This is a genomic window from Cupriavidus gilardii (assembly GCF_008801915.1).
Lineage (GTDB): Bacteria > Pseudomonadota > Gammaproteobacteria > Burkholderiales > Burkholderiaceae > Cupriavidus > Cupriavidus gilardii.
In genome coordinates this window covers 1-112,460 of the sequence record NZ_VZOV01000017.1, presented here as the reverse complement: position 1 = coordinate 112,460, position 112,460 = coordinate 1, and the positions used below count along the sequence as shown (strand labels likewise).

Annotated in this window: 102 protein-coding genes and 1 tRNA gene (1 of these 103 running past the window's edge); 53 read left to right on the top strand and 50 right to left on the bottom strand. The window is 68.4% G+C overall.

All coding sequences use genetic code 11. The features are described 5' to 3' along the window. Both F7Q96_RS19115 and gpmA read right to left on the bottom strand, forming a co-directional pair. Positions 1-224, bottom strand: partial view of a S41 family peptidase gene (locus F7Q96_RS19115; RefSeq protein WP_053821003.1) — the start only. 1,390 nt of this gene lie to the left of the window's left edge; 224 of the gene's 1,614 nt are visible here — the first part of the coding sequence; it begins with the start codon at positions 222-224; its stop codon lies off the left edge, out of view. A gap of 175 nt (positions 225-399) precedes the next feature. After that, positions 400-1,146 (bottom strand): 2,3-diphosphoglycerate-dependent phosphoglycerate mutase, encoded by a 747-nt coding sequence (gene gpmA / locus F7Q96_RS19110; protein ID WP_006579208.1) that lies wholly within the window; start codon positions 1,144-1,146, stop codon positions 400-402. Between the two features lie 142 nt (positions 1,147-1,288). Between gpmA and F7Q96_RS19105 the strand changes: the two genes are divergently transcribed. From F7Q96_RS19105 to F7Q96_RS19085, 5 genes are all read left to right on the top strand, one after another. Then, positions 1,289-1,702, top strand: a complete 414-nt coding sequence (locus F7Q96_RS19105) for a rhodanese-like domain-containing protein (RefSeq protein ID WP_053821004.1) — start codon at positions 1,289-1,291, stop codon at positions 1,700-1,702. Between the two features lie 146 nt (positions 1,703-1,848). After that, entirely contained in the window at positions 1,849-2,106 is a 258-nt protein-coding gene (gene grxC / locus F7Q96_RS19100; protein ID WP_006579210.1) for a glutaredoxin 3, read from the top strand. A 152-nt stretch (positions 2,107-2,258) separates the two neighbouring features. Further along, positions 2,259-2,777, top strand: a complete 519-nt coding sequence (gene secB, locus F7Q96_RS19095; protein WP_006579211.1) for a protein-export chaperone SecB — start codon at positions 2,259-2,261, stop codon at positions 2,775-2,777. A gap of 178 nt (positions 2,778-2,955) precedes the next feature. Further along, positions 2,956-3,981: an NAD(P)H-dependent glycerol-3-phosphate dehydrogenase gene (locus tag F7Q96_RS19090; RefSeq protein ID WP_053821005.1), complete on the top strand. Its 1,026-nt coding sequence runs from the start codon at positions 2,956-2,958 to the stop codon at positions 3,979-3,981. A gap of 14 nt (positions 3,982-3,995) precedes the next feature. Then, positions 3,996-4,982: a Bug family tripartite tricarboxylate transporter substrate binding protein gene (locus tag F7Q96_RS19085; protein ID WP_053822962.1), complete on the top strand. Its 987-nt coding sequence runs from the start codon at positions 3,996-3,998 to the stop codon at positions 4,980-4,982. A gap of 21 nt (positions 4,983-5,003) precedes the next feature. Here F7Q96_RS19085 and trmL read toward each other — a convergent pair whose 3' ends face one another. Both trmL and F7Q96_RS19075 read right to left on the bottom strand, forming a co-directional pair. Further along, positions 5,004-5,474, bottom strand: a complete 471-nt coding sequence (trmL, locus tag F7Q96_RS19080; protein ID WP_053821006.1) for a tRNA (uridine(34)/cytosine(34)/5-carboxymethylaminomethyluridine(34)-2'-O)-methyltransferase TrmL — start codon at positions 5,472-5,474, stop codon at positions 5,004-5,006. A 56-nt stretch (positions 5,475-5,530) separates the two neighbouring features. Continuing rightward, a complete protein-coding gene (locus F7Q96_RS19075) occupies positions 5,531-6,253 on the bottom strand; it encodes a ComF family protein (protein ID WP_151023104.1) in 723 nt (240 codons plus the stop codon). Between the two features lie 126 nt (positions 6,254-6,379). Here F7Q96_RS19075 and F7Q96_RS19070 point away from each other — a divergent pair, with 126 nt between their 5' ends. From F7Q96_RS19070 to F7Q96_RS19040, 8 genes are all read left to right on the top strand, one after another. Continuing rightward, positions 6,380-7,336, top strand: coding sequence for a methyltransferase domain-containing protein (locus tag F7Q96_RS19070; protein ID WP_053822963.1), 957 nt, complete (start codon positions 6,380-6,382; stop codon positions 7,334-7,336). A 238-nt stretch (positions 7,337-7,574) separates the two neighbouring features. Next, positions 7,575-8,087: a DUF2244 domain-containing protein gene (locus F7Q96_RS19065; protein WP_053821007.1), complete on the top strand. Its 513-nt coding sequence runs from the start codon at positions 7,575-7,577 to the stop codon at positions 8,085-8,087. Between the two features lie 64 nt (positions 8,088-8,151). After that, positions 8,152-9,405: a cytochrome c oxidase subunit II gene (gene coxB, locus F7Q96_RS19060; RefSeq protein ID WP_023263845.1), complete on the top strand. Its 1,254-nt coding sequence runs from the start codon at positions 8,152-8,154 to the stop codon at positions 9,403-9,405. Between the two features lie 39 nt (positions 9,406-9,444). After that, on the top strand, positions 9,445-11,049 hold the full coding sequence (ctaD, locus tag F7Q96_RS19055) for a cytochrome c oxidase subunit I (protein ID WP_151023102.1): 1,605 nt from the start codon (positions 9,445-9,447) through the stop codon (positions 11,047-11,049). Between the two features lie 93 nt (positions 11,050-11,142). Next, positions 11,143-11,274: a cytochrome oxidase small assembly protein gene (locus F7Q96_RS27045; RefSeq protein ID WP_006579792.1), complete on the top strand. Its 132-nt coding sequence runs from the start codon at positions 11,143-11,145 to the stop codon at positions 11,272-11,274. 38 nt (positions 11,275-11,312) lie between these two features. Continuing rightward, positions 11,313-11,939 carry a cytochrome c oxidase assembly protein gene (locus tag F7Q96_RS19050; RefSeq protein ID WP_053821008.1) on the top strand — a complete coding sequence of 209 codons (627 nt, stop codon included), beginning with the start codon at positions 11,313-11,315 and terminating at the stop codon, positions 11,937-11,939. Positions 11,940-11,962: 23 nt separating this feature from the next. Further along, positions 11,963-12,178 carry a DUF2970 domain-containing protein gene (locus F7Q96_RS19045; protein ID WP_053821009.1) on the top strand — a complete coding sequence of 72 codons (216 nt, stop codon included), beginning with the start codon at positions 11,963-11,965 and terminating at the stop codon, positions 12,176-12,178. A 110-nt stretch (positions 12,179-12,288) separates the two neighbouring features. Continuing rightward, complete coding sequence (locus F7Q96_RS19040) at positions 12,289-13,149, top strand: cytochrome c oxidase subunit 3 (RefSeq protein WP_053821010.1); 861 nt, start codon at positions 12,289-12,291, stop codon at positions 13,147-13,149. 178 nt (positions 13,150-13,327) lie between these two features. Here the strand turns inward: F7Q96_RS19040 and F7Q96_RS19035 are convergent, their stop codons facing one another. Continuing rightward, positions 13,328-13,540, bottom strand: a complete 213-nt coding sequence (locus F7Q96_RS19035) for a twin transmembrane helix small protein (RefSeq protein ID WP_006577163.1) — start codon at positions 13,538-13,540, stop codon at positions 13,328-13,330. Between the two features lie 78 nt (positions 13,541-13,618). Between F7Q96_RS19035 and F7Q96_RS19030 the strand changes: the two genes are divergently transcribed. From F7Q96_RS19030 to F7Q96_RS19010, 5 genes are all read left to right on the top strand, one after another. Next, positions 13,619-14,449 carry an SURF1 family protein gene (locus F7Q96_RS19030; protein ID WP_151023100.1) on the top strand — a complete coding sequence of 277 codons (831 nt, stop codon included), beginning with the start codon at positions 13,619-13,621 and terminating at the stop codon, positions 14,447-14,449. 18 nt (positions 14,450-14,467) lie between these two features. Then, entirely contained in the window at positions 14,468-15,127 is a 660-nt protein-coding gene (locus F7Q96_RS19025) for an SCO family protein (RefSeq protein WP_053821011.1), read from the top strand. A gap of 10 nt (positions 15,128-15,137) precedes the next feature. Continuing rightward, positions 15,138-16,310, top strand: a complete 1,173-nt coding sequence (locus F7Q96_RS19020) for a COX15/CtaA family protein (protein ID WP_053821012.1) — start codon at positions 15,138-15,140, stop codon at positions 16,308-16,310. Continuing rightward, positions 16,307-17,248: a heme o synthase gene (locus tag F7Q96_RS19015; protein WP_006579467.1), complete on the top strand. Its 942-nt coding sequence runs from the start codon at positions 16,307-16,309 to the stop codon at positions 17,246-17,248. The genes F7Q96_RS19020 and F7Q96_RS19015 overlap by 4 nt, the downstream gene beginning before the upstream one ends. Positions 17,249-17,387: 139 nt before the next feature. Next, positions 17,388-18,017, top strand: coding sequence for an SCO family protein (locus F7Q96_RS19010; RefSeq protein WP_053821013.1), 630 nt, complete (start codon positions 17,388-17,390; stop codon positions 18,015-18,017). 127 nt (positions 18,018-18,144) lie between these two features. On the opposite strand, the gene F7Q96_RS19005 is transcribed toward F7Q96_RS19010, so the two are convergent. The 5 genes from F7Q96_RS19005 to rpoH form a co-directional block, all read right to left on the bottom strand. Continuing rightward, the gene (locus F7Q96_RS19005) at positions 18,145-19,023 is read right to left on the bottom strand and encodes a GntR family transcriptional regulator (protein WP_053821014.1); all 879 of its coding nucleotides are present in this window, start codon (positions 19,021-19,023) and stop codon (positions 18,145-18,147) included. Positions 19,024-19,248: 225 nt separating this feature from the next. Further along, positions 19,249-20,283, bottom strand: a complete 1,035-nt coding sequence (gene puuE, locus F7Q96_RS19000) for an allantoinase PuuE (RefSeq protein WP_053821015.1) — start codon at positions 20,281-20,283, stop codon at positions 19,249-19,251. Positions 20,284-20,348: 65 nt separating this feature from the next. Next, complete coding sequence (locus tag F7Q96_RS18995; RefSeq protein WP_053821016.1) at positions 20,349-21,083, bottom strand: aspartate/glutamate racemase family protein; 735 nt, start codon at positions 21,081-21,083, stop codon at positions 20,349-20,351. Between the two features lie 54 nt (positions 21,084-21,137). Continuing rightward, the gene (locus F7Q96_RS18990; protein ID WP_144425727.1) at positions 21,138-22,643 is read right to left on the bottom strand and encodes an NCS1 family nucleobase:cation symporter-1; all 1,506 of its coding nucleotides are present in this window, start codon (positions 22,641-22,643) and stop codon (positions 21,138-21,140) included. A 399-nt stretch (positions 22,644-23,042) separates the two neighbouring features. Then, positions 23,043-23,939 (bottom strand): RNA polymerase sigma factor RpoH, encoded by an 897-nt coding sequence (gene rpoH, locus F7Q96_RS18985; protein WP_023263656.1) that lies wholly within the window; start codon positions 23,937-23,939, stop codon positions 23,043-23,045. 378 nt (positions 23,940-24,317) lie between these two features. On the opposite strand from rpoH, the gene F7Q96_RS18980 reads away from it, so the two are divergent. Next, the gene (locus F7Q96_RS18980; RefSeq protein WP_053821017.1) at positions 24,318-25,193 is read left to right on the top strand and encodes a pirin family protein; all 876 of its coding nucleotides are present in this window, start codon (positions 24,318-24,320) and stop codon (positions 25,191-25,193) included. A gap of 92 nt (positions 25,194-25,285) precedes the next feature. On the opposite strand, the gene ybiB is transcribed toward F7Q96_RS18980, so the two are convergent. The 3 genes from ybiB to F7Q96_RS18965 form a co-directional block, all read right to left on the bottom strand. Beyond that, positions 25,286-26,302 (bottom strand): DNA-binding protein YbiB, encoded by a 1,017-nt coding sequence (gene ybiB / locus F7Q96_RS18975; protein WP_053821018.1) that lies wholly within the window; start codon positions 26,300-26,302, stop codon positions 25,286-25,288. 109 nt (positions 26,303-26,411) lie between these two features. After that, the gene (locus tag F7Q96_RS18970) at positions 26,412-27,731 is read right to left on the bottom strand and encodes a CmpA/NrtA family ABC transporter substrate-binding protein (protein ID WP_053821019.1); all 1,320 of its coding nucleotides are present in this window, start codon (positions 27,729-27,731) and stop codon (positions 26,412-26,414) included. Positions 27,732-27,762: 31 nt separating this feature from the next. After that, positions 27,763-28,425 (bottom strand): ANTAR domain-containing response regulator, encoded by a 663-nt coding sequence (locus F7Q96_RS18965; protein ID WP_151023098.1) that lies wholly within the window; start codon positions 28,423-28,425, stop codon positions 27,763-27,765. Between the two features lie 292 nt (positions 28,426-28,717). Between F7Q96_RS18965 and F7Q96_RS18960 the strand changes: the two genes are divergently transcribed. Together F7Q96_RS18960 and maiA are read left to right on the top strand one after the other, a co-directional pair. Further along, positions 28,718-29,422, top strand: a complete 705-nt coding sequence (locus F7Q96_RS18960; RefSeq protein ID WP_053821021.1) for a fumarylacetoacetate hydrolase family protein — start codon at positions 28,718-28,720, stop codon at positions 29,420-29,422. A 4-nt stretch (positions 29,423-29,426) separates the two neighbouring features. Then, on the top strand, positions 29,427-30,074 hold the full coding sequence (maiA, locus tag F7Q96_RS18955; RefSeq protein WP_053821022.1) for a maleylacetoacetate isomerase: 648 nt from the start codon (positions 29,427-29,429) through the stop codon (positions 30,072-30,074). Between the two features lie 89 nt (positions 30,075-30,163). On the opposite strand, the gene ftsY is transcribed toward maiA, so the two are convergent. Beyond that, positions 30,164-31,549, bottom strand: a complete 1,386-nt coding sequence (gene ftsY, locus F7Q96_RS18950) for a signal recognition particle-docking protein FtsY (protein WP_249041690.1) — start codon at positions 31,547-31,549, stop codon at positions 30,164-30,166. A 183-nt stretch (positions 31,550-31,732) separates the two neighbouring features. On the opposite strand from ftsY, the gene F7Q96_RS18945 reads away from it, so the two are divergent. The 7 genes from F7Q96_RS18945 to F7Q96_RS18915 all read left to right on the top strand — a co-directional run bounded on the left by F7Q96_RS18945 (position 31,733) and on the right by F7Q96_RS18915 (position 39,659). Then, positions 31,733-33,166: a M16 family metallopeptidase gene (locus F7Q96_RS18945; RefSeq protein WP_151023096.1), complete on the top strand. Its 1,434-nt coding sequence runs from the start codon at positions 31,733-31,735 to the stop codon at positions 33,164-33,166. Positions 33,167-33,175: 9 nt separating this feature from the next. After that, a complete protein-coding gene (locus F7Q96_RS18940; protein ID WP_082371377.1) occupies positions 33,176-34,579 on the top strand; it encodes a M16 family metallopeptidase in 1,404 nt (467 codons plus the stop codon). Positions 34,580-34,715: 136 nt separating this feature from the next. Next, complete coding sequence (rsmD, locus tag F7Q96_RS18935; protein WP_170265927.1) at positions 34,716-35,375, top strand: 16S rRNA (guanine(966)-N(2))-methyltransferase RsmD; 660 nt, start codon at positions 34,716-34,718, stop codon at positions 35,373-35,375. A 210-nt stretch (positions 35,376-35,585) separates the two neighbouring features. Further along, the gene (coaD, locus tag F7Q96_RS18930) at positions 35,586-36,071 is read left to right on the top strand and encodes a pantetheine-phosphate adenylyltransferase (protein ID WP_006576803.1); all 486 of its coding nucleotides are present in this window, start codon (positions 35,586-35,588) and stop codon (positions 36,069-36,071) included. A gap of 173 nt (positions 36,072-36,244) precedes the next feature. Then, complete coding sequence (locus tag F7Q96_RS18925) at positions 36,245-36,505, top strand: YfhL family 4Fe-4S dicluster ferredoxin (protein WP_053821024.1); 261 nt, start codon at positions 36,245-36,247, stop codon at positions 36,503-36,505. A 233-nt stretch (positions 36,506-36,738) separates the two neighbouring features. Then, a complete protein-coding gene (locus F7Q96_RS18920) occupies positions 36,739-37,962 on the top strand; it encodes a hypothetical protein (RefSeq protein WP_144425728.1) in 1,224 nt (407 codons plus the stop codon). A 107-nt stretch (positions 37,963-38,069) separates the two neighbouring features. After that, a complete protein-coding gene (locus F7Q96_RS18915) occupies positions 38,070-39,659 on the top strand; it encodes a hypothetical protein (protein WP_144425729.1) in 1,590 nt (529 codons plus the stop codon). Positions 39,660-39,719: 60 nt separating this feature from the next. On the opposite strand, the gene pth is transcribed toward F7Q96_RS18915, so the two are convergent. The 7 genes from pth to F7Q96_RS18880 all read right to left on the bottom strand — a co-directional run bounded on the left by pth (position 39,720) and on the right by F7Q96_RS18880 (position 46,062). Beyond that, a complete protein-coding gene (gene pth, locus F7Q96_RS18910) occupies positions 39,720-40,310 on the bottom strand; it encodes an aminoacyl-tRNA hydrolase (RefSeq protein WP_151023113.1) in 591 nt (196 codons plus the stop codon). A gap of 154 nt (positions 40,311-40,464) precedes the next feature. Continuing rightward, positions 40,465-41,076, bottom strand: coding sequence for a 50S ribosomal protein L25/general stress protein Ctc (locus F7Q96_RS18905; protein WP_053821027.1), 612 nt, complete (start codon positions 41,074-41,076; stop codon positions 40,465-40,467). 147 nt (positions 41,077-41,223) lie between these two features. Then, positions 41,224-42,177, bottom strand: a complete 954-nt coding sequence (locus tag F7Q96_RS18900) for a ribose-phosphate pyrophosphokinase (protein ID WP_006576809.1) — start codon at positions 42,175-42,177, stop codon at positions 41,224-41,226. 79 nt (positions 42,178-42,256) lie between these two features. After that, a tRNA-Gln gene (locus F7Q96_RS18895) sits at positions 42,257-42,333 on the bottom strand. A gap of 57 nt (positions 42,334-42,390) precedes the next feature. Continuing rightward, the gene (gene ispE, locus F7Q96_RS18890; protein WP_053821028.1) at positions 42,391-43,263 is read right to left on the bottom strand and encodes a 4-(cytidine 5'-diphospho)-2-C-methyl-D-erythritol kinase; all 873 of its coding nucleotides are present in this window, start codon (positions 43,261-43,263) and stop codon (positions 42,391-42,393) included. Positions 43,264-43,362: 99 nt separating this feature from the next. After that, on the bottom strand, positions 43,363-43,971 hold the full coding sequence (lolB, locus tag F7Q96_RS18885) for a lipoprotein insertase outer membrane protein LolB (protein ID WP_053821029.1): 609 nt from the start codon (positions 43,969-43,971) through the stop codon (positions 43,363-43,365). A 129-nt stretch (positions 43,972-44,100) separates the two neighbouring features. Further along, complete coding sequence (locus tag F7Q96_RS18880; protein ID WP_082371378.1) at positions 44,101-46,062, bottom strand: tetratricopeptide repeat protein; 1,962 nt, start codon at positions 46,060-46,062, stop codon at positions 44,101-44,103. Between the two features lie 135 nt (positions 46,063-46,197). On the opposite strand from F7Q96_RS18880, the gene mutM reads away from it, so the two are divergent. Together mutM and mutY are read left to right on the top strand one after the other, a co-directional pair. Then, positions 46,198-47,091 (top strand): bifunctional DNA-formamidopyrimidine glycosylase/DNA-(apurinic or apyrimidinic site) lyase, encoded by an 894-nt coding sequence (gene mutM / locus F7Q96_RS18875; protein ID WP_053821030.1) that lies wholly within the window; start codon positions 46,198-46,200, stop codon positions 47,089-47,091. Positions 47,092-47,145: 54 nt separating this feature from the next. Then, a complete protein-coding gene (gene mutY, locus F7Q96_RS18870; RefSeq protein ID WP_053821031.1) occupies positions 47,146-48,345 on the top strand; it encodes an A/G-specific adenine glycosylase in 1,200 nt (399 codons plus the stop codon). A gap of 60 nt (positions 48,346-48,405) precedes the next feature. On the opposite strand, the gene F7Q96_RS18865 is transcribed toward mutY, so the two are convergent. The 11 genes from F7Q96_RS18865 to F7Q96_RS18815 form a co-directional block, all read right to left on the bottom strand. Continuing rightward, the gene (locus F7Q96_RS18865) at positions 48,406-49,059 is read right to left on the bottom strand and encodes an LON peptidase substrate-binding domain-containing protein (RefSeq protein ID WP_053821032.1); all 654 of its coding nucleotides are present in this window, start codon (positions 49,057-49,059) and stop codon (positions 48,406-48,408) included. An 84-nt stretch (positions 49,060-49,143) separates the two neighbouring features. Next, the gene (gene rapZ, locus F7Q96_RS18860; RefSeq protein WP_053821033.1) at positions 49,144-50,025 is read right to left on the bottom strand and encodes an RNase adapter RapZ; all 882 of its coding nucleotides are present in this window, start codon (positions 50,023-50,025) and stop codon (positions 49,144-49,146) included. A 236-nt stretch (positions 50,026-50,261) separates the two neighbouring features. Continuing rightward, positions 50,262-50,552, bottom strand: coding sequence for a PsiF family protein (locus tag F7Q96_RS18855; protein ID WP_053821034.1), 291 nt, complete (start codon positions 50,550-50,552; stop codon positions 50,262-50,264). Positions 50,553-50,728: 176 nt separating this feature from the next. After that, entirely contained in the window at positions 50,729-51,700 is a 972-nt protein-coding gene (gene hprK, locus F7Q96_RS18850; protein ID WP_006576781.1) for an HPr(Ser) kinase/phosphatase, read from the bottom strand. Positions 51,701-51,772: 72 nt separating this feature from the next. Then, on the bottom strand, positions 51,773-52,228 hold the full coding sequence (ptsN, locus tag F7Q96_RS18845; RefSeq protein ID WP_053821035.1) for a PTS IIA-like nitrogen regulatory protein PtsN: 456 nt from the start codon (positions 52,226-52,228) through the stop codon (positions 51,773-51,775). A gap of 379 nt (positions 52,229-52,607) precedes the next feature. Further along, the gene (hpf, locus tag F7Q96_RS18840; protein ID WP_053821036.1) at positions 52,608-52,961 is read right to left on the bottom strand and encodes a ribosome hibernation-promoting factor, HPF/YfiA family; all 354 of its coding nucleotides are present in this window, start codon (positions 52,959-52,961) and stop codon (positions 52,608-52,610) included. A 49-nt stretch (positions 52,962-53,010) separates the two neighbouring features. Continuing rightward, positions 53,011-54,489, bottom strand: coding sequence for an RNA polymerase factor sigma-54 (locus F7Q96_RS18835; protein ID WP_053821037.1), 1,479 nt, complete (start codon positions 54,487-54,489; stop codon positions 53,011-53,013). A 191-nt stretch (positions 54,490-54,680) separates the two neighbouring features. Further along, a complete protein-coding gene (lptB, locus tag F7Q96_RS18830; protein WP_006579161.1) occupies positions 54,681-55,505 on the bottom strand; it encodes an LPS export ABC transporter ATP-binding protein in 825 nt (274 codons plus the stop codon). Between the two features lie 82 nt (positions 55,506-55,587). Next, positions 55,588-56,217: a lipopolysaccharide transport periplasmic protein LptA gene (gene lptA, locus F7Q96_RS18825; protein ID WP_053822969.1), complete on the bottom strand. Its 630-nt coding sequence runs from the start codon at positions 56,215-56,217 to the stop codon at positions 55,588-55,590. Positions 56,218-56,297: 80 nt separating this feature from the next. Next, on the bottom strand, positions 56,298-56,924 hold the full coding sequence (gene lptC, locus F7Q96_RS18820; protein ID WP_053821038.1) for an LPS export ABC transporter periplasmic protein LptC: 627 nt from the start codon (positions 56,922-56,924) through the stop codon (positions 56,298-56,300). Between the two features lie 8 nt (positions 56,925-56,932). After that, a complete protein-coding gene (locus F7Q96_RS18815) occupies positions 56,933-57,916 on the bottom strand; it encodes a KpsF/GutQ family sugar-phosphate isomerase (RefSeq protein WP_053822970.1) in 984 nt (327 codons plus the stop codon). 244 nt (positions 57,917-58,160) lie between these two features. Here F7Q96_RS18815 and F7Q96_RS18810 point away from each other — a divergent pair, with 244 nt between their 5' ends. From F7Q96_RS18810 to F7Q96_RS18800, 3 genes are all read left to right on the top strand, one after another. Further along, entirely contained in the window at positions 58,161-60,140 is a 1,980-nt protein-coding gene (locus tag F7Q96_RS18810) for a monovalent cation:proton antiporter family protein (protein WP_006579157.1), read from the top strand. 61 nt (positions 60,141-60,201) lie between these two features. Then, positions 60,202-60,774 (top strand): adenine phosphoribosyltransferase, encoded by a 573-nt coding sequence (locus F7Q96_RS18805; RefSeq protein ID WP_053821039.1) that lies wholly within the window; start codon positions 60,202-60,204, stop codon positions 60,772-60,774. Between the two features lie 171 nt (positions 60,775-60,945). After that, positions 60,946-62,682 carry a Na/Pi cotransporter family protein gene (locus F7Q96_RS18800; RefSeq protein ID WP_082371379.1) on the top strand — a complete coding sequence of 579 codons (1,737 nt, stop codon included), beginning with the start codon at positions 60,946-60,948 and terminating at the stop codon, positions 62,680-62,682. Positions 62,683-62,788: 106 nt separating this feature from the next. On the opposite strand, the gene uvrA (F7Q96_RS18795) is transcribed toward F7Q96_RS18800, so the two are convergent. Next, complete coding sequence (uvrA, locus tag F7Q96_RS18795) at positions 62,789-65,686, bottom strand: excinuclease ABC subunit UvrA (protein ID WP_053821040.1); 2,898 nt, start codon at positions 65,684-65,686, stop codon at positions 62,789-62,791. Positions 65,687-66,159: 473 nt separating this feature from the next. On the opposite strand from uvrA (F7Q96_RS18795), the gene F7Q96_RS18790 reads away from it, so the two are divergent. The 5 genes from F7Q96_RS18790 to F7Q96_RS18770 all read left to right on the top strand — a co-directional run bounded on the left by F7Q96_RS18790 (position 66,160) and on the right by F7Q96_RS18770 (position 72,674). After that, a complete protein-coding gene (locus F7Q96_RS18790) occupies positions 66,160-67,437 on the top strand; it encodes an MFS transporter (protein ID WP_053821041.1) in 1,278 nt (425 codons plus the stop codon). 187 nt (positions 67,438-67,624) lie between these two features. After that, complete coding sequence (locus F7Q96_RS18785) at positions 67,625-68,143, top strand: single-stranded DNA-binding protein (RefSeq protein WP_053821042.1); 519 nt, start codon at positions 67,625-67,627, stop codon at positions 68,141-68,143. A gap of 217 nt (positions 68,144-68,360) precedes the next feature. Beyond that, positions 68,361-69,578, top strand: a complete 1,218-nt coding sequence (locus F7Q96_RS18780) for an acyl-CoA dehydrogenase family protein (protein ID WP_151023094.1) — start codon at positions 68,361-68,363, stop codon at positions 69,576-69,578. Positions 69,579-69,607: 29 nt separating this feature from the next. Beyond that, positions 69,608-70,948, top strand: a complete 1,341-nt coding sequence (locus F7Q96_RS18775) for an LLM class flavin-dependent oxidoreductase (protein WP_053821044.1) — start codon at positions 69,608-69,610, stop codon at positions 70,946-70,948. Between the two features lie 142 nt (positions 70,949-71,090). Next, positions 71,091-72,674 (top strand): TerC family protein, encoded by a 1,584-nt coding sequence (locus F7Q96_RS18770; protein WP_151023092.1) that lies wholly within the window; start codon positions 71,091-71,093, stop codon positions 72,672-72,674. Between the two features lie 66 nt (positions 72,675-72,740). Here the strand turns inward: F7Q96_RS18770 and F7Q96_RS18765 are convergent, their stop codons facing one another. The 3 genes from F7Q96_RS18765 to F7Q96_RS18755 form a co-directional block, all read right to left on the bottom strand. Next, entirely contained in the window at positions 72,741-73,115 is a 375-nt protein-coding gene (locus F7Q96_RS18765; RefSeq protein ID WP_053821046.1) for a hypothetical protein, read from the bottom strand. 20 nt (positions 73,116-73,135) lie between these two features. After that, positions 73,136-73,420 (bottom strand): hypothetical protein, encoded by a 285-nt coding sequence (locus F7Q96_RS18760; protein ID WP_053821047.1) that lies wholly within the window; start codon positions 73,418-73,420, stop codon positions 73,136-73,138. Positions 73,421-73,522: 102 nt separating this feature from the next. After that, on the bottom strand, positions 73,523-73,726 hold the full coding sequence (locus F7Q96_RS18755) for a cold-shock protein (protein WP_006578114.1): 204 nt from the start codon (positions 73,724-73,726) through the stop codon (positions 73,523-73,525). A gap of 303 nt (positions 73,727-74,029) precedes the next feature. Between F7Q96_RS18755 and F7Q96_RS26875 the strand changes: the two genes are divergently transcribed. From F7Q96_RS26875 to F7Q96_RS18720, 8 genes are all read left to right on the top strand, one after another. Next, a complete protein-coding gene (locus F7Q96_RS26875) occupies positions 74,030-74,194 on the top strand; it encodes a hypothetical protein (RefSeq protein WP_170265975.1) in 165 nt (54 codons plus the stop codon). Next, the gene (gene kdpF / locus F7Q96_RS18750) at positions 74,191-74,283 is read left to right on the top strand and encodes a K(+)-transporting ATPase subunit F (RefSeq protein ID WP_226994820.1); all 93 of its coding nucleotides are present in this window, start codon (positions 74,191-74,193) and stop codon (positions 74,281-74,283) included. Before F7Q96_RS26875 ends, kdpF begins: the two co-directional genes overlap by 4 nt. Then, positions 74,283-76,091, top strand: a complete 1,809-nt coding sequence (gene kdpA / locus F7Q96_RS18745) for a potassium-transporting ATPase subunit KdpA (protein ID WP_053821049.1) — start codon at positions 74,283-74,285, stop codon at positions 76,089-76,091. The genes kdpF and kdpA overlap by 1 nt, the downstream gene beginning before the upstream one ends. Before the next feature lie 96 nt (positions 76,092-76,187). Continuing rightward, positions 76,188-78,386 carry a potassium-transporting ATPase subunit KdpB gene (gene kdpB, locus F7Q96_RS18740; RefSeq protein ID WP_053821050.1) on the top strand — a complete coding sequence of 733 codons (2,199 nt, stop codon included), beginning with the start codon at positions 76,188-76,190 and terminating at the stop codon, positions 78,384-78,386. Positions 78,387-78,457: 71 nt separating this feature from the next. Continuing rightward, entirely contained in the window at positions 78,458-79,090 is a 633-nt protein-coding gene (gene kdpC / locus F7Q96_RS18735; RefSeq protein WP_151023112.1) for a potassium-transporting ATPase subunit KdpC, read from the top strand. 68 nt (positions 79,091-79,158) lie between these two features. Beyond that, a complete protein-coding gene (locus F7Q96_RS18730) occupies positions 79,159-82,011 on the top strand; it encodes a sensor histidine kinase (RefSeq protein WP_151023090.1) in 2,853 nt (950 codons plus the stop codon). A gap of 42 nt (positions 82,012-82,053) precedes the next feature. Beyond that, on the top strand, positions 82,054-82,749 hold the full coding sequence (kdpE, locus tag F7Q96_RS18725) for a two-component system response regulator KdpE (protein WP_151023088.1): 696 nt from the start codon (positions 82,054-82,056) through the stop codon (positions 82,747-82,749). A gap of 152 nt (positions 82,750-82,901) precedes the next feature. Further along, entirely contained in the window at positions 82,902-83,675 is a 774-nt protein-coding gene (locus F7Q96_RS18720) for a TorF family putative porin (RefSeq protein ID WP_144425730.1), read from the top strand. Between the two features lie 25 nt (positions 83,676-83,700). Here the strand turns inward: F7Q96_RS18720 and F7Q96_RS18715 are convergent, their stop codons facing one another. Beyond that, entirely contained in the window at positions 83,701-84,531 is an 831-nt protein-coding gene (locus F7Q96_RS18715) for an anti-sigma factor family protein (RefSeq protein ID WP_053821051.1), read from the bottom strand. Then, on the bottom strand, positions 84,528-85,058 hold the full coding sequence (locus F7Q96_RS18710; protein ID WP_053821052.1) for an RNA polymerase sigma factor: 531 nt from the start codon (positions 85,056-85,058) through the stop codon (positions 84,528-84,530). Before F7Q96_RS18710 ends, F7Q96_RS18715 begins: the two co-directional genes overlap by 4 nt. A 273-nt stretch (positions 85,059-85,331) precedes the next feature. On the opposite strand from F7Q96_RS18710, the gene F7Q96_RS18705 reads away from it, so the two are divergent. Next, positions 85,332-85,757 carry a DUF305 domain-containing protein gene (locus tag F7Q96_RS18705; RefSeq protein WP_082371594.1) on the top strand — a complete coding sequence of 142 codons (426 nt, stop codon included), beginning with the start codon at positions 85,332-85,334 and terminating at the stop codon, positions 85,755-85,757. Then, a complete protein-coding gene (locus tag F7Q96_RS18700; RefSeq protein WP_144425731.1) occupies positions 85,754-87,256 on the top strand; it encodes a YncE family protein in 1,503 nt (500 codons plus the stop codon). The genes F7Q96_RS18705 and F7Q96_RS18700 overlap by 4 nt, the downstream gene beginning before the upstream one ends. Before the next feature lie 29 nt (positions 87,257-87,285). Here F7Q96_RS18700 and F7Q96_RS18695 read toward each other — a convergent pair whose 3' ends face one another. Continuing rightward, positions 87,286-88,185, bottom strand: coding sequence for a LysR family transcriptional regulator (locus F7Q96_RS18695; RefSeq protein ID WP_053821054.1), 900 nt, complete (start codon positions 88,183-88,185; stop codon positions 87,286-87,288). 95 nt (positions 88,186-88,280) lie between these two features. Here F7Q96_RS18695 and F7Q96_RS18690 point away from each other — a divergent pair, with 95 nt between their 5' ends. Continuing rightward, positions 88,281-88,886 (top strand): cysteine hydrolase family protein, encoded by a 606-nt coding sequence (locus F7Q96_RS18690; protein ID WP_053821055.1) that lies wholly within the window; start codon positions 88,281-88,283, stop codon positions 88,884-88,886. Positions 88,887-89,025: 139 nt separating this feature from the next. On the opposite strand, the gene uvrA (F7Q96_RS18685) is transcribed toward F7Q96_RS18690, so the two are convergent. Further along, positions 89,026-94,938 carry an excinuclease ABC subunit UvrA gene (uvrA, locus tag F7Q96_RS18685; RefSeq protein WP_151023086.1) on the bottom strand — a complete coding sequence of 1,971 codons (5,913 nt, stop codon included), beginning with the start codon at positions 94,936-94,938 and terminating at the stop codon, positions 89,026-89,028. Positions 94,939-95,405: 467 nt separating this feature from the next. Between uvrA (F7Q96_RS18685) and F7Q96_RS18680 the strand changes: the two genes are divergently transcribed. Continuing rightward, a complete protein-coding gene (locus F7Q96_RS18680; protein WP_053821056.1) occupies positions 95,406-96,764 on the top strand; it encodes an ankyrin repeat domain-containing protein in 1,359 nt (452 codons plus the stop codon). Between the two features lie 33 nt (positions 96,765-96,797). On the opposite strand, the gene F7Q96_RS18675 is transcribed toward F7Q96_RS18680, so the two are convergent. From F7Q96_RS18675 to ilvA, 6 genes are all read right to left on the bottom strand, one after another. Then, positions 96,798-98,399, bottom strand: a complete 1,602-nt coding sequence (locus tag F7Q96_RS18675) for an efflux transporter outer membrane subunit (RefSeq protein WP_053822974.1) — start codon at positions 98,397-98,399, stop codon at positions 96,798-96,800. An 84-nt stretch (positions 98,400-98,483) separates the two neighbouring features. Further along, positions 98,484-99,647: an ABC transporter permease gene (locus F7Q96_RS18670; protein WP_053821057.1), complete on the bottom strand. Its 1,164-nt coding sequence runs from the start codon at positions 99,645-99,647 to the stop codon at positions 98,484-98,486. 44 nt (positions 99,648-99,691) lie between these two features. Further along, on the bottom strand, positions 99,692-100,720 hold the full coding sequence (locus F7Q96_RS18665; RefSeq protein WP_053821058.1) for an ABC transporter ATP-binding protein: 1,029 nt from the start codon (positions 100,718-100,720) through the stop codon (positions 99,692-99,694). Positions 100,721-101,191: 471 nt separating this feature from the next. Further along, complete coding sequence (locus tag F7Q96_RS18660; RefSeq protein ID WP_151023082.1) at positions 101,192-102,097, bottom strand: TetR/AcrR family transcriptional regulator; 906 nt, start codon at positions 102,095-102,097, stop codon at positions 101,192-101,194. 119 nt (positions 102,098-102,216) lie between these two features. Beyond that, positions 102,217-103,050, bottom strand: a complete 834-nt coding sequence (gene queF / locus F7Q96_RS18655) for an NADPH-dependent 7-cyano-7-deazaguanine reductase QueF (protein ID WP_053821059.1) — start codon at positions 103,048-103,050, stop codon at positions 102,217-102,219. Between the two features lie 73 nt (positions 103,051-103,123). After that, positions 103,124-104,662, bottom strand: coding sequence for a threonine ammonia-lyase, biosynthetic (gene ilvA / locus F7Q96_RS18650; RefSeq protein WP_053821060.1), 1,539 nt, complete (start codon positions 104,660-104,662; stop codon positions 103,124-103,126). Between the two features lie 334 nt (positions 104,663-104,996). Between ilvA and otsB the strand changes: the two genes are divergently transcribed. The 3 genes from otsB (at position 104,997) to otsA (ending at position 109,238) form a co-directional block, all read left to right on the top strand. Continuing rightward, entirely contained in the window at positions 104,997-105,914 is a 918-nt protein-coding gene (otsB, locus tag F7Q96_RS18645; protein WP_053821061.1) for a trehalose-phosphatase, read from the top strand. Between the two features lie 119 nt (positions 105,915-106,033). After that, positions 106,034-107,791 (top strand): glycoside hydrolase family 15 protein, encoded by a 1,758-nt coding sequence (locus F7Q96_RS18640; protein WP_144425869.1) that lies wholly within the window; start codon positions 106,034-106,036, stop codon positions 107,789-107,791. Between the two features lie 55 nt (positions 107,792-107,846). Further along, positions 107,847-109,238, top strand: a complete 1,392-nt coding sequence (gene otsA, locus F7Q96_RS18635) for an alpha,alpha-trehalose-phosphate synthase (UDP-forming) (protein WP_006578994.1) — start codon at positions 107,847-107,849, stop codon at positions 109,236-109,238. Between the two features lie 159 nt (positions 109,239-109,397). Here otsA and F7Q96_RS18630 read toward each other — a convergent pair whose 3' ends face one another. The 4 genes from F7Q96_RS18630 to F7Q96_RS18615 all read right to left on the bottom strand — a co-directional run. Further along, on the bottom strand, positions 109,398-110,006 hold the full coding sequence (locus tag F7Q96_RS18630) for a nucleotidyltransferase family protein (protein WP_053821065.1): 609 nt from the start codon (positions 110,004-110,006) through the stop codon (positions 109,398-109,400). Beyond that, positions 109,988-111,016, bottom strand: coding sequence for an XdhC family protein (locus F7Q96_RS18625; protein ID WP_053821066.1), 1,029 nt, complete (start codon positions 111,014-111,016; stop codon positions 109,988-109,990). Before F7Q96_RS18625 ends, F7Q96_RS18630 begins: the two co-directional genes overlap by 19 nt. Next, a complete protein-coding gene (locus F7Q96_RS18620) occupies positions 110,989-111,525 on the bottom strand; it encodes a CoxG family protein (RefSeq protein ID WP_053821067.1) in 537 nt (178 codons plus the stop codon). Before F7Q96_RS18620 ends, F7Q96_RS18625 begins: the two co-directional genes overlap by 28 nt. Continuing rightward, positions 111,516-112,460 (bottom strand): vWA domain-containing protein (locus tag F7Q96_RS18615; protein WP_151023080.1); only part of this gene is annotated, 945 nt, incomplete at its 5' end. The genes F7Q96_RS18615 and F7Q96_RS18620, both read right to left, overlap by 10 nt.

Below are 112,460 nucleotides of genomic sequence, written 5' to 3'. Positions count from 1 at the left end.
CTGGCCACCATGCCCTTGATGGCTTCGGTCAGCAGCTTCTTGTCGTCGACCGGCTCGACGTACTCGCGCTTGATCTGCCCGAATATGTCCGCCATCAGCCGCAACTGCTCCAGGGGCAACGGCCCCGAGGAGTTCTGCGCGGTCGCGGACAGCTGCAGCGTGGCGAGCACGCCGGCAACGAGTCCCGCGGAGACAAGGCTGATGTTCTTGAGCGTCTTACGCATGTGGGCTGCCTGAACGTTGGATGGCGCTGGTCACGCGCCGTGAGTTGCGCCGGTTGCGGCGTGGCGCAAGGGGCGCTGCCGGTCCGGTCTGACCGACAGTATAAGAGCGGGCGGTAAAAAAGGCCGCGCCGCAATGCGGCGCAGGCCTCGGTGCGCCAGGGCTGGCGCGTCCGGCTCAGCGCGCCTTGCCCTGGCTGGCGACGGCGGCCAGCGAGGCGGCGATCGCTTCCTGGTCGCCCAGGTAGTAATGCCGGATCGGCCGCAGCTCGGCGTCGAGTTCGTACACGAGGGGCGTGCCGTTCGGGATATTGAGGCCCACGATATCGTCATCGGAAATCTGGTCGAGGTACTTCACCAGCGCGCGGATGCTGTTGCCATGGGCCGCGATGACCACGCGCTTTCCGGCTTTGATGTCCGGGGCGATCGATTCGTTCCAGAGCGGCAGCACGCGGGCCACCGTGTCCTTCAGGCATTCGGTCAGCGGAATCAGTTCGCGCGGCACGCCGGCGTAGCGCGGATCGTCGTACGAGGCGCGTGGATCGGTCGGCTCCAGCGCGGGCGGCGGGGTATCGTAGCTGCGGCGCCAGACCAGCACCTGCTCGTCGCCGAACCTGGCGGCGGTCTCCGCCTTGTTCAGGCCGGCCAGCGCGCCGTAGTGGCGCTCGTTCAGGCGCCATTCGTTGCGCACCGGGATCCACATCAGATCCATCTCGTCCTGCACGTGCCACAGCGTGCGGATGGCCCGCTTGAGCACCGAGGTATAGGCGACGTCGAAGGCGAAGCCCGCGTCCTTCAGCAGTTGGCCGGCCTGGCGGGCCTGCTGCGCGCCGGTCTCGGTCAGGTCCACGTCGACCCAGCCGGTGAAGCGGTTTTCCAGATTCCAGGTCGATTCGCCGTGGCGGATGAGAACGAGTTTGTACATGCTGCTTCCAAAGAGTGAGAATGCTGCGCGCGCCGCTCGCGAGCCACTTGCCGGCCGCGGGAAGCGGCCCCGTCGACAGGGGGGCTGGGCGCGAAACCGGCTATTTTATAATGCCGCCGACACAACCCACCGGAAACCCAACGTGAATTTCTTCGCCGACTACAACAACCTTGCCCTGATCGCCCTTGCGGTGGTGTCGGGCGGCCTGCTGGCCTGGCCGACCATTTCGCGCAGCGCGGGCGGCAAGACGGTCAATGCGACCACGGCGACGCAGCTGATCAACAAGCGCGGCGCGGTCGTGGTCGATATCCGCGAACCGGCCGAATACGCCAAGGGCCACCTGCCGCAGGCCAGGAGCGCGCCGCTGGCCGAACTGGCCAATCGCGCGGCCAGCCTTGCGAAGGACAAGTCCGCCCCCATCATCGTCGTATGCCAGACCGGCCAGCGTTCGTCCAAGGCGCACACGGCGCTCAAGCAGGCCGGCTTCGGCGAGGTCTATTCGCTCGAGGGTGGCGTGGCCGCCTGGCAGCAGGCCGGCCTGCCGCTGGTCAAGTAAGGCCGCAGCGGGCCGATGCCTGAAAGGCCGCAGCGGGCCGTCAGCAGGCCCTGCCCGACGCTGGTAAAGTCCACAAGTCGACCGGCCGCCGCAGCGACTGCCGCGGCGGGCCGGGTCTGAACCGCAAGATGCAAGGAGGTAAGCGCATGGCCCGCGTCGTCATGTACAGCACGATGGTGTGTCCGTATTGCCAGATGGCCGAGCGCCTGCTGCGCTCGAAGGGGGTCGAGACGATCGAGAAGATCATGATCGACCGCGAGCCCGGCAAGCGCGAGGAAATGATGAGCCGCACCGGTCGCCGCACCGTGCCGCAGATCTATATCGACGACCGCCATGTCGGCGGCTTCGACGATCTGTCCGCGCTCGATCGCCAAGGGGGCCTGGCGCCGCTGCTGGCCGCCTGATCCGCCCCATGCGCGGATGAATTCGTCATCCGCGTCATGTACCATATGCGTTTTCCAACCGGACCACGCGGTTGGCCGCCGCCCGGCGCGCGGCCGTCCGCACCCCGTCCCCTTCCCGCCACGTTTCATTCCCGCCATTCGGGCACCCATCCATGAGCGACCAGCAAACCAATCAGCAGCAGGACGATCAACCGTACTTCAACATCCAGCGCGTCTACCTGAAGGACATGTCGCTGGAGCAGCCGAATTCGCCGCAGATCTTCCTCGAAACGGAAGCGCCTTCGGTCGAGGTGCAGGTCAACGTGGGCGCCTCGCAGCTGACGGACGGCATTTTCGAGGTCGTCGTGACCGGCACGGTCACCACCAAGGTGCAGGACAAGGTCGCCTTCCTGGTCGAGGCCCATCAGGCCGGCATCTTCGATATCCGCAATGTGCCGGACGAACAGCTCGATCCGCTGCTGGGCATCGCCTGCCCGACGATCCTGTATCCGTACCTGCGCAGCAATATCGCCGACGTGATCACGCGCGCGGGCTTCCAGGCCATCCATCTGTCCGAGATCAACTTCCAGGCGCTGTACGAGCAGCGCCTGCAGGCGGCGATGGAGCAGGCACAGGCCGAGGGCGGCGGCTCCGGCATCGTGATGCCCGATGGCACGCAGGCACGTCACTGATCGTCAAGCGATCTGCGGGCGGAACGGGGCTGCGGCCCCGTTCCGCCTTTTTGCGTCTATAGCTTCAATGGATCGAATGGCTGCGCCAGCCGGGCTTGCCGCATTGGCTGCGATCGCCGTCATCGCCAGCCGTGCAGCGGCCTGACCCATCGACCAACGCCTCGACCACGCATCGATCATGAACCTTGCCTTTCTCGGAGCCGGCGCCTGGGGCACCGCGCTGGCCAGCCATGCCGCCGCCGTGCACCCGGTCGTGCTGTGGGGCCGGGACGCCGGGCAGCTCGCCGCGATGGCGGCCTCCGGCGTCAATGCGGACTATCTGCCTGGGGTGCCGCTGTCCGAGCGGCTCGGCTTCGAAGCCGATTTCGCCCGCGCCGCCGCGCATGCGCTGTGCGCGCCTGACGGGCTGGCGATCGTCGCCACGCCGGTGTCGGGCCTGCGCGAGATGACGCGGCGCCTGGCCGCCGAGGCTGCCGCGCATGGCGTGCCGTTGCGCATGCTGTGGCTGTGCAAGGGCTTCGAGGCCGGCACGCACGCGATGCCGCACCAGATGGTGGCCGAGGAACTGGCTGCCGCCGGCGCGTCGGTGCCGGTCGAGTACGGCGTGCTGACCGGACCGAGCTTCGCGCGCGAGGTCGCGCTGGGGCTGCCGTGCGCGCTGACCGTCGCGGGCAATGCGCCGGCCATCGCCGAACTGTCGCAGCGCGCCTTCCACCATCGCGCGATGCGGATCTACGGCAGCGACGATCTGGTCGGCGTCGAGGTCGGCGGCGCGGTCAAGAACGTGCTGGCGATCGCCACCGGCGCCAGCGATGGGCTCGGTCTCGGCCTCAATGCCCGAGCCGCGCTGGTCACCCGGGGCCTGGCCGAGATGACGCGGCTGGGTCTGGCGCTGGGCGGACGCGCCGAGACCTTCATGGGTCTGGCCGGCATGGGCGACCTGATCCTGACCGCGACCGGCGATCTGTCGCGCAACCGCAAGGTCGGCCAGCAACTGGCCGGCGGCAGGACGCTGGAGCAGGTGCTGGCCGACCTGGGTCACGTCGCCGAGGGCGTGCGCTGCGCGCAGGCCGTCGCGGCGCTGGCGGACCAGCACGGCGTCGAGATGCCGATCACGCGGGCCGTCTGCGCGGTGCTGTTCGAAGGCTTGGCGGTGGCCGACGCGGTCGCGCAGCTGCTGCAACGCGACGCGCGCGACGAATGATGGCAGCCGATCGCATGAAACAGCGGCGCCACTGGCTCGGTGCGCTGGCCGCCTGCGGCGGTGCGCTGGTGCTGCCGCGCCCGCTGCTGGCAGCCGACAAGGACTGGCCCGCGCGGCCGATCCGCATGGTGGTGCCGTTCCCGCCGGGCTCGTCCCCGGACCTGATCGCGCGATTGGTGTCCGAACCGCTGGCACAGGCGCTGGGCCAGCCGGTGGTCATCGAGAATCGCCCGGGCGCCGGCGGCAATATCGGCACCGGACAGGTGGCCCGCGCCGCGCCGGACGGCCATACGCTGCTGTTCACGATCAACGGTCCGCTGGTCACGGCGCCGACGCTGTCGCGCCATCTGCCCTACGACCCGGTGCGCCAGCTGGCGCCGGTGACGCTGGTGGCAACCTCGCCCAATGTGCTGGTGGTCGACCCGCGCACCGGCGTGCGCGACCTGCGCGAATTCGTCGCGCTGGCGCGCGCCAGGCTCGGCGCGCTGAACTACGGCTCGGTCGGCAACGGCAGCGCCGCGCATCTGGCGATGGAACAGCTGAAGGCGCGCGCCGGCATCTCGCTCGAACACATCCCGTATCCCGGCTTTCCGCAGATCGCGGCGGCGATGATCGCCGGACAGATCCAGGCCGCCTTCATGGTGCCGGCGATCGCGATGCCGCAGGTCAATGCGGGCCGGCTGCGCGTGCTCGCGGTGACGACCAGCGGCCGCACCAGCCTGTTGCCGTCGGTGCCGACCGTGGCCGAGTCCGGCTATCCGGGCTTCGAGGCGATCTCGTGGCAGGCCGTGCTGGCGCCGGCCGGCACGCCGGCGCCGATCGTCGACCGGCTCTATCGCGAGCTGGTGAAGATCATCGGCAGCGACGCCGTGCGCGCGCAAATGCGGGCGCAGTACTTCATGCCGGCCGGCACCGCGCCGGCCTCGCTGCGCCAGACCATGGCCAGCGAGAAGGCGCGCTGGGACCAGGTCATCCGCGCGGCCGGCGTGCAGCCGGAATAGCGGGGGCGAAACGCTCCGCGCTCAGGCGCCGCCGGCGAAGCCCTGCTGGCGCCAGGCCTCGAACACCACCACGGCAACGGTATTCGACAGATTCAGGCTGCGGTTATTGGGCCGCATCGGCAGGCGGATGCGCTGCGACGGCGCGAACCATTCGCGGCGCTCCGGCGCCAGCCCGCGTGTTTCCGAGCCGAACACGAACCAGTCGCCGGGGGCGAAAGCCACCTGGCCGAACGGCGTCGAGCCGTGCGTGGTCAGCGCGAACATGCGCGCCGGATCGGGGCGTTCGTTGGCGAGGAAGGCGTCCCAGTTCTCGTGCACCTTCATGCTGGCGTACTCGTGGTAATCGAGGCCGGCGCGGCGCATGCGGGCGTCGTCCAGCGGAAAGCCGAGCGGCTTGACGAGGTGGAGCTGGGCACCGGTGTTGGCGCACAGGCGGATCACGTTGCCGGTGTTCGGCGGGATCTCGGGTTCGACTAGGACGACATGGAACATGGCGCGCGCAGCTTACCGTGCCGAGGCGGCGCTGTCATCCCGAGCCCCATCGCGCGTCACGATGGGGCCGGCGTGCGCAGCGCCACCAGCGCGGTGACGCGCGCCGCGCCGTGGCGCTTGAGCACGGCGGCCGCCTCGGCCAGCGTCGCGCCGGTGGTCATCACGTCGTCGACCAGGGCGACATGTCGTCCATGCAAGGCGCCGGGGGTGGCATCGCGCGCCAGCGCGAAGGCGCCGGCGACGTTCGGATGCCGCAGGTCGGCCGCCAATGCGGCCTGCGGCGCGGTGCTGCGCGAGCGCACCAGCAGATCGGCGCTGGCCGCGGCGTCCAGGCGAAGCGCGAGCCTGCGGGCGATTTCCCATGACTGGTTGAAGCCGCGCTCGGCCAGCCGGTCCGGCGCCAACGGAATCGGCACGACCAGGCAGGGTTGGTCGGCCATATCGCGGGCTGCCATCGAGTACCGTGCCGCCCACGCCGACGCCAGTTGCCGCGCGAGCCAGCCCGCCAGCGGCAGCACCCCGCCGAACTTCAGCGCCAGCACCAGCGCCTCGCGCGGCGGCGCATAGTCGCCCAGCACGATGGTCATGTCGAAGGCGGGCGGCGCGCAGCGGCACATCGCGCACAGGTTGGAGGTCCGCTGCGGCAAGGCGCAACGCGGACAACGCGGCGTGGGCGTCAGCAGATCGCCCGCGCAGCCTGCACAGACGATGTCGGACTGTACCTGCCCGCACAGCACGCAGGTACAGGGCAGCCACCACTGCGCCAGCCGCTCGCGCATGCAGCCGGCAAGCCCGGCGAGGCGCGCGTATACTGTCGGCCCGGCGCCACCGCCCGGCCCCGCCGTGCCTTCGCGCCGCCCGTGCCCGGTCCCGCCGTGCCGATCCTCGTCCTTGCCGCCGCTTCCGTGTCCACGTCTCACGCCGACTCCCCCGATACCTATCTGCCGCCCGCGCGGCTGACCCGGCTCGCCTTCGACCGGCGCAGCCCCGGCTTCGCCCAGCTGGATTTCCTGCTCGGCGAGATCGGCCGGCGCATGCAGGAACGCATGCAGCTGATCCGTATCCAGCCGGAGCGCGCGCTCGATATCGGCTGCGGGCAGGGACAGGGGCTGGCGGCGCTGCGCGCGCAGTATCCCGACGCGCAGATCGCGGGCCTCGATATCTCGGGCGCGATGCTGGCGCAGGCCGCGCAGCGCGATCCGCAGCGGCAGCCCGGCTGGCTCGGCCGCCTGCTCGGCAAGCGGCCGACCTTCGATCTGGTGCAGGGCGATCTTGCCACGCTTCCCTTTGCCGAGGGCGCCTTCGACCTGCTGTGGTCCAATCTCGCGCTGCACTGGCATCCCGAACCGCATCGCGTGTTTCCCGAATGGCATCGCGTGACGCGCACCGACGGCCTGGCGCTGTTCTCGCTGTTCGGTCCGGATACCCTGCGCGAACTGCGCGAGGCCTTCGCCGAGGTCGACGGCGAGCCGCACACGCTGCGCTTCATCGACATGCACGATATCGGCGACATGCTGGTGCACAGCGGCTGGTCGACGCCGGTGATGGACATGGAGACGCTGACGGTCACCTACGAGACGCCCGAGCGGCTGCTGCGCGACGTGCATGCGTTCGGCGGGCTGCGCCGGCCCGCGGGCGACGGTGTGCATGGCGCGCGTGGACTGAAGGGCCGGCACTGGCACCAGGCGCTGCTGGCCGCGCTGGAGCGCCGCCGCAATCGCGACGGCGTGATCGCGCTGACCTTCGAGATCGTCTACGGCCATGCATGGAAGCTGCCGCCGAAGGGCGGCCAGGCCCGCGACGAACTGGGCCGTGCCGTGGTGCCGATCGACCGCATCGGCCGCGGCCGGCCGCGCGGCTGAGCCGCCGCGCAGCGCGTCGCCGCACTGCAGGTGTGCATCGGCGCGCTGTGGCGCGGGCGGCGTGCCGCGCCGGGCTTGGCTTGTTACGGTTGACGAAGCGCCCTATAATGCGCCAGTTTGTCGCAGTGGTCCCCTGGCACAGAAGATCGGCGTTTTAGCACCGAAGCAGTGCAGCAGTGCGGTGAAGCCGGCAGAATTCCAGGCGTGCAACCGATGCAGCGATGCAGAGTGGTTGGCGATGCAGGAACTCGGTATCGCACTCCAGACGGCGCGTGACGGGCCCGGTGATAGTCCAGACGGAGCCCATGCCGTGCCGAACAACGACTGGCTGATGAAGCGGAATTGTTCGCTGTCTCCACGCCAGGTCGGCTGGTTTTACCTCTCCATCGTCAGTATTTCCCTTGCCATCGCGCTGTTCTTCGCGTGGCGAGGAGCTTGGCTCGTGCTGCCCTTTGCGGGGCTCGAGCTGGCCGGGCTCGGCGTGGCGCTGCTCGCCTACGCACAGCACGCGACAGACTACGAGCGCGTCACGCTCAGCGAGGGCAGGTTGGTGGTCGAGAAGGCCAGCGCCGGTGAGGTGACCCGCGAGGAATTCAACCCGCACTGGGTGCGGGTCGAACTGGGCGAATCGTTCCCGGCGCTGGTGGTGGTGCGCTGTGGCACGCACGCTGTGCAGGTGGGGTGTTTTCTGGACCCGTACAAGCGACGAAAGTTCGCGCAGGAACTCGTTTCAGCCTTGCACGCCCTGTAAAAAGAGGTGGCACCGCTGGGAGCGAGGGGCAGATTCGAATCTGTAATTTGGGTAGAGACAACAAATGAAAATGTGGAAGAAGGCATCCGCAGCGTGTCTGGCAGGTGCGTCCCTGCTCGCCAGCCAGGCAGCCCTCGCTGTCGAAGACATGCCGGGCGGTCCCGCCGTGCGCCAGCTGAACCTGACCGAGCCGGTCACCAAGATCGCCGAGCAGATTCACTGGCTGAACTGGATGATGCTGATCATCTGCACGGTGATCTTCATCGCGGTGTTCAGCGTGATGTTCTATTCCATCTTCACGCACCGCAAGGCCAAGGGCTCCAAGCCCGCCTCCTTCCACGAAAGCATCACGGTCGAGGTCGTCTGGACCATCATTCCGTTCCTGATCGTGATCGGCATGGCGCTGCCGGCGACCAAGACCGTGGTCGCGATGAAGGACACCACCAACTCCGACATCACCATCAAGGCCACCGGCTACCAGTGGAAGTGGGGCTACGACTACCTCAAGGGCGAGGGCGAAGGCATCTCCTTCGTGTCGACGCTGACCACCCCGCGCGAGCAGATCAACAACGAGGCGCCCAAGTCGAACACCTACCTGATGGAGGTGGACAACGAGATGGTGGTGCCGGTCAACAAGAAGATCCGCATCGTCACGACCGCCAACGACGTGATCCACGCCTGGATGATCCCGGCTTTCGGCGTCAAGCAGGATGCGATTCCCGGCTTCGTGCGCGACACCTGGTTCCGCGCCGAGAAGACCGGCGTTTACCGCGGCCAGTGCGCCGAGCTGTGCGGCAAGGAACATGCCTTCATGCCGATCGTGGTGCGCGTGGTGACCGACGCCGAATACACCAAGTGGGTCGACGAGAAGAAGAAGGCGATGGCCGCCGCGGCCGACGACCCCAACAAGACCTGGACCCTGGACGAGCTGAAGGTCCGCGGCGAGAAGGTCTACGCCGCCAACTGCGCGGTCTGCCACCAGCCCAACGGCAAGGGCGCCGGCGCGTTCCCGGCGCTGGACGGCTCCAAGGTGGTCAACGGCCCGCAGGCCGACCAGATGCACATCCTGCTCGAGGGCAAGGGCGGCATGCCGTCGTGGAAGCAGCTGTCCGACACCGAGCTTGCCGCGGTGATGACCTACACCCGCAACGTCTGGAGCAACAAGACCGGCGAGGTCATCCAGCCGGCCGACTTCGTCAATGCGCGCGCGGGCAAGTTCCCCGAGGGCGGCGGCGCCAAGTCGGCGCAGGGCGCACCGGCGGACGCCAAGCCCGCCGCCGAGCAAGCCAGCGCGGGCGCCCAGGGCGCCGCGAGCTGAACGCGTGGACGTTAGAACAGGATTTCAGGAGTTTTCGCGATGAGTACTGCTACCCCGGACGCACTCGCCCATCCGCACGACCACGCGCATGACGAACACCACGATCATCCGCATGGCTGGCGCCGCTGGCTGTTTGCCACCAACCACAAGGACATCGGCACGCTGTACCTGCTGTTCTCCTTCACGATGCTGATCTCGGGCGGCGTGCTGGCGCTGCTGATCCGCCTGGAGCTGTTCGAGCCGGGCCTGCAGTTCTTCCGCCCCGAGCTGTTCAACCAGTTCACCACGATGCACGGCCTGGTGATGGTGTTCGGCGCGATCATGCCCGCCTTCGTCGGCTTCGCGAACTGGATGATCCCGCTGCAGATCGGCGCCTCCGACATGGCGTTCGCGCGGATGAACAACTTCAGCTTCTGGCTGATGCCGCCCGCCGCGCTGCTGCTGGCGCTGTCGTTCTTCGTGCCGGGCGGCGCCACCGCCGCGGGCTGGACGCTGTACGCGCCGCTGTCGGTGCAGATGGGCCCGGGCATGGACATGGCGATCTTCGCGATGCACATCATGGGCGCGTCGTCGATCATGGGCTCGATCAACATCATCGTCACGATCCTGAACATGCGCGCGCCGGGCATGACGCTGATGAAGATGCCGATGTTCTGCTGGACCTGGCTGATCACCGCCTACCTGCTGATCGCCGTGATGCCGGTGCTGGCGGGCGCGATCACGATGGTCCTGACCGACCGCCACTTCGGCACCAGCTTCTTCTCGGCGGCCGGCGGCGGCGACCCGGTGATGTACCAGCATATCTTCTGGTTCTTCGGCCACCCCGAGGTCTACATCATGATCCTGCCGGCGTTCGGGATCATCTCGCAGGTGGTGCCGGCCTTCGCCCGCAAGCGTCTGTTCGGCTACAGCTCGATGGTCTACGCGACTGCCTCGATCGCGATCCTGTCGTTCATCGTCTGGGCGCACCACATGTTCACCACCGGCATGCCGGTGACCGGCCAGCTGTTCTTCATGTACGCGACGATGCTGATCGCGGTGCCGACGGCCGTGAAGATCTTCAACTGGATCGCCACGATGTGGAAGGGCTCGATGACCTTCGAGACCCCGATGCTGTTCGCGATCGGCTTCATCTTCGTGTTCACCATCGGCGGCTTCACCGGCCTGATCCCGGCAGTCGCGCCGATCGACATCCAGATCCAGGACACCTACTTCATCGTCGCGCACTTCCACTATGTGCTGGTGGCGGGCTCGCTGTTCGCGCTGTTCGCGGGCTTCTACTACTGGGGTCCGAAGTGGAGCGGGTTCATGTACAACGAAACCCGCGGCAAGGTCCACTTCTGGGGTTCGATCATCTTCTTCAACATCGCCTTCTTCCCGATGCACTTCCTCGGGCTGGCGGGCATGCCGCGCCGCTATGCGGACTACGCGATCCAGTTCGCGGACTTCAACGCGATCTCGTCGCTGGGCGCGCTGGGCTTCGGCCTGATGCAGGTGTATTTCTTCTTCTTCGTGGTGCTGCCGTCGTACCGCGGAGGCGAAGCGGCCGCCGACAAGCCTTGGGAAGGCGCCGAGGGGCTGGAGTGGACCGTGCCGTCGCCGGCGCCGTTCCACACCTTCGAGGTGCCGCCGCAGGTCCGGTAACGGCATCCGGCAAGGCAGGGCGGCGCGCTGCCGCCTTGCCGGCCGCCCGGCCAGTATCGGCCACCCGCCCGGCCACCCCTATCCGAGAATTCGATGCAGCATCCAAACGAAAGCCCATCGCAAACCGACCGCAAGGCCGCCAATCGCCGTCTCGGCCTGATCCTGCTGTCGATCGTGCTGGTCTTCTTTTTGGGTTTCTTCGCCAAGATGACCTGGCTTGGCTGAATGGCTGAATTGGCCGACTCCCGCTGCAGGGTACAGAGATGAGCACGAAGCAGCCGGTTTCCACCGGCGACGTCGAGGACAAGCGCTACAACCGCGGCATGATGCTGCGGCTGCTGGTGATCGTCGCCGTGATGTTCGCCTTCGGCTATGCGCTGGTGCCGCTGTACAAGAAGATCTGCGAGATCACCGGCATCAACGTCGTCACCACGCGCGAGCTCTACGGCGCCAGCGCCGGCAAGGTCAGCCAGAACACGCAGGTCGACACCAGCCGCACGATCACGGTCGAATTCGATTCCAACGCCCGCGGGCCGTTCGCGTTCCGTCCGGTCAAGAGCAGCATGCAGGTCCACCCGGGCGAGATGGCGACCATCGTCTACGAGGTCGCCAACGGCCAGGCCCGCGATATCTCGGCGCAGGCGATTCCGAGCTACGCGCCGAAGCAGGCCACCCAGTATTTCAAGAAGCTCGAGTGCTTCTGCTTCCAGCAGCAGACGCTGAAGGCCAAGGAATCGCGCGAGATGCCGGTGGTGTTCGTGATCGACCCGGATCTGCCCAAGGACGTCGAGAACATCACCTTGTCGTACACATTCTTCGAGATCGGCACGCCGCTGGCGCCGGCGCCGCAGGGCCATCTCGACCAGCCGCCGGCCACGGCCGGCAGCTGACGCAGTAGAGGAGGAGGGCTGCCATGGACGAACTGAAGGAAGCGGTCAAACGCAAGATGTCGTTCTGGCAGACGTTGCGCGCGGTGTTCTGGTCGTTCATCGGCCTGCGCAAGGGCGCGGAACACGATCGCGACATGGCGAACCTGAACCCGATCCATGTGATCGTCGCCGGTGTGCTCGGCGCCGTGATCCTGGTGGTGGTGCTGATCGGCATCGTCCGCCTGGTGGTCGGCGGATAGCCGGCCAGCCGAATAGCCGGCGGAACAGGCAACAAGAAGACAGAGCGTCGTCCGCCCTCGGGCAGCCGGCGTATAACGATGAATCAGAGATCTGAGCTGGAGAAAACAGAATGAGTGCGAATCGCGCAAACGCTCCGTACTACTTCGTACCGGGCCCGTCGCGCCATCCGATCACGGCAAGCCTGGGGCTGCTGCTGACCGCCGCCGGCGCGGCCGGATGGGTCAACGGCCAGCCGTGGGCACCCTATGTCTGCGTGCTGGGCATCCTGTGGTTCCTGTTCGTGCTCAAGAGCTGGTTCGGCGACGCGATCGGCGAGTCGGAAGGGGGCATGTACGGCCGCCGCATCGACATCTCGTACCGCTGGTCGATGGGCTGGTTCATCTTCTCGGAGGTGATGTTCTTCGGCGCCTTCTTCGGCGCGCTGTTCTACGCCCGCGTCTATACGATGCCGTGGCTGGGCGACCTGAACAACAAGATCCTGTGGCCCGATTTCGCCGCGGTCTGGCCGAACGCCGGTCCGGCCGGCACGGTCGAGCCGTACGAGGCGATGGGCCCGTGGCCGATCCCGACCATCAATACGGCGCTGCTGCTGATGTCGGGCGTCACGCTGACCTGGGCGCACCACGCGCTGCTGGCCGGCAAGCGCAGCCAGGTGGTGCAGGGCCTGGTGCTGACGATCCTGCTCGGTGCGGTCTTCATGGGCTTCCAGGTCTATGAATACATGCATGCCTACAGCGATCTGAACCTGAAGCTGACCTCGGGCATCTACGGCTCGACCTTCTTCCTGCTGACGGGCTTTCACGGCTTCCACGTGACGATGGGCGCCATCATGCTGACGGTGGTGCTGTTCCGCGTGCTGAAGGGCCATTTCACGCCGGACCATCACTTCGCCTTCGAAGGCGCCGCCTGGTACTGGCACTTCGTCGACGTGGTCTGGCTGTTCCTCTACGTCGTGGTGTACTGGCTGTAAGCGGACACGGCTCGAAGGAAGGGAAACGGGGGCGCTTCGCGCCCCCTTCGTCCTTTAGAATGCGGGATTGCCGAGCATTCCCTGCCAGCACAAAAAAGCAAGCGCCGCAGGAATCCCATCCCTGCGGCGCTTGCTTTTTGTTCGCCATGCCGAAGGCGCCCACTGCCATGCCTTGGCGCTATGGCCCCGTGCGGATGCCCGTGCTCTCGATCCATCCCATCCAGTACGAGAACAGGATGAACAGGAACAGCGCGATCGACAGGCCGACACGTACGGTCAGCGAACGGACCATATGCGCGCTCGACTTGCCGCGGTCGCGCATCATGAAGAACAGGGCGGAGGCCAGGCTGGAGACGATCAGGATGAAGGCAATGACGATGACGATGCGCATGGCGGCGGTCGGGACAGTGGTGCGCCATTATCGCACCGCGTTCCCGCGGCCGTTCCCGCCGCTCCGGCCGTTCCAGCGATGACGCTGCTGCGCGCCCTGAGCCCGGTGCCCACGGTGGCGGCGCTGGTCGTCATCGCGGTCACCTGTGCGCTGGGCAACTGGCAGCTCGGCCGGGCCCACGACAAGATCGTGCGCGCCGAGCGGCTGCGTGCGCTGGCCGACGCGCCGCCGCTGCGGATCGGCACGGCGCCGCCGCCGCTGCCCGCGGCCGAACTGGTCTCGCGCAAGATTGTCGTGCGCGGCCGGTTCGATCCGGCCCACACCGTGCTGCTGGAAAACCGTCCGCACGGCAACGGGCAGGACAGCCGCTCCGGTTTCCTGGTGCTGACGCCGCTGCGGCTGGACGATGCCGCGGGCGCCGGCGACACGCGCGCCGCGCCCGGCACGGCCGCGCCCCGCGCCGTGCTGGTGCTGCGCGGCTGGCTGCCGCGCGATGCGCAGGACCGCACGCGCATCGCGCCGTTTCCGACGCCGGAGGGCACGGTGACCCTGCAGGGTGTGGCACTGGCCGATGTGCCGAAGGTCTATCAACTCGGCAGCCCGGACGCCCAGCGCGGCGAACGCATCCGGCAGAACCTGGACCTGGGCGCCTTCGCCGCCGAACTCGGTACGCCGCTGCAACCCTTCGTGCTGCAGCAGCGCAGCGACAGCGGCGACGGCCTGGCGCGCGACTGGGCGAGCGCCGACCTGGGTGTCGAGCGCCACTACGGCTATGCCTTTCAGTGGTATGGTCTGGCCGCGCTGACGCTGGTATTGCTGGTCGCGCTGACCTGGCGGCGTGCCCGGCGGCTGGCCGGACCCCCAGATGCCGGCACGGCCCCCGCGGGCGCTGCCCGCCACGACGATTAATCACTCCCACGACTATTCATGCCTTCCGATCCCGCCACGGCCAAGCCGGCCGCGCCGCAAGACTCCCGCAGCGATCCGCGCATCGATGCCCGCACGCGCCGCGGCCGGATCCAGATGCTGTTGCTGCTGCTGGTCTGCGCTTCGCCGGTCATCGCCTCGTATCTGACCTACTACGTGTTCCGGCCCGCCGGCGGGCAGACCAACTACGGCACGCTGATCGAGCCGCAGCGCCCGGCCCCGGCCGTACAGGTGACGGACGAGCGCGGCCAGCCGGTGCCGCTGCAGGACTTCAAGGGCAAATGGCTGCTGGTGTCGACCGACAGCGCCGCCTGCGACGAGGCGTGCGCGAAGCGGCTGTTCACGATCCGGCAGATCCGGGCCGGGCAGGGCAAGGAGCGCGAGCGCATCGTGCCGGTCTGGCTGATCAGCGATGACGGACCGATCGATCCGCGCCTGACCGCCGCGTATAACGAGCCCTATGCCGGCGTACGCTTCCTGCGCATGCCCCGCGAGCAGATCCGCGGCTGGCTGCCGGCCGCCGAGGGCCAGCCGGCGGAGGCAACGCTGTATCTGGTCGATCCGCTCGGCAATCTGATGATGCGGTTCCCGAAGGACCCGGACCCGAAGAAGGTGCATTCGGACCTCAGCCGCTTGCTCAAGTACAACCGCATCGGCTGATGGAGGGCCCATGCTGACTCAACTCGCCCTGATCGGCCTGCTGCTGGCGTTGCTGCCGCTCAGCTATGTGCTGGCCCGCGGCAGCCGCGACAAATACCGCAAGCTGGTCTGGATCACCGCGTTCCTGACGCTGGACCTGATCATGTTCGGCAGCTTTACGCGGCTGACGGACTCGGGCCTGGGCTGCCCCGACTGGCCCGGCTGCTACGGCCATTCGAACCCCTATGCGGCCGTCGAACACATTCGCGCCGCGGAGACGGCGCTGCCCAGCGGGCCGGTGACCTGGGCCAAGGCCTGGATCGAGATGCTGCACCGGTACTTTGCGATGGCGGTCGGCGTGCTGATCATCGCGCTGGTGGTGCTGGCCTGGAGCAAGCGCCGCGAGCTGAAGCAGTCGCCGTGGTTCGCCACCGGCGTGCTGGTGCTGGTCTGCGTGCAGGGCGCGTTCGGCGCCTTCACGGTCACGCTGAAGCTGCAGCCGATCATCGTGGTGACCCATCTGCTGCTGGGCATGGCGTTGCTGGCGGCGCTGATCTGGCTGGGCTCGCGCAGCGACCCGCCGCGCGCGATCGCGCCAGCCGCGGCGGCCCTGCGCTGGCCGGGGCGGATCGCGCTGGCGCTGCTGACGATCCAGATCTTCCTGGGCGGCTGGGTCAGCACCAACTACGCGGTGTTGGCCTGCACCGATTTCCCGCTGTGCAACGGGCAGTGGATTCCCGAGATGGACTTCCGCCATGGCTTTACGCTGTGGCGGCAACTGGGCATGACGGCCGACGGCGACTACATCCCGCATTCGGCGCTGGTGGCCATTCACTGGGTGCACCGCGGCTTCGCGGTGGTGGTGCTCGGCTATCTGGCCTGGTTTGCGCTGCGCACGCGCCGCTTTGCGCCGCTGGCGCGCGCCTCGCACTGGCTGCTGGCCGTGCTGGTGCTGCAGTTGGCGACCGGTTTGTCGAATATCGTGCTCGATTGGCCGCTTTTGCCGGCAGTCGCCCACAATGGCGGCGCGGCGGTGCTGCTGATGCTGTTGGTCAGGCTCAATTACAATATAGGGCTTGCGACCCGCGCCGCCACCGCCGCGGCCCCCGGTTCCTTCGATCGCGCCCCCGCTGCCGCTCATGACGCCCCGGCTCCCGATGCCGCCGGCGCAAATCGCCCGGCCGACACGGCGCGCGCCTCATGAAAGACAAGACTGCTCCCGTGGCCACCACCGCTACCCAGACTCAGCAACCGCCAAGCCGGCTGCGCCACCTCGCCCGCCAGTACGCCGCGCTGACCAAGCCGCGCGTGACGCAGCTGGCGGTCTTCTGCGCCATCATCGGCATGTTCCTGGCCACGCCGGGCATGGTGCCGTGGCGTGTGCTGATCGGCGGCGCCGCCGGCATCTGGCTGCTGGCCGCCGGCGCCTTTGCCATCAACTGCCTGGTCGAACAGAAGGTCGACGCGCTGATGCGCCGCACCGCGTGGCGTCCGTCGGCCACCGGCGAGATCGGCACGAGCCAGATCCTGGTGTTCTCGCTGGTGCTGGGCGGGGCCGGCATGTGGCTGCTGCATGTGTTCACCAACGACCTGACGATGTGGCTGACTTTCGCCACCTTTGTCGGCTACGCGGTGGTCTACACGATCCTGCTCAAGCCCGCCACGCCGCAGAACATCGTGATCGGCGGCCTGTCGGGCGCGATGCCGCCGGCGCTGGGCTGGGCCGCGGTGGCCGGCGACGTGCCGGCCGAGGCCTGGTTCCTGGTGCTGATCATCTTCACCTGGACCCCGCCGCACTTCTGGGCGCTGGCGCTGTACCGCCGCGCCGACTACGCGAAGTCGGGCCTGCCGATGCTGCCGATCACGCACGGCGAGCGCTTCACGCTGCTGCACATCCTGCTGTACACGCTGGTGATGATCGCGGCGACGCTGCTGCCGTTCGTCTACGGCATGAGCGGCTACATCTACCTGGCGGCCGCTCTGGTGCTGGGCGGCATCTTCCTGGCCTACGCGTGGAAGCTGTACCGGCAGTACTCGGACGCGCTGGCGCAGCGCACCTTCCGCTTCTCGATCCTCTATCTGTCGCTGCTGTTCGCCGCGCTGCTGATCGACCACTACTTCAAGTTCGTACCGCAGGCGTGACGGCGGCCCGGCCGCGACACGATGTCGCGGCCAGCGCCCGGTGCGCCGCGATCGGCGATACTAGCCGCTGCCGCCGGCGCGCCTGCCGCGCCACTCCTCTCGCCGGCACACGCAGACAAGCCCAAACCGAACCGACACCATGCGCACCGCCTCGTTTTCCTCGTCCGTCTTCCCGTCCCTGGCCAACCTGCGGCAGCTGCTGCTGGTCGCGCTGCTGGCGCTGGGCCTGGCCGCCTGCGGCCAGCAGAAGCCCACCTTCCAGAATATCGACGTGACCGGCGGCAGCGAATTCGGCAAGGACTTCAAGCTGACCGACCACACCGGCAAGCAGCGCACGCTGGCGGACTTCAAGGGCAAGGCGGTGGTGATGTTCTTCGGCTACACCCATTGCCCGGACGTCTGCCCGACCACGATGGTCGAGTGGAAGACGGTGATGGAGCAGCTCGGCCCCGACGCCGATCGCGTGCAGGTGCTGTTCATCACCGTCGATCCTGAGCGCGACACGCAGGCGCTGCTGGCCCAGTACGTCCCGGCCTTCGATCCGCGCTTCCTGGGCATGCGGCCCGCCGACGAGGCCGCGCTGCGCCAGTTGACCAAGGACTTCAAGGTGTTCTACGCCAAGGTGCCGGGCAGTTCGCCGGGCAACTACACGGTCGACCATTCGGCCGGCAGCTATGTGTTCGATCCGGAAGGGCGGCTGCGGCTGTTCATTCGCCACGGCCAGGGCACCGAGCCGATCGTCAAGGACATGAAGCAGCTGCTGTCCTGAGCGCCTCGGTCGACCACAGGACATGGGTCCGGAGTCCTCTGGTCCCGTGTCCTCAGTCCCGAACCCTCAGTCCCGAACCCTCAGTCGGTCCTGGGTCCTCGGTCCTCAATCCTCGGTACCGCGCGGCTCAGCCCTTGTTGAAGATGCTGTAGAAGTCCGGCGCCCCGACCTCGGTCACGGTCAGGTCCAGCGACCCTTCGATGTGTTCCAGATGCTCGCGCATCACCGCGCGAGCCGCGCCCTCGTCGCGCTTCTCGATCGCCGCGATCAGCTCGCGGTGCTCGTGCTCCGGGCAGGCCGGCGCGCCGGGCCGGTCGTACAGCGTGATGATCAGGCAGGTCAGCGAGACCATCTCGCGGATGACCTTCTCCAGGATGGCGTTGCCCGCCATTTCCGCCAGCAGGATATGGAATTCCCCCGATAGCCGGATCACTGCGGCGCGGTCGCCGCGCGCGCGCGCCGCGTCCTCTTCCTGCACGTGCCGCTGCAGGCTGCGGACCTTGGCCGGCGTCGCATGGCGCGCCAGCGTGGCGGCGAGCTCGGGCTCGATGACCTGGCGCGTCTGGAAGACCTGGTGCGCTTCCTCGACCGTCGGGCTGGCGATGAAGGCGCCCCGGTTCGGCACCAGCGTGACCAGCTTCTCGTGGGCAAGCCGTGCGAACACCTGGCGGATGCGGGCGCGGCTGGCCCCGGTGACTTCGCACAGCCGCTCCTCGACCAGCTTGGTGCCGGCCAGCAGCCGGTGTTCCATGATGGCGGACAGCAGGCTCAGATAGATGGCCTCGGTGGCCGACGCCTCGGCGGTGCCGTTCTCCGGGCTGTCGGCGGCATTGGCGGCAGCGGCCTCGGCGGCGTTCATGGTGTGGGCGTCCTCAGCCGGCGAGGCAGCGCCGCGGGCGGACGTCCGGCGGGCGGCGGGTTTGCCGGCGGCCGTCTTGCGTCCGGCCGGCGTGGGCGCCGAGGCGGCGGCGGTCTTGCCGCCGGTCGGCTTGCGAAGAGAAGACATTGTGACGATGCGCGGTGGACTTTGTCACCGCGATTGGCGACGAACGATCCGCATATCGTACACAAAGCGCGCGGCACCGGTCCGAAACGCCGCCGGGCGCGCACCGATGGAAGGATCGGGCCCGGCACTGCGACGATGCGCGCAGCGTGCCATCGAGCCATCCGCGCAGCAGCGTGCCATCCAGTCGTCCAGGCCGCGTGCCATCCAGCCATCCGCACCGCCCCTTCAGAGTGCCAGCGACAGATCGCCCTGTACGGCCGTCGCCATCGGCGCACGTACCGATCCGGGATAGGGATGCGTCTCGATCCAGTGCCGCGCGATATCGATGCGGCGTGCGATCCAGACCTTGTCGTGCGACTGCACGTAGTCCAGGAAACGCTGCAGCGCGCGAAAGCGCCCGGGGCGTCCGAGCAGCCGGCAATGCATGCCGATCGACAGCATCTTCGGCTGGTTCAGCCCCTGCGGGTCGCCCTCGGCGTACAGCACGTCGAAGGCGTCCTTCAGGTACTGGAAGAACTGCTCGCCGGTGTTGAAGCCCTGCGGCGTGGCAAAGCGCATGTCGTTCGAATCGAGCGTGTAGGGCACCACCAGATGCGGCCTGGTCTCGCCGTTGCTCGTCCGCACCTCGGTCCAGAACGGCAGGTCGTCGCCGTAGTAGTCCGAGTCGTAGACGAAGCCGCCGTGCTCGACCACCAGGCGCCGCGTGTTGGGGCTGTCGCGGCCGGTGTACCAGCCCAGCGGCGCGCTGCCGGTCAGCTCGCGGATGATCTGCATCGCGATGCGCATGTGCTCGCGCTCGGTGGCCTCGTCGATGTTCTGGTAGTGGATCCAGCGCCAGCCATGGCAGGCGATCTCGTGGCCCAGCTCGACGAAGGCGCGGGTCAGCTCGGGATGGCGCTGCAGCGCCATCGACACGCCGAAGATGGTCAGCGGCAGGCCGCGCTGCTCGAACTCGCGCAGGATGCGCCAGACGCCGGCGCGCGAGCCGTATTCGTAGATGCTCTCCATGCTCATGTGGCGGTCGGGGTAGGCCGCCGCGCCGACGATCTCGGAGAGGAACTGCTCGGAGGCCGCATCGCCGTGCAGCACGCAGTTCTCGCCGCCTTCTTCGTAATTGAGCACGAACTGCAGCGCCACGCGCGCGCCGCCCGGCCAGTGGGCATGCGGCGGCCGCGCGCCGTAGCCGATCAGGTCGCGGGGATAGGGGTGGCCGGCATCGGCACCGGCCGGCGAGCGGGAAGCAGTGAGCGGAGTGGACATGATCTGCGGTATGCGGAAATCAATGAAGGCGGAAATCGATGAAGGTAAGCGATGAAGGCCGCGCCTCAATTGATCGCGAACGGTGCCAGCATGCCGGCGTAGGCCTTCGGCAAGGGCCTGGCCCAGTCGCCGCGCTTGCTGGTGCGCAGGCGGATCGCGACCAGCGACTCGACCATCTTGACCGCCGACACCACGCCGTCGATGACCGGCGCGCCGATTGCCTCGGAGATCTCGTCGCACAAGTCGGTCATGCCGGCGCAGCCGAGCACGATGCAGTCGCTGCGGTCCTGCGCCAGCGCCTGGCGGCACGATTCGGTGATGATGCGGCGCGCGTCCGAGCCCGGCCGCTCGAGCTCCAGCACCGGCAGATCGCAGGCGTGCACGTTGCGGCAGAACCGTTCCATGCCGTAGCGCTCGGCCAGGTGCCACGCGATATTGCAGGTGCGCGCCAGCGTGGTGACGACGCTGAAGCTGGTGCCGATCAGGCTGGCCATGTGCATCGCGGCCTCGGCGATGCCGATCACCGGCCCGCGCGCCATCTCCCGTGCCGCGTACAGCCCCGGATCGCCGAAGCAGGCGATCACGTAGCCGTCGACGCCGTCGGCCTCGCCCAGCCGGATCTCCTCGAGGATGCCCGGCACCGACAGCGCCTCGTCATAGTGGCTCTCGATGGAGGCGGGGCCCATGCGCGGGCTGACCGCGACGATGCGCGTGTCGGGCGAGGCCACGGTGCGGGCGCACTGGCCGATCTTGTCGGTCATGCTTTGCGTGGTATTGGGATTGATGATCTTCAGCTTCATGGCAAACGTCGGGTGGTCGGATCGTCGGATCGTCGAATGGGTCGTGGCGCGGCGTCAGGCGGCCGCGAAGAAATGCGGCATCATGCGGCGCGCCAGCACGCGGTACAGCACCAGCGCGATGCCCATGCCGATGAACCAGCTGTAGTTGGCCAGGCCCTGCCAGGCCGGCACCACCACGCACAGGATCGGGATGATGGCGGCCGGGATCATCGTGGCGATCGCCACCGGGTTGTAGCCGCGGGTGTACCAGTACTTGCCTTGCGGACGCATCGTGTACAGGTCGTCGACGTCGACCTGCTGGCGCCGCACCAGGTAGTAGTCGGAGATCAGGATGCCGAACAGCGGCCCGATGAAGGCGCCCAGCACGTCCAGCGTGTAGTGGATGACCTGTGGGTTGTTGTACAGATTCCAGGGCGTGATGAAGATCGAGCCGACCGCGGCGATCATGCCGCCGGTGCGCCAGCTGATGTGCTTGGGCGACACGTTGGAGAAGTCGAACGCCGGCGACACGAAGTTGGCGACGATATTGATGCCGATGGTGGCGGTCATGAAGGTCAGCGCGCCCAGCACCATCGCGAACGTGCTGTCGATATGGCTGACGGTTTCGACCGGATCGGTGATCAGCTTGCCGAATACCGGCAGCGTGGCCGAGGTGGTGATCACGGTCAGCAGCGAGAAGCCCAGGAAGTTGATCGGCAGCCCCCAGAAGTTGCCCTTGCGGACCGCGCCGAAGTCCTTCGCGTAGCGCGAGAAGTCGCCGAAGTTCAGCATTGGGCCGGAGAAGTACGACACCACCAGCGCGATCGCGGTCAGCATCACCGGTACCGCTTCCCAGCCGCTGTACTTGACGAAGCTCAGCGTGAAGCTGACGTTGCTCCAGCCGGCCTTGTTCACCAGCCAGATCGCCAGCAGGATCATCACCACATAGACCGCGGGGCCGGCCCAGTCGATGAACTTGCGGATGGTCTCCATGCCGGTCCAGAACACCAGCGCCTGCAGCACCCACAGCGTCATGAACGCGGCCCAGCCGAGCGTCGACAGCCCGGCGAAGCCATGCAGCTTGACGTCGGCATAGGGCGCCAGCGACGGGAAGAAATGCAGCGCCAGCACCAGGAAGGCCGACGATGCCAGATACGTCTGGATGCCGTACCACGCCACCGCGATCAGGCCGCGAATCACCGCCGGAATATTGGCGCCGAGCACGCCGAACGAGGCCCGGCAGATCACCGGATACGGGGTGCCGGTGACCTGGCTCGGCTTGGCCACCAGATTGCAGAAGAACTGCACGATGACGATGCCGACCAGCAGCGCGATCAGCACCTGCCAGCTGGTCAGGCCCAGCGCGAACAGGCTGCCGGCGGTGATGTAGCCGCCGACGCTGTGCACGTCCGACATCCAGAACGCGAAGATGTTGTAGGTGCTCCAGGTCTGCTTCTTCAGCGGCGCCAGGTCTTCGTTGGTCAGCCGTTCGTCGTACGACGGCTTGATCAGCGCGTTGCCATGGTGGACGGACGCGCTGTCCTGCAGCTCGGCGGCGGCAGGCGCGGTGGTGTGCATCATGCTTGTCTCCTCAAGGCGATGCCATGCGGTGGCCGGCGCGCGGGAGGCGCCGGATGGGCGGTGTGGATCGAAGGATCGGGAATCCGCTCTCAGGATTTGATTTGTAGACAGGATTGTCTACAAAATCGTTTGTAGTTGTGTACGGATTTGTAGATCACGTCTTGGTGATTGTCAACATCACGACGGACGGATGCGGGCAAACCCCGAGACGGGAGAGGCGCGCGGGGGAGGGACCGGGCGCGCGGGTGGCGTTGCGGGCTCCGGGGAGCGGTGGCGGGGCAAAAGAAAAGGGCCGGGTCCCTCGCGGAACCCGGCCCTTGTCGCCGCTGTCACCCCGCGCATGCGGGGAGCCAGCGGCTGGCTTGTGGCTTTCGGTTGATGGCCTGCGGCCGGCGTCGATCAGGCGAAGGCTTGCAGCGCGCCCTTCATCTTCTTCATCGCGGCGGACTCGATCTGGCGGATGCGCTCGGCCGAGACGCCGAACTCGTCGGCCAGTTCGTGCAGCGTGGCGCCGCCCGAGCCGTCGTCGTTGACCTGCAGCCAGCGCGCCTCGATGATGCGGCGGCTGCGCGGATCGAGCTTGGTCAGCGCCTGTTCCAGGCCCTCGACCTGCATGCGGTCCTGGCGCTTGGCCTCGAGCACGCGCGTCGGCTCGTTGTGGTTGTCGGCCAGATAGGCGATCGGCGCGAACTCCTCCTCGCCGTCGTCGACCTGGCCTTCCAGCGCCAGATCGCCGCCGGACAAGCGGGTTTCCATCTCCATCACTTCTTCCGGCTTGACGTTCAGCTCGCGCGCAACCGCGTCGATCTCGTCCGGGGTGAAGGTGTGGGCGCCCTGCTTGTGGCTGCGCAGGTTGAAGAACAGCTTGCGCTGCGCCTTGGTTGTCGCGACCTTGACCATGCGCCAGTTGCGCAGCACGTACTCGTGGATCTCCGCCTTGATCCAGTGGATTGCGTACGACACCAGGCGCACGCCCTGGTCCGGGTCGAAGCGCTTGACGGCCTTCATCAGGCCGATATTGCCTTCCTGGATCAGATCCGCGTGCGGCAGGCCGTAGCCCAGGTACTGGCGCGCGATGGACACGACCAGACGCAGGTGCGACATCACCAGGCGGCGGGCCGCCTCGACCGAGTCGTGGTCGCGCAGCTCGCGCGCGAGCCGCTGCTCCTCCTCGGCGGTGAGCATCGGAATACGGTGGACAGCCTGGATATAGCTGTCGAGATTGCCCAGCCCGGCGGGCAGGGTCAGGGCCATGCTGTTGGCGCGCTGCGGCACCATCGGCAGGGTGTTGTTCATGGTGATCGAATCGGCAGACAGGACTGCGTTCACTCGGGGCTCCTTTCGCATCCGGCGGGCGGCGTGCCCGCGTGTCGGAAGCATCGACGGCGTCGTGGCCGGCGCTTCCCACACTGCAATGCAACGCATATTAGCACTCCAGCCGGGTGAGTGCTAATTGGAGTCCGGCGCGCTGCGATAGTTCCAGGATATCGGAAGAAATATTCCATAGCGCCACAGGTTGCCGGAAAGTCGCCCGGAAACCGCAGCGGCGACGGACACGAGTTCGTTAGAGCGCCGGCCCCGCTCCGGGTTCTGCTGCAGGGACCATGCCATCGGGCCGCAAAGGCTACACTTGCCAGCAATGCGTCGATCCGCCACGCCCTTGGAGTGTCAGCCATGTCCGCCATTGAACATTTGTTGAAACCGCATGTAAGAGATATCGGCGACTTCTCGGTGCGCCGGGTACTGCCCTCGGCTGCGGCGCAGACGGTAGGTCCGTTCATCTTCTTCGACCACATGGGCCCGGTCGAGCTGGCGCCCGGCAAGGGCATGGATGTGCGTCCTCATCCTCATATTGGCCTTGCCACCGTCACTTATCTGTTCGAAGGCGAAATCGTCCATCGCGACAGCGTCGGCAGCGAACAGACCATCCGGCCCGGCGACGTCAACTGGATGACCGCGGGCAGCGGCATCGTCCATTCCGAGCGTTCGCCGCAGGCCGCCCGGGACGCCGGCCCGCGGTTGCACGGCATCCAGACCTGGGTGGCGCTGCCGCGCGAGCACGAGACGGTCGCGCCCTCGTTCTTCCACCATCCGGCCGACACATTGCCGCGGTTGGTCCACGGCGGCGCTCGCATCACCGTGATTGCCGGCGACGCCTTCGGCGCGCGCTCGCCGGTGCAGGTGTTCAGCCGCACGCTCTATGCCGCGCTGGAGCTCGACGCCGGCGCCAGCCTGGTGATTCCGCCCGAGCACGAGCAGCGCGGCCTGTACCTGGTCGACGGTGCCGCCGCGATCGACGGCATCGCGCTGCCGGCCGAGCACCTGGCGGTGCTGACGCCGGGCGCCGAGGCGACCGTCACGGCGCTGGAGCCGTCGCGGCTGATGCTGCTCGGCGGCGAACCGGTCGACGGCCGTCGGCACATCTTCTGGAACTTCGTCGCCAGCAGCCGCGAGGCGATCGAGGAGGCGGCGCGGCGCTGGGAGAACGACGAGTTCCCGCACGTACCGGGCGAGACCGAGCGGATTCCGCTGCCGCCGCGGCGGCTCTGACGCCCGATTCGAAGGTTGCTTACCTCTGCCGCATGCGGGAGAGGGGCCGGGAGAGGGGGCGGGAGAGGGCCGGGGAGAGGGTAAGGTTTTCGCTACAGCGGACTGACCCAGCTGACCCGCGCGCTCTCGCGCAGGCAACCGCGGATCGTCTCGATCTGCGTCGCGATCGGCGCCGGCACCGGTACGGTGCCAGACAGCACGTCGCGGATCCACGCCGCCGTCAGCGCCACATCGGTGCCCGGCGGCAGCGCCGGCACGTCGGCGACCGAGCCCGACATCGGATCCACCAGCGTGCGCTGATGGCCGTCGTGCAGCCAGTCGATGCGGCTGCCACGGCGCGCGTCGGCCACCACCTCGCCCTCGGTGCCGCGCGCCAGCAGCACGTTGGCCGGCTCGTGCGAGAAGTAATCGGTCAGCGTTTCGCGGTATTCCGGATGCGTATAGCTGTACAACCGCAGCGCCTCGGCCGGCGTATGCGCGCCGACCGGCTGCAGCATCTTGACGATGGTGTGCGAGGAATTGCGCAGCCCGATCACGGTGCGCTTGTCCAGCAGCGCGGACAGGGCCGGCGACAGCACGTCGATCGGCAGCACCGCCAGCGGACCGGGATCGGCGGTGCCACCGCCGGGCTGCGCGAGCCGCCGCGCAGCCTCGTCCACCGTCGCGCACGGCGCGATACCCAGCGTCTCGAACAGCATGATGCTGGTGACGCGCTGATTGAACTCGCGCGTTCCATGCACCAGCACGGGGATATCCTCCCGCGCGAGCAGCAGCGCCAGCAGCGGTACCAGATTGGGCTGCTTGCGCGCGCCGTTGTAGCTCGGAATGACCACCACCTGGCGTTCCGGCGCCGGCAGCGGCAGGCAGTGCGCGTGCGCGGCCTCCAGCATGCCGGCCAGCTCGTGCGGCGCCTCGCCCTTGATCCGGTACGCCATCAGTACGGCGCCCAGTTCGAGGTCGGAGACGCGGCCGGACAGCATCGCGTCGAACAGCAGACGTGCGTCGTCGCGCGGCAGCGCACGGGCGCCGGCGACGCCGCGGCCGATTTCCTTGATATAGGGCGCCGCGGAAAAGGCGGGCTGGGTGTCGTCGTGGCGATCAGCGGGCATGGCGGTGCGGTGAGGGCGGTGCGGTCGGAGCAGTGCGGTTCTGGCGGTGCAGATCAAGCGTTTCGGCCGATGATAGCGCGATACGTCAAGGCGCCTGGCCCCCGGGAGTTCAGACCCTGATCGCGAAGCCGTCGGCATAGGCCCTCGGGTCCCGGGTGGCGTCCCAGACCACGCCGTCCATCAGCCTGGCCGCGCGGAAATCGCTGGCCGGCAGCGGCACCTGCGCGGCCGCGGCGGCCTGGCGGTAGACGTCGAGGCGATTGACCTTGCGCGCCACCGCCAGATAGTCCGGGTGTTCCTTCAGCAACCCCCAGCGCTTGTGCTGCGTCAGGAACCACATGCCGTCTGACAGATAGGGATAGTTGGCCTCGCCGTCCCGATGGAAATGCATCGCGTCGGGATCGTCCCAGGTCCGGCCCAGCCCGTTGGCATAGCGGCCCAGCATGCGGTCGAGGATCAGCGCCATGTCGGTGTCCACACAGGATGGCGCGGCGATGGTCTCGGCCGTCCTGCGGCGGTTCGACACCGACGCGTCGATGAAGCGCGATGCCTCCAGCACCGCGGCCACCATCGCGCGCGCGGTGTTCGGATACTTCTGCACGAACTCGGCCGTGGTGCCCAGCGTCTTCTCGGGATGGTCGCGCCAGATGCCCTGCGTGGTCTCGGCGGTGAAGCCGATGCCGTCGGCGATCGCGCGCGCGTGCCACGGCTCGCCGGCGCAGAAGCCGTCCATCAGGCCGAGCCGCATATTGGCCACCATTTGCGGCGGCGGCACGGTGATCGCGCGTGCCTCCCGCATCGGGTCGATGCCGTGGGCCGCCAGCCAGTAGTACAGCCACATTGCGTGCGTGCCGGTGGGGAAGGTCTGCGCGAAGGTGTACTGGCGCGTTTCTCGCGTCATGTAGGCGCGCAGGCTCGCGCCGTCGCGGACGCCCTTGTCGGCCAGCTTCGTCGACAGCGAGATCGCCTGTCCGTTGCGGTTCAGGTTCATCAGCACGGCCATGTCCTTCCTCGGCCCGCCGATGCCCAGCTGCACGCCGTAGACGAGGCCGTACAGCACGTGCGCGGCATCGAGCTCGCCATTGACCAGCTTGTCCCGCACGCCGGCCCACGAGGCTTCCCTGGCCGGCGTGATGCGGATGCCGTGCTTGCGGTCCAGCCCCAGCGCGGCGGCCATCACGATCGAGGCGCAGTCGGTCAGCGGGATGAAGCCGATCCGGACCTCGGTTTTCTCGGGCGCGTCCGAACCGGCCGCCCAGGCGCCCGCGCGCACCACCGGATCGACCAGCGTCATCAACGAAGCTGCGGCCGGATGCGTGCGCGTGCGGCGGCGGCCCTGGCCGGCGGGCGGCGCGTCGGCGCCAGCGTCATGTGCGTCGGCAACGACCGCGGGACGCCGGGCGTTGGCGGGACTGAGGCGAGGGGGCATGCAAGACTCCAAAGGAAAAGCGCGAGAGGTCCTAGCCCATCACGTCGATTACGCGCTGGGCGGCGTCCACCAGCTTGATGCCGCGCTCCATCGCCATGGTGCGCAGCCGCTTGTAGGCGTCGTCCTCGCTCAGGCCACGCGCCTGCATCAGCAGGCCCTTGGCGCGCTCGACCAGCTTGCGCTCGGTCAGCTTCAGCCGGGTCGCGTCGAGCTCCGCGCGCAGCGCCTGGTCCAGCTGAAAGCGCGCGTAGGCGACATCGAGCACGGTCTTGACGCGTTCGGCGCGCAGACCGTCGACGATATAGGCGGTGATGCCGGCGGTCAGCGCGGCCTTGATGCGCTCGGCGTCGTCGTTGTCGGTGAACAGCACGATCGGGCGCGGCGCATGCTGGGTCGACACGCACACGTGCTCGACCGTATCGCGCGCAGCGGATTCCGAAGCGATGATGATCAGGTCCGGCTGGCGCGCCGCGATGACGTCCGGCAATGCGAGGTCGGCGTCGACCGTCTCGACCTCGCCGAAGCCGGCAGCCGCCAGGCCGGCGCGGATCGTGTCGACGTTCAGCGGATCGGCGTCGAGCGGATCGCGCACCAGCAGGATACGCAGCGGGCGCGCGCCCGAAGCGGGGCCGGCGGGCGTGGCGGCCGAGGGCGCGGGAGGCGTGGCGGAGGGACGGGACGGACGGCGATTCATGGGTTCGGTCAGGCGTGGCCGACGTTCGGTGGCCGGCTCGCTGGCTGGCTTGTTGGCCGGCCTTCTGTGGCCGCTTCGGCGGCCGATCTCTGCTCCTGCTTCATGCAAGAATCACGCCGGGTTTTGGGGCGCCGCTTGCCCCGCGATGGGGCGGCCGGTGTATGCTGATGCCCTGCCGCGAGGGGTCGGGCACCGCCGATGCCCTCGCCGCGCCGGTCCCGCTTCGGCGCTCGCCGCGCCGTCGGGACCGCGCTCCGATATCCATTCCAGAATCCATCCAGTGGAGAGATGCATGACCGAGGAGTTCGTATTCCAACCCCCCGCGCCCACCGGCGTGCCGGTGCGCGGCAGCAGTGCGCGTTTCCCGGTGCGGCGGGTCTACTGCGTCGGCCGCAACTACGCCGCCCACGCACGCGAGATGGGATCGGACCCGGACCGCGAACCGCCGTTCTTCTTCTGCAAGCCGAGCGACGCGGTCAGCCCGGTGGCCGACGGCGCCGAGGGTACGTTCCCGTATCCGCCGGGTTCGAACAACGTGCACTACGAAGTCGAGCTGGTGGTCGCGATCGGCAAGGGCGGCCGCGACATCCCGGTCGAGCAGGCCGCCGCGCATGTGTTCGGTTATGCCGTCGGTCTCGACATGACGCGGCGTGACCTGCAGAACGAATCGAAGAAGACCGGACGCCCGTGGGAGACCGGCAAGGCGTTCGACCGATCGGCGCCGATCGGCCCGATCGTGCCGGTGCAGGCGATCGGCCATCCGGAGCGCGGCGCGGTGACGCTGGCGGTCAACGGCGCGGAGAAGCAGCGCGGCGACCTGTCCGACCTGATCTGGTCGGTGCCCGAGATGGTGTCGTATCTGTCGAAGCTGTTCGAGCTGCAGCCGGGCGATCTGATCTACAGCGGCACGCCCGAGGGCGTGGGCCCGGTGGTCAAGGGCGATCGCATGCAGTGTGCGATCGAAGGCGTGGGCGAACTGGTGGTCAAGGTGGTCTGAGGCGATGCTCAAGCTCTACAGCTATTTCCGCAGTTCGGCGGCGTTCCGCGTGCGCATCGCGCTGGCGCTCAAGGGCCTGCCCTTCGAATACGTGCCGGTGCATCTGCTCAAGGATGGCGGCCAGCAACTGAGCGAGCAATACCGCGCACTGAACGCCAATGCGCTGGTGCCGACGCTGCTGGACGATGACCATGCGCTGTCGCAGTCGATGGCGATCGTCGAATACCTGGACGAGACCCATCCCGAGCCGGCGCTGCTGCCCGGCACGGCGCTGGACCGCGCCTACGTGCGCGCAGTGGCGCAGTCGATCGCCTGCGAGATCCATCCGCTGAACAACCTGCGCGTGCTCAAGTATCTGAAGCACACGCTCGGCGTCAGCGAGGAAGCGAAGGACGCCTGGTATCGGCACTGGATCGAGATCGGCTTTGCCGGACTCGAAGCCACGTTGACGCGCGAGGGCAAGGCCGGCCGCTTCTGCCTGGGCGATACGCCGACGCTGGCCGACATCTGCCTGGTGCCGCAGGTCTTCAACGCGCAGCGCTTCCAGGTCGATCTGGACCCTTATCCGACCATCGTGCGGATTTTCGAAGCGTGCATGGAACTGCCGGCGTTCCAGCAGGCCGCGCCGAAGGCGCAGCCCGACGCGGAGTAGCGGACGCGACAAGGCCGACGGCCGTCAACGAAGAACGGGCGCCGCTGTCTCCAGCGGCGCCCTTTTTTTTCGTCGCGCAGAACGCGTGCTCAGTCGCCCAGCAGCGCCCGCGCGAACTCGTCGGCCTTGAACGGCTGGAGGTCCTCGACCTTTTCGCCAACGCCGATGAAGTAGACCGGCACCGGACGCTGGCGCGCGATCGCGGCCAGGATGCCGCCCTTGGCAGTGCCGTCGAGCTTGGTCACGATCAGGCCCGTCAGCTGCAACGCATCGTCGAAGGCCTTGACCTGCGCCAGCGCGTTTTGCCCGGTGTTGGCGTCGATCACCAGCAGCGCCTCGTGCGGCGCGGTGGGCATCGCCTTGCCGATCACGCGCTTGACCTTCTTCAGCTCTTCCATCAGATGCAGCTGCGTCGGCAGGCGGCCGGCGGTGTCGGCCATCACGATATCGACGCCGCGCGCACGGGCCGCGTTGACCGCGTCGAAGATCACCGCGGCCGGATCGCCGCTCTCCTGCGAGACCACGGTGACGTTGTTGCGCTCGCCCCAGATCGTCAGCTGCTCGCGCGCGGCGGCACGGAAGGTATCGCCGGCGGCCAGCAGCACCGATTGGCCGTAGTGCTGGAAGTGCTTGCACAGCTTGCCGATGCTGGTCGTCTTGCCGGCGCCGTTGACGCCCGCGATCATCATCACCATCGGCTGCTCGCGGCCGAGCTCCATGGTCTTTTCGAGCGGACGCAGCAGCTCGGTCAGCAGATCGCGCAGCGCGAGCCTTACGCCCTCGGCGGTGTCGATGCGCTCGCTCCGGACACGGCGGCGCAGTTCGCCGAGCAGATATTCGGTCGCCTCGACGCCGGCATCGGCCATCAGCAGCGCGGTCTCCAGCTCCTCGAACAGCGCCTCGTCGACCTTGACGCCGACGAACAGCGTGCTGATGCCGCGGCTGGTCTTGGACAGGCCTGTGCGCAGCCGCTGCATCCAGCCGCGCTTGGCCTCCTCGCTCGGCGGCGGGACGGGGACCAGCACCATCTCGTCGTCATCGCTGTCGTCGGCGGCAGCGGGCGCGGGCTGCGCGGCAGGGGCGGGCTGCGGTGCCGCTTGGGGTTCGGGCTGCGGTTCGGGTTGTGGTTCCGGTTGTGGTTCCGGTTGTGGTTCGGGCTCGCGCTGTGGCTCGGGTTCGCGCTGCGGTTCTGCCGGCGGCAACCCCGGGGCAGGGGCTTCCGCCTCGGGTTGCGAGGATCGCGTGAACCACGACAGCGGTGACAGGCGGGACGGTGCGGGTTTGGCTTGGGCCGCCGGAGCGGGGGCTGCGATCGGCGCGGGCTGCGCCACCGTTTCCGGCTGCGCCGGTGCGGCGCTGGCCGACGGCGCTGCGGCGGCCGGCGCCTGCGCTGCCGGGGCCGATGTTGCCTGCGTCGACGCCTCGGCGGGCGCGTCGGCCGGCTCGGCCTTGCGCTTCTTCCAGAAACTAAACATTGGGAAAGGGGTCCATACCCCGGTAGAATCAATCGCCAAAATTCTAGCAGACGGGGTCGCATGAACCATCGCGCAGGGTCGACCGCGGCGTCGACGTGGCAGGGCGCAATGCCCGCCGATCAGCATGTCACCAAAGGCGCCGATCGGCGCCGACCGTTCCCTTCGCCATCATGGCGGCCCGACATGCCAGCCCGTCTGGCCTCGCTCGCGTTGCTGGCGGCAGCCGCCTGGCTGCCGCTGGCGCATGCGCAGGGCGTCGCGGTCGACGCGCCGCCGGCCCCCGGGGCAGCGGTACAGGCCGCGGTTCCCGATGGCGGCACCACCGAATTCAAGCTGGCCAACGGCATGCGCGTGATCGTCAAGGAAGACCATCGCGCCCCCACGGTCGCCCATCAGGTCTGGTATCGCGTCGGCGGCATCGACGAGGTCAGCGGCACCACCGGCGTGGCCCATATGCTCGAACACATGATGTTCAAGGGCACGCCCAAGGTCGGGCCGGGCGAGTTCTCGCGGCAGATCGCCGCGCTCGGCGGCCGCGAGAACGCGATGACCAATCGCGATTTCACGATGTACTTCCAGCAGATCGCCAGGCAACATCTGCCGCGCATGATGGAGCTCGAAGCGGATCGCATGGCCAACCTGGTGATCCGCGCCGAGGACTTCGAGCGCGAGATGAAGGTCGTGATGGAAGAGCGCCGGCTGCGCACCGACGACTCGCCGCGCGGCACCGTCTACGAACAGCTGCTGGCCACCGTCTATACCAGCGCCGGCTATCGCCATCCGGTGATCGGCTGGATGAACGACCTGGTCAATATGCGCGTCGACGATGTCAGCGCCTGGTATCGCGAGTGGTACGTGCCGAACAACGCGATCCTGGTGGTGGCCGGCGACGTCAATCCCGCCGAGGTCCGGGCGCTTGCCGAGCGGACCTACGGCAAGCTCAAGCCGCGTCCGCTGCCGGTGCGCAAGCCGCAGATCGAGCCGCCGCAGAAGGGCGTCAAGCGGATCTGGGTCAAGGCGCCCGCCGAGAATCCCTATCTGGTGCTGGCCTACAAGGTGCCGCGCCTGCGCGACGTCGAGAAGGACATCGATCCGTATGCGCTCGAGGTGCTGGCCGCCGTGCTCAACGGCTACGACAATGCACGGCTGACGCGCGACCTGGTTCGTACGCAGCGGCTGGCCGACGATGTCAATGTCGGCTACGACGGCATCAATCGCGGCGAGTCGCTGTTCGTGCTCGACGGCACGCCGGCCAACGGCCATACCACCGACGAGATCGAGCGCGCCTTGCGCCAGCAGATCGAACGGATCGCGCGCGAAGGCGTGTCCGACGAGGAGCTGCGGCGCGTCAAGGCGCAGGTCGTGGCAGGACAGATCTACAAGCGCGACTCGGTGTTCGGACAGGGCATGGAGATCGGCGTGGCCGAGATCGCCGGCATCTCGTGGCAGCAGCTCGATCGCATCCTCGAACGGATCAAGCAGGTCACGCCGGAGCAGGTCAAGACGGTGGCGGGCAAATACTTCAGCGAGGACAACCTGACCGTGGCGACGCTGCTGCCGCAGCCGATCGATCCCAACCAGCCCAAGCCCCAGGCCCCGTCCGGCCTGCGCCACTGAGGACCGCCGATGTTCGCCATCGATTCGCTCTCGTTTTCCCGTCCCTCGGCGCGGCTGCGCCGGACGCTGGCGGTCGCCGCCGGCCTGCTCGCGGGCCTCGGCGCCGCTGCCGCGCAGGCAGCCATTCCGATCGAACACTGGACCGCGTCGACCGGCGCCCGCGTCTATTTCGTGCGCAGCCCGTCGATTCCGATGCTCGACATCAACGTCGATTTCGATGCCGGCAGCCGCTATGATCCGCCCGGCAAGGCCGGACTCGCGACGCTGACGGCCGCGCTGCTCGACAAGGGCACCGGCGCGGTCGAAGGCCAGCCGGCGCGCGACGAAGCCCAGATCGCCGACGCCTTCGCCGATACCGGCGCCAGCTTCGGCGGCGCGGCCGGCGGCGACCGCGGCGGCATCGGGCTGCGTACGCTGACCTCCAATCCGGAGCTGACGCAGTCGGTCACGCTGGCCGCGCAGCTGATCAAGGCGCCGACCTTCCCCGAGGCCGTGGTCGCACGCGAGAAGGAACGGATGATCGCGGCGATCCGCGAGGGCGATACGCGCCCTGGCGTGATCGCCGACAAGCTGCTGTCCAAGGCCATCTACCCGAACCACCCTTACGGCATGTCGGCGACCGCCGAGTCGGTGGCGTCGGTCACGCGCGCCGACCTGGAACGCTTCTGGCGCGCCAACTACGCGGCCTCGCGCGCGGTCGTCACGCTGATCGGCGCGATCGATCGCCGCCAGGCCGAGCAGATCGCCGAGCTGCTGACGCGCGGCCTGCCCAACGGCGCCGCGCCGCCGGAGATGCCGCCGGTCAAGATGGACATTGGCGCCAGCGTGCAGCGCGTCCCGCATCCCGCGCAGCAGGCCACGGTCGTGCTGGGCCAGCCGGCCATCGCGCGCGGCGATCCCGACTATTTCGCGCTGCTGGTCGGCAACTATGTGCTCGGCGGTGGCGGCTTCAGTTCGCGTCTGACCGAGGAGGTCCGCGAGAAGCGCGGCCTGACCTACGGCGTCGACAGCTATTTCGCTCCGTCCAAGCAGCCGGGACCGTTCGGCATCGGCCTGCAGACCAGCAAGGCGCAGACCGACGAGGCGCTCGCGCTGGTGCGGCAGGTGCTCAAGCGCTTCGTCGAGGAAGGGCCGACGCAGGCCGAGCTGAAGGCGGCCAAGGACAATCTGATCAACGGCTTCCCGCTGCGGATCGACAGCAACCGCAAGCTGCTGACCAACGTCGCGAATATCGGCTGGTACGGCCTGCCGCTGGACTATCTCGATACCTGGACCGCGCAGATCGCCAAGGTCGATCGCCAGCATGTCAGGCAGGCCTTCCAGCGGCATGTCCGGCCCGACGCGATGGCCACCGTGATCGTCGGCGGGCCTACCGGCGGCCCTGCCGGGGCGCCGACCGCGGCCGCTCGATGAGCCTGGCGGCGCCAGCCCGCGCCGCCGCTCCGGCGCCTGCCGAGGCTCGCCGCTCAGTGCGCTCCCGCGCATAGCGACCCAACGCGGCCTGTGCGCCGGCGCCAGGCAACGACGCGGCAGGCTCTACAATCACGGAATGAGTCCGCGTTCCCCCTCTCCGCAGCCCGCCGCCGGCGGGCGCACCCAGACCGCGCCCCGTGGGCGCGTCCCCTCGTTCTCTGCCCGCCAGGCTCCCGCGCAGGTCCGCATCATCGGGGGCCGCTGGAAGCGCACACCGCTGCCGGTACTCGATGCCGAGGGGCTGCGGCCCACGCCGGACCGCGTCCGGGAGACACTGTTCAACTGGCTCGGCCAGGATCTGACCGGCCAGCGCTGCCTGGACCTGTTCGCCGGTTCCGGCGCACTGGGCTTCGAGGCCGCCTCGCGTGGCGCTGCCCATGTGACGATGGTCGAGGCCAATCCGCGCGTGGTTCGGCAACTGCGCGACAACCAGGGCCGGCTCGGTGCCGAGCAGATCCAGATCGTCCAGGGTGATGCCTTCGCCATCGCGGCACAGATGCCGGCCGCCAGTTTCGACGTGGTCTTTCTCGACCCGCCGTTCGCCGAGGACTGGATCGGCCCGGCGCTGGCCCATGCGGAGCGGCTGACTCACGCGGCGGGCCTGGTCTATGTCGAATCGGAAAGCCCGTTGCATGGCGCCGATGCGCCGGTGCCCGCGTCGCTCGAAATCGTGCGCCACGCACGTGCCGGCGCCGTCCATTTCCACCTGCTGCGCCATCGCGGCGCGGCCGACTGAATCCCGGCGCTGGCGCTTCGCGCTCCAGTGCGCGATGATCGCCCAAGGCGCTGCCGCCGGCTCGGCGCGGCGGCTTTCAAGCCGCGCATTTAGGGGTACACTACGCCGCTGTCGCCAACGCTCGCCTGGCGGCATCGGCGCAAGCCGGCTGCAAAGCCGGTGCCGGTGCGGCTTGCCGGTTCACGGCAGCGGGCAGAACAAGGAGGAAGCATGGTCGTCGCGGTCTATCCCGGCACGTTCGATCCATTGACCCGGGGACACGAGGATCTGGTGCGCAGGGCGTCCAATATCTTCGATGAGCTGGTGGTCGGAGTCGCCCATAGCCCCAACAAGCGCCCCTTCTTTTCGCTGGAAGAGCGCATCGGCATCGCCAAGGAAGTGCTGGGGCACTATCCGAATGTGCGCGTCGACGGCTTTTCCGGCCTGCTGAAGGATTTCGTGCGCAAGAACAATGCGCGCGTCATCGTGCGTGGCCTGCGCGCCGTGTCGGACTTCGAGTACGAGTTCCAGATGGCCGGCATGAACCGCTATCTGCTGCCGGACGTCGAAACGATGTTCCTGACGCCGTCCGATCAATACCAGTTCATCTCCGGCACCTTCGTGCGCGAGATCGCGGTGCTGGGCGGCGACGTCAGCAAGTTCGTGTTCCCGTCGGTCGAGCGCTGGCTCAAGGAGAAGATCGGCAAGGGCGACTGAGCCCTCGATCCGCCGCCGTCGCAAGCCAGGGCCGGCTCGGCGGGCCGGCCCGAAAACGCCTAGAATACGGGGTTCGGAATCCGTCAGGACGCGGCCAGTCGGGCGCGGGCGGGCTCCAGCGGCGGACCGCGCACAGTGGGCGCGGCGATGGCCGGACTGCAGAAGGAAATATCATGGCGCTGATGATCACCGACGATTGCATCAATTGCGACGTTTGTGAGCCCGAGTGCCCGAACGAAGCAATTTCGATGGGGCCCGAAATCTACGAGATCGACCCCAACAAATGCACCGAGTGCGTCGGCCATTTTGACGAGCCGCAATGCCAGCAGGTGTGCCCCGTCGCTTGCATCCCACGCGATCCGAACCGGGTCGAGACACACGAAGTGCTGATGCAGCGCTATCGCCTGCTGACGGCCGCCAAGCACGCCGCCTGAGACAGGGTGCGTGAGCAGAGCAGGCGGCGGCTGACACGCCGTGCGCCGCAATAGAAACCCCGCCAGGAACCACGGCGGGGTTTTTTTATCGCCGGTCGGTTACCGACCGCGCACAACGCAACACCGCCGGAGCCGAATGCAACCAAAAGTTGTCGGAATCCGCGCGCTTGTTAAGCGGCAGCCATCGCCAACATGCGACTGTGCACGGCATTCCTACAGCTCGGGAGAGCGCCATGCCGCAAATCTGCACCGAGGGTTATCCAAGCCCGGCGTTGCCGGGTATCAGCGCCCATGAAATGGCATCGTTCGGTCGGTCCGAGGGCCGACTTGGCGTGGATGGTTCCACCATCGCCGTGCGCGACAATCCGCATGGGGTCATGGCCGCTCTGGCCAAGGTCTTTTCGCGGACCGACGGCTCGCGACGCACGCCGGAAGCCGAAAACAAACATATCGCGGCTTTGCCGAAGGTAGCCACCGATCGGATCATCCTTTACCTCGCGGACCCTTTCGAACGCGCAACGCTTGCCATGACCTGCCGGCTTCTTCATCAGCAGCTCAAGCCTTACTGGCCAGAGTTTCAGTTGTTTCGAGACTTGATTGCCAGCAAGAAGAGTCTGGATTTCCGGTCGCAGACGTCATGCATGAAGGATGTATCGCTCTTGCTCAATTTCTTCACCGGGTACCGATGGAACCGCTGGCGTGCAAGGGCGATATTCGAGGAGACGCTCAAGCGGCTTGGCAAAATGTACCCTCGTATCCCGGAACGAATATTTCACGAGGCCTGGCCGTTGTTCCACAAGCTGACGGATAGTACCAAGCTTGAGGTTTTACATAGCGTATTCCAACATGCCATGGCCCGTTCTCCATATTGGGCCATCACGTTGCTCATTGAATTCGCGTGCCGCGGGGCTTGCGCAGGAATGGGGGCAGACTTCCACGACGCCCTGCTTCGCTACGCAACGCCGCTTTTTCTTAACGCGGATACCGCGAAGGAAGCCGAGCCGCTGCTGGGCGCCATCGCACAAGCACAGAGGCTGGGCGGCGACAATTCAAGGGCGCGGGATGAGGCGAGATGGAAGCAGATCCTGGAGTTGATTCCACCATCGACGTCCATCAAATCCGCCGCCGTGCTTGGATTGGCCATTACGGCTGTCGTTATTCAGCGGCGCTGGGAAAAGCACGGCAAAGATGCGAAGTATGGCTTCCCGGCTGTAGAAATCATGCGGAATCGATTTAATGGATTTCCCTCGTCCGCAGCGATAAGCGACTCCACAATCCCCATATATCCTCCCGAGGAAAGGGAGATAGATAACCGGCGCCTATTGCGATACATGGCTACTCCGCGATATGCGGTGGATCGCGCCCGGAGGGATCGCAGGCACCAGGAAATCGTTGCCACCATGTATGCGCGTACCGTTGTTCCGTGGTCCGAAACCGCCGGTGGTGGTGGCTCTTGACAATAACCAGGCATTCCAACGGCGTTATCGCACCAACAGATGCCGGATAGCAGTCCGGGTCCGACAGGATGCTCGTCGTACCAAGCAGACTTAGGAGGAGACGATCCATGGGAAGCGTGCGCGGCCATGTTACCTATGCGAGCTGGCTTGCCGACCGGCATGGGGTTTTGCCGGGAGAGCGGCGGGTGGCCTTTGCCAATGCGGGTTTGTATTACGGCTGGAGCAGCATTGCGCTGTATAGAGTCGGCGCGTTCATAGACTCCATCACAGCCTTCTTCCGCGCAAATCCATCTTCGGCGCTTCTTACCACTCGATTCACCGCTGAGGGCGCCAGGCATACCGTTTCCCAAGCCGGAATCGCGCTCGGCAGCGTCGCATCGTTCGCCGAAATGATCATAACGTCCGTTGTTTTCGGGCAGCATGCCAACCGGCATCAGCGCACTGGTCGGCAAATCGACGATAACGGAGAGGGGCATGAAGCATTTGTCAACTACGTCCGGTGCCGGAAATCCGACGCCCAGAAAACAAAGCTGACAGGTGCAATTACGAGCGAAGGTCTAGAGCCGGATGCCGAGCACGAGGTGTGTTCCGCCGAACGCGACATTTCCATTGTGCAGTGTTCAACAGGCGGGCGGGTGAAAGAAAAGCGGGCGCTGGAATTGGCGGTTAGCTACCTGGAATATGAAACCGCGCAGATAGATCATCGCGAGGCCGCCCATACCCTGAAGCATTCCTCCGTCATGTTCGCGCGCGACGGCATCCTTCAAGGTGGCGGCGTCGGCTGCAATCTGGCATTGCTCTGGGACAGCTTCAAGGTCAGCGAGCTATTGCACCTTGCTGCAGTGCCGATTAACGCTACGGCGACCGCTATCTGCGGTTTTGCCTTCAGTCTCGGTTGCGGCGCGCTCCATATCGTCGCAGGAGCGTTGCGGTGGCATGACGGGCTGAAGAAGCTGGCTGCGGCCAGCGGCGCCTTGGAAGCCATCAATACCGCAAAAGAGCGACTCAAGGACGCAAAGGAAAGCCAGCAAGCCGAGCTCGCAAATGCCGGCCGGCTTGCAGAGTCTTTGCTCAGGCATGCCGAGCACAACGAAATCCGCGCCAGGGACGACGCCAGGAGCCAGATTCGGGTCGGTAAATGGCGGATATCCTATGGTGCCGCGGCGATGGCCGTCGGCGCGATTTCTCTGGCCCTGTTCCTCGTCGTGGGTGGGGTGTCGACCGGCGGTATTCTGTTCGGCATCATCGGCGGCCTGGCATTGGCCGGCTGGACGTTGTATGCCGGAATTCGGAATCGCAATTCCGCGAAATCCATCCAGGCGGCGATCGACAAGGGCAACAATCACGCCGCCGCGTCGGAAGAGGGCGGGCCGAAGGACAACGAGTTGCCCCCGCTTGACGACGTCATCGATCAAGCGGTCCGGATGCTGGACAGGACCGGCGGAAATGATGCCAACGCGCGACGGCTGATCAAGCACACCTTGAAACAGATCGGATTGACCCGGGAAGATCTTTGGCCACTGCGGTTTTGCCCGATCGATCCGGATGTCAAAGACCCCATCGTCGAAGAGTTGAAGATCAAAATCCGCAATCTCGTGGATGGCGATGGTATCCGGCGCGCCGTGGAAAACGGTCTGCAACGTCGCCCTGAAGCGAAGCCTGCCGCGGAAGCCGAACCGGTCGCAATAGTCGTTTGAACCGCTCTATGGCCGGTGCTGGACCGCCACAGTTATCGGGGCAGCGTCACCATCCGGCCGTCATTTAGCCGAATGCAACTGCATCATCGCGCGTTCGGCTTCGCCTTTTGCCAGCAGAGACAGCGGCGCCATGCTGCGATCGATCGCTTCGTCGATGGCCTGTTGCTCTTCCCGGCGCGGGGGCTTGAGCACGAAGTTGACCACCTCTTCCCGGTCGCCGGCGCCGCCGGCATTGCGGGGATGGCCCACGCCGATGCGCAGGCGCCAGTAATCCGGCGTCGACAGATGCGCGGAAATGTCCTTCAAACCGTTGTGCCCGCCGGAGCCACCGCCGCGCTTCAGCTTGACCGCGCCGGCCGGCAGGTCCATCTCGTCATGCGCGACCAGGATCTCGTCGGGCAGGATCTTGTAGAAGCGGGCCAACGACACCACGGCCAGGCCCGAGCGGTTCATGAAGGTCGACGGCTTCAGCAGCCAAATATCGTGGTCCCACAGGCGCGCGCGCGCCGCCAGCCCATGGAAACGGCCTTCCACGCGCGGCGTGGCGCCGGCCATGCGGGCGAGCTGGTCGATCAGCCAGAAGCCGGCATTGTGCCGGGTGGCTTCGTATTCCGCCCCGGGATTGCCGAGGCCGACGATGAGCTTGATCATGGTGCAAACGGATTCGGTGGCGGGCATGCACGGCGGTGGGCCGCGGCGCAGCAGGGAAGCATACGCGAAAAAAAACCGCCGGACGAACCGGCGGTCTTTCTGGCGACGCGTGTCGATACGACTGCGCCGCCGGTCAGCCGAGGGCTGGCGCCGATCAGGCGGCCGGCGTCTCGCCTTCGCCTTCGCTGGCGGCTTCCGACACGCCACCGGCCGGCAGCGCGATGCTTGCCACGGCGGGGTTGTCGTCGCCGTGCGTGATCGGGGTCACGCCCTTCGGCAGCTTCAGGTCCGACAGGTGAACGGTCTGGCCCAGTTCGACGGCGCCCATGTCCACTTCGATGAATTCCGGCAGGTCGCCCGGCAGGCACGACACTTCCAGTTCATTCAGGATGTGGTTGATGATGCCGTGGCCCAGCTTCACGCCAGGAGCGGTTTCCTGGTTCATGAAGTGCAGCGGCACCTTGACGTGGATCTTCTCGGTGGCCGACACGCGCTGGAAATCGACGTGCAGCACCAGCGGCTTGAACGGGTGCATCTGGAAGGCGCGCAGCAGTGCCTTCTCGGTCGTGCCGCCCACTTCCAGGTCGAGGATCGACGAGTGGAAGGCTTCCTTCTTCAGCGCGTGGAACAGCGCGTTGTGATCGAGCTCGATCATCTTCGGTTCGGCGGTGCCGCCGTAGATGATGCCGGGGGTCTTGCCGGCATTGCGCAGGCGGCGGCTCGCACCCGTACCCTGTACGCTACGCTCGAAAGCGATGACTTTCATTGTGGACTCCAAAAAGTAAGAGGGCTGCCCGCGACCAGACAGCCCGATGAATCGGCGCCAGGTACGGTGACCGGGCGCCTCTGCGCCGCATCGCCGCTTGCATGCAAGCCGGCGGACGCGACAAAGCCTTGAATTCTAACAGGAAGTTCAGGAATCGGCGAACAGCGACATGATCGAGTCGCCCTTGACGATCCGGGTGAACGTCTCGGCCAGCAGCGAGGCGGTCGACAGCTGACGGATCTTGCCGGTCTGGCGCGCATCGTCGCGCAACGGAATGGTGTCGCAGACGACCACTTCATCCAGCGCCGAGTCGGCGATGCGGGCAGCCGCGCCGCCGGACAGCACCGGGTGGGTACAGTAGGCGAACACCTTCTGCGCGCCGCGTTCCTTCAGCACCTGGGCTGCCTTGCACAGCGTACCGCCGGTGTCGATCATGTCGTCCATGATCACGCAGTTGCGGCCGTCGACTTCACCGATGATGTTCATCACCTCGGCCACATTGGCCTTGGGACGACGCTTGTCGATGATGGCCAGATCGCAGTTCAATTGCTTGGCCAGCGCGCGGGCACGCACCACGCCGCCCACGTCCGGCGAGACGACCAGCAGGTCGCCGTAGTTCTTCTCGCGCAGATCGCCCAGCAGCACCGGGGAGGCGTAGATGTTGTCGACCGGGATATCGAAGAAGCCCTGGATCTGGTCCGCGTGCAGGTCCATCGTCAGCACGCGGTCGACACCGGCAACTTCCAGCATGTTGGCAACCACCTTGGCCGAGATCGCGACGCGCGCCGAGCGCGGGCGGCGGTCCTGGCGGGCATAGCCGAAGTAGGGCATGGCGGCGGTGATGCTGCGTGCCGAGGCGCGCTTGAGCGCGTCGACCATCACCATCAGTTCCATCAGGTTGTCGTTGGTCGGCTGGCAGGTGGACTGCAGCACGATGACGTGCTTGCCGCGGACATTTTCCTGGATTTCGACCTGGACTTCGCCATCGGAGAATCGGCCCACCAGCGCCTTGCCCAGCGGAATGCCGAGGTGCTGCACGACAGCCTCCGCGAGTTTGGGGTTGGCGTTGCCGGTGAATACCATCAAGCCGTCGCTACTCATGAGGGGCACCTGTCTTGCTGCTGGGGGATGGTCGCCGGCGCTGCCGGCGACAGATTCTGCAGATCTGCGAGGAATGTAATGGCAGGGGAGGAAGGATTCGAACCCTCGAATGCCGGAATCAAAATCCGGTGCCTTAACCGACTTGGCGACTCCCCTACACAACCGGGACCGTTCTTCGTTGCGCCGACAGCCACAACGCCGAACGAAAACTTGTTATGCGAAAGCTGCGAGCGGATGGCGCGACAAACTTCTCACGCATCTGCCATCCCATTCGGATGGCAACCGATCGAGTACCTGTTGCGCAGTTTGCGCGTCAGTATAGCGTGCAAACACACAGGCACCGGAACCGGTCATCCTTGCCTCGGGGCTGAATTGTCTCAGCCAGACAAGGGCTCGGGCAACTTCGCCGAACTTCGCTGTTGCTATCGCTTCCAGGTCGTTGCGACCGAAACCGAATTTGTTTGTGCAAGCAGCGAAGTCCGTAATTATGGAGATGGGCGTATCCCTTGTCAAGCGTTCATCGGAAAAAATTGCTGCGGTCGGCACATGCTGGCGTGGATGGATGACCACGAACCAGCTGTCCGGGAGATCGACCGCGGTCAGTTCCTCGCCGATCCCCTGGGCGAAGGCGTTCTGGCCGAACACGAAGAACGGCACGTCGGCGCCCAGGCTCAGGCCGATCCTCATCAACTGCTCGCGCCGCAGCCCCAGCCCCCACAGCCGGTTCAGCGCCAGCAGCGTGGTCGCCGCGTCGGACGAGCCGCCGCCGATGCCGCCGCCCATCGGCAGCGCCTTGTCCAGCGCGATCTCGACGCCGTAGCAGGTTCCCGTGGCCGCCTGCAGGGCCTTCGCGGCGCGCACCACCAGATCGTCGTCGGCGGGCACGCCCGGCACGTCTGTCACACGGACGACCGCGCCGTCGCCGCGGCGTTGGAAATGCAGCGTGTCGCTCCAGTCGAGCAGCTGGAACACGGTCTGCAGCGTGTGATAGCCGTCGGAGCGGCGGCCGGTCACATGCAGGAACAGGTTCAGCTTGGCGGGCGCGGGGCAGTCGCGCAGTTGCGCGGGAGGCAGGGACGCTGACATCGGTCGGGAAGGGAGGGGAGCGCAGATCGAGCGACGGCTACGTTCAGTGCGGGATCAGCGGGATCAGCGGGATCAGCGGGATCAGCGGGATCAGTGCGATCAGCGCGAAACAGGGGCGTCGATCACCAGCTTGACCGACATCGGTCCACCCGCGCCATCGCGCGCCAGGTCGATCCGTCGCGGCAGCGTTTCGGCGCCGTCCGGAGCAGGCTGCCAGGCCGCGTAGCGCACGGTCCAGCCGTTCTGCGACAGCGTTTCGAGCCGGCCCTGGGCGTCCCGCGTGGCGCTGGCCGGGGCGCCGGGCGCCGGCCGGGCACGCAGCCAGTCGCGCATGCCGGCCACCGGCAGTGCAAAGCCCAGGCTCTGCTCGAGCAGCGCATCGACCTGCGGCGCGTTGCGAGGCGGTTCGTTGGGCAGGTCGAGCGTCGCGCCCGACGGTGTCGCGGTGACCACGGCGAGGGTCTGGCCAAGCGGCGAGATCAGGTCCAGCCGTACGTTGTCGCCCTGTTCGCGCCAATGGAAGCTGCCTTGCACGCCCTCGTCGCGCCCATAGCGGACGTAATTGGCGGCGAAGCGCCCCGTCAGTTCGCTGGCGCGGGCACCGGCGGCGGCATCGAACTGGCGCGACGGCGTCACGCTGGCGCAGGCGGCGAGCCACAGCGGCGCGGACAGGCAAAGCAGGGTCAGGGTTCGGCGGGATCGGTCCATGCGGAGAACGGAGATCGATGCCCGGTCACGGCGCGTGGTGGCGCGGGCCGTGCCGGCGAGGGGTGTCGAAGGATGGCGAATGGCCGGGCCACGTCAGGCTGCGTGCGCAAGCCGAGATGCTGGTGCGCGCTACTGCGCCAATCGCACGTTGTAGCGCCGCAGCGTTTCGACCAGCGTCTCGTTGTTCGGGTCGAGCTTGACGCCTTCTTCCCAGGTCTTGCGGGCCTCGTCGCGCTCGCCGAGCTGCCACAGCACCTCGCCCAGATGCGCGGCGATCTCGGCCTCGGGCGCCTTCGCATAGGCGTCGCGCAGCAGCTTGGCGGCCGGCTGCAGCTGCCCCAGGCGGAATTTGACCCAGCCCAGGCTATCCATGATGTACGGATCGTCGGGGCCCAGCTCGGTAGCCTTTTCCAGCAGCTTCAGCGCTTCCTGCAGCCGGATGTTGCGATCGGCCAGCGAATAGCCCAGCGCGTTGTAGCCCTGCTTCTGGTCCGGCTGCAACGCGATGAACTGGCGCAGCCGGCGTTCCATGCTGTCGTAGCGCTTCTCGCGTTCGTCCAGCATTGCCAGCTCGTACAGCCATTCGGCGTTGTTGGGCTCGGCCTTGATGCGCTCGTCCAGCACCTTGCGCGCGCGGTCGTAGGCCTTGACTTCCATCAGCATGCCGACCTCGGCCTGGCGCACCGCCATCATCCGTTGCGCGCGCTGATCGGGATCGGCAATGTCCTCGGCGTCGGCCAGCATGTCGCCGAAGATCGCCTGCGCATCGTCGAGCCGGCCCATGCGGCCAAGCATCTGCGCGCGCTTGACCGAGGCGGCGCCGACCATGCGTTGATCCTCGATCCGGTCCAGCCACTGCACCGCGCCCGCGTAGTCCTTGCGTTCCTCCGCGATCTGCGCGAGGTACTGGTACGCGACGTCGGGATTGGAGCTCGGCGCCTTTTCGGCCAGCCGCAGGTATTCGTGCAGATAGCGTTCGGCCTCGTCGTAGCGGCGCGCCTGCAGTCCGGTCAGGCCGAGCGCCAGCGGCACGCGCGGATCGTCGGGCGCGACCTTGCGCAGCGCCTCGAATTCGCGCCTCGCCGCGTCCATCTCGTTGCGCTGCAGGTAGACCCGCGCCAGCGTGATGCGGCCGTTTACCGAGGCGGGGGCCTTGTCGAGAAAGCGCTTCAGCCCCGCGATGGCCTGTTCGGGGGAACTGTCGGCGCGCAGTTCGGCCGCCATCAGCGCAGCCGCTTCGTAGTCGGGGCGCAGGCGCTGCGCTTCGTCGAGCTCGGCCAGCGCGCCCGGCACATCGCCGGCGGTTTCCTTGGCCCGCGCCAGCGCCAGCCGCGTTTCGGCCGACTGCATGTCGTTGGCGACCAGCCGCTGCAGCAACGCGGCCGCGCCGGCCGGATCGCTGGTGCGCGACAACTGCTGCTGCAATTGCAGGATGGCCTCGGGACGATGGCTCGGCGGCACGCCGTTCAGCTGCAGCGACAGCAGCGGTTCGGCTTCTTCCCAGCGCGCGTTCAGCACCAGCAGCGTCGATAGCACCTGACGCGCGGCCGGCGAGGTCGGCGCCAGATCGGTCCACAGCCGGGCGCCATCGAGGGCCTGCTGCGGGACGCGCGCATTGAAGGCGATTTCGGTGGCGCGCTGCGCGAAGCGGGGATCGCGGGTCGAGCGGGCCAGTTCCACGTAGGTGCGATAGGCCGGGCCGGTCAGGCCCCGCTGCATCGAGATTTCGGCGGCCAGCACGCGGTACATGATGTCGGCCGTCAGCGGCAGCTCGGGCAGCGGCATTTTCGGCGGCAGCGGCGTGGCCGGGGTCGGCTCGAGCTCGCCGTCGCTGCTCAAGGTGAACATCGGGCGGTCCGCCTCGACACCGTCGGACTTTGCCTCTGCGCGTGCCGGATCGGCCTGGGCCGATCTGGCATCGCGCGCACTGGCGCAGCCGGTCAGCGCGCTGGCGCCGACCACCGCCGCGGCCAGCAGCGGCAGCAGACGCCGGCCTGGCGCTGCGCGGCTTACGCCAGTCAGCGCGGGCGGCTCGTCAAGCGGTACGTGGGGAGAGAGCAGAGCGGGGATGCGGTCCAGGCGGTCCGGCATGGGTGGGACTCCGGCACGCGTCGTGCCATATGACAAGTTAGGGCCATTGTAACGTGCCGCTACAATGCCCGGCTGCGGCGCACCATGGCGGGCATGGCGTCTGCCGCTTGGAGTCGTGTGCAAAGGAGAGGTTCGATGCCGGAATTGCCCGAGGTCGAGGTGACCCGACGGGGACTGCTGCCGCATCTGGAGGGCAGCCGCATCGCCGGGGTGGCAGTGCGCCATCGCGGCCTGCGCTGGCCGGTGCCCGAGGAGCTGGAGGCCTGCCTGCCCGGGCGGCTGATCCGGCGTGTCGAGCGGCGCGGCAAATATCTGCTGCTCGAATGCGTGCGCGAGGGGCACGCCACGGCCGGCGGCGTGGCCGCTGGGGTGGGTGGTGGTGAAGATGCCGGCTGGCTGCTGATCCACCTCGGCATGACGGGCACGCTGCGCGTATGGCACGAGCCGCCCGCGCCGGGCACGCACGACCATGTCGATCTGCTGCTGCACGACGCGGCGGGCCGGCCGCTGACGCTGCGTTTTCGCGACCCGCGCCGTTTTGGTGCGGTGCTGTGGACCACGCTGCCCGAGGCGCTGCTGTCCAGCCACCCGCTGCTGCGCAATCTGGGCATCGAGCCATTCGATTCCGCCTTCGACGGCGACTGGCTGTACCGCCATACGCGCGGGCGCACCGCGGCGATCAAGACCGTCCTGCTGTCGGGCGATATCGTGGTCGGCGTCGGCAACATCTATTGCTCGGAGAGCCTGTTCCGCGCCGGCATCCGGCCGACCACGGCCGCGGGCCGTCTGTCGCGCGCGCGCTGCGAGCGGCTTGCCGCCGCGGTGCGCGAGACGCTGGCGCTGGCGATCGAGCGCGGCGGCAGCACGCTGCGCGATTTCGTCGGCAGCGACGGGGCCAGCGGCTATTTCCAGCTCGACTGCCTGGTCTACGATCGTGCCGGCAAGCCATGCCGGCACTGCGCCACGCCGGTCCGGCAGATCGTGCAGGGCCAGCGCTCGACCTTCTATTGCCCGCAATGCCAGCGTTGAGCCCAGCGACACGCCACCCCTGACCCAGACAGACCGAAGCCCCACGACTTATCGATGCCTCGCCGTTCCACCATTCGATCCACCACGGACTGCGCTGCGGCCCCGGATTGCGCCGCCAGCGCGGTGCCGCCGGACTTCGGCGCCCGCGTCTTGCAATGGCAGCGCCGGCACGGGCGCCACGACCTGCCCTGGCAGAACACCCGGGATCCGTACCGGATCTGGCTGTCGGAGATCATGCTGCAGCAGACCCAGGTCAGCGCGGTGATCGACTACTACCAGCGCTTTCTGGCGCGTCTGCCGACCGTGCAGGCGCTCGCCGACGCGCCCGCCGACGAGGTGATGGCGCTGTGGGCCGGGCTCGGCTACTACTCGCGGGCGCGCAATCTGCACCGCTGCGCGAAGCTGGTGGTCCAGCAGTACGGCGGCCATTTCCCGAGCGATCCCGCGCTGCTGGCCGAGTTGCCCGGCATCGGCCGCTCGACCGCGGCGGCGATCGCGGCGTTCAGCGCGGGCGTGCGCGCCCCGATTCTCGACGGCAACGTCAAGCGGGTCTTCGCGCGCTGCTTCGGCGTGCACGGCCATCCCGGCGAAAAGGCGATCGAGAACCGGATGTGGGCAATGGCCGAGGCCGCGCTGCCTGCGCCGGGCCCGCGCCAGTCCGATGACATGGTCGCCTACACGCAAGGGCTGATGGACCTGGGCGCGACCGTCTGCTCGCGCGGCAAGCCCGCTTGCCTGGACGAACCGGCGCGCTGCCCGCTGTCCGACCTGTGCGTCGCGCGGCGCGAGGGCCTGACCGCGGTGCTGCCGACGCCGAAGACGCGCGCGCCGGTGCCCGAGCGCAGCACGGTGATGGTGGTGTTGCGGCATGGCCGCGAGGTGCTGCTGCGGTTGCGCGCGGACAGCGGCATCTGGGGCGGCTTGTGGAGCCTGCCCGAGCTGCCCGTGCCGGCGCTGCCGTTCGACGCCGAACAGGCCGAGGACGACGCGCTCGCCTTCGGTCGGGCGTTCGGCACTCCGGCCCGCGCCGCGATGGTCGCCGAGATGACGCACGTCTTCACGCATTTCCGGCTGCTGATCCGTGCGGTGCGCGTCGACATGGCGGCATTGGCGCTGCGCGATGCGGGTGGGGCAGCAGCGCAAGCAGCGCAAGAGCAATGGCGCTGGCTGTCGCTGGACCGGCTCGACGAACTTGGCATGCCGGCGCCGGTGCGCAAGCTGCTGGCCGGCGAGGTGGTGCCGCAGTTGTTCTGAAGATCTGCGCCGCTCGCGGGAGCCGGCCGGCGAGGCGGTGGCCGCTACAGCCGTTACCCGTTACAGCATGTGGTGCTGGCGCATGAAGCGATGAACGATCTCGATCCGCATGCCGGCGTCGGGCAGCGCCATCAACATCTGTTTGGCCTTCATCGGCACCGGCAGCAGTTCGCATAGCCGATTGGCGACCCAGCTCGGATCCTCCCACTGCATCGGCTCGGCAAAGGGCAGCTTGTGCGGCGTCGCGTGCAGCGAGGCGACGATGCGGCGCAGCGCCGCCAGGCATTCGCCCAGCAACTCCAGCTTGCAGTCGATCACGTCGTCGGGCAGCAGCTCGGCGCGCGCGACCAGCAGGCCGTCGTCGCGGGCATGGTGTTCGAGGATGCGGAAGCGCTGCCTGCCGCGTGTCTCGATCAGCAGCACGCCGAGTTGCTCCATATTGCAGTCGACGATTTCGGCGAGACAGCCGACGGCTTCCGGCACGGTAGTGCTTCCTTCCTGCGCGACTTCGGTGCCGCTGGCGATCAGGCATACACCGAATGCCGCGTTGTCGCGCAGGCAATTGCGCACCATGTCGACGTAGCGGGGTTCGAATACGCGCAGCGGCAGCCGGCCGCCGGGAAACAGCACGGTGTGAAGCGGAAACAGCGGCAGGCTGTCGACTTCGATGTGGAGCGGTGCCGCGTGATTGGACGCTGCGGAACTGGAAGACATGCGATCCCGAGAAGACCATCGCTCACAAGGCGGGGGAACGCACATTGCGCCGCCGCCGGGATCCACCGCCCTGGTGGGGCCGGATCAGCTTACCGGCACCAGCTCGCGGTGTCTGACCAGCACATTACCATGCGCGCGGAAGTAGTTGGCAAGTCTTTCCGCGATATAGACCGAGCGGTGCTGGCCGCCGGTGCAACCGATTGCCACCGTCAGATAGCTGCGGTTGTCGGCGACGAAGCTCGGCAACCATTTCTCGACATAGGCCCGAATGTCCTCGGCCATCGCCAGCACCATCGGCTGGCTCTGCAGGAAGTCGATCACCGGCGCATCGCGGCCGGTCAACGGCCGCAGTTGCAGGTCGTAATACGGGTTGGGCAGCGAGCGCACGTCGAACACCATGTCGGCATCGCTCGGCACGCCGTGCTTGAAACCGAACGACGTGAACAGCAGCGTCAGCTGCAGATTGTCGTCGCGGATGAAGTCCTTGATCCAGGCGCGCAGCGTATTGGTGCGCACATTGCTGGTGTCGATCCGGTGCGCCGATTCGGCCAGCGGACTCAGCAGCTCGCGTTCCATCTCGATCGCTTCGATCAGCGGAGTCTCGGTCGGCGCGGGCGCACCGCCCGCACCGCCCGCCGCCAGGCGCACCGACAGCGGATGGCGACGCCGCGTCTCCGAATAGCGCTGCACCAGCGAATCGGTATTGGCGGTCAGGAAGACCACGCGGACCTCGTGTTCGGCGGACAGGCTGCGCAGTGTCTCGGGCAGCCGCGCCAGCGATTCGCGGCTGCGGATATCGGTGGCGATGCCCAGATGCGTGTAGCCCTCGGCCGCCAGATAGCGGGCCAGTTCGGGAATGAACTGCGCGGGCAGGTTGTCGACGCAGTAGTAGCCTGCGTCTTCAAGCACGTTCAATGCAACCGATTTGCCGGAGCCGGAAATGCCGGTGATGAGGACGATGCGCATAACGCTTGAAGGATAGCATCGCGTGATGATTGCGTCATGACGGTCCGGTGACATCCGCGGCCGGGGAAGGCGTGGCAGGCGGGAAACGTGGCGAAAGCGTGCGAAAGCCGCGCAATGCACGCGCAGGGCGCCGAGAACAGCGAAATAGCAAAGAAAAAGGCGAACCGCCGGGTGCCCCGCGATTCGCCTTGATCTGGCCTTGGCTCGCTCCGGAACAATGCCGGATCAGCGTGCCGTCATGCGGACAGGCACTCCTTCATGAACGCCTTGCGTTCGTCGCCCTTCTTGCCGCTCGCCTGCGCGTTGCAGGCCTTCATCTTCTGCTGCTGCGAGTTGCCCGCGGTGGCGGGCTTGGCCGACAGGCATTCCTTCATGAAGGACTTGCGCTCGTCCCCGGTCTTGCCGGCTGCCTGCGCATTGCATGTCTTCATCTTGCTCTGCTGGCTGTTGCCGGAGGCGGTCTGGGCAAAGGCGCCCGTGGCGACCAGTGGGCACAGCAGCACGCAGGTTGCGATCAGTGTCTTCATGCTGGAATCTCCTGACTGAGGATCGGGTCGCCAAGCGCAGGATGCGCAACGGCGCAGGCTGGGCGTGATGCCCATTACAGCACAAAACGCTGAAAACCCCAATCAGGTTGACGCTGTCTGCGTGTCGGACACGCCGATGCGTCAATGTGGTCTCGAGCCGCGCTCGGCGCAGCCGCTCAGAGCAGACGGCCCTGGCCGCGCGAGGCCGCGTCGGCCTGCATCGCGGCACGCTGGCGATCCATGAAATCGCGCAGCGTGTCGATGCCGCGCAGCCGCAGGATCGTGTTCCGGACCGCCGCCTCGACCAGCACCGCAAGGTTGCGGCCGGCCGCGACCTGGATCTTCACCATATGGATGGGCAGGCCCAGCACGTCCAGATATTGCGAATCGAGCGGGAGCCGTTCGAATTCCCCGTCGTTGCGGCGCACCAGCTGGACCACCAGCTTGAGCTTCATCTTTCGGCGCACCGCGGTTTCGCCGAAGATCGTCTTGATATCGAGCAGGCCCAGGCCGCGCACTTCGAGCAGGTTCTGCAGCAGCGGCGGGCAGCGCCCCTCGACGAAATCCGGGCCAAGACGCACGAAGTCGACCGCATCGTCGGCCACCAGGCCATGTCCGCGCGAGATCAGTTCCAGGCCCAGTTCGCTCTTGCCCAGACCGGATTCGCCCATGATCAGCACGCCCATGCCGAGGATGTCGAGAAACACGCCGTGCATCGTGACGCGCGGGGCGGAGATGCGCGACAGATACAGCCGCAGATGGTCGATGACCGCGGCCGACGACACCGGCGTCGTGAACAGCGGCGTCGACGAGCGGGTGCAGCGCAGTTCCAGGTCGGGCGGCGGTTCCATGCCGTCGGCGACGACCAGGAACGGTGGCTCCAGCAGGATCAGTTCGCCCATCTGCCGCTTGCGCGTTTCGTCGTCGAGCCGCTGGTAGTAGGTAATCTCCGGCTTGCCGAGGACCTGGATCCGGTTCGGGTGGATCAGGTTCAAGTGACCGACCAGGTCGGCGGCCGAGGTCGCCTCGCGTGCGAAGTCGAGGTCGAAGGCGCGATCGGCGCCCTCCAGCCCGGCCACCCAGGACAGTTTGAGGTCGGCTGCGTTGTCGTCGAAGATCGACTGGGAGGTGACGCCGGTGAGTTCCATGCGGGATGAGGCGGGGCGCTAGGGCGGTGGTGTATGCGGTGGGCGCGGCTGTGCGCGCTTATGCCGGAAGGGTCAAGGATGCCATTGCACCAGCAGCTGGTGAATCGCATCGGGCGTCGGCAAAGCGGCGAGGCCATCGCGCATGTCGCGATCGGACAATAGCTGAGCAATTTCCGACAGGATTTCCAGATGCTGCTGCGTGGCCTGTTCCGGCACCAGCAGGAAGATCAGCAGCGAGACCGGCTTGCCGTCGGGCGATTCGAACGGGATCGGCTCGGCGAGCCGCATGAAGGCAGCCAGCGGCTGTTTCAGTCCCTTGATGCGGCCATGCGGGATGGCGACGCCGGCGCCGAGTCCGGTCGAGCCGAGCGATTCGCGGGCGAACAGATTGTCGGTCACCGTGGCGCGCGCCACGCCATGGTTGTTTTCGAACAGCAACCCGGCCTGTTCGAACACGCGTTTCTTGCTGGTGACGCTGACGTCGAGCGAGATATTGCCGGGCGGCAGCAGTTTGGCCAAACGGTTCATTTGAAAATGCGCGGAATTCCTGATACTGGCGCCGCCATGCGGTTCTCGCCGGCGGGGGCCGGTCTGCCGTTGCTGGGCGGTGCGTTCGTTGCCGCCGCTTCCCGACTATCAGCGTGCGGCACATTATAGTGCAGGGGGGCTCCCTGCCGTCCGATGCCGATCGCCCCGAGCGGCATTGCGCAGGAAACGGGGCGGGCATTCTCTAGATGTATTGCACAGCATACACCGGGAAGCCCGCCAGACGGAACCCCATTCCGGTTTCATCCTGCAGGCTGCGAGGAGTGGCGCCGCGCGACGGGCGCAAAAAAGCCGTGCTCCTGGCACGGCTTCCTTCCTCGCTTCAAGGCGGGCCGTCGTCCGGCCGCGCCGAATCATCAAGCTACTGCTGGGCCTGACTGGCCGCGAAGCTGTGGTACTTCAGCGATTCGCGGTCGTGGCTCTGCACCTTGTCCTTGTAGCGGATTACCTGCCGGTCCAGCTTGTCGACCAGCATGTCGATCGCCGCATAGAGATCTTCGTGATGCGCCTCGACAAAAATGTCCTTGCCCTTCAGATGCACATTGATTTCCGCGCGCTGACGGCGATCCTTTTCCTTTTGATTGTCGACCGATAGCAGCACGCTGACGTCAATAACCTGATCGAAATGCCTGAGGATTCGCTCCAGTTTCGTTTCCACGTACTCACGCAGCGAAGGCGTGATGTCCAAGTGGTGTCCACTGATCTTGAAGTTCATAGCGCTTCTCCTTCTGAAAGAGCCGCACCAGGCAGGCGATGCGACTCGGCTACAAAGACTTGCGAAGGTTCACGGCCGGGATCTTCAAGGCTTCACGATATTTGGCGACGGTACGTCGCGCCACGACGAAGCCTTGTTCCCCCAGCAGTTCGGCAATCCGGCTGTCGGACAACGGGTTTCTGGGGTCTTCGGCTCCTATCAGCTGCTTGATCAGCGCACGGATTGCGGTGGAAGAGGCGGCACCGCCGGTCTCGGTCGATACATGGCTGCCGAAAAAATATTTCAGCTCGAATGTCCCCATCGGGGTGGCCATGTACTTGTTGGTCGTCACACGAGAAATAGTCGACTCGTGTAGACCCAGTGTATCGGCTATCTCCCTCAAAACCAAGGGGCGCATCGCAATTTCGCCGTGCGTAAAGAAATTCTTTTGCCGCTCCACGATGGCTTGTGCGACGCGCAAAATGGTGTCGAAACGCTGCTGGATATTTTTGATGAGCCAGCGCGCCTCCTGCAGTTTCTGCTGCAATCCCGCGGCGCCGGTATCGCCTTTCGCACCGCGCAAGATCTGCGCATACATGTCGTTGATGCGTAGCCGCGGCATCACATCGGGATTGAGCTGGGCGATCCAGTTGTGGCCGCTCTTGCGCACGAATACATCGGGCACCACGAAGTCCGCTTCCGGCCGGCTGTAGGCGTGGCCGGGATACGGCGCGAGCGAGCGGATCAACTCGTGCGCGGCCTTCAGCTGCATGTCGTCGACCTGCAGCGCCTTCTTCAGCCGTGTGTAGTCGCGCGCGGCCAGCAGTTCGAGGTGATGGCGGACGATGGTCATCGCCAGCTCGCGCTGCGGATGTTCGATGCGGCGCAGTTGCAGCGACAGGCACTCTGCTGCGTTGCGTGCGCCGACCCCGGGCGGATCGAAGCTTTGCAGCAGCGTCAGCATCGCATGCACTTCGTCGAGTTCGAATTCGAGCTCTTCCGGCAATTCGGACAGGATTTCCTCGAGCGACGCGCTCAGATAACCGTCGTCGTCGAGCGATTCGATCAGGAAAATCGCCAGGCCCTTGTCGCGCGTCGAGATTTTCAGCGGCGTCAATTGCTCCATCAGATATTCGCGCAGCGTGGGCTCGGCATCGCGCAATTGCAGCGGTGTTTTCTCGTCCTCATCGCTTTGCGGACGGCGGGCGAAGTCGTCCAGGCTCCAGTCGCCGCCATAATCGTCGCCCGCGCCGTCGGCATAGCCTTCGTCGGCTGCGGCGGTGCCGTCCGCGTGCGAGTCCGCGGGCGCCGCCGGTTCGGCGGGCGAGGTCGTGGTGGCGGTCTGCACATTGACCGACCCGTCGGCGGCAACGCGCAGCGGGCTTTCGATCCAGTCGTTTTCGCGTTCGAGCAGCGGATTCTCGGTCAGCGCCTGCTCGACTTCCTGTTGCAGTTCCAGCGTGGACAACTGCAACAGCCGGATGGACTGCTGCAGCTGCGGCGTCAGGGCCAGATGCTGGGAGAGGCGTAGCTGTAGCGACGGTTTCATGCGGCCTATTTTATGCGCAACTTCGGCCGCGATGGAACGGAATTTGCTATCGGAAGTTTCGATTGCGTGGTCAGAAGCGATTGCCTGATGGATCACCAGAGGAGGATCGTGGCATCGCTTGCCGGCGTGCGAAGCGGCGGCCCCGCAGTGCGGGGGAGTCGCGCGGCGGACCGCCCGGTGTCAGCGCGCCGTTACATGCGGAAGTTTTCGCCCAGGTAGACGCGCCGCACCGATTCGTTGGCGATGATTTCCTTGGGCTCGCCTGCCGCCAGCACCGCGCCCTCGCTGATGATGTAGGCGTGGTCGCAGATGCCCAGCGTCTCGCGTACGTTGTGGTCGGTGATCAGCACGCCGATATTGCGCGCCTTCAGGAAGCTGACGATGCGCTGGATTTCGCCCACGGCGATCGGATCGACGCCGGCGAAGGGTTCGTCGAGCAGGATGAAGCGCGGCGCGGAGGCCAACGCCCGCGCGATCTCGACGCGCCGCCGCTCGCCGCCGGACAGCGACAGCGCCGGGTTGTTGCGCAGGTGCGCGATTTGCAGGTCGTCGAGCAGGCTGTCGAGGCGGCGCTCGATCTCGGCCGCGGACAGCGCCTTGCCGTTGTCGCGCTGCAGTTCCAGCACCGCGCGGATGTTCTGCTCGACATTGAGCTTGCGGAACACCGATGCTTCCTGTGGCAGGTACGACAGCCCCATGCGCGCGCGCTCGTGGATCGGCAGGCCGCTGATGTGCTGGCCATCGAGCACGATGTCGCCTTCGTCGAGCGCGACCAGGCCAACGATCATGTAGAACGAGGTGGTCTTGCCCGCGCCGTTGGGGCCGAGCAGGCCAACGACCTCGCCGCTCTTGACGTCGAGCGACACGTCCTTGACCACGGTGCGCGAGCCGTAGCGCTTCTTCAGATGGCGCACCACCAGGTTGCTGGTGACGGGCATCGTGCCGGCGCCAGCGCCGGCTGCGGTATTGGCGTTGGCGGCTGGAGCGGTGGCGGTAGCGGTGTCGGCAACGGACATGTGGGCAATCCTTTGATGCTGCGTGATGCGAAGCTGGCGGCGAAGCGCGTGCGGCGTGGGCCGGGGGCGGGCCGGCAAGCGGTCAGGGTTTGGCCGTCGGCGAGCCCTTCAGATCGACACCGGCACCGCTGCCGCCGGTTCCCTGGCTCTGGCGCGGCGACAGCACCGCGCGCACGCGGCCGGACGGGTTCGCCGGCGCCGCGTTGCCGCTGCCGCCGGCCGCGGTGTAGAACTCGTTGCGGCTGTCGTAGGTCAGCACCGCGCCGCGGATCTCGTCGACGATCTTGGCACCGGCCAGGCGCGCCATGCGGGCATTGCCGATCAGCTTGGCGACCTCCTGCTTGCCGTCGTATTCGATGCGGTCGCCCCAGCCGTCGATGTACTCGTCGACGTTGTCGCGCTTCTGCCGGATGTAGGCCTGCTTGCCCCCCTTGGAAGTCGCCACCGCGTACTGGTAGCCCTCCGGGTCGGTGCGGACCTCGGCGGCATCGGACTTCAGCACCATGGTGCCCTTGGTCAACACCACGTTGCCGGTCAGCGTATAGATCTGCTTGACGTCGTCGTAGCTGGCGTTGTCGGCCTCGAGCACCAGCGGCTTGTCGCGGTCGGCGCGTTCGGCGAGCGCCGGCAGGGCGAGCGTCATGCCGGCGGCGAAGGCGAGCAGCACGGCGGTGGCGCGGCGGCGGGTCCAGGTCGTCAGGGTCAGGGTCATGTTGGCCACGATGGCGTTGATTGGCGTTGTCCGGGAGGGATCGTTCGAAGGTTGCGTGGCGGGCGCGGCGGCGCGATGCGTCATGGCTTCGCGCCGCCGCCGCGCGGCGCCATCACGATGGTGCCGCGCACATTGCCGAGCAGGTTGACCTCGCGCGTGACATTGTTGAAGACCAGGCCGTTGGCGGTCATCACCGACGGGCCGCGGGTCAGCTTGACCGGCTTGTCGGTCTTGACGATGTCGTCGTTGATCAGGATCTGGAAGTAGCTCGAGGTCGCGCTCATCTGCGGGTCCTGCGACGGATCGGCGCCCTGCACGCGGACGATATGGGCGTTGCCGAACAGGTCGATCACGCTCGCGTCGGCGTTCATCCGGCCGAGGTCGGCAGTGCCGGTCACCGGCGGCCGGTCCGGCTCGTAGGCCCGCATCGCCGGCCGCGTGACCTCGTAGGTCTGGTCGTCCTCGTAATGGATCATCCGCTCGCCGGTGAAGCGCATCTTGGTGCTGCCGTCCTCGGCCAGTTCGGTCGCGGTGAAGCGCTCCATCCAGTAGTCGGGCACATGGCGCTTCTGGCGTTCGGTATCGCTGACCTGGCGCGGCGTATTGATCTGCACGAGCCAGAAGGTACTGCCGGCGACCAGCGCCATCAGCAGCAGCGGCATCAGCCGCAGTGCGAGCCGGGACAGGGAGGGAAACAGATCGCGCATGGCGTGCGTCAGATGACCTTGGCCCGGGTCAGGTCATGGATATGCAGCGCGCCGACCAGGCGCTGGTCGGCATCGACCACCAGCAGCTGGTTGATGCGGTTCGCTTCCATGATCTGCACCGCCTCGACCGCGAGCTGGTCGGGCCCGACGGTGAACGGATTGGCATGCATGACCTCGCCGATCGGCACGGTCTTCCAGTCGCGCGGCGTTTCCAGCAGCCGGCGCAGGTCGCCGTCGGTGAAGACGCCGATCGCGCGGCCGCCGGCGTCGACGATCGCGGTCATGGCCATGCCCTTGCGGGTGATTTCCATCAGGGCCTGCGCCAGCGGCGTGCTTTCGCGGACTTCCGGCACCGCATTGCCGGTGCGCATCACGTCCCGCACATGGGTCAGCAGCTTGCGGCCCAGCGCGCCGCCGGGGTGCGAGCGCGCGAAGTCCTCTTCGCCGAAACCGCGCGCATCGAGCACCGCCACCGCCAGCGCATCGCCCAGCGCCAGCGCCGCCGTGGTGCTGGCGGTCGGCGCCAGGTTCAGCGGGCAGGCTTCCTTGTCGACGCGGGCGTCCAGATGCGCGTCGGCCAGCTGCGCCAGGTTCGACTCGACATTGCCGGTCACCGAGATCAGCTTGGCGCCGATGCGCTTGACGATCGGCACGATCGACAGCAGTTCGGAGGTCTCGCCGGAATTGGAAAACGCGACCAGCACATCGTCGCGCGTGATCATGCCAAGGTCGCCGTGCGAGGCCTCGGCGGGATGGACGAAGAAGGCAGGCGTCCCGGTCGAGGCCAGCGTGGCGGCAACCTTGCGGCCGATATGGCCGGACTTGCCGATGCCGGAAACGACCACGCGGCCCGAGCACTCCAGCACCAGCTGCACCGCCCGCGCGAAGTCCGGCGTCAGCCGCGACGACAACGCGGCGACGGCATCGGCTTCGATCTGCAGGGTATGGCGTGCGAGCTCGAGTGCTCTTTCCGCATTGAAATTGGCTATCATGGCGACGAAGTATACCAATGAATGCGATGACGCCCGGGCCGGTCGCGGCGCGTCCGGCGCGGCGTCTGCGTTCGCGTCCGGGTCCCGTCTCCGCCGGCCGGCCGCCCCCTGACGGAACACGCCGGGCCGGGGCAGGCCTGTTCCCGGTCCACCGCCTGCATTACCGCCTGCAACCGCTGCACTGCCGCACCGCTATCCGCGCCACCGCTCGCATCATCGCTCGCACCAATACCGGCCCGCCCGAATGCATTCTCCGCTGGACCTGACCCTTGTGCTGCTGGCCGCCGCCGTGCTCGGCGTGGTCGCCTTCCGCATGCTGCAGCTGCCGCCGATGCTGGGCTATCTGGCGGTCGGCATCCTGATCGGACCCCACGCGCTGGGCTTGGCCAGCGATTCCGGCCAGACCAAGTACCTTGCCGAGTTCGGCGTGGTCTTTTTGATGTTCTCGATCGGGCTGGAGTTCAATCTGGCCAAGCTGCGCTCGATGCGCCGGCTGGTGTTCGGCCTCGGCGGCAGCCAGGTGGTGCTGACCATGCTGGCGGTGGCGCCGGTCGGCTGGCTGTTCAGCGCGGTGTTCGACCTGACCTGGCAGGCGTCGATCGCGCTGGGCGGCGCGCTGGCGATGTCGTCGACCGCGATCGTCTCCAAGATGCTGTCCGAGCGGCTTGAGCTCGAGACCGAGCACGGCCGCAACATCTTCAGCGTGCTGCTGTTCCAGGATCTGGCGGTGGTGCCGCTGCTGATCGTGATCCCCGCGCTGTCCCGCGATCCGGGCGAGCTGCCGATGGCGCTGGCGCTGGCGATCGTCAAGATCGTGGTCGCGCTGACGCTGATCTTCGTGCTGGGCAAGCGCGTGGTCAGCCGCTGGTTCCACGTGGTGGCCGCGCGCCGCTCGCAGGAGCTGTTCATGCTGAACCTGCTGCTGGTCACGCTGGGCATGGCGGCGCTGACCGAGCGGCTGGGCCTGTCGATGGCGCTGGGCGCCTTCATGGCCGGCATGCTGATCGCGGAGACGCCATACCGGCATCAGGTGGAGGAAGACATCAAGCCGTTCCGGGACGTGCTGCTCGGCCTGTTCTTCGTCACCATCGGCATGCTGCTCAATGTCCGCGTGGTGATCGACAACCTGTGGCTGGTGCTGACGCTGCTGATCGTGCCGGTGCTGTTCAAGTTCGTGCTGATCGCCGGGCTGGCGCGGCTGTTCGGCTCGCGTCCCGGCGTGGCGATCCGCACCGGCCTGGGCCTGGCGCAGGCCGGCGAGTTCGGCTTCGTGCTGCTGAACCAGATCGACGGGCTGGGCCTGGTCGATCCGGTGCTGACGCAGGTGATCCTGGCGTCGATGCTGCTGTCGATGCTGGTGGCGCCGTTCCTGATCCAGTACAGCGATGCGATCGCGATGCGCTTTGCCGCCAACGAATGGCTGCTGCAGTCGCTGAACATGACGCGTATCGCCGCGCAGAGCCTGCAGACCGAGAAGCACGCGATCATCTGCGGCTACGGCCGCAGCGGACAGAACCTGGCGCGGATGCTCGAGCGCGAGGGCATCGGCTATGTCGCGCTGGACCTGGACCCGGACCGCGTGCGCGAGGCGGCGGCGGCCGGCGATACGGTCGTCTACGGCGATGCGGGGCGGCGCGAGGCGCTGATTGCCGCAGGCATCCATCGCGCCGCGGCGGTGATCATCACCTATGCCAATACGCCGTCCGCGCTGAAGGTGCTGCACCATGTGCACGAGCTCGAGCCCGCTTTGCCGGTGATCGTGCGCACGGTCGACGATTCGGAGCTGGAAGCGCTGCAGCGCGCCGGCGCGACCGAGGTCGTGCCCGAGATCATCGAGGGCAGCCTGATGCTGGCCTCGCATGCGCTGGTGCTGCTGGGCGTGCCGATGCGGCGCGTGGTGCGCGGCGTGCAGCAGGCGCGGGATGCGCGCTACAGCCTGCTGCGCGGCTACTTTCACGGCCGCGACGACGAGGAGGACATGATCGAGCGCGACTCGGTGCGGCTGCATTCGCTGTCGCTGGGGCCGGACGCGACCGCGGTCGGCCGCCGTCTCGGTACGCTGGGGCTCGAGCATATCGGCGTCGAGGTCACCGCCGTGCGGCGGCGCGGCATCCGCGCCTTCGATCCGCAGCCCGATACCGTGCTCGAGCCCGGCGACATCCTGGTGCTGCGCGGCACGCCCGAGGCGCTCGAGGCGGCCGAGCAGCGGATCACCGAGCGCTGACGCAGCCGTTATCCTGGATGGCTGGCGCTCGAGCCATCCCCTTCATCCATTGTTTCCGACCATGTCCGCTGCCACCATCCAGTCCCCGCCCCTGGGCGACGTCACCACCTATCTGCGCGACCGCATCCGTACGGTGCCCGACTGGCCGCAGCCCGGCGTGATGTTTCGCGACATCACGCCGCTGCTGCAGGACCCGAAGACGCTGCGCGTGCTGATCGACGTATTCGTGCACCGCTACATGGACGCCGGCCTCGACATGGTGGCCGGCATCGATGCGCGCGGCTTCATCCTTGGCGCGATCGTCGCCTACGAGCTGAACCTGGGCTTCGTGCCGATCCGCAAGAAGGGCAAGCTGCCGTTCCAGACGGTGGCCGAGGAATACGAGCTCGAATACGGCAGCGCCACCGTCGAGATCCACGCCGATGCCTGCAAGCCGGGCGACCGCGTGCTGCTGATCGACGACCTGATCGCCACCGGCGGCACGATGATGGCCGGACGCCGGCTGCTCGAGCGGCTCGGCGCCACCGTCGTGGAAGGCGCGGCAATCGTCGATCTGCCCGAGCTCGGCGGCTCGCGCCATCTGCTCGACAGCGGCCTGCCGCTGTTCACCGTGTGCCGATTCGAGGGCCACTGAACGTCCTTCGCGCAACAACCGCAGCGCCGCCCAGCGTTGCGAAGCGCATCATCGCCGGCGCCTCGCGTTGCCCTCTTGCGCAGCGCGGGCGCATAATGGCCGTTCATTCACAACAAGGGCCGGGCGGCCCCTGCCTCTGACCGCCGCACCGGCCGCAATGGGTGCCACACCATGGGCGTTCTGCTTCATCTGCTCTCCGGGGTCGCGCTGCTGGTCTGGGGCACGAATATCGTCAAGGTCGGCATTCTGCGCGTCTATGGCGCGAATCTGCGCCACGTGCTCTCGGCCAGCGTTGCCAATCGCTTCAGCGCCTTCGCCGCCGGCCTCGGCGTGACGGGCCTGGTGCAAAGCAGCAATGCGACGGCCGTCATCGTCAGTTCCTTCGTCAGCCAGGGCCTGATCGCGGTCGCGCCCGCGCTGGCCATCATGCTGGGCGCCAACGTCGGCACCGCGATGATGGTGCAGGTGTTCTCGCTGGACCTGTCGTGGCTGTCGCCGCTGCTGATCTTCATCGGCGTGATCGCGCATCTGAGCTGGAAGGGCAGCAGGCCGGGCCATGTCGGCCGCGTGCTGATCGGCCTGGGGCTGATCACGCTGGCGCTGGAGCTGATTTCCAATGCGACCCGTCCGGTGGTCGAGGCCGCCGGCGTCAAGGTGCTGTTCGCCAGCCTGACCGGCGATACCGCGCTCGACATGCTGGTCGGCGCCTTCCTGACCGTGCTGTCCTATTCGAGCCTGGCGGTGGTGCTGTTCTGCGGCGCGCTGGCCTCGGCCGGCGTGGTGTCGATCCCGGTCGCGCTGGCGCTGGTGCTCGGCGCCAACCTCGGCTCGGGCATCTCGGCGTTCCTGACGACTTCCGGCAACAACCAGCCCGGCAAGCGCGTGACGCTGGGCAATCTGCTGTCGCGCCTGCTCGGCTGCGTGGTGGCGCTGCCGCTGCTGGACGACGCCCAGACGCTGCTGCGCGCGGTCGATGCGGACCCGCAGCGGCTGATCGTCAATTTCCATCTGCTGTTCAACGTGGTGCTGGCGGTGGCGCTGATCGGGCTGACCGCGCCGCTGGCGCGGCTGTGCGAAACGATATTGCCGGGCCGCAACACCGGCGAGAGCCAGGTCACGCCGCGCCACCTCGATCCGGCCGCGCTGTCCACGCCGACGCTGGCGCTGGCCAATGCCGCGCGCGAGGTGCTGCGCATCGGCGACCGCGTCGAGCAGATGCTCGACAACATGCTGCGCGTGCTGCGGACCAACGACGCCAAGCTGGCCGCCGCCACCTGCCGCATCGACGACGAGATCGACGATCTCTATACCGCGATCAAGCTGTACCTGACGCGCATCAGCGTCGAGGCGCTCGACGAGCGCGACGGCCGCCGCTGGACCGAGATCATCTCGCTCAATATCAATCTGGAGCATGCGGCCGACATCATCGAACGGATCCTGATCGATGCGCGGGACAAGAAGATCGCCCACAACCTGGTGTTTTCCGAGGCCGGCATGCAGGAAATCACCGAGATGCATGCCCGCCTGATCGGCAATCTGCGGCTTGGGCTGTCGGTGTTCCTGAACGGGGACCTGAAGAGCGCGCGCCAGTTGATGATGGAGAAGGCGACCTTCCGCGAGCTCGAGCGCAAGTATTCGCATACCCACCTGCGCCGCGTGGCCACGCAGACGATCGAGAGCATCGACACCAGCTCGCTGCACCTGGACGTGATCAGCGACCTGAAGCGCCTGAACTCCTTGTTCTGCGCGACCGCCTACCCGGTGCTCGAAGAAGCCGGCGCGCTCGATCGCAGCCGGATGCGCGACGAGGACGGCCGCGACACCGAGCAGGCGCGCCCGCTGGCCGCCGCTGGCGCCGCCAATGGCGCGCCCGCCCAGCCGCTGGCACCGCGGGTGCGGCCGGAGTAGGGAACGCTCGAAGAGGGCAGGGGCCTTTCGTCGCCCCGTACCTCTGACGCCTCGCTGGCGCCTTGCCGGCGACTTGCCAACGACTTGCCGGCGACTTACCGGCGACTTACCGGCGCTTGACCCGCCGCGCCGGTTCTTCCACGGGCCGCTTGAGCAGCGGCGCCAGGTACTTGCCGGTGAAGCTCGCCTTGCTGGCCGCGATGTCCTCCGGCGTGCCGCGCGCGATGATCTGCCCGCCGCCGGCGCCGCCCTCGGGGCCGAGGTCCAGCACCCAGTCCGCGGTCTTGATCACATCGAGGTTGTGTTCGATGATCACCACAGTATTGCCCTGGTCGCGCAGCTTGTGGATGACCTTGAGCAGCAGTGCGATATCGTGGAAATGCAGGCCGGTGGTCGGCTCATCGAGGATGTACAGCGTGCGGCCGGTATCGCGCTTGGACAGCTCCAGCGACAGCTTGACGCGCTGCGCTTCGCCGCCCGACAGCGTGGTCGCCGCCTGGCCCAGCCGGATGTAGCCCAGCCCCACATCGAGCAGCGTCTGCAGCTTGCGCCGGACCACCGGCACCGCGCTGAAGAACTCGTAGGCCTGCTCGACCGTCAGCTCCAGCACCTCCGAGATGTTCTTGCCCTTGTACAGCACCTCCAGCGTCTCGCGGTTGTAGCGCTTGCCGTGGCAGACGTCGCAGGGCACGTAGACATCGGGCAGGAAGTGCATCTCGACCTTGAGCACGCCGTCGCCCTGGCAGGCCTCGCAGCGCCCGCCCTTGACGTTGAACGAGAAGCGGCCCGGATCGTAGCCGCGCTCCTTGGCCGACGGCACGCCGGCGAACAGCTCGCGGATCGGCGTGAACAGGCCCGTATAGGTGGCCGGATTGGACCGGGGCGTGCGGCCGATCGGGCTCTGGTCGACGTTGATGACCTTGTCGAAGTGCTCGAGCCCGTCGATGCGGTCGTGCGGCGCCGGCTCCGGCGTCGAGCCGTACAGATGGCGCGCCACCGCCGGATACAGCGTGTCGTTGATCAGCGTCGACTTGCCCGAACCGGAGACCCCGGTCACGCAGGTCAGCAGGCCGACCGGAATCTCGGCGTTGACCTGCTTCAGATTGTTGCCGCTGGCGTTCAGGATGCGCAGCATCCGTTCCGGATCCGGCGGCGTGCGCGAGGCCGGCACCTCGATGCTGAGCTCGCCCGACAGGTACTGTCCGGTCAGCGAGGCCGGCGAGGCTTCGATCTGCGGCGGCGTGCCCTCGGCGACGATCTGGCCGCCATGGACGCCCGCGCCCGGGCCGATGTCGACCACATAGTCGCTGGCGCGGATCATGTCCTCGTCGTGCTCGACCACCAGCACCGAATTGCCGATGTCGCGCAGATGCTTGAGCGTGCCGATCAGCCGGTCGTTGTCGCGCTGGTGCAGGCCGATCGACGGCTCGTCCAGCACGTACATCACGCCGGTCAGCCCCGAGCCGATCTGCGAGGCGAGCCGGATGCGCTGCGCCTCGCCGCCCGACAGCGTGTCGGCGCTGCGCTCCAGCGACAGATAGTCGAGGCCGACGTTGTTCAGGAAGTTCAGCCGCGCGGAGATCTCGCGCACGATCTTGTCGGCGATCTCGCGCTTGGCGCCCTGCAGCTGCAGCGTCAGGAACCAGGTCAGCGCGTCGCGCAGCGGCCAGCCGCTGATCTCGAAGATCGCGCGCGCCTGTTCGCCATCGCCGACCTTGACATGGCGCGCCTCGGTACGCAGCCGCGTGCCGTGGCAGGCGGGGCAGGGCTGGTTGTTCTGGTACTTGGCCAGTTCCTCGCGCACCGCGACGGAATCGGTCTCGCGGTAGCGGCGCTCCAGATTGGGGATGATCCCCTCGAACACGTGCGAGCGCGTGGTGGTGCGGCCACGCTCGTTCATGTAGGTGAACGGAATCTCGGTCTCGCCCGAGCCGTGCAGCACCACCTGCTGCACCTCGGCCGGCAGGTCTTCGAACGCGGTGTCCAGGTCGAAGTCGTAGAACGCCGCCAGGCTCTGCAGCATCTGGAAATAGAACTGGTTGCGGCGGTCCCAGCCCTTGATCGCGCCCGAGGCCAGCGACAGGTTGGGGAAGGCCACCACCCGCTTCGGATCGAAGAACGTGATCTGGCCCAGGCCGTCGCAGCTCGGGCAGGCGCCCATCGGGTTGTTGAACGAGAACAGCCGCGGCTCGAGCTCGGGCAACGAGTACGAGCAGATCGGGCAGGCGAACTTCGAGCTGAACAGATGCTCGGCGCCGCTGTCCAGCTCGAGCGCGACCGCGCGGCCATCGGCCAGCCGCAGCGCGGTCTCGAACGATTCGGCCAGCCGCTGCTTGATGTCCGGCCGCACCTTGACGCGGTCGACCACCACTTCGATGCTGTGCTTCTCCGTCTTTTTCAGCTTGGGCAGCGCATCGACCTCGTAGACCCTGGCCTGCGCCTCGTGCGCGGCGCCGCCGCCCGAGCGGATGCGGAAACGGACGAAGCCCTGCGCCTGCATCGTGTCGAACAGGTCGGTGTGCTCGCCCTTGCGGTCGGCCACCACCGGCGCGAGGATCATCAGCTTGGTGTCCTCGGGCAGCGCCAGCACCGCGTCGACCATCTGGGACACGCTCTGGGCCTGCAGCGGCAGATCGTGGTTCGGGCAATACGGCGTGCCGGCGCGCGCGTACAGCAGGCGCAGGTAATCGTGGATCTCGGTGACGGTGCCGACCGTCGAGCGCGGGTTGTGGCTGGTCGCCTTCTGCTCGATCGAGATCGCCGGCGACAGGCCTTCGATCAGGTCGACGTCCGGCTTCTCCATCAGCTGCAGGAACTGGCGCGCGTAGGCCGACAGCGATTCGACGTAGCGGCGCTGGCCCTCGGCATACAGCGTATCGAAGGCGAGCGAGGACTTGCCCGATCCCGACAGGCCGGTGATCACGATCAGCTTGTTGCGCGGCAGATCGAGATTGATGTTCTTCAAATTGTGGGTACGGGCCCCACGGATTCTGATTTCTTCCATATACCGTTTGTCTTCGCCAGGCGGGGCCGCCAGTCGGGGTCGACAGGCCGGTCTCACGGAGCGCCCGCGCCATGTCCGGATCGCAGGCGTACGCTCAAGCAGGAAGCAGGCCGGGGCCTTGGCGCGGGCCGGCGGGGAGGGGGGCGCGGCGGTCCTGCCGCCATCCCGCGCGCCGCTTTCGCCGCCGCCGGGCGCCGCGCGCCGCTACCTTCGTGCCGCCGGCCGATTGCCTCGCCAGCCGGGCCGCTTCCCGCCGATCCGGCGCCGGGCGCCGGGAGCAAACCTGCTAATATACCGAACTTCGGTTTCCGGGGTTGCCCCTGCCTCCGCCTGCCGGCGAGAGGGCGCGGCTCCGGCGCCCGGCACGGTGGCCACGGTGGCGGTTTGGATGGCGCCCCGGCATGGCCGCGTACCGCGGCGCGGGGCCCGGCGCACGGCCGGCCACCCGTCTCACCCGAGTCCCCACGAGCGCAATGCCGTCGACCCAGTCTTCTTCCCCAGCCGCGGCCGATGGTGCCGAACGAGCAGCCGGCGCGGTCTCCGCACGGATGACCCGTATCGAACTGCGCGCCAGCGTGTCGCTGGCCAGCATCTTCGCGCTGCGCATGCTGGGCCTGTTCCTGATCCTGCCTGTCTTCGCCGAATACGCCCGTACGCTCCCCGATGGCCACGACGCCCAGCGCATCGGCCTGGCGATGGGCATCTACGGCCTGATGCAGGCCTTCCTGCATATCCCGCTCGGCTGGCTGTCCGACCGTGTCGGCCGCAAGCCGGTGATGATCGGCGGCCTGCTGCTGTTCGTCGCCGGCGGGCTGGTCGCGGCGTTCTCTGACACGCTGACCGGCATCATCGCGGGCCGCGCGCTGCAGGGCACGGGCGCGATCTCGGCCGCGATCACCGCCTGCATCGCCGACCTGACCAGCGAGCGCCATCGCACCAAGGCGATGGCAATGGTCGGGGGCAGCATCGGCCTGACCTTCGCGCTGTCGCTGGTGATTGCCTCGCCGCTGCTGCGCACCATCGGCATGCCGGGCATCTTCGCGCTGATGTCGGTGCTGGGCCTGCTCGCCATCGCCGTCACGCTGTTCCTGGTACCGACCCCGCCGCCGCCCCACCCGGATCAGCTGCCGCTGCACCGGGTGCTGCCCAAGGTGCTGCTGAATCCGGACCTCGCGCGCATGAACGTCGGCGTGCTGGCGCTGCACGCCTCCCAGGTGGCGATGTTCATGGTGGTGCCGGGCATGCTGGCCGACGCCGGCATGCCTGTCGACTCGCACTGGAAGGTCTACCTGCCGGTCGTGCTGGTGTCGTTCCTGCTGATGCTGGCGCCGATGATGGCGGCAGAGCGCTATGGCCGCATCCGCCCGGTGCTGCTCGGCGCGGTCGCGCTGATGACCGCGGTGCAGCTGCTGTTCGCCGCGGTGCACGGCCTGTGGCCGATCGTCGGGGTGCTGCTGCTGTTTTTCGTGGCATTCAACGTGCTCGAGGCGATGCAGCCCTCGCTGGTGTCGCGCTATGCGGCGGCATCGCGCGGCGCCGCGCTCGGCGTCTACAACACGACCCAGGCGATCGGGCTGTTCCTCGGCGGCGCCGTCGGCGGCTGGCTGCTGCAGCACGCCGGCCGCAGCGCGGTCTTCCATGGCTGCGCGGCCGTGCTTGTCCTCTGGCTTATAATCGCCTGGGGCATGAAGCCGCCGCCCGCCAGGGTCCGCCACGGCGGCCCGGACAGCGAGCCGCAGCCGGCGCACTGAGCGGCGGCCTGCCGGGCACGACGTAACCGCGGCGATCCACGGCGACGGCCGCATCACGCGGACACGCTTTGCGGCGCCGGGCCGCACTACCATCGGCGCGCCCGGCGCGAATCAGTCGAAAAAAGAGTCAAACCAGTCAGCACATTGCCGCGCCGCCCATCGGGGCGCGGTTCTCGGAGAACACCTCATGGCATCCGTCAACAAAGTCATCCTCGTCGGCAATCTCGGCGCGGACCCCGAAACGCGCTATATGCCCAGTGGCGATGCCGTGACCAATATCCGGCTGGCCACCACCGACCGCTACAAGGACAAGCAGAGCGGCGACATGAAGGAGCTGACCGAATGGCACCGCGTGGCCTTCTTCGGCAAGCTCGCCGAGATCGCCGGCCAGTACCTGCGCAAGGGCTCCCAGGTCTATATCGAAGGCCGCATCCGTACCCGCAAGTGGCAGGACCAGTCGGGCCAGGACAAGTACAGCACGGAAATCGTCGCTGAACAAATGCAGATGCTGGGCTCGCGCCAGGGCGGTGGCGGCGGCGGCGACGAAGGCGGCGGCTACGCCCGCGAATCGTCGGGCGGCGGCTATGGTGGCGGTGGCCGCGGCGCCCAAGGCGGTGGCGGTGGCGGCCAGGGCGGCGGCGCGCGCCGGCCGCAGCAGTCGCCGTCGAACGGCTTCGAAGATATGGACGACGATATTCCGTTCTGAGTTTCGCCTCCCCGCTTCACTGCCTCACCGGCAGCCGATCGAGCCCGCTTCACGCGGGCTCTTTTCATTTGGGCGGCCGGTGTTGCGCGCGGGTTTGCGTCTCTGCGCCTATCCAAAGAACACCCGCGCGGATATCGATATCCCCTTTCCTTCGTTCCGCTTCAGGAGCAGCGTCCCTATCCTCGTAGCCTGTTGACCCGGCCAGGAGGACCCGCCAATGAATGCCCCGTTGGACTTCGACGCGCGCCGCGCCCTGCGGGCCGCGCTGGAGTCGCTGCCCGAGCTGGCGCAGAAGATCGGTACCGATGCGGCCGCGCGCGAGGCGCGGCGTCTGCTGCCCTATGAGGGCTTTGCGCTGTTCCGGCAGTCCGGCCTGGGGCTGTTGCGGATTCCGGCGGAGCGGGACGGGCTGGGCGGCTCGCTGGCCGATCTGCTCGAGGTGATCGCCACCATTGCGGCGCAAGAGTCCAACGTCGCGCATGCGCTGCGCATCCATTTCGATCAGACCGAGTCGCTGCGGCTGTCGCCGCGCTCGGCGTTCAACGACCTGCAGGTGCAGCGCATCGTCGGCGGCGCCATCTTCGGCGGGGCATCGACCGAGGTCGGCACCGCCCGGCCCGGCGAGATCACCACGGCGCTGCGCCGGGACGGCGATCATTACCGGCTGTCGGGCCGCAAGTACTACTCGACCGGCACCGCCTTCGCCGACTACGCACGCATCAACGTCAAGGACGCCGATGGCGCTGATGCCTCGGTCGTGATCCCGACCGATCGTCCGGGCATCAGCGTGGTCGACGATTGGGACGGCATGGGACAGCGCATGACCGCCAGCGGCAGCCTGGTGCTCGACGACGTGCAGGTACTGGCCGACGAGGTGACCCGGCGCGGCAACAGCACGCTGGTCGGCCGCCATTGCGGCGCGCTGCGCCAGCTGCATCTGGTCGCCGTGGCGGCCGGCATCGTGCGCAACGCGTGGGCCGATGCGCGGCGCTACGTGCAGGACCATGGCCGTCCCGCGCTGCACAGTCCGGCGCCATCCGCGCGCGAGGACCACTTCATCCAGCAGGTGATCGGCGATCTGGCCGCGCACAGCCACGCGATCGATGCGCTGGTCCGGGACAACGCGCGCGTGCTGGACCGCTCGGCCGACGCGCTGCTGGCTGGCGCCGACGATGCCGAGGCGCTGGTGCTGCAGGGCGCGCTGGCCACGGCGCAGACACAGCTGGTGGTCAGCAAGCTGGCGCTGCACGTGGGCGAGCGGATGTTCGAGGCGGGCGGGGCGTCGTTTACGGCGAAGCGCTACAACTTCGACCGCCACTGGCGCAACCTGCGCACGATCTTCAGCCACAACCCGCTGCTGCACAAGGCGCGCGTGGTTGGCGCCTACTACCTGAACGGCGAGACCACCCACCTGACCGAAGGTCGGGTGTTCTGAGCCCTGTTCCGAATCTGCGGAGACTCGCGATGACATCGGCCACACCGCCGCGCCAGCTGCACCTGAACATCAATGCCTTGCATTCCGGCTTCGTGCCCTCGGCATGGCGCCTGCCCGCCAGCGATCCGCGCGCCTTCGTCGACGTGCAGCACTACGTGCGCGTGGCGCGCATCGCGGAGGCCGCAAAGTTCGATGCGATCTTCCTTGCCGACAACGCGTCGATCGCCGACCAGATCCATTTCCGTCCGATCACCGCGCTGGAGCCGACGCTGCTGCTGGCCTGCGTCGCCGCCGCGACCACGCATATCGGGCTGGTGGCCACCGTATCGACCAGCTACAACGAGCCCTACAACGTCGCGCGGCGTTTTGCGACGCTCGACCATGTCAGCGGCGGGCGGGCCGGATGGAATGTGGTGACGACCGCCGATGCGGGCTCGGCGCGCAATTTCGGCCGAGCCGCCCCGCCCGATCACGGCCAGCGCTATGCGCGCGCGGACGAATTCACGACGCTGGTCAAGGCGTTGTGGGACAGCTGGGAGGACGACGCCTTCATCGGCGACAAGACTCGTGGCCGCTTCGTCGATACTGCGAAGCTGCAGCCGGTTGCCCATCATGGCGCGTTCTTCGACGTGCACGGGCCGTTGAACCTGCCGCGGCCGCCGCAGGGCCATCCGGTGCTGTTCCAGGCCGGCGGCTCCGACGATGGCCGCGAGCTGGCGGCGCGCCATGCCGAGGCCGTGTTCTCGGCCGCGCAGTCGTTCGACGAGGCGCTGGCCTACAAGCGCGCCATCAATGCGCGCGCCGAAGCGCTGGGGCGCGGTGCGGATGCGGTCAAGGTGCTGCCGGGCCTGACCACCATCATCGGCGCCACCGAGGCCGAAGCACGGCAGCGGCGCGACGCGCTGGTCGATCTGATTCCGTGGGACTACAGCCTGAACCGTCTTGCCGGCACGCTTGGCATCGAGGTCGAGCGGCTCGAGCTCGATGCGCCGTTGCCCGACGATCTGGCCGTGCCGGCCAATGGCAACCACACCTTCTTCCGCGCGACGCTGGCGGCGGCGAGACGGCAGAACCTGACGGTGCGCGCGCTGATTCGCGAGCTCGCTGGCGGCGGCGGCCACCGCGTGATCGTCGGCACGCCAGAGCAGATCGCCGACGACATCGAGCACTGGTTCCGCCACGGCGCGGCCGACGGCTTCAACCTGATGCCCGATGCGCTGCCGGACGGCCTGCAGGACTTCGTCGACGGCGTGGTGCCGATCCTGCAGCGGCGCGGCATCTTCCGGACCGAGTACGCGGGCGCGACGCTGCGCGCCCATCTCGGTCTGGCACGTCCGGCGGGCAGGGCACCGGCGCGCGCCGCCGCCTGACCGAAGGCGCGCTGCGGTCTTGTCATCCTCCCTCCTATTGACGCGGTAGCCGGCCCAAGCCCTACACTGTGGCGTACCCGGCTGCCGCGGCCATTCCCATTCCGTGCGCAGCATCCCCCTTGCCCGACGCGACGATGCCCACATGGAATGGCTGACTGACCCCACGATCTGGATTGGCCTGGCGACGCTGGTGGTGCTCGAGATCGTGCTCGGCATCGACAACCTGGTGTTCATCGCGATCCTGGCCGACAAGCTGCCGCCGGAGCAGCGCGACAAGGCGCGCATCATCGGCCTGTCGCTGGCGCTGTTCATGCGGCTGGGTCTGCTGTCGGTGATGTCGTGGCTGGTCACGCTGACACGGCCCCTGTTCGCGCTCGGTCCGCTGGAATTTTCGGGCCGCGACCTGATCCTGCTGGCCGGGGGCATCTTCCTGCTGGTCAAGGCCACGCTGGAGCTGCACGAGCGGATCGAGGGCAAGCCCGAGCAGGAGGTCGAGAAGCCCGCCTATGCGGGCTTCTGGCTGGTGGTCACGCAGATCGTCATTCTCGATGCGGTGTTCTCGCTGGATTCGGTGATCACCGCGGTCGGCATGGTCGACCATCTGAGCGTGATGATGGTCGCGGTGGTGATCGCGATCGCGGTGATGCTGTTCGCGTCCAAGCCGCTGACGCGCTTCGTCAATGCCCACCCTACCGTGGTGGTGCTGTGCCTGAGCTTCCTGCTGATGATCGGCCTGAGCCTGGTCGCCGATGGCTTCGGTTTCCACATCCCCAAGGGCTATCTGTACGCGGCGATCGGCTTCTCGGTCGGCATCGAGGCGCTGAACCAGCTGGCGCGCCGCAATCTGCTGCGCTACGAGGCGCGCAGGCCGATGCGCCAGCGCACCGCCGATGCGGTGCTGCGCCTGCTTGGCGCGCGCCGCGCGGCCGAAGGGGAGGCCGGCGAGCCGGTCAGGCGGGACACGGCCGCGCCCACGGCCTTTGCACCGGAAGAGCGCAGCATGGTCAGCGGCGTGCTGTCGCTGGCCGAACGCTCGGTCCGCTCGATCATGACGCCGCGCTCGGAGCTGTCGTGGATCGATATCGAGCAGGATGCCGACACGCTGCGCCAGCAGATCCTCGCCACGCCGCACAGCTTCTTTCCGGTCTGCCGCGGGCAGCTGGACGAGATCCTCGGCGTCGCGCGCGGCAAGGACCTGATCGGCACACTGGCCGAGCACGGCCGCATCGACGAGGCCAGCCTGCGGCCGCCGATCGTGGTGCCGGAATCGATCCGCATCCTGCCGCTGATGGAGACGCTGCGCGCGTCGCGCGGCCAGCTGGTGCTGGTGACCGACGAATACGGCGCGGTGCTGGGGGTCGTCACGCCGGTCGACGTGCTCGAGGCGATCGCCGGAGAGTTCCCCGACGAGGACGAGCATCCGACCATCGCGGCGGCGGGAGAGGGGCGCTGGCTGATCGACGGCAGTGCCGATCTGCATGCGGTCGCCCATGTGCTGGAACTGGGCGAGTCGTGGACGCAATCGCAGGGCCGCTATGCGTCGCTGGGCGGCCTGCTGCTGGACCGCTTCGGCATCGTGCCGCCGGTGGGCAGCGCGATCGATCTGGACGGCTATCGCTTCACGGTGGTCGAGGCGACCGAACGGCGGATCGATCGTATCGAAGTGGTGCGCCCGGGCGCCGAATCGGTGCAGGCGGGCGCCGACGCCGAGCAGCGGGAGCGCTGAAGGGAATCGACGGTGCGGGTGCTGATACGCGGGGCCGTTCGTACGCGGAAACCGATGCGCGCGCCCTTACACGCCGAACGACTGCAACCGCGAACGGGCGGGCCGGCTCGCGTCGCGCGACCGTACCGGGCGCAGCTCGCCTTGCCACGGTGCGGCCAGCGCATCGAGCCGGTGGTCGCCGGCCAGCGTCTTGTCGTGCAGCGCGTCGCGCAGCGCCTGGCCGATGGCCATGCGGCACAGCGCCTCGCCGTCGCGCGTCAGCGTGCGCACGTCCGCGCCCGCACCGGCGCGGATCGTAAAGGAGCGCCGGCCCACGCCGACGAAGCTGGTGAAGCGCACGCAATCGCATTCGCCGGAACCGGCGAAATTGACGCTGACATGGTAGGCAAGGCTGGTGCCGGCCCATGGCAACGTACAAAGGTAACTGACGGCTTCGCTCATGGCGGCCTCGCTTTGGCGCTTCAGGCCGTAGGCAGCGTTTCGGTCGGAACCAGGCCGTCGATGATGGCGCGGCCGTAGTCGACGGCGGCGCGCCGGGCGGTGCCGACGTTCTCGCACGATCCGCTGGTCAGGCGGTACAGCCGCGATTGCTCGTTGCCGGGCGGCTGGCCCTCGATGCAGATCATCACGGAGACATCGAAAGCAAGTTCGGGCTTGGTGCGCGGCCATGTCTGCACCGGCGCGCGCCGGTAGACCAGCGGATAGAGCTCGTAGCCCTTGTAGCTGGCGGTCGGAAGGGAGTCCATGCATCGCTCCTGTTGAACAACGTGGACGCCGGCTTGCTGCAATCAGCAAAAGAACCGCCGGCAATAAAAAACCCCGCAGGTGCGGGGTTTTCGTGGCTAGCGTCAGATCGCTTCGATCTTCGTGGCGGCCGGGCCCTTCTGGCCGACGCCGCGCACGAAGCGCACCTTCTGTCCTTCCTGCAGCGACTTGAAGCCGCTGCCCTGAATTTCGGAAAAATGCGCGAACAGATCGTCGCCGCCGGCGTCCGGCGTAATGAAGCCGAAGCCCTTCGAATCGTTAAACCACTTTACGGTACCGGTATCCATGACTATCTCCTGGACTGTTCCCATCGGACGAATGTCCCGAGGGGCATGACGATCAAGAAGAAACATGGAGAAGAAGTGGCGGAGCCGGGGGCGGCCAACTCGGTAATCGACGTGCTTGCTTGAAGATCCTGCGGTTCCCGTTATACAGGTCATGTGCCGGGCTGTCAAAACAATGCCGCAAATCGATTGACGACACCGCTTGCCGCATCTTTATACCTTCTTTACGCCTCACCGCCGCCTTTCTACCCCGTTTTTAGCCGTCCGTCCCTAATCTGCAAGCCGGTATCACTCTCGGTATTTGCCATGGACGGGATCTTCCTGATCGTACTGTTCGGTTTCGCCGGACTCGGCGCCGCGCTGCTGCGGCTGTGCGTCGCGCTGACGCCGCGCGCACCGGCCAATGCGGGCCAGCATGGCCCGGCGGACGACACGCCGCCGCGCGGCGCCACCCCGGGCAGGGGGCAATGATGGACTGGACCGATCTGCTGGCCGCGGCGTTGGCCGCGGCCCTTTTCGTCTATCTGCTGATCGCGCTGCTGCGCCCGGAGAAATTCTGATGACCACGCAGTTCATGGGCCTGCTGGCCCTGTATCTCGCCGTGCTGATGGCGATCGCCCCGCTGCTTGGACGCTATCTGCGCCGGGCCGTCGAGGACGGCCAATACGCGTTGACCGCCTGGGGGCGGCCGCTCGAGCGCCTGCTCTATCGCGCCGCCGGCATACGCGCCGATGCCGAGATGGGCTGGCAACGGTATGCGATCGCCGTGCTGGCGTTCAACGTGCTAGGTGTGGTGGCGGTCTATGGCCTGCAGCGCTTGCAGGGCATGCTGCCGCTCAATCCGCAGGGCTTCGGCCCGGTGTCGCCCGATTCCGCGTTCAACACGGCGATCAGCTTCGTCGCGAACACCAACTGGCAGGGCTATGCTGGCGAATCGACGATGACCTATCTGACGCAGATGCTGGGCCTGGCCGTGCAGAACTTCGTGTCCGCGGCCACCGGCATCGCCGTGGTGTTTGCGCTGATCCGCGGCTTCGCGCGGCAGAGCGCGGCGACCATCGGCAATTTCTGGGTCGACATGACCCGTACCACGCTGTACGTGCTGGTGCCGATCGCGACCGCCATCGCGCTGGCCCTGGTCAGCCAGGGCGTGATCCAGAACTTCGATGCCTACAAGCAGGTGTCGATGGCATCGACGGTCGAATACACGGTGCCGAAGATCGATGCCACCGGGCAGCCGCTGCGGGATGCCCAGGGCCAGCCCATCGTCGAGCCGGTCCGTACGGAACAGCAGACGCTGGCGATGGGCCCCGTCGCGTCGCAGGAAGCGATCAAGATGCTGGGCACCAACGGCGGCGGCTTTTTCAACGCCAACTCGGCCCATCCGTTCGAGAACCCGACCGCGCTGGCCAACCTGATCGAGATGCTGGCGATCTTCCTGATTTCCGCCGCGCTGTGCTTCACCTTCGGCGAGATGGTCGGCGACCGCCGCCAGGGTCTGGCGGTGCTCGCCTCGATGACGGCGATCTTCGTCGCGATGGCGTGCGTCGCGGCGCTGGCCGAGCACCAGGCCAATCCGGCGCTGGCGGGATTGCCGGTGGACAGCCTCGCCTCGGCCTGGCAGGACGGCGGCAATATGGAAGGCAAGGAAACGCGCTTCGGGCTGGCGGCATCGGCGCTGTTCGCCACCATCACCACCGCGGCATCGTGCGGCGCGGTCAATGCGATGCACGATTCGTTCACCGCGATCGGCGGGCTGGTGCCGATGCTGCTGATGCAGCTGGGCGAGGTCGTGTTCGGCGGCGTCGGCTCGGGCCTGTACGGCATGCTGGTCTATGCGGTGCTGGCGGTGTTCATCGCCGGACTGATGATCGGCCGCACGCCCGAATACCTGGGCAAGAAGATCGAGGCCTGCGAGATCAAGATGGCGGCCGTGGTCATTCTCGTCACGCCGCTGCTGGTGCTGCTGGGCACCGCGGTGGCGGTGATGGCCGACGCCGGCCGCGCCGGCGCGCTGAACCCCGGCGCGCACGGGTTCTCCGAGATCCTCTACGCGCTGTCCTCGGCCGCCAACAACAACGGCAGCGCATTCGCCGGGCTGTCGGCCAACACGCCGTTCTACAACACGCTGCTGGCGGCGGCGATGTGGTTCGGCCGCTTCTGGGTGATCATCCCGGTCCTCGCGATGGCCGGCACCCTTGCGGCAAAGAAGCGCGTGCCGGCCAGCGCCGGCACCATGCCCACGCACGGGCCGCTGTTCGTGGTGCTGCTGGCCGGCACGGTGCTGCTCGTCGGTGCGCTGACCTATGTGCCGGCGCTCGCGCTGGGTCCGGTGGCCGAGCAGCTGCAAGGCGCCGCGTTTCGATGAGCCAGGCGTTCTCTTTCTCCTGATGACACCGGACGCCGCGCGCTGGCTTGCTGCGTCGGCGTCCGTTCCTCCTCTCTAGCGCACTGCGGAGATCCCATGCAACAAGAATCGACGGCCAATGCGGCCGAGATCGGCGGCAATCCGGACGACATGTCGGCCGGCACGCCCCTGGCCGATCGCTCTCCCACTTCCGACCGTGCCGCGGCGCACGGCATGTTCGCACCGCAACTGCTCAAGCCCGCGCTTGTGTCGGCCTTCCGCAAGCTGTCGCCGCGCCAGCAGCTGCGCAACCCGGTGATGTTCGTCGTCTATGCCGGCAGCATCCTGACCACGATCCTGTTCCTGCGCGCCGCCTTCGCGCCTGCGGCGTCCCCTGGCGGCGAGAGCGCCGGCTTTATCCTGGCCGTCGCGGTCTGGCTGTGGTTCACGGTGCTGTTCGCCAACTTCGCCGAGGCGCTTGCCGAAGGGCGCAGCAAGCAACAGGCCGCGGCGCTGCGCGGGCTGCGCACCACGGTGACGGCGCGCGTGCTGAAGGACGGCCGGCGCGGCGGCGCCACCGAGCCGCGCGCGGCCACGGCGCTGCGCCGCGGCGACGTGGTGCTGGTCGAGGCCGGCGACATGATTCCTGGCGATGGCGAGGTGATCGAAGGCGTCGCGTCGGTCGACGAGAGCGCGATCACCGGCGAATCCGCACCGGTGATTCGCGAGTCGGGCGGCGACTTCTCGTCGGTAACCGGCGGCACGCGCGTGCTGTCCGACTGGATCGTGGTGCGGATCACCGCCAATCCCGGCGAAACCTTCATCGACCGGATGATCGCGATGGTGGAAGGCGCCAAACGGCAGAAGACGCCGAACGAGCTGGCGCTGACGATCCTGCTGGTGGGCCTGACCATCGTGCTGCTGCTGGCCACCGCGACGCTGCAGCCGTTCTCGGTCTACAGCGTGCTGGTGGCCAGGGCCGGCGTGCCGGTGACCGTCACGGTGCTGGTGGCTCTGCTGGTCTGCCTGATTCCGACCACCATCGGCGGGCTGCTGTCGGCCATCGGCGTGGCGGGCATGAGCCGGATGATGGCGGCAAACGTGATCGCCACCTCGGGCCGCGCGGTCGAAGCGGCCGGCGACGTCGACGTGCTGCTGCTGGACAAGACCGGCACCATCACCCATGGCAACCGCCAGGCGTCGCGGTTCATTGCCGCGCCGGGCGTGGCGCCGGCGCAGCTGGCCGAGGCGGCGTGGCTGTCGTCGCTGGCCGACGACACCCCCGAAGGCCGCAGCATCGTCGCGCTCGCCCGCCAACAGGCCGACCTGCGTATCCCCGATGTGCCGCAGCGCAATGCCACGTTCGTGCCGTTCACCGCGCAGACGCGGATGAGCGGCGTGGACCTGCACGGCAACGGCACGCAGCGCCACGTGCGCAAGGGCGCGGCCGATGCGGTGCGCCGGTACGTGGCCGAGCGCGCCGGCAAGTTTCCCGATGCCGTCATGCATGCCGTCGACGACGTCGCGCGCGCCGGCAGCACGCCGCTGGTAGTCGCCGACGAGCAGGACGGCCAGGTCCGCGTGCTGGGCGTGGTCGAGCTGAAGGACATCGTCAAGGCCGGCATCCGCGAGCGTTTCGGCGAGCTGCGCCGGATGGGCATCGAGACCGTGATGATCACCGGCGACAACCGGCTGACCGCGGCGTCGATCGCGGCGGAGGCGGGCGTCGACGACTATCTGGCCGAGGCCACGCCCGAGGCGAAGCTCAAGCTGATCCGGCAGTACCAGGCCCAGGGGCGGCTGGTGGCGATGACCGGCGACGGCACCAACGATGCGCCGGCGCTGGCCCAGGCCGACGTCGCGGTGGCGATGAACAGCGGCACGCAGGCGGCCAGGGAGGCCGGCAACATGGTCGACCTCGACAGCAATCCGACCAAGCTGATCGAGATCGTCGAGATCGGCAAGCAGATGCTGATGACGCGCGGGGCGCTGACCACCTTCAGCGTCGCCAACGACATCGCCAAATACTTCGCCATCATTCCGGCGGCGTTCGCCACCACGTACCCGCAGCTGGGGCTGCTGAACGTGATGGGGCTGTCCACGCCGGCGTCGGCGATCCTGTCCGCGGTCATCTTCAATGCGCTGATCATCGTCGTGCTGATTCCGCTTGCCCTCAAGGGCGTCGCCTACCGGCCGCTGGGCGCCGCGGTGCTGTTGCGCCGCAACCTGCTGGTCTACGGGCTGGGCGGCATCCTGGTGCCGTTCGTCGGCATCAAGCTGATCGACATGCTGCTGACCGCGCTGGGCCTGGCCTGAGGGCCGGATCGCCGGATCGCCGGATCGCCGGATCATCGAATCATCGAATCATCGAATCGAAGGACACCATGATGAATACCCACGCATCGCCGCAGGCGGTGCCCCTTGCCGCCGAACAGGAGGGCCTGCTGCGCCCGCTGCTGACCGTCTTCGTCGCGCTGTCGGTGCTGACGGGGCTGCTGTATCCGGCCATCGTCACGGGCCTGGCCAAAGGCGTGTTTCCGCACGAGGCGGCCGGCTCGCTGATCGTCAAGGACGGCAAGACGATCGGCTCGTCGCTGATCGGGCAGCCGTTCTCCGAGCCGCGCTATTTCTGGGGCCGGCTGTCGGCCACGGCGCCGATGCCCTACAACGCGGCGGCCTCGGGCGGCTCGAATCTCGGCCCCAGCAATCCGGCACTGACGGACGCGGCGCGCGCGCGCATCGAGGCGCTGCGCGCGGCCGACCCGGGCAACACGGCACCGGTGCCGGTGGACCTGGTCACCGCCTCGGGCAGCGGCCTGGACCCGCATATCAGCCTGGCCGCGGCCGAGTATCAGGCGGCACGGGTCGCGCGTGCGCGCGGCCTGACATTGCAGCAGGTACGCGAGCTGATCGCCGCCAACACCGACCGGCCCGCGCTGGCCGTGCTCGGCGATGCCGGCGTCAACGTGCTGCGGCTGAACCTGGCGCTGGACTCGCTGGGCGAGCCCGGTCCGAAGTAGTGCCGCGGGTGCCGTGGCAGAATGGCCTTCTTCTTGTTCTGCCTTAGCCCAGTCCGGTTCCATTGCCGATGACCGAAGCCGAATTGCGCGATAGCGGCGCGCGCGCCGATCCCGACGCCCTGCTGCAGATGGTCCGGCAGCAGGGCGAGCGTGCCGCGCGCGGCAAGCTGCGCGTCTATTTCGGTGCCTCCGCCGGCGTCGGCAAGACCTTCGCGATGCTGGCCGCCGCCCGGGCGGCGCTGGCCCAGGGCACCGATGTGGCGATCGGGGTGGTCGAAACCCATGGCCGTGCCGAGACCGAGGCGCTGCTGGCCGGGCTGGAACGGCTGCCGATGCGCGAGGTGCCCTACCGCGGGCGCGTATTGCGTGAGTTCGACCTCGACGGCGCGCTGGCGCGCCGTCCCGCGTTGATCCTGGTCGACGAGCTGGCGCATTCGAATGCGCCGGGCAGCCGCCACCCGAAGCGCTGGCAGGACATCCAGGAGTTGCGTGCCGCCGGCATCGATGTCTGGACCACGGTCAACGTCCAGCATCTGGACAGCCTGAACCAGGCGGTGGGCGGCATCACCGGAATCCGCGTCTGGGAAACCGTGCCCGATGCCGTGTTCGATGGCGCCGACGAGGTCGTGCTGGTCGACCTGCCGGCCGACGAGCTGCTGCGGCGGCTGAAGGAGGGCAAGGTCTATCTGCCCGAGCAGGCGCGCCATGCCGCGCGTCATTTTTTTCGCAAGGGCAATCTGATCGCGCTGCGCGAGCTGGCACTGCGCCGCACCGCCGAACGCGTCGATCACGACGTGCGCGCGTGGCGCCAGTCCGAGCCGGTGCAGCCGGTATGGCGCACGCGCGAGGCGGTGCTTGCCTGCATCGGCAGCGGCGACGATGCCGCGCAGGTGGTCAAGAGCGCGCGGCGGCTGGCGGACCAGCTCGATTGCGACTGGCATGTGGTGACCGTCGCCACGCCGCGGCTGGCGCCGCCTTCGGAGCGGGCCAGGGTCCGGCTCGAGGACGCGATGCGGATGGCCGAGCAGCTGGGCGCGCGCACCGAGACGCTGGCCGGTGCGGACATGGTGCAGGCGGTGGCCGGCTACGTGCGGCGGCACAACCTGACCAAGGTGGTGATCGGACGCGCGCCCGGAGATTGGCGTCGCGGCGGTGCCTCGCTGACCGAACGCGCGCGTGCGCTGCTGGCGCTGGCACTGTCGCCGCTGGTCGGCGCGCCGGCGGCATGGTTCGGGCGGCGCAGCTTCGCCGACGCGCTGGCGACCGGCTGTCCCGAGATCGACATCGTGCGCGTGGCCGCCGATACCACCCGTACCGACCTGCGCCCGCGCCACGAGGCCGGCCAGCACCCCGACGCACCGGTCGGAGGGGCCCGGCGCCGCGACTACCTGTGGGCCGTGGTCTGGTGCGCCGGTGCCTCGGCGCTGTCGGCGCTGGCCACGCCATGGTTCGACGTCGTCAATATCGCGATGCTGTTCCTGGTCGCCGTGATGGGCGTCGCGCTGCGGCACGGGCGTGGCCCGGCGGCGTTGGCTTCGGTGCTGTCGGTGGCCGCCTTCGATTTCTTCTTCGTGCCGCCGCGGTTGTCGTTCGCGGTCACCGACGTGCAGTACCTGCTGACCTTCGTCGTGCTGCTGTCGGTCGGCCTGGTGATCGGCCAGCTGACCGCCGGCCTGCGCGAGCAGGCGCAGGTCGCGGTGCAGCGCGAGACCGATGCGCGCACGCTGTACGAGCTGGCGCGCGAACTGTCGTCGGCGCTGACGCTGGACCAGATCGTGCCGATCGGCAGCCGCTTCCTGCGCGCCGCGTTCGACGCCAACTCGGCGTTCTTCCTGACGTCCCCCGACGGCAAGCTGCTGCCGCCGGTGACCGACCGGGAACAGCGGGACACGGCCGCGCGCACCGATTCGATCGACCACGTGCTGGCGCAATGGGTGTTCGACCATGGCCAAGCCGCGGGCACGGGCACGCATACGCTGCCCGGCAGCACCGTGCTCTATCTGCCGCTGAAGGCGCCGATGCGCACGCGCGGCGTGCTGGCGGTGGAGCCGGCCGCGTGGCGCGCGTTCGCGCAGCCGTCGCTGCGGCGCCAGGTGGACGCCTTCTGCACGCTGATCGCGATCGCCATCGAGCGGCTGCACTATGTCGAGGTCGCGCAGCAGGCGCTGCTGTCGATGGAGTCGGAGCGGCTGCGCAGCTCGCTGCTGGCCGCGGTATCGCACGATCTGCGCACGCCGCTGACCGGGTTGATCGGCATGGCGCAGACGTTGCGGCGCAGCGACCCGCCGCTGCCGCCGCCGGTGGCCGACACCGTCGCCGCGATGCTGGAGCAGGCGCAACGGATGCGCACGATGGTGGTCAACCTGCTCGACATGGCGAAGCTGCAAGGCCGCGAGGTGCGGATCAGGCGCGAGTGGCAGTCGGTCGAGGAGCTGGTCGGCTCGAGCCTGGCGGCGATGCGCGAGGCGCTGTCGCGGCACCGCGTCGCGGTGGCCGACCTCTCGCGCGTGCCGCTGGTCCAGTGCGATGCCGTGCTGATCGAGCGCGTGCTGTGCAATCTGCTGGAGAATGCGGCCAAGCACACGCCGGCGGGAACCGCGATCCGGCTGTCCGCCGAGGCCGGCGACGATGCGATCCGCATCGTCGTCGAGGACGACGGACCCGGCGTGCCGGCCGGCAGCGAACGCCAGATCTTCGAGAAATTCACGCGCGGGCAGCGCGAGTCGGCGACAACCGGCGTCGGCCTCGGGCTCGCCGTCTGCGAAGCCATCGTGCAGGCCCATGGCGGACGCATCTGGGCCGAGCCGGCGCGGTCCGCGCAGCGGCAGACAGCGCACGGACCTGGGGCGCGCTTCGTCGTCGCATTGCCGCGCGGCAATCCCTCGCCGGTGGAGGCCGAGCCCGCGGCCCCGCACGCTTGAGCCGGTGCAGCCGAGCGACCGCAACGAACTCCATTACCCGTCATGCCATTCGAATTCTCCCCCACGGTGCTGCTGGTCGAAGACGAACCGCATATCCGCCGCTTCGTGCGCGCGACGCTCGAGGCCGAGGGCTGTACCGTCCATGAGGCCGAGACGTTGAAGCGGGGGCTGATCGACGCCGGCACGCGGCAACCCGATCTGGTCATCCTCGATCTGGGCCTGCCCGACGGCGATGGCGTCCAGCTGATCCGCGAGATGCGGACCTGGACCCAGGTGCCGATCCTCGTGCTGTCGGCGCGCAGCGACGAAGCCGACAAGATCGGCGCGCTCGACGGCGGGGCCGACGACTACCTGACCAAGCCGTTCGGCGTGGGCGAGATGGTGGCGCGCGTGCGCGTGCTGCTGCGCCGGCATGCGAAGGCCAATCCGCAGGGCAGCCACCGGATCGCCTTCGGCGACGTGCAGGTGGACCTGGCCAATCGCATGATCACGCGCGCGGGGCAGCCGGTGCATCTGACGCCGATCGAGTATCGGCTGCTGTCGGTGCTGATCGCCCACCGCGGCAAGGTGATGACGCATCGGGAACTGCTGCGCGAGGTATGGGGGCCGTCGCAGTCGGAGAGCAGCCAGTATCTGCGTGTCTACATGGGCCATCTGCGCCACAAGCTCGAGCGCGATCCCGCACAGCCCGTTCATCTGCTGACCGAGACCGGCATCGGCTATCGCTTCGCGGGGTGAGCGCCCGCGGCCTGCGACGGTGTGTCTTTATGCCGTTCGCTTGCGGGGCACACGGCTTTTGACACCGTTTTTACGCGGGCACCGCTATCGTGGCGAGGCTCCCCAGCGGGACCGTTCCCTTCGACTTCTTCCCGGACTCCGTCACGATTGCCATGACCCTATCGCACCATGCCGCCGCGGCGCTGCTGGCCGCTCCCGCCTTCGCGCTGATTCTGCCGATGCCCGCCGCCGCGCAGACTGCCGCGCCATCCGCCGAACACACGCTGACGGCCAATCTGTCGCTGGCCTCCGAATACCGCTACCGCGGGATCATGCAGACCAACCGGCGGCCGGCGATCCAGGGCGGCTTCGACTACAGCCATGCGAGCGGCTTCTACGCGGGCAACTGGAACTCGAGCATCAGCTGGCTGAACGACAGCAACGACGAGGTGTCGGCGCCGATCGAGATGGACTTCTACGCCGGCTTCAAGAACACCTTCGGCGACGGCAGGTGGAACTACGACGTCGGCGTGCTGCAGTACTACTACCCCGGCGACTATCCGGCCAACTTCACGCGACCGTACACCACCGAGCTGTACGCGGGCATCGGCTACGGCCCGGTGTTCCTGAAGTACTCGTACGCGCCGACCAACCTGTTCGGCTTCCACGACAGCAAGAACAGCTGGTACGTCGACCTGTCGGCCAACGTGCCGCTCGAGTTCTGGGGCCTGACGCTGAACGCGCACGTCGGCTATCAGAAGGTGCAGAACGTGGCGGACGCCTCGTACACCGACTGGAAGCTCGGCCTGACCAAGGACCTGGGCAACGGCCTCGCGCTGGCCGTCGCCTATATCGACACCAACGCGGACCGGACCGTCTATACCAACGCCAAGGGACGCTACATGGGCCGCGGCACGGCCTGGGCCACGCTGACGAAGACGTTCTGAGCCCGCGCCGCCATTGCCGCCGCCGCTATTGCGCGGCCACCTGCGCATGCACGTCATGCGCCAGCTCGAGCAGCCGCTGGCGGTCGATGCCGCCCGACACCGCGTAGCCGAACTTGCCGTCGATCCAGTAGAACACGTTGACCGGGCCGTCCTGATACAGCCGGAACGCGGTCACGTCGGCGGCGAGGTCTCGATGCGAGATGCACAGCGTGATCCGTTCGCCGTTGGCGTCGTGGTACATGAACTGCGCGACCGGGCCGTGGTTGCTCGGCAGCAGGCGTCCGCCCATCAGCGAGAAGCCGGTGCGTGTCAGGATCGGCGGCCGCACATCGGCGCCGAGCCGGTTCGATACCCATTTGACCAGCTCCTGCTCGCGGTCGGCGCCGACTTCGACCGGCCGGCGCACTTCGGGGGCGTAGATCACATGGGCAATCGCCGATTGGCGCGCGAACGATTCGCCGGTATCGAGACGCGCCGGCGCGCGCCGGGCGAGTTCGCCGCCGAAGGAGGGCACCGATGAGGGCACCGCGCGGCGCCACCCATCGGCATTGGCGCCGATGCCGATGCCGACCACCAGGGCCGCGGCCATGCCGCCCAGCAGCCGCCAGTCCAGCCGGCGCAGCCATGCGCCACGCCGGCCGGGGTCGCGCAGCCGCGACGGCAGCGGTTCGTTCAGCACGCGGTCGTAGCGGGCGTGCAGCATATGGTTCAGCGCGTAGTATTGGCTGATCCGCTGGGCCAGCTGTGGGTCGTGCTCGAGCCGCTGCTCGATCTCGGCGCGCCGCGCGTCGGGCAGCATGCCGTCGACGTAGGCGTGAATCTCTTCCTCGCTGATCGCGGATGTTTCGTTGCTCATCGCACCACCCTCAGTCGGGCTTCGGGTTTGACGCCGGCCATCAGGCTGCGCAGCCGCTCGCGTCCGCGCGACAGCCGCGACATCACGGTGCCGACCGGAATGCCGAGCGCGAGCGCCACTTCGGCATAGCTCATCGATTCGAGGCCGACCAGCAGCACCACCTCGCGTTGTTCGGCCGGCAGCCTCTGCAACGCGTAGTCGAGGTCGCGCACCTCCAGCGAGCCGGCGGGATTCGCCGTGCTGTGCCAGTCGGCGCCCGGCAGGCCGTCCGACAGCGTGTCGTCGTCCATCGGCACGTGCGGGGCGCGCATGCCGGCGCTGCGCATCTGGTTGACGAAGGCGTTATGCATGATCGTGAATAGCCAGGCCCGCAGATCGGTGCCGTCGTGGTATTGCCGCGCATGGCGCAGCGCGCGCTCGAGCGTGTCCTGCACCAGGTCGTCGGCCAGTTCGCGGTTGTGGACCAGCGCGCGCGCATAGCGGCGCAGCCGCGGCACGTGGTCGATCAGTTCTTCACGAACCCCCATCGCTGTTCCTTTGTCGGTCGGCGGGCCGCGCCGGGTTTCCCCTGCGTTGTGCCCTTGCAGCGTGAACACCGTCGGGGCGATTTTATTCCCGCCTTCGCCGGCCACTGTCCGGATTTTTTTGCCGCCCAACGGGAATAAGCGAGGCGGCAACGCTGTTCACCTGCTGGTACGGACCTCGAGGAGTTCAGCATGCCAGTCTGTTTTCGATGGCGCGGCCGCGATCGCGGCGCCGCGCGGGTGGCGTCCGCCATGCCGTTGGCCATGTCCGTGGCCATGTCCGTGACCCTCTTGGGGGCGCTGGCCGCGTTTCCGGCGCCAGCATCGGCGGCTGAGCCGTCCTCCGATGCCGGCGATCACGCCGCCTTCCTCGCCGAGAACGATCGCGCGATGGAGCGGATGATGAACGACATGGCGATCGCGCCCAGCGGCGACGTCGACCGCGACTTCGTCCACATGATGGTGCCGCACCACCGCGGCGCGATCGAGATGGCGATGGCGCAGCTGCGGCACGGGCGCAATCCGCAGCTGCGCCGGATCGCGCAGGAAATCATCGCCACGCAGCAGCAGGAGATTGCCGCGATGTATCTGGCGATCGGGCAGGCGCCGCCGGTGGCGGATACGTCCGCCGATGCTGCCGCGGTTGCCGGCAGCGAACCGGGCCACCGCGCCATCCACCATTCGCACAAGGAGCCACGATGAAGCTCGCCCCGACCGCCGCCATCGCGGCCCTGGCCCTGTCGCTGGCCTTGCCGTCCGCCACGCAGGCTGGCCAGCCGCCGCGCGCCGCCACCGATCCCGACCGGCCGATCAGCCATCGCGACCGCATCTATGCGGCGGAGCAGTTCTCCAACACGGTGTCCGTCACCGATCCGGCTTCCAATGAGGTGCTCGGCATGATCCGCCTGGGCGAGCCGACGCCGGCCAACTTCAGCCCCTTGTACAAGGGACAGCTGCTGGTGCACGGCCTTGGCTTCTCGCCGGACGGCCGCATCCTGGCGGTGGTGTCGATCGGCTCGAACTCGGTATCGTTCATCGACACGCAAACCAATGCAGTCCGGCACGTGACCTATCTCGGCCGCTCGCCGCACGAGGCGTTCTACACGCCGGACGGCAAGGAGCTCTGGGTCACGGTGCGCGGCGAAGACTATGTCGCCGTGATCGACGCGGCGACCTATCGCGAGAAGACCCGGATCCCCGTGCCGGCCGGACCCGGCATGCAGATCTTCTCGCCGGACGGCAAGTACGGCTATGTCTGTTCGTCGTTCCAGCCGCGCACCAGCGTGGTGTCCGTGGCCGAGCACAAGGTCATCGCGACCATCGAGCAGGCCAGCGCCTTCTGCCCGAACATCGCGGCGACGCCCGACGGCAAGCAGGTCTGGTTCACGCTGAAGGACATCGGCAAGGTGCAGGTGTTCGATGCGCGTCCGCCCTTTGCGCCGATCCGCACCCTCGATACCGGGCCGATCACCAACCACGTCAATTTCGTGCGCAACCGCAACGGCCAGTTCGCCTACGTGACGGTGGGCGGGACCAACGAGGTCAAGGTGTTCCGCACCGACGATTTTTCGCAGGTCGCGACCATTCCGGTCGGCAAGCTGCCGCACGGGCTGTGGCCGTCGGGCGACGGCAGCCGCATTTATGTCGGGCTGGAGAACGAGGACGCGCTGGCGGCGGTCGATACGCTGAGCCAGCGCGTGGTCGCGACGATTCCCGTGGGCCAGGCGCCACAGGCGGTGGTCTATGTGCCGGACGCGGTCAGGCAGGGCGATGGGCGGCAGAACCTGCAGCCGGCCGGCAGCATCGCGCGAGCCACGCAGCTGTCGCTGGTGCCAGTCGCCGCGGGTGGATCCGAGCAGGCCCAGCAGGCACAGCAGGTCCAACCTGCCCAACAGGCGCCCACCAGCGTCGCGCTGTTCGATCAGGGGCTGGTGCAGGTGCTGCAGGCCTCGGCGACCGGGCTGCAGCCGAAACAGGCTTATGTGCTGGGCCTGGCGGAGCGCGCGGACGGCGGCGGCCGCATCGAGCCGCTGGCGCGCTTCATGGCCAATCCGGCCGGCTCGGCAATCGTCAATACGGTCGGGCCGATTCGTCAGGTCGTCGCCGGCGGTGGCGAACGTCAGGAGGCGCGCCGCTATCTGGTGATCGCGCCGGTGACGGACGCCGGCATCGGCGCGCCGGTGCAGCGGCAGGTGCCGTGATTGCCCAGGGCCCGGCGGGACAGCCCGGCCTATGGCATCTCCGCGAAGCACTCGGCCAGCCAGTCGGCCACGGCACGAAAGCGCGGCTGGCGGCGGTACTCCGACGGATAGGCCAGCCAGACCTCGCGCCTCACGTCGGGGCAATCCTGCAGCAGATGCAGCGACGGCTGCGTCCGCGCGGCGAAGTGCGGCAGCAGCGCGGCCCCGGTGCCGGCCGCGGCCGCCATCAGCAGCGTGTCGACGCTGTTGCTCGACAGCACGATCGCCTCGCGCGCGATCTGCTTGTCGACCCAGCGGATCTCGGGCAGCGCCACGCCGGGCGCAAGCGACAGCGCGAGCTGGCAGAACGGCAGCGCGGCGAGGCCCTCGTCGGCGTAGCGGCGGCGCATGACCGCGTTGCCATAGACGCCGTAGTGGATCGCGCCGACGCGGCGCGCTACCACCTGTTCCTCGACCGGTCGATTGAGCCGGATCGCCAGATGCGCCTCGCGGCGTGCAAGGCTGGCACGGCGCGCCTCGACGATCAGTTCCACCGTCAGCCCCGGATGGCGCTCGCGCAGCGCCGGCAGCCGCTCGGCGATGAACAGCGTCGCCACGCCCTCGGTCGCGGTCAGCCTGACCGTGCCGGACACGCTGCCGGGGCTGGCGCGGCGCGCTTCGAGCTCGCGGCCGATCCGCGCGGCATGCCGCTCCATCTGCTCGGCGGCGGCCAGCGCAATGCGCCCGGCCGGCGACAGCTCGATCCGGCCCTGCATCGACTCGGCCACCGGCGCGCCCAGCGCCGTCTCCAGCCGCCGCAGGCGGCGGATCACGGTGGCATGGGTCAGCCCGAGTTCGCGCGCGCAAGCGGCATAGCTGCCCGAGCGGGCCAGTACGGCGAGCGTCAGCAGATCGTCCCAATGGGTGGTCCCGGCTGTTCTTTTTTGCACAGTGCCTCGTCGGAATCTGGCATGGTGAATCGGCAAGCCGAACCCTATCATGGCGGCATCGCACGATGTCGTGCATTCGATGAGGAAGAGACCCCATGCCGCAAGCCAAGACCCTGATGGATTTCGCCGGCGCGACCCGCAAGCCGGCCGACTGGCAGCAAGCCAGCCTGGTGCTGATCGACCACCAGCGCGAGTACGTCGACGGCAGCCTGCCGCTGTCCGGCATGGCCGAGGCCGTGGCCGAGTGCCAGCGCCTGCTGGCGGCCGCCCGCAAGGCCGGCGCACCGGTGGTGCACATCCAGCACCACGGACAGCCGGGCGGGGCGATCTTCGATCCGCAGGGTCCTTATGCCGAACTGATCGCCGAGCTCGCGCCGGCGCAAGGCGAGACCGTGATCGTCAAGCATCTGCCGAACGCCTTTGCCGGCACGGCGCTGGCGGATACGCTGGCCCGGACCGGCCGCAAGCAGCTGGTGATCGCCGGCTTCATGACCCATATGTGCGTCAGCGCGACCGCGCGTGCCGCGCTCGATCTCGGCTACACCACCACGGTGGTCGCAGCCGCCTGCGCGACGCGCGACCTGCCCGATCCAGTCAACGGCGAAGTGGTACCGGCCGCGGTCGTGCATCGCACCGCGTTGACGGAATTGAACGATCTGGTGGCGCTGGTGGTGCCGGATGCGGGAGCGTTGGCGGGGTAAGGTGTACAATCGCCGGGTAAGCGCCTGGACCAAATCTTGACAGCGCTCTCGGTATACGACGGACGTCACGATCCAGGACGCAAAAGAGAAGAAAGGCCGCTTGATGCGGCCTTTCGACTTTCTGCTCGCCAGTTCCTTCCTACGCCACCGCCCCGCGCACCACCCTTGGCCCGACCTCGTTGGCCGCCACCGCCGCGGTGCGCGCCAGCACCGGCACCAGCGCCGCCCCGGTATGGCTGCCCGACGTGCGTGCCAGCACGTCCGGCGGCGCGGCCGCGACGATGGTGCCGCCGCCGTCGCCGCCCTCCGGGCCGAGATCGATGACCCAGTCGGCTTCGGCGATCACGTCGAGGTCGTGCTCGATCACCACCACGCTGTGGCCGCCGTCGACCAGACGGTGCAGCACGCGGATCAGCCTGGCGACGTCGGCCATGTGCAGGCCCACGGTCGGCTCGTCGAGCACGTACAGCGTGTGCGGCGGCTTCTGGCCGCGGCGCGTGATGTCGTCGCGCACCTTGGCCAGTTCGGTGACCAGCTTGATGCGCTGCGCCTCCCCGCCCGACAGCGTCGGCGACGGCTGGCCCAACGTCAGATAGCCTAGGCCCACGTCCTTGAGCAGCTGCAGCGGATGCGCGATGTTCGACTGCGCGGCGAAGAATTCCACCGCTTCGTCGATCTCCATCGTCAGCACCTCGCCGATATTGCGGCCGCGCCAGCTGACCGCCAGCGTCTCCGCATTGAAGCGCTGGCCGTGGCAGACATCGCACAGCACCTTGACGTCCGGCAGGAAGCTCATGCCGATGGTGCGCACGCCCTGGCCCTCGCAGGCCGGGCAGCGGCCGTCGCCGGTGTTGAACGAGAAGCGGGACGCCGTGTAACCGCGGGCCTTCGCTTCCAGCGTCTCGGCGAACAGCCGGCGGATCGCGTCCCAGACGCCGATATAGGTGGCCGGACAGGAGCGCGGCGTCTTGCCGATCGGAGTCTGGTCGACCTCGAGCACGCGATCGATCGCCTCCCAGCCGGTCACCGCCTCGCAGCCCTGCCAGACATGCTGGACGTCGAGCTTCTTCACGCTCACGCCCTTGCTGGCGCCCGCGGCGGGCTCGGCCTGCGCCGACTTGCGCGCGCGGCGCGTGGCCGGCGAGGACAGCACCGAACGGCCGACCGCATCGAGCAGATTGGTCATCAGCACATCGCGCGCCAGCGTGGACTTGCCCGAGCCGCTGACGCCGGTGATGACCACCAGCCGCGACAGCGGCAGGCTGGCGGTGACATTGCGCAGGTTGTGCAGCGTCGCGCCATGCACGGTCAGCCAGCGCTCGGGCACCGCCGTGTCGGCGGCGCTCGCCTTGCCTCGCGCTGGTGCCGTGACCGGCCGGCGCGCCTGCAGCGGATGGACGATCGGCCGGGCCAGGAACTGCCCGGTCAGCGACGACGGCTGCGCCGCCAGATCGGCGACGCCGCCCTGCGCGACCACATGGCCGCCGCGCTTGCCGGCGCCGGGGCCGATGTCGATGATGTGGTCGGCGCGGCGGATCGTGTCCTCGTCGTGCTCGACCACCACCAGCGTGTTGCCCTTGTCGCCGAGCTTGCGCAGCGCGTCGAGCAGGATGCGGTTGTCGCGCGGATGCAGGCCGATGGTCGGTTCGTCCAGCACATAGCAGACGCCCTGCAGATTGCTGCCGAGCTGCGCCGCGAGCCGGATCCGCTGCGCCTCGCCGCCCGACAGGCTGGGTGCGGCGCGGTCCAGGCTCAGATAGCCCAGGCCGACCTCTTCGAGGAACTCGAGCCGGCTGCGGATTTCGCTGACCACGTCGCGCGCGATCTCGGCGTCGCGGCCGCGCAGCGTCAGCTGCTCGATCCACGCGCGGGTCTGCGACACGGTCCACTGCGCGATGTCGACGATCGAGCGGCCGGCGAAGCTGACCGCGCGCGCGGCCGGGTTCAGCCGCGTGCCGTGGCACGAGGGGCAGGCCGCATGGCCGACGCCTTCTGGTTCGATCTCCTCCGACGGCAGCGTCTGCTCGCGGCCGCGTTCGTCGCCGCCGATCACGCTGTCGTCATAGGCGGCGCGCTGTTCGCGCGTCAGCGCCAGGCCGGTGCCGACGCAGCTTTCGCACCAGCCGTGCTTGCTGTTGTACGAGAACATGCGCGGATCGAGCTCGGGATAGCTGGTGCCGCAGGTCGGGCAGGCGCGCTTGGTCGAGAACACCTTGGTCTGGCCGACGCCGTCGCCGTTGTGGCCGTTGCCGAACGCTTCGCGCAGCCCATCGAGCGGTGCCAGCAGGTGCATCACGCCCTTGCCGTGGTCGAGCGCCTGCTCCAGCAGCGTGCGCAGCTCACCCTCGTTGTCGGGCGAGATCACCAGGTCGCCGACCGGCAGCTCGATCGTGTGTTCGCGGAAGCGGTCCAGCCGCGGCCACGGATCGACCGGCAGGAAGGCGCCGTCGACACGCAGATGCGTATGGCCGCGCGCCTTGGCCCACTTGGCGAGATCGGTGTAGACGCCCTTGCGGTTGACCACCAGCGGCGCCAGCAGGCCGACATGCTGGCCGCGGTATTCGCGCAGCAGCTGCGCGACGATCGATTCGGGGCTCTGCGCGCTGACCGGCGTGCCGTCGTGCACGCAGTGCTGCAGGCCGAGCTTGACGTACAGCAGCCGCAGGAAGTGCCAGACCTCGGAGGTGGTCGCCACCGTGCTCTTGCGGCCGCCGCGCGACAGGCGCTGTTCGATCGCGACGGTCGGCGGAATGCCGAACACGGCGTCGACCTCGGGCCGGCCCGCCGGCTGCACGATCGAGCGCGCGTAGGCGTTCAGCGATTCGAGATAGCGGCGCTGGCCCTCGTGGAACAGGATGTCGAAGGCCAGCGTCGACTTGCCCGAACCCGATACGCCGGTCACGACGTTGAACTTGTTGTGCGGGATATCGACGTTCAGCGACTTCAGGTTGTGCTCGTGCGCGTTGACGATGCGCACCACGTTCTCGCCCTGGACCTCGGCCAGCGCGCGCCGCGCGCGGCGGGCCGCCGGCGAGCCGTGCGCCGACTGCAGCCGCAGCGCGTCGTGCTCGGCCTGCGCATCGCTGCGGCCGATCTGGCTTTCGTACTGCAGCAGCGCCGCGCCGGTATGTGACTGGGCGCAGCGCTTGACGTCGTCCGGCGTGCCCGCGCAGACCAGCTGTCCACCGGCGTCGCCGCCTTCCGGGCCGAGATCGATCAGCCAGTCGGCCGCGCGGATCACGTCCAGGTTGTGCTCGATCACGATCAGCGAATGCCCGCCGTCCAGCAGCTTGCCGAAGGCGCGCATCAGCTTGGCGATGTCGTCGAAGTGCAGGCCGGTGGTCGGCTCGTCGAACATGAACAGCCGGCCCTCGCTGGCGTCCGGCGCGACGCGCTTGCGCGCCGCCTGCGCGGTCTCGGCAAGAAAACCGGCCAGCTTCAGGCGCTGCGCCTCGCCGCCCGACAGCGTCGGCACCGGCTGGCCCAGCTTCACGTATTCGAGGCCGACCTCGACGATCGGCTGCAGCACGCGCAGCACCTCGGCATCGGCGGCGAACAGCGCCACCGCCTCGCTGACGGTCAGCTCCAGCACGTCGGCGATGCCCAGCGCCCGGCCGCCGCGTTCGATCTTCACTTCCAGGATTTCGGCGCGATAGCGGCTGCCGTCGCAATCGGGGCAGCGCAGGTAGACGTCGGACAGGAACTGCATCTCGACGTGCTCGAAGCCCGAGCCGCCGCAGGTCGGGCAGCGTCCGTCGCCCGAGTTGAAGCTGAAGGTGCCGGCGGTGTAGCCGCGCTGCTTGGCCAGCGGCGCCCTGGCGAACAGCTTGCGGATCTCGTCGAAGGCGCCGACATAGCTGGCCGGATTCGAGCGCGCGGTCTTGCCGATCGGCGACTGGTCGACGAACACCGCATCGGCGATCTGTTCGGCGCCGACCAGCGCGCGGTGCGCGCCGGGGGCTTCGGTGGCGCGGCCGAAATGACGGGCCAGCGCGGGGTGCAGCACGTCCTGGATCAGTGTCGACTTGCCCGAGCCCGACACGCCGGTCACGCAGACCAGCCGCCGCAGCGGGATCGACACGGTGACGTCCTGCAGGTTGTGTTCGCTGGCGCCTTCGAGCACCAGCCGCGGCGTGGCCTCGTCGACCGGCCGGCGGACCCAGTCCGACGCATCGGCGACGCGGCGCTGGCCGCCGAGGTATTGCCCGGTCAGCGTGCCGGCGTGGCGGATTTCGGCCGGCGTGCCGTCGTAGACGATCTCGCCGCCGCGCTCGCCGGGGCCGGGCCCCATGTCGATCAGGCGGTCGGCGGCCAGCATCACCGACGGATCGTGCTCGACCACCACCAGCGTATTGCCGGCATCGCGCAGCCGCCGCATCGCCTCGACGATCCGGTTCAGGTCTCGCGGATGCAGGCCGATGCTCGGCTCGTCGAGCACGAACAGCGTGTTGACCAGCGAGGTGCCGAGCGCGGTGGTCAGGTTGATCCGCTGCACCTCGCCGCCGGACAGCGTGCGGCTCTGGCGGTCCAGCGTCAGGTAGCCGATGCCGACGTCGCACAGGTACTTCAGGCGCGTGCGCACCTCGGTCAGCAGCAGCTTCAGCGCGTCGTCGAGCAGCACGCTGGGCAGCGTCAGCGTGTCGAAGAAGCGGTGGATCCGTTCGATCGGCAGCAGCATCAGGTCGTGCACGGTCAGGCCGGGCAGGGCCTCGAGCTGCTCGCGCCGCCAGCCGACGCCGCGCGGCATCACGCGGCGGGCCGGGTCGAGCACCGCATCGGCGTTCTCGCGCGAGCCCAGGCGCCACAGCATCGCCTCGGTCTTGAGCCGCGCGCCGCCGCAGGTGTCGCAAAGCGTGTAGCTGCGGTACTTCGACAGCAGCACGCGGATATGCATCTTGTAGGCCTTCGACTCCAGGTAGTCGAAGAAGCGGCGCACGCCGTACCACTGGCTGTTCCACTTGCCGTTCCAGGCGGGATCGCCATCGATGACCCAGTCGCGCTGTTGCTGCGTCAGCTCGGCCCACGGCGTGTCGCGCGGAATGCCGGCGCGCGCCGCGTAGCGCATCAGGTCGTCCTGGCACTCCTTCCAGGCCGGCGTCTGCATCGGCTTGATCGCGCCCTGGCGCAGCGTCTTGCGCCCGTCGGGGATCACCAGGCCGAGATCGACGCCGATCACGCGGCCGAAGCCGCGGCAGGCCTCGCAGGCGCCATAGGCGGAGTTGAACGAGAACAGCGCCGGCTGCGGGTCGGCATAGCGCAGGTCGCTCTCGGGGCAGTGCAGGCCGGTGGAGAAGCGCCAGATCGTCGCTTCGCTGTCTGCTGCTGCTGCTGCTGCGGTGTCGCCCTCGGGCAGCACGTAGATATTGACGCGGCCGGCGCCGCGCTTGAGCGACGACTCGATTGCCTCGACCACGCGCGCCTTGTCGGCGCGCTGCAGCCGGAAGCGGTCGGCCACCACGTCGAGCATCTTGCGCGGGCCGGTCGGCGAGTTGACCACGCGCTGCGCCTGCACCCGGGTATAGCCGCTGACCGACAGCCATTGCGCGATCTCGTCCTCGGTCGCCGATTCCGGCAGTTCGACCGGGAAGGTCACCGCCAGGCGCGGGTCGCCGTCGCGGGTGCGTTCGAGCAGTTCGGCGTAGATCGTCTCGGGGGTGTCGTGGCGTACCGGCAGCGCCGTTTCGCGGTCGAACAGCTGGGCGGCGCGCGCGAACAGCAGCTTCAGGTGGTCGTTCAGCTCCGTCATGGTGCCGACCGTCGAGCGCGAGCTGCGCACCGGATTGGTCTGGTCGATCGCGATCGCCGGCGGCACGCCTTCGACGCGCTCGACCTGGGGCCGGTCCATCCGGTCGAGGAACTGGCGGGCGTAGGCGCTGAACGTCTCGACATAGCGCCGCTGCCCTTCGGCATAGAGGGTATCGAAGACCAGGCTGGATTTGCCGGAGCCGGACGGACCCGTGACCACCGTCATTTCGCCGGTGCGCAGGTCCAGATCGACTTGCTTGAGATTGTGCTGACGCGCGCCGCGGATGCGGATGACGCCGGAAGACATGGGGAGGAATCCTTTCGGTGGGCGCACCGCGCCGGGGAGCCGGGGCGGTGGAAAGTCGGGCGTAAACTTTAGCAAAAGTCCCGCGGACCCGTCCGGATGCCACTCCGACGCCGCCTGGCGGCCCGCCATGGCTTGCCGGGCGTGGGCTTGCGCACCGACTGCCGCCGGTCTCGGGCGCGCCCCTTTGCACAGATTCCGGGTGTTTTCGAGAAGACTCCGCCTGCCGGGCCTCATAGCATGGCCGCGCCGGCGGTGGGCGCGTCCGGTCGAGCGGCATACCGCTCGGCCTCCGGAATTCCGCAGGCAGCCCGGCGGCCGCCGGCCATGACGAGCCATCGGCAGCCACCCGCAGCGATCCGCCAGCCCACCGCCGCCCCTCACGCCGCCAGCCCGCCTCCTCGGCACCCGGCTGGCAATCGGTGCCGCGACCCTGCGCGGCGCCCATCCCAAATGCCAGGAGAACACGCATGGTGCTACCAACCAGGAGTTTCATCGACGCCAAGCCTGCCGGCGCGCCGGGCGGCGCACCGACCGTCGAAGCGGCGGCGGTCGCCGACCTGCATGCGGCCATCGCGCGCGGCGACGCGGCGGCGGTCGATACGCTCGCCGGCGCCCAGCCCGCGCTGTTGCGCTTGCCGGACCCCGGTGGCAATACCGCGCTGCATCGGGCGCTGCTGGCCGGCGGCGAGCTGAAGACGGTCGAAGCGCTGCTGCGGCACGGCGCCGATCCCGCGCTGACCAACGCCGACGGCGATACCGCGCTGCATCTGGCTTTCCGGATCCGGCCGTCCGCGCCGCAGCTGGTGCGTGCGCTGCTGCGCCAGCTCGAGCAGCAGGGCATGCACGCCGCGAAGCTGGCGCTGTCGGCCCGCAATGCCGATCGTCGGCCGCCGGTGGCAGTGGCGCCGCTGGCGGACGGCGGTGCGCTGGCAGGCGACGCGGCACTGACGGCGACCATCGGGGAACTGGTGGCGGACTATCTCGACTGGCTCGCAAGCAGCGGCACCGACGAACTGGCGCACGCCGCCGGCAGCGGCGACATCGGGCAACTGAGGCCGTGGCTGGCGCGCCCCGAATCGTTGTCGCTGCCGCTGTCGCCGCGCGGCCACGGGGCGCTGGCCATCGCCGCCGGACGCGGCCAGCTGGCGGCGATGCGCGAGCTGATCGCGGCGGCGCAGCCGCACGGCGCATGGCTGGTCGACCTGGCTTCCTTCCCGGACGGCGAGACGCCGCTGGCGCGCGCCGCCACCTTCGGCCAGCGCGAGGCCGTGGCGCTGCTGCTTGCGCATGGTGCGGCCGTCGACAGCCGCGACGCCGCGCGCCGCACGCCGCTGATGCGCGCCACGGTCTACGGCCATGCCGACGTGGCGGCGACGCTGCTGGCAGCCGGCGCCGATCCGCGCGCGCGCCAGGCCGAAGGCTGGACGCCGCTGCACTACGCGGCCGCGGCGCTGCATCCGGAGGTGGTGGCGATGCTGGTGATGCATGGCGCCGGCGATGGCATCCAGCAGCGCAACGCCGCGATGCGCACGCCGCTGCTGCTGGCGGTCGGCAGCGACGAGCTGGGGCGGTCCCCCGCCGTACGCGCGCGCACGGTGACCTTGCTGCTGCAGGCCGGCGCCAGCGTCGACGCGGCCGATCAGCATGGCATGACGGCGCTGATGGTTGCCGCACGGTCCGGTGATGCCGGCGTGGTTGGACTGCTGCTCGATGCCGGCGCCAATGCGCAGCTGCGCAATGCGAAGGGGCACACCGCGCTGACGCTGGCGCAGTCCGCGGGACAGCGCGACGTCGCCGCGCTGCTGGCGCCGCGGTCACTAGTCTGAGCGAAGGCCCGACGCGAGCGCCGGGGCCGGGATTCAGCGCAAGGCCGTCGTTGCCGGGGCGGCGGCCCGGCCCTGCGGCGCGCCGTCGGTTTCCGCCTCGGCCTGCCACCAGCCGCCGCCCAGGGCCTGCAGCAGCGCGGCGGAATCCGCCAGACGGTCGGCGCTGGCGCGCGTCAGCGCCAGCGTGGTCTCGCGATGCTGGCGCTGCGCGTCGATCAGCGCCAGCTGGCTGACGCCGCCCAGCCGGTACTGCTCGGTGACGATGGCCAGCGTCGAGGCGGCGCGCCGGGCCGCCTCGGCCCGCGCGCGCAGCGTCGCGGCATCGCTGTGCAGCGCCTGCAGCGCATCGGCGACCTCGCGCAGCCCCTGCAGCACCGCCTGCCGGTGCGCCGCCAGCGCCTGCCGATAGGCCGCCTGCGCGGCGCGTTGCCGCGCCCGCAGCGCGCCGCCGCGAAACACCGGCTGCACCAGTCCCGCGGCGACATTCCAGACATTGAGGTGATCGAACAGATCGCCGCCCGTGCGCGATTGCGTGCCCGCGCTCGCCGACAGCGTCAGGCTCGGATACAGGTTGGCGGTGGCGACGCCGATATCGGCGCTGGCCCGATGCAGCAGCGCCTCGGCCGCGCGGATATCGGGACGCCGCCGCGCCAGCGTCGACGGCAGGCTGACCGGCAAGGCGTCGGGCAGCCGCAGTTCGGCAAGGCGGAATACCGGCACGGCGTCGGCGTCGGCGTTGGCGTTTGCGGTGGCGCCGGCCGGCCCTCGCTCGCTCTCGGCGCCCGGGTCCGCCGCCGCCGCCGGCGGCAATCCGAGATAGACCGCCAACTGATGGCGCGTCGCCGCCAGTTGCCTCGTCAGGCCCGGCAGCAGCGCTTCGGTTTGCGCCAGCTCGCCGCGTTGGCGCTCTGCCTCGACCCTCGCAGTGCCGCCCAGCGCGACCCCTTGTTCGACGATCGCCAGTTGCCGCCGCTGCGCGTCGATCAGCGCCTCGGTGTCTTCGATCTGCGCGCGCAGGCTGGCCTCGCGGATGGCGGCAGTGGCGACATTGGCCGCGAGCGACAGCCGCGCCGCCTCGAGCTCGAAGCGCTGGAAGTCGACCGCCGCGCGCAGGCCTTCGAGTTCGCGCCGCTGCGCGCCGAACAGGTCCAGCACATAGGAGACCCGCACCGACGCGCCGTACAGCGTGAACGGCGGGGGACTGGGAAAGGCGGTGATGCCCATCGATTCGATATTGACCTGCTGGCGGGCGGCGTCGAGCCGCGCATCGATCGCGGGCCACTGCGCGATGCCGGCCGCGGCCGCGTAGTCGTGCTGCGCGCGCTCGAGGCTGGCCTGCGCCTGGGCCAGCGTCGGGCTGTTGGCCAGCGCGGTGCGGATCGCGCCATCGAGCGCGGGGCTGCCGAACAGCGACCACCATTGCGCCGGCACGTCGGCGCCATCGACCAGGCGCTGCGCCTGGCCGTGCGGTGCCGGCGCGGACATCGTCGTCGAAGGCAAGGGCGCGGCGCCATGGCGCGCGCCTTCCGGCGCGGGCGGTGCGACGAAGTCGGGGCCGACCGCGCAGCCGGCCAGCAGTGCGGCGGCGCCGGCCAACGGCGCCAGCCCTTTGCATCGGAACGCGGACAGGGTCATCGCAATCTCCTCGCAGGCATCCAGGTGGGGCGAGCGCATCGGTCGCTCGTCACCGTCGCGGCGGCGGTCATGGCCTCACCGGCCTCAATCGAGCGTCCGGCGGTAGAAGCGCACCGCGATCGCCATCACCACCGCGGTGAACAGCAGCAGCGGCCAGACATTGGGCCAGAGCTCGGCCCAGCCGCTGCCCTTGAGCAGGATGCCGCGGATCATCCGATGGAAGTAGGTCATCGGCAGCAGGTTGCCGATCGCCTGCGCCCACTGCGGCATGCCCTGGAACGGGAACATGAAGCCCGACAGCAGGATGCCGGGCAGGAAGTAGAAGAAGGTCAGCTGCATCGCCTGCAGCTGGTTCTGCGCCAGCGACGACAGCGTGATGCCGACCGTCAGGTTGGCGGCGATGAACAGCAGCGCGGCCAGGTAGACGGCGATCACCGAGCCGACGAAGGGCACGCCGAAGACCCAGCGCGCCGCCAGCAGGATGATGGTGCTCTGGATCAGGCCGATGAAGACATAGGGCACGATCTTGCCGCTCATCACCTCGAGCGGGCGCACCGGCGTGGCGAGCAGGTTTTCCATCGTGCCGCGCTCGCGTTCGCGCGTCATCGCCAAGCCGGTCATCATCACCATCGTCATCGACAGGATCACGCCCATCAGGCCCGGCACGATGTTGTACTGGGTCAACCCCTCGGGGTTGTAGAGCCGGTGCACCTGCACGTCGAAGGCGGGCTTGCCGCCGGCGAGCGGAGCCAGCGGGCCCTTCAGGTCCTTGTCGGCGACCGCGACCGGCATCTGCGACAGCGCCGCCAGCGCGGCGCCGGTCGCCGACGGATCGGTGGCGTCGGCCTCGACCAGCACCGCGGGCCGCTCGCCGCGCAGCAGCCGGCGCGTGAAGTCGGGCGGAATGGTGACGACGAACTGCAGCTCGCCGCGCATCAGCGCCTCGCGCCCCGCGGCCTCGTCGGGCAGCGTGCCGACCACGCGGAAATAGCGCGAAGCCTGCATGCTGGCGACCAGCGAGCGGGTGAATTCGCTGTGGTCCGCGGCGATCACGCCGGTCGGCAGCTGGCGCGGATCGGTATTGATGGCGAAGCCGAACAGCAGCAGCTGCAGCACCGGCAGCCCGACGATCATGCCGAAGGTCACGCGGTCTCGGCGCAGCTGCAGGAACTCCTTCAGCACGATGCTCCACCAGCGCCGCAGCGAGAAGCCGAGGCGCTCGTCGCCGGCGCGCCGTTCGCCTTTCACATGGCCTCTCGCATCGCCGCTCGCATCGGCCCTTGCATCGCCACTCACGGTCCGGCCCTCCGCGTAGGGCCGGCGGCCCTCTCACCGGCGCGCAGCTTGTTGTCGGCCCGCATGTTGTCGTCCGCCCGGTTCATCATGTGGATGAACACGTCCTCCAGGCTGGTGTCCACCGGCGCGATCCGATGCCGGCCCTCGCCGGCCAGCCGCCGCAGCGTGGCTTCCAGCGCCGAGGCGTCGCGGCCGGTCACGTGCAGCGCGTTGCCGAACACGACGGTCTGCTCGACGGCCGGCTCGTCGGCGAGCCGGCGCGACAGCGCGTTCAGGTCGCCGCCTTCGACCGACCACGTCGACAGGCCCTGCGCCGCGACCACCTGCTCGGCGGTGCCCTGCGCCAGCAACTTGCCGTAGGCGATATAGGCCAGCTTGTGGCAGCGCTCGGCCTCGTCCATGTAGTGCGTGCTGACCAGCACCGAGATGCCGTGGGCGGCGAGCCGATGCAGCTGCTCCCAGAAATCGCGGCGCGCCTTCGGATCGACGCCGGCGGTCGGCTCGTCGAGCAGCAGCAGCTCGGGTTCGTGCAGCAGGCAGGCGGCCAGCGCCAGCCGCTGCTTCCAGCCGCCCGACAGCGCGCCGGCGAGCTGGCGCGCGCGGCTGGCCAGCCCCAGTCCGTCCAGCGCCCGCTCGACCGCCGCCTTGCGATCGGGCACGCCGTAGACGCGCGCGACGAAGTCGAGGTTCTCGCGGATCGACAGGTCTTCCCAGTACGAGAATTTCTGCGTCATATAGCCGACGCGGCGCTTGATCTGCGCGCTGTCGCGCAGGATATCGAAGCCCAGGCAGGTGCCATGGCCGGCGTCGGGCGTCAGCAGCCCGCACATCATGCGGATCGACGTGGTCTTGCCGCTGCCGTTGGGGCCGAGGAAGCCGAAGATCTCGCCGCGGCGCACCTGCAGCGTCAGGCCGTCGACCACCTGCTTGTCGCCGAAGCGCTTGCCGAGGTCGTGCACGTCGATCGCCAGTTCGGGCGCGCCGCGCTCGGCCGCCGAAGTGCCGGCTGGCACGGTGCCGTTCATCGGCGTGCTCCGCTGGCCGGCGCTGCCGGCGCTGCGCTGCGCCGCGGCCTCGGCCTGCGCCAGTTGCGCGCGGACGGCGTCGATCTCCGGGGGCCGCCGGCCGGTCTGCAGATCGGCGAGCTCGGCCTGCGCGGCGTCGAGCTGGGCCACCGCCTGCGCGCGGGCGGTCGATTCTTCGTCGGTCTCCAGCGCGAACAGCGGCGCGCCGGCGGCGACCTGCTGGCCGCGCTCGACGTTCAGCCGCTCCAGCCGTCCGGCAAACGGCGAGGCGAGATGGACGAACTCGCCTTCGACATAGCCCTGCCAGCGCGCGGGCGGCGGGTCGCCGCAGCCGGACAGCACCAGCGCCGCCGCCAGCGCGCCAGCCCGGGACCGCGCGCTCCATCGCGCTGCCGGAGGCGATGCGGGTGGGTGGCAATCGATCTGCGGTAAGTGAGCGGCGGGCATGGCGGCTGGGTGGGTCGGTGGCGGTCAGCGGCGACCGGCGGAGCGGCCCTTGCGGTGATCGGTGGGCGGCGCCTCGGGGAGCGCAGAAGGGTGGGTAGATGCGTCGGTAGAGGGGCGTTCCGCGGGCCGGATGCCATGCGTCAGCAGCGCGCGCGCATGCGCGACCATGGCGTCGACATCGACGGCATCGGCGCCGGGCAGACGCCGCCAGATGTGGCCGGTCGCTAGCGGCAGCAGCGCCAGCCCGATCACCGAGACCATCAGCAGCGGCGGCGCGAGCGCGGCATCGATGCGGCCGCGCTCGCGCGCGGCGCTCAGCGCGGCGACCACGACGCCCAGCCGCTGCAGGCCGAAGCGCTGCATCACGCGTTCGCGCAGCTGGCCCTCGCCGGTGACGATCTCGCGCACCCACAACGCCGGAAACCACGGCGTGGCGACGGCCGCACGGATCAGCCGCTCGGCAATGCAGGCCAGCAGCGCGGCGGGGCCGGCGGCCATGTCGGCGGCTGCGTCGCCGGCCTTGGCATTGGCACTGCCATTGGCATCATCGGGCCCGGCCGGCGCAAACACGCGGTCGACCAGCGGCCCCAGCCGTTCCTCGGCGACCGCATCGAGCAGGCGGCCGCGGTCGCCGAAGTAGTAGTGGACCAGCGCCGGCGTCACGCCGGCCGGGGCCGCGATGGCCTTGACCTGGGTCGCCGCGATGCCGTGCTCGGCAAACAGCGTGACGGCGGCGTCGAGCAGGCGCTCGCGCTGGTCTTCGGCGGCAAGCGCGCGCCCCGGTCCGCGCGCCGGCGCGCTGCCGAGGCCCTTGACCGCTGCGGCGCTGCGCCCCGGACGCCCAGGGCGGCGCAGCGGGGCGCCTTCCTGCGGTGAAGCGGGCAGGGCGGCAGCGGAAGCGGTGGAGGAGCGGGAGCGGCGGGCGGTCATGGTCGGGATCTCGTTCGCTGGATATTAATTGGCACATTAATTAATTCAAGGCCTGTTACAAAGAAGCCGGCGTTGCGCTGTCGCGCGCACGCCGGCCTGGCCTTGCCTTGCCTTGGGGGTTACTGCCGCGCGTTGCGCCGGTTATCCGGCCACGGCGTGTTGAAGTTGGTGCGGAACGGGTTGATGTCGAGGCCGCCGCGCCGCGTATAGCGGGCATAGACCGCCAGCTTGACCGGCTTGCACTGGCGCAGCACGTCCATGAAGATGCGCTCGACGCACTGCTCGTGGAACTCGTTGTGGTTGCGGAACGAGATCAGATACTTCAGCAGCCCCTCCTGGTCGATCGGCGCGCCGACATAGCGGATCTGCACGCTGCCCCAGTCGGGCTGGCCGGTGACCAGGCAGTTCGACTTCAGCAGATGCGAGACCAGCGTCTCCTCGACCGGCGTCTCTTCCTGGTCGGCGCGCAGCAGCTGTGGCGCCGGCTCGTAGATATCGGTCTCGATATCGAGCCGGTCCAGCAGCAGGCCGTCGAGCTCGCCCATCTGCTGGCGGGCGAAGTCCGGTTCGGCGGTCAGCCGCACCTGCACCGCGCCGCCGGTCGCTTCGGACAGGTCCTGGCGCAGCAGCTGCTGCAGCGCCTCGGGCGATTCGAGCCGGGTCTGGTTGAAGCTGTTCAGGTACAGCTTGAACGATTTCGATTCGATGATGTTCGGCGTGTCGGCCGGAATGATGAAGCTCGCCAGCGCGACCTGGGGCTTGCCCTTCGGATTGAGCCAGGACAGCTCGTAGGCATTCCAGATGTCCACGCCGAAGAACGGCACCGCGCGGCCTTCGGGCAGGCCGATCTCGGCGCGCTTGGGCGCGCGCGGGATCGGAAACAGCAGGCTGGCGTCGTACTCGGTCTTGTAGGCCGAGACTTTGCCCAGCGGCGAATGTTCGGGCACGGTCATGAGGACTCCTGTCGGGTTCCGCGATGCAGAGGTTCGCAAAGGTGCGGGCGGTTCGGCGGCGCGTCGCAGGCCGTCACGCCAGGAACAGCTTGTAGACGGGGTTGTCGGTTTCTTCCCAGTGTAAGTAACCGAGCGTGGCAAGGAAGGCCTTGAATTCGCGCTTCTCGTTCTTCGGCACCTGGATGCCGACCAGGATGTTCGACGTGTCGGCGCCCTGGTTGCGGTAGTGGAACAGGCTGATGTTCCAGTTCGGGCTCATGCTCGACAGGAATTTCATCAGCGCGCCGGGGCGCTCGGGAAATTCGAAGCGGTACAGCAGCTCGTCCTGCGCCAGCGCCGAATGGCCGCCGACCATATAGCGGATGTGCTGCTTGGCCAGTTCGTCGTTCGACAGGTCCAGCGCGGCAAAGCCGTGGCGGCGGAAGGCCGCGGCGATCTTGTCGCTTTCGGCGCGGCTGCCGATCTGCACGCCGACGAAGATATGCGCGAGCTGGTTGTCGGCGATCCGGTAGTTGAACTCGGTCACGTTGCGCGTGCCCAGCTGTTCGCAGAAGCGGCGAAAGCTGCCGCGCTCTTCCGGAATGGTCACCGCGAACACCGCCTCGCGCGCCTCGCCGACCTCGGCACGTTCGGCGACGAAGCGCAGGCGGTCGAAGTTCATGTTGGCGCCCGAGGCGATCGCCACCAGGTTCTTGCCCTTGAGCTTCTCGCGCTCGGCATACGCCTTCAGGCCGGCGACGGCCAGCGCGCCCGAGGGCTCCAGGATGCTGCGCGTGTCCTGGAACACGTCCTTGACGCCGGCGCACAGCGCATCGGTATCGACCAGCACGATCTCGTCGACCAGCTCGCGCGCGATGCGGAAGGTCTCCTTGCCGGCCAGCTTGACCGCGGTGCCGTCCGAGAACAGGCCCACGTCCTTCAGCTCGACGCGCTTGCCGGCGTCGATCGAGCGCTTCATCGCATCGGAATCGACCGTCTGCACGCCGATCACCTTGATCTCGGGGCGCACCGCCTTGATGTACGACGCCACGCCGGCGATCAGGCCGCCGCCGCCGATCGCGACGAACACCGCGTGGATCGGGCCCGGGTGCTGGCGCAGGATTTCCATGGCGACGGTGCCTTGGCCGGCGATCACCTCGGGATCGTCGAACGGATGGATGAAGGTCAGCTTGTGCTTGCGCTGCAGTTCGGCGGCGTGCTGGTAGGCGTCGCTGTACGATTCGCCGTGCAGCACCACCTGCACCCACTTGCCGCCGTGCTTGCGCACCGCGTCGATCTTGACCTGCGGCGTGGTCACCGGCATCGCGATGATGGCCTTGCATTCCATCCGCGCGGCGGCCAGCGCGACGCCCTGCGCGTGGTTGCCCGCGGAGGCGGCGATCACGCCGCGCTTCAGTTCGTCGGCGGTCAGCGAGGCCATCTTGTTGTAGGCGCCGCGCAGCTTGAACGAGAACACCGGCTGGGTGTCCTCGCGCTTGAACCAGACCCCGTTGCCGATTCGCGCCGACAGTTCGCGGGCGTAGGTCAGCTCGGTCTCCTGCGCCACGTCGTACACCTTGGCGGTCAGGATCTTCTTCAGGTAGTCGGGTTTGCTGGCTGTCTTGCGGGTCATGTCGACGACCGGCGCGGGGCCGGATTGGATGGACGGAAGAAGGCGAAGGGCCGGCGCCGCGAAGCGGGGCGCAGGGGGCGGCTCGGGGTCGCGGCGCGTCATGTCCGCGCCGCCCTGGGCATCGGCCCTGGCATTCGGGAAACCGCTAATGATAAAGGATCGGGCGGCGCCGGGTCCGCATGGCCCATGGTGGCGGAAGACGATGCACGCCACGCGGGCGTGTCGCACCGCCGCAGTGCAGCCGGCGGCCTGGCGGGTGCGCTGGTGACGCATCCGCCTTGTAGGACGCCGCCCGGTGGACGCTCGTCAAGCTATCGTGATACGGTGTGCAGCGATGTCATCCCTTCCGCTGATCGATCCCGATAACGCGCTATTCCTCGACTTCGACGGCACGCTGGCCGACCTGGCGCCACGCCCGGAGCTCGTGCAGGTCGAGGCGGGACTGGTGGGAACGCTGCGCACGCTGCACCGGCAGCTGAGCGGCGCGGTCGCGATCGTATCGGGGCGCACCATCGCCGAACTCGACGCCTTTCTTGCGCCGCTGCAACTGCCCACGGCAGGCGTGCACGGCGCCGAACTGCGCGACGCCGAGGGCCGGCGGCTCGAGGTCCCGGCCCCTGATCTGGACCGGCTGCACCGCCGGCTCGAGGATTTTGCCCAGGCCCATCCCGGGCTGCGGCTCGAGCGCAAGCCGATGGCGCTGGCGGTGCATTACCGCGCGGCGCCCGAACTCGAAATGCTGGTGCGCGAGCAGGTCGCCCAGGCGCTGGGCGATGTCAGCGGACTGGAAATGCTCCACGGCAAGATGGTGGTCGAGGTCAAGCCGGCCGGTGTCACCAAGGGCAGTGCGGTCGAACTGATCATGCGCTCGCCGCCGTTTGCGGGCCGCATGCCGATCTTCGCCGGCGACGACGTGACCGACGAGGATGGCTTCGCGATGGTCGCCCATCTGGGCGGGGTCGGCGTGCTGGTCGGCCAGCGGCAGAGCGCCGCCACCGTCAGCGTGCCGGCGCCGGCGGACCTGCGCGCCTGGCTGCATCGCAGCGCCAGGGCGCTCGAAAGCGGCCGGGCCGGCACGGCGCCGGCCCCGCATGCCGCCGCGAGCGGTCGCGACACCGGCACCGATACACCGTCCGGCACTACGTCCGAGAGCACGTCCGGCATCTCGTCCGAGACCACGCCCGTCGCCGCGGCCGCCGCAGGCCCGTCCGGCACCGGCGCCAATCCATCCGCGTCCACCACCTCATCCTGACAAGGGGGAAGTTCGTGAGTCAGCCCGAATCCGGCGTAGCGCGCAACCGCGCCGACGAGATCAACAGCGACGGCACACAGCAGGGCGGGCGATATTGCCCGCCTTCGCTATCGCTGGGCATGATCGGCAATTGCGCGTTCTCCGCGCTGGTCGACTCGCGCGGCCGCATCGTCTGGTGCTGCCTGCCGCGCTTCGATGGCGATCCTGTCTTCAACGCGCTGCTCGACCCCAGCGAGAACGCAGGCCATTTCTCGATCGAGATCGAGGACTTCGCCGAGTCGCGCCAATGGTACGAGCCGAACACCGCGGTGCTGCGCACGCGGCTGACCGACCGCCACGGCAACTGCCTGGAAATCACCGATTTCGCGCCGCGCTTTTTCCGCCTCGGCCGCTATTTCCGCCCGCTGACGCTGGTGCGGCGGATCCGCCCGGTCAAGGGCGCGCCGCGCGTGCGCGTCTCGATCGCGCCGCGCTTCAACTGGGGCCGCACGAAGCCGCAGACCTCGCGCGGCAGCAGCCATGTCCGCTTCATCGGCGACGACATGACGCTGCGGATGACCACCGACGCGCCGCTGACTTATGTGATGGCCAACACGCCGTTCCTGGTCACGCAGGGCATGAACTTCATCCTCGGCCCCGACGAGACGCTGCAACATGGCGTCGACGAGACCGCGCGCGACTTCGAGCAGGAGACCATCTCGTACTGGAAGCTGTGGACGCGCCGGCTGGCGGTGCCGCGCGAATGGCAGGACGCGGTGATCCGCGCCGCCATCACGCTGAAGATGTCGCTGTACGAGGAGACCGGCGCGATCGTCGCCGCGATGACGACCAGCATTCCGGAAGCGCCGCACAGCGGCCGCAACTGGGACTATCGCTTCTGCTGGCTGCGCGATGCCTTCTTCGTGATCCGCGCGCTGAACAGCCTGTCCGAAGTCGGCACGATGGAAGACTATCTGCGCTGGATGTCCAATGTGGTGATGCAGTCCAAGGACGGCCATATCCAGCCGCTGTACGGCATCGGCCTCGAACGCGAGCTGCCCGAGAGCGTGCTCGACCATGTCGCGGGCTACCGCGGCATGGGTCCGGTGCGGGTCGGCAACCAGGCGCAGGAACACTTCCAGCACGACGTCTACGGCAATGTGGTGCTCGGCGCCGCGCAGGCCTTCCACGACCACCGGCTGCTGCATCGCGGCGGCCCCGCCGAATACCGCGTGCTGGAGCAGGTCGGCGAGCAGGCGGTGCGCGTGTTCGGCACGCCCGATGCCGGCATGTGGGAGCTGCGCACCCGCGCAAGGGTGCATACGTCATCGGCGCTGATGAGCTGGGCCGCCTGCGACCGGCTCGCCAAGATCGGCGACAAGCTGCAGCTGCCGTCGCGCGCGGCCTACTGGCGCAAGCATGCGGAAACGATGCGCGAGCGCATCCTGCGCGAGTCGTGGAGCGAGGAACGCCAGGCCTTCGCCGAGAGCTTCGGCGGGCGCGAGCTCGACGCCAGCGTGCTGCTGATGGCCGAGGTCGGCTTCATCGATCCGCGCGACGCACGCTTCGTCGCGACGATCGAACGGCTGGAAGAGGTGCTGTGCGATGGTCCGTACATGCGCCGCTACGAGGCGCCGGACGACTTCGGCAAGCCCGAGACCGCCTTCAATATCTGCACCTTCTGGCGGATCGATGCGCTGGCGCGTATCGGCCGCAAGGAACAGGCACGCGAGATCTTCGAGGCGATGCTGGCCGCGCGCAATCCGCTCGGCCTGCTGTCCGAAGACACGCATCCGGTCACCGGCGAGATGTGGGGCAATTTCCCGCAGACCTATTCGATGGTCGGCCTGATCAACGGCGCGATGCGCCTGTCGTCGCCATGGGACGCGGTGATCTGAGCCGGCCCCGATTCACCGGGAGGCGCGCGCCGGCGCGCCGCCACACAGGAGGCCTATGTCAAGACTGGTAGCGGTATCCAACCGCGTCGCCGACCCCCGCAATGCCGCCGCCGGCGGACTGGCGGTGGCGCTCGGCGAAACGCTGAATGCCACCGGCGGGCTGTGGTTCGGCTGGAGCGGCCGGGTCGTCGAGACCGCGCAGGGTGGCACGCCCGGAGAAGGCGAACTGCATCTGCAGCATGCCGGCGACGTGACGCTGGCCACGGTCGACCTGAGCCGCGAGGACCACGACGCCTACTACCTCGGCTACAGCAATGGCGTGCTGTGGCCGGTGTTCCACTACCGCGTCGATCTGGCCGATTTCGACGCCGGCCATCTGAACGTCTACCGCCGCGTCAACCAGCTGTTCGCACGCAAGCTGGCGCCGCTGCTGCGGCCGGACGACATGATCTGGATCCACGACTATCACCTGATTCCGCTGGCGGCGGAACTGCGGGCGATGGGATGCGGCCAGCGCATCGGCTTCTTCCTGCATATCCCGCTGCCGCCGCCGCCGATCCTGACGACGATCCCGCAGCACGAATGGCTGATGCGCGCGCTGTTCGCCTATGACCTGATCGGCTTCCAGAGCCAGGCCGACCTCGAGCACTTTGCGCGCTACGCGCAGTCCGAGGCGGGCGCCGAGCCGATGGGCGATCACCGCTACCGCGCCTTCCATCGCACCGTGCGGGCGCAGGCGTTTCCGATCGGCATCGACGTCGACGAGTTCGTGTCGCTGGGCAAGGGCCACGAGGCGCAGGAAACCTACGAGATGATGATGGGCCAGTACGCGCGCCGGCGGCTGCTGCTCGGTGTGGACCGGATGGACTATTCGAAGGGGCTGCCGGAGCGGTTGAAGGCGTTCCAGGCGCTGCTGGCGCAGTATCCCGAGAACCGTTCGAGCGCCACGCTGATCCAGATCGCCGCGCCGTCGCGCGAATCGGTCGACGCCTATGCCGATCTGCGGCGCCAGCTCGAAGGCATGTCGGGGGCGATCAACGGCGAGTACGGCGAACTGGACTGGATGCCGATCCGCTATATCCACCGCACCACGTCGCGCCGCCGCCTGCCGGGACTGTGCCGCGCGGCGCGCGTCGCGCTGGTGACGCCGCTGCGCGACGGCATGAACCTGGTCGCCAAGGAATATATCGCCGCGCAGGACCCGGACGATCCCGGCGTACTGGTGCTGTCGCGCTTTGCCGGCGCCGCCGAGCAGCTGAAGGAAGCGCTGCTGGTCAATCCCTACGATATCCAGGGCACCGCGCAGGCGATCCAGCAGGCGCTGCACATGCCGCTGGCCGAGCGGCAGAGCCGGCATCAGAAGCTGCTCGAGAACATCCGCGCCCAGGACGTGCACTGGTGGAGCCGCGAATACCTCCGGAGTCTGGCGGAGAGCGATCAGGGGTGATCGAGGGAAACCGCCTCCCTCTCCCCAGCCCTCTGCCCCTGAGGGGGAGAGGGAGAACCCAATAGGGAAGCGGGCGGCGAGCGGGATTTTCTCCCCTCTCCCGCTCGCGGGAGAGGGGTCGGGGGAGAGGGCAGGCGGCGCGCGTTCAGCCGCCGCCAGTCAATGCAGATCCTCTGGCGTATCGATATCCCGGAACGCGCCGTCGTGATCGGTCAGGATGCGCGTTACCGCCCGGCCCTGCAGCAGCGCGCGGGCGCCCTCGTCGCCGTCCAGCCGCAGCAGCGCGTCGCGCCAGGCGGGGCCGAATGCCACCGGGTGGCCGCGCCGGCCGTCGCGCCACGGCGCGGCGATCGCTTCGGCGCTGGCCTCCGGCGTGACGATGCTCAGCGCCACCGCGCGCGCCAGTTCGACCGGCAGCCACGGCATGTCGGCCAGCGCCACCAGCCATCCGCGTGCGTCCGCGCGGGCCTCTACCGCCGCCGCCAGCGCCGCGCCCATGCCGGCCTCGGCGCGCGCGCAGGCCAGCACCGTGCAGCCGCCCTCGCTCAATTCCCGTTCCAGCTGCGGCTGTCCCGGCCGCACCACGGCGATCGCGCCGGGCAACGCGGTGGCCAGCGTGCGGGCGCTGTGCCACGCCACGGTGCGCCCGTCCGGCAGCGTCTGCAGCAGCTTGTTGCGCGCGCCGCTTGAATCGAAGCGGCGGCCGAAGCCGGCCGCCAGCAGGATGCCGGCCGGCAGATCCGAGTCGATCAGCGGCCCGGACTGCATGCGCTGGCCTCGTTGGCCGCGAGTTCGCGCGCGGCCTTGGCGCCCTCGACCTGCAGGATGTCGGGCAGCGACACGTGGTTCTTCGCCGCGACCACCTCGGCCAGGATCGAGATCGCGATCTCCGGCGGCGTGCGGCTGCCGATATAGATGCCGACCGGCCCATGCAGCCGCGCCAGCTGCGCGTCGTTCAGATCGAATTCCTTGAGCCGCTCGCGCCGCGCCTGGTTGTTGCGGCGCGAGCCCAGCGCGCCGACATAGAACGCGCGCGTGCGCAGCGCCTCCATCAGCGCGAGGTCGTCGAGCTTCGGATCATGCGTCAGCGCGATCACCGCGCAGCGCTCGTCCAGCTTCATCTCGATCACGGTGTCGTCCGGCATGGTGTGCACCATCGTGACGCCGGGAATGTCCCAGGTCTCGGTGTATTCCTCGCGCGGATCGCAGACCGTGACCTGGAAGCCCAGGCCGACCGCGATCTGGCACAGGTACTTCGACAGCTGGCCGGCGCCGATCACCAGCATCCGGTATCGCGGGCCATGGATGGTGGCCAGCGTGCGGCCGTCGAAGCTCAGGCCGTCGGTGGCCTCGGCCGGGCCCAGCGTGGCCTTGCCGGTCGCCATGTCGAGCGTGCGGGTCACCAGCCGGCCGTTCTCGACGGCGTCCAGCAGCTCGGCCAGGCCGCTGTCGGCCGTCACCGGTTCGGCCACCAGTTCGATGGTGCCGCCGCACGGCAGGCCGAAGCGGTGCGCCTCCTCGGCGCTGATGCCGTACTTGATCGCCTCCGGCGTACGGGCCGCGATGCCCTCGCGCCGGACGCGGTCGATGATGTCGTCCTCGATGCAGCCGCCCGACACCGAGCCGACCACCAGCCCGTCGTCGCGCACCGCCAGCATCGCGCCCTCGGGGCGGGGCGACGAGCCCCAGGTCCTGACTACCGTGACCAGCAGCGTGCGGTGGCCTTCGGCGGTCCACCGCACGCTGCTTTTCAGGACTTCGAGATCCACGCTGTCCATGATCGCTTCCGTTTCGTTTGTTCGCCTTCGGCCGAATCGGCCGCAGAAGGTTCATCCACCGGCGACGCGCCGCCGCTGACCGCCTCGCAGAAGCGCGTGAAGAAGGTGTCCGCCATCTTGCGGGCGGCACCATCGACCAGCCGCGAGCCGATCTGTGCGATCTTGCCGCCGACCTGCGCCTGCACCGTGTAAGACAGCACCGTCTCGTCGCCGTCCGGGTCCAGCCGCACCTTCGCGGTGCCCTTGCCGAAGCCGGCCGCGCCGCCCTGGCCATCGAACGCGATGGTATAGCTGTCCGGCGCCTGGATGTCCTGCAGCGCCATCCGGCCCTTGAACTTCGCCTTCACCGGCCCGACCGCGGCGGTCATGCTCAGCAGGTAGGCGTTGTCGCCGTCGGGCTCGATACTCTCACATCCCGGAATGCAATGCTGGAGCAGGGCCGTGTCGTTCAACGCCTCCCAGGCGACCTGCTGCGGCACCGGCAGCCGGTGGGTTTGGGTCATTTCCATGGTGCGGGGTTCTCCTTGTCGTTGTTGGCCCGGCGCGCCGATGGCGCCGCGAGCAGCGATTCCAGCGCGAACAGGCTGGCCAGGTTGTGGGCGGGACGCAGCGCGTCGACATGCGGCAGGATCGCCTGCACGCCGCGCGCCTGCGGCGTGAAGCCCGCGTAGCGCAGCAGCGGATTGAGCCAGACGATGCGATGGGCGAAGCGCCGCAGGCGCGCCATTTCGCCGCCGAGCAGGTCGATCCGTTCGTGATCGAGGCCGTCGGTGACCAGCAGCACGGTGGCGCGGCCGCCCAGCGTGCGGCGCGCCCACTGGCGATTGAAGGTCGACAGCGCGGCGCCGATGCGCGTGCCGCCGGCCCAGTCGCGCACCTGCTGCGCGATCGTTTCAACGGCATCGTCGGGATCGCGCTCGCGCAGCGCCCGGCTGATATTGGTCAGCCGCGTGCCGAACAGGAACACCGACAGGCGCTCGCGCGATTGCATCAAGGCATGACAGAAGTACAGCACCGCGCGCGAATACTGGCTCATCGATCCCGAGATATCGAGCAGCAGCACCAGCGGCGGGCGCCGCTCGGCATGGCGGCGGTATTTCCAGCGCAGCCATTCGCCGTGCTGTCGCACCGCCAGCCGCGCGCTGGCGCGCAGGTCGGCATGGCTGCCGTGGGCGGCCGCGCGCAGGCGGCGCGTGCGCTCGGTCGCCAGATGCGTGCGGCGTGCGCGGATCAGATGCTGCAGCGCGCGCCATTCGTCGGCCGACAGCGTGTCGAAGTCGCGCTGCGCCAGGCGCTCCTGCGCGGAGAAGGTCAGTACCGCGCCGATGCGCTGCTCGGCGGGGGACGCGGGCGGCTTCGCTTGCGCGGCCGGCGGCTCGCGCGCCGCCAGCGCCTCGGCGAGCCGGTTGCTGCGGCGGGGCGGCGGCGCGCCGGCCTCGACGCG

Bases quoted from the DNA above. Each gene is read 5' to 3' on its own strand.
- gpmA (WP_006579208.1), bottom strand. From the start codon at position 1,146: ATGTACAAACTCGTTCTCATCCGCCACGGCGAATCGACCTGGAATCTG.
- grxC (WP_006579210.1), top strand. From the start codon at position 1,849: ATGGCCCGCGTCGTCATGTACAGCACGATGGTGTGTCCGTATTGCCAG.
- secB (WP_006579211.1), top strand. From the start codon at position 2,259: ATGAGCGACCAGCAAACCAATCAGCAGCAGGACGATCAACCGTACTTC.
- F7Q96_RS19090 (WP_053821005.1), top strand. From the start codon at position 2,956: ATGAACCTTGCCTTTCTCGGAGCCGGCGCCTGGGGCACCGCGCTGGCC.
- F7Q96_RS19085 (WP_053822962.1), top strand. From the start codon at position 3,996: ATGAAACAGCGGCGCCACTGGCTCGGTGCGCTGGCCGCCTGCGGCGGT.
- trmL (WP_053821006.1), bottom strand. From the start codon at position 5,474: ATGTTCCATGTCGTCCTAGTCGAACCCGAGATCCCGCCGAACACCGGC.
- F7Q96_RS19075 (WP_151023104.1), bottom strand. From the start codon at position 6,253: ATGCGCGAGCGGCTGGCGCAGTGGTGGCTGCCCTGTACCTGCGTGCTG.
- F7Q96_RS19065 (WP_053821007.1), top strand. From the start codon at position 7,575: ATGCAGGAACTCGGTATCGCACTCCAGACGGCGCGTGACGGGCCCGGT.
- coxB (WP_023263845.1), top strand. From the start codon at position 8,152: ATGAAAATGTGGAAGAAGGCATCCGCAGCGTGTCTGGCAGGTGCGTCC.
- ctaD (WP_151023102.1), top strand. From the start codon at position 9,445: ATGAGTACTGCTACCCCGGACGCACTCGCCCATCCGCACGACCACGCG.
- F7Q96_RS27045 (WP_006579792.1), top strand. From the start codon at position 11,143: ATGCAGCATCCAAACGAAAGCCCATCGCAAACCGACCGCAAGGCCGCC.
- F7Q96_RS19050 (WP_053821008.1), top strand. From the start codon at position 11,313: ATGAGCACGAAGCAGCCGGTTTCCACCGGCGACGTCGAGGACAAGCGC.
- F7Q96_RS19045 (WP_053821009.1), top strand. From the start codon at position 11,963: ATGGACGAACTGAAGGAAGCGGTCAAACGCAAGATGTCGTTCTGGCAG.
- F7Q96_RS19040 (WP_053821010.1), top strand. From the start codon at position 12,289: ATGAGTGCGAATCGCGCAAACGCTCCGTACTACTTCGTACCGGGCCCG.
- F7Q96_RS19035 (WP_006577163.1), bottom strand. From the start codon at position 13,540: ATGCGCATCGTCATCGTCATTGCCTTCATCCTGATCGTCTCCAGCCTG.
- F7Q96_RS19030 (WP_151023100.1), top strand. From the start codon at position 13,619: ATGACGCTGCTGCGCGCCCTGAGCCCGGTGCCCACGGTGGCGGCGCTG.
- F7Q96_RS19025 (WP_053821011.1), top strand. From the start codon at position 14,468: ATGCCTTCCGATCCCGCCACGGCCAAGCCGGCCGCGCCGCAAGACTCC.
- F7Q96_RS19020 (WP_053821012.1), top strand. From the start codon at position 15,138: ATGCTGACTCAACTCGCCCTGATCGGCCTGCTGCTGGCGTTGCTGCCG.
- F7Q96_RS19015 (WP_006579467.1), top strand. From the start codon at position 16,307: ATGAAAGACAAGACTGCTCCCGTGGCCACCACCGCTACCCAGACTCAG.
- F7Q96_RS19010 (WP_053821013.1), top strand. From the start codon at position 17,388: ATGCGCACCGCCTCGTTTTCCTCGTCCGTCTTCCCGTCCCTGGCCAAC.
- F7Q96_RS19005 (WP_053821014.1), bottom strand. From the start codon at position 19,023: ATGTCTTCTCTTCGCAAGCCGACCGGCGGCAAGACCGCCGCCGCCTCG.
- puuE (WP_053821015.1), bottom strand. From the start codon at position 20,283: ATGTCCACTCCGCTCACTGCTTCCCGCTCGCCGGCCGGTGCCGATGCC.
- F7Q96_RS18995 (WP_053821016.1), bottom strand. From the start codon at position 21,083: ATGAAGCTGAAGATCATCAATCCCAATACCACGCAAAGCATGACCGAC.
- F7Q96_RS18990 (WP_144425727.1), bottom strand. From the start codon at position 22,643: ATGATGCACACCACCGCGCCTGCCGCCGCCGAGCTGCAGGACAGCGCG.
- rpoH (WP_023263656.1), bottom strand. From the start codon at position 23,939: ATGAACAACACCCTGCCGATGGTGCCGCAGCGCGCCAACAGCATGGCC.
- F7Q96_RS18980 (WP_053821017.1), top strand. From the start codon at position 24,318: ATGTCCGCCATTGAACATTTGTTGAAACCGCATGTAAGAGATATCGGC.
- ybiB (WP_053821018.1), bottom strand. From the start codon at position 26,302: ATGCCCGCTGATCGCCACGACGACACCCAGCCCGCCTTTTCCGCGGCG.
- F7Q96_RS18970 (WP_053821019.1), bottom strand. From the start codon at position 27,731: ATGCCCCCTCGCCTCAGTCCCGCCAACGCCCGGCGTCCCGCGGTCGTT.
- F7Q96_RS18965 (WP_151023098.1), bottom strand. From the start codon at position 28,425: ATGAATCGCCGTCCGTCCCGTCCCTCCGCCACGCCTCCCGCGCCCTCG.
- F7Q96_RS18960 (WP_053821021.1), top strand. From the start codon at position 28,718: ATGACCGAGGAGTTCGTATTCCAACCCCCCGCGCCCACCGGCGTGCCG.
- maiA (WP_053821022.1), top strand. From the start codon at position 29,427: ATGCTCAAGCTCTACAGCTATTTCCGCAGTTCGGCGGCGTTCCGCGTG.
- ftsY (WP_249041690.1), bottom strand. From the start codon at position 31,549: ATGTTTAGTTTCTGGAAGAAGCGCAAGGCCGAGCCGGCCGACGCGCCC.
- F7Q96_RS18945 (WP_151023096.1), top strand. From the start codon at position 31,733: ATGCCAGCCCGTCTGGCCTCGCTCGCGTTGCTGGCGGCAGCCGCCTGG.
- F7Q96_RS18940 (WP_082371377.1), top strand. From the start codon at position 33,176: ATGTTCGCCATCGATTCGCTCTCGTTTTCCCGTCCCTCGGCGCGGCTG.
- rsmD (WP_170265927.1), top strand. From the start codon at position 34,716: ATGAGTCCGCGTTCCCCCTCTCCGCAGCCCGCCGCCGGCGGGCGCACC.
- coaD (WP_006576803.1), top strand. From the start codon at position 35,586: ATGGTCGTCGCGGTCTATCCCGGCACGTTCGATCCATTGACCCGGGGA.
- F7Q96_RS18925 (WP_053821024.1), top strand. From the start codon at position 36,245: ATGGCGCTGATGATCACCGACGATTGCATCAATTGCGACGTTTGTGAG.
- F7Q96_RS18920 (WP_144425728.1), top strand. From the start codon at position 36,739: ATGCCGCAAATCTGCACCGAGGGTTATCCAAGCCCGGCGTTGCCGGGT.
- F7Q96_RS18915 (WP_144425729.1), top strand. From the start codon at position 38,070: ATGGGAAGCGTGCGCGGCCATGTTACCTATGCGAGCTGGCTTGCCGAC.
- pth (WP_151023113.1), bottom strand. From the start codon at position 40,310: ATGATCAAGCTCATCGTCGGCCTCGGCAATCCCGGGGCGGAATACGAA.
- F7Q96_RS18905 (WP_053821027.1), bottom strand. From the start codon at position 41,076: ATGAAAGTCATCGCTTTCGAGCGTAGCGTACAGGGTACGGGTGCGAGC.
- F7Q96_RS18900 (WP_006576809.1), bottom strand. From the start codon at position 42,177: ATGAGTAGCGACGGCTTGATGGTATTCACCGGCAACGCCAACCCCAAA.
- ispE (WP_053821028.1), bottom strand. From the start codon at position 43,263: ATGTCAGCGTCCCTGCCTCCCGCGCAACTGCGCGACTGCCCCGCGCCC.
- lolB (WP_053821029.1), bottom strand. From the start codon at position 43,971: ATGGACCGATCCCGCCGAACCCTGACCCTGCTTTGCCTGTCCGCGCCG.
- F7Q96_RS18880 (WP_082371378.1), bottom strand. From the start codon at position 46,062: ATGCCGGACCGCCTGGACCGCATCCCCGCTCTGCTCTCTCCCCACGTA.
- mutM (WP_053821030.1), top strand. From the start codon at position 46,198: ATGCCGGAATTGCCCGAGGTCGAGGTGACCCGACGGGGACTGCTGCCG.
- mutY (WP_053821031.1), top strand. From the start codon at position 47,146: ATGCCTCGCCGTTCCACCATTCGATCCACCACGGACTGCGCTGCGGCC.
- F7Q96_RS18865 (WP_053821032.1), bottom strand. From the start codon at position 49,059: ATGTCTTCCAGTTCCGCAGCGTCCAATCACGCGGCACCGCTCCACATC.
- rapZ (WP_053821033.1), bottom strand. From the start codon at position 50,025: ATGCGCATCGTCCTCATCACCGGCATTTCCGGCTCCGGCAAATCGGTT.
- F7Q96_RS18855 (WP_053821034.1), bottom strand. From the start codon at position 50,552: ATGAAGACACTGATCGCAACCTGCGTGCTGCTGTGCCCACTGGTCGCC.
- hprK (WP_006576781.1), bottom strand. From the start codon at position 51,700: ATGGAACTCACCGGCGTCACCTCCCAGTCGATCTTCGACGACAACGCA.
- ptsN (WP_053821035.1), bottom strand. From the start codon at position 52,228: ATGAACCGTTTGGCCAAACTGCTGCCGCCCGGCAATATCTCGCTCGAC.
- hpf (WP_053821036.1), bottom strand. From the start codon at position 52,961: ATGAACTTCAAGATCAGTGGACACCACTTGGACATCACGCCTTCGCTG.
- F7Q96_RS18835 (WP_053821037.1), bottom strand. From the start codon at position 54,489: ATGAAACCGTCGCTACAGCTACGCCTCTCCCAGCATCTGGCCCTGACG.
- lptB (WP_006579161.1), bottom strand. From the start codon at position 55,505: ATGTCCGTTGCCGACACCGCTACCGCCACCGCTCCAGCCGCCAACGCC.
- lptA (WP_053822969.1), bottom strand. From the start codon at position 56,217: ATGACCCTGACCCTGACGACCTGGACCCGCCGCCGCGCCACCGCCGTG.
- lptC (WP_053821038.1), bottom strand. From the start codon at position 56,924: ATGCGCGATCTGTTTCCCTCCCTGTCCCGGCTCGCACTGCGGCTGATG.
- F7Q96_RS18815 (WP_053822970.1), bottom strand. From the start codon at position 57,916: ATGATAGCCAATTTCAATGCGGAAAGAGCACTCGAGCTCGCACGCCAT.
- F7Q96_RS18810 (WP_006579157.1), top strand. From the start codon at position 58,161: ATGCATTCTCCGCTGGACCTGACCCTTGTGCTGCTGGCCGCCGCCGTG.
- F7Q96_RS18805 (WP_053821039.1), top strand. From the start codon at position 60,202: ATGTCCGCTGCCACCATCCAGTCCCCGCCCCTGGGCGACGTCACCACC.
- F7Q96_RS18800 (WP_082371379.1), top strand. From the start codon at position 60,946: ATGGGCGTTCTGCTTCATCTGCTCTCCGGGGTCGCGCTGCTGGTCTGG.
- uvrA (WP_053821040.1), bottom strand. From the start codon at position 65,686: ATGGAAGAAATCAGAATCCGTGGGGCCCGTACCCACAATTTGAAGAAC.
- F7Q96_RS18790 (WP_053821041.1), top strand. From the start codon at position 66,160: ATGCCGTCGACCCAGTCTTCTTCCCCAGCCGCGGCCGATGGTGCCGAA.
- F7Q96_RS18785 (WP_053821042.1), top strand. From the start codon at position 67,625: ATGGCATCCGTCAACAAAGTCATCCTCGTCGGCAATCTCGGCGCGGAC.
- F7Q96_RS18780 (WP_151023094.1), top strand. From the start codon at position 68,361: ATGAATGCCCCGTTGGACTTCGACGCGCGCCGCGCCCTGCGGGCCGCG.
- F7Q96_RS18775 (WP_053821044.1), top strand. From the start codon at position 69,608: ATGACATCGGCCACACCGCCGCGCCAGCTGCACCTGAACATCAATGCC.
- F7Q96_RS18770 (WP_151023092.1), top strand. From the start codon at position 71,091: ATGGAATGGCTGACTGACCCCACGATCTGGATTGGCCTGGCGACGCTG.
- F7Q96_RS18765 (WP_053821046.1), bottom strand. From the start codon at position 73,115: ATGAGCGAAGCCGTCAGTTACCTTTGTACGTTGCCATGGGCCGGCACC.
- F7Q96_RS18760 (WP_053821047.1), bottom strand. From the start codon at position 73,420: ATGGACTCCCTTCCGACCGCCAGCTACAAGGGCTACGAGCTCTATCCG.
- F7Q96_RS18755 (WP_006578114.1), bottom strand. From the start codon at position 73,726: ATGGATACCGGTACCGTAAAGTGGTTTAACGATTCGAAGGGCTTCGGC.
- F7Q96_RS26875 (WP_170265975.1), top strand. From the start codon at position 74,030: ATGGACGGGATCTTCCTGATCGTACTGTTCGGTTTCGCCGGACTCGGC.
- kdpF (WP_226994820.1), top strand. From the start codon at position 74,191: ATGATGGACTGGACCGATCTGCTGGCCGCGGCGTTGGCCGCGGCCCTT.
- kdpA (WP_053821049.1), top strand. From the start codon at position 74,283: ATGACCACGCAGTTCATGGGCCTGCTGGCCCTGTATCTCGCCGTGCTG.
- kdpB (WP_053821050.1), top strand. From the start codon at position 76,188: ATGCAACAAGAATCGACGGCCAATGCGGCCGAGATCGGCGGCAATCCG.
- kdpC (WP_151023112.1), top strand. From the start codon at position 78,458: ATGAATACCCACGCATCGCCGCAGGCGGTGCCCCTTGCCGCCGAACAG.
- F7Q96_RS18730 (WP_151023090.1), top strand. From the start codon at position 79,159: ATGACCGAAGCCGAATTGCGCGATAGCGGCGCGCGCGCCGATCCCGAC.
- kdpE (WP_151023088.1), top strand. From the start codon at position 82,054: ATGCCATTCGAATTCTCCCCCACGGTGCTGCTGGTCGAAGACGAACCG.
- F7Q96_RS18720 (WP_144425730.1), top strand. From the start codon at position 82,902: ATGACCCTATCGCACCATGCCGCCGCGGCGCTGCTGGCCGCTCCCGCC.
- F7Q96_RS18715 (WP_053821051.1), bottom strand. From the start codon at position 84,531: ATGAGCAACGAAACATCCGCGATCAGCGAGGAAGAGATTCACGCCTAC.
- F7Q96_RS18710 (WP_053821052.1), bottom strand. From the start codon at position 85,058: ATGGGGGTTCGTGAAGAACTGATCGACCACGTGCCGCGGCTGCGCCGC.
- F7Q96_RS18705 (WP_082371594.1), top strand. From the start codon at position 85,332: ATGTCCGTGACCCTCTTGGGGGCGCTGGCCGCGTTTCCGGCGCCAGCA.
- F7Q96_RS18700 (WP_144425731.1), top strand. From the start codon at position 85,754: ATGAAGCTCGCCCCGACCGCCGCCATCGCGGCCCTGGCCCTGTCGCTG.
- F7Q96_RS18690 (WP_053821055.1), top strand. From the start codon at position 88,281: ATGCCGCAAGCCAAGACCCTGATGGATTTCGCCGGCGCGACCCGCAAG.
- uvrA (WP_151023086.1), bottom strand. From the start codon at position 94,938: ATGTCTTCCGGCGTCATCCGCATCCGCGGCGCGCGTCAGCACAATCTC.
- F7Q96_RS18680 (WP_053821056.1), top strand. From the start codon at position 95,406: ATGGTGCTACCAACCAGGAGTTTCATCGACGCCAAGCCTGCCGGCGCG.
- F7Q96_RS18675 (WP_053822974.1), bottom strand. From the start codon at position 98,399: ATGACCCTGTCCGCGTTCCGATGCAAAGGGCTGGCGCCGTTGGCCGGC.
- F7Q96_RS18665 (WP_053821058.1), bottom strand. From the start codon at position 100,720: ATGAACGGCACCGTGCCAGCCGGCACTTCGGCGGCCGAGCGCGGCGCG.
- F7Q96_RS18660 (WP_151023082.1), bottom strand. From the start codon at position 102,097: ATGACCGCCCGCCGCTCCCGCTCCTCCACCGCTTCCGCTGCCGCCCTG.
- queF (WP_053821059.1), bottom strand. From the start codon at position 103,050: ATGACCGTGCCCGAACATTCGCCGCTGGGCAAAGTCTCGGCCTACAAG.
- ilvA (WP_053821060.1), bottom strand. From the start codon at position 104,662: ATGACCCGCAAGACAGCCAGCAAACCCGACTACCTGAAGAAGATCCTG.
- otsB (WP_053821061.1), top strand. From the start codon at position 104,997: ATGTCATCCCTTCCGCTGATCGATCCCGATAACGCGCTATTCCTCGAC.
- F7Q96_RS18640 (WP_144425869.1), top strand. From the start codon at position 106,034: ATGATCGGCAATTGCGCGTTCTCCGCGCTGGTCGACTCGCGCGGCCGC.
- otsA (WP_006578994.1), top strand. From the start codon at position 107,847: ATGTCAAGACTGGTAGCGGTATCCAACCGCGTCGCCGACCCCCGCAAT.
- F7Q96_RS18630 (WP_053821065.1), bottom strand. From the start codon at position 110,006: ATGCAGTCCGGGCCGCTGATCGACTCGGATCTGCCGGCCGGCATCCTG.
- F7Q96_RS18625 (WP_053821066.1), bottom strand. From the start codon at position 111,016: ATGGACAGCGTGGATCTCGAAGTCCTGAAAAGCAGCGTGCGGTGGACC.
- F7Q96_RS18620 (WP_053821067.1), bottom strand. From the start codon at position 111,525: ATGGAAATGACCCAAACCCACCGGCTGCCGGTGCCGCAGCAGGTCGCC.